This window comes from Desulfovibrio cuneatus DSM 11391 (genome assembly GCF_000430005.1).
GTDB lineage: Bacteria > Desulfobacterota > Desulfovibrionia > Desulfovibrionales > Desulfovibrionaceae > Frigididesulfovibrio > Frigididesulfovibrio cuneatus.
This window is the reverse complement of the sequence record NZ_AUCY01000019.1, coordinates 1-85,112: the sequence shown is the minus strand read 5'-3', so window position 1 is coordinate 85,112 and position 85,112 is coordinate 1. Positions and strand designations below refer to the sequence as shown.

The following is an 85,112-nucleotide window of genomic DNA, read 5'->3' as shown; positions in this document are numbered from 1 at the left end:
CAAATTTTTATTGGTACTTTGGCGAATCTCTGTGGAACAACGGCCCTATCGGGCTTCTTCACAGTAGACGGTGTGCCTGCAGCACACTGAACAGGGAAAAGGCGCGACGCAGGGATGCAGCTTGGCTGCTACGTCAAAATGCGCAAAACCCTCCGTATCGAATGATACACTGAGCACCAGGCTCGAATAAGATACTGCTATTACTATTAACAGGCTACGGCTACACACAACAAACTAATATTAAAGGCTTTTCTAATGAAGTGAAAGGCAAAATACAAAACAATCTTGTGCTGACTTGACAAGGGGCCACATAAGATTCCCTGTGTATGCGACAACCCCACATACGATACAACCTGTTACGGCCTTACTGCTTGTGAATTCAGGATACACTATGCGCTGCCCGCCCACACTTTCTGTATTGCTTATGCTTGGAGCTCCTTTTTGGGGAGCATCTTTGACATGCGCAGCGCAACCTGAAGCACAGGCCCCCCAGGCTACAGTAGAAGAACTACAACCAGCGCCGCATAACGCAACTCTGCTAGGCACTGTAGCCAATGCCACCCAGCCTGACACAATAAGCAATACCACACTGCCGGACACAGCGGGCAATGCCCCGCTAGCTGGCACAGCAGGCAATGCCACTGCAACCGTCCCAGGCCCTTCCGCTATGGAAGAAGGCCCGGCGGTACAGCCAAGCGCCACATCGGCAAAAAATGCCGCCTCTTTCAAAAAGAACGCCACAAGCCGTGCTCATTCCCCTGCATCTTCCACCCCGGCACGCCCCGCAGGCAAATCTACGACAAAACCAGCTACAAATAACACGGCCCAGCAAAGCGCCGCAGCAAAGCGCACGACCACCCCCAAACAGCCAGCACAGGGGGGCAACGCTACTCAGGAAAAAAAACACAACACCCAAAACGGCACCCTGGGTGCAACAGGTGAAAAAGACGGCTGGATTGTTATTGAACAAGGCACCCGTCCTGTGTATGCAGGCATTCATGGCGGCACCGTGCCCCTTACGGTGCTACGCGCCTCCAACGGAGCGCTGTTTGCCCTGGCCGGAGAAACAGGAAGCGATTTTATGAATGTGCTGCGTGGCAACACTACAGGCACAGGCCGCGGCGCTGCCGCCCAGCAGGAAGAAGAAAAAACGGCAGAACAACCCAACAGGGAAGCCTCCCAGCCCCCCCAACCCTCAGTCCCTGAAACGGCAACGCAACAAGCCGCCGCCCCCCCCCAGAGCCAGGCAGAAAGTGCCCAGCCAGAAAGCGCCCACCAGGAACAAACCGCTACGGGCAACCCAGGCAAGGAACAAAACGCCACCATACAGGCAGAAGCATTGCAACAGCCTGTAGCCCCTGTGGCAACGGCGAACAGCACAGCGCCAGCAGCAGGCAAACCTGTGCCTTCAGAGCCTCTTGCCCCCGCAGCAAACGCTTCTGCCAATGCCCCCATGGCAGAAGCAGCTCCCCCTGCCCCCCCGGCAGGGAAGCCCCCTTTGGCCAACGCAACAACCCCGCAAGAGGAGGCAAAAAAGCCCCCCAAAGACCCCATGGTGGCAAAGCTGCTTGGCATTCCCCCACCAGAAGCAGATTTGGTGATAGCCTCCAGCGATTTGGCCCACCGCCTGAAAAATGCCAATGCCGACTTGGCCCCCTTTGGCCTGACAGCAGACCCAGCAGACCAGGAAGACGAAAAACAGGCACCCACGCCCAAGTCAAAACCCGCAGCAGCCTTGCCCAAGCTTACCCTTGGCAGCTACAAAGACGTTTTGAAGCTGCGCTAACACCTGTTAGTAAGCTCCAGGCTTAGCCAATTCACGAATGAAATGAGTTTATTGTTCTGCCATAAAGCGAGATTTACTCGCCATTAAGCGACTATTTCAAGTAGTACATGCTCTAAGACCGCTGCAAACCACAATTTTGCAACGGTCTTTCTTTATACAGAAAGCCCAGCATTGACTTCAAATCATTACCTGCGCTACCATAGCAGTAGTAGGTATAGGCCATTCACTACAGGATGCGCTGGAATACAATTTGACCCTCTTACGAATCTTGTATAGGTCCTGCTGCTATAAGGATATCCCATGTCTGCACACGCTTCGCCTTTCATGCTGCAAAAACTTCTGGGCATGTCCAAATACCCCGCCTTCATTCTTGATGTGAAGAAAAAAGAAGTTGTAGATTGGAATGGCTATTTTACACAAGTTGTGGGCACACGCCACCCTAAAAACACTGCGGCCAGTTGCTTTTCCCCCAAAGCTCACTGGCTTGACCCCATTATTGAAGCATGTGCCGCAGCAACAAGCACCACATGCCCCCCGCCTGAAGCACCTGTTAAGGTTGTCACCCTTATGTACGACAAGAATGACCACTCCGTGCAGGTTACCCTGGAACTTATTTGCTGCTCCCCGGAAACAGGCACTGCTGCCGTGTGCTTTGAATGCTGCCAGTACTGGTTCAGCGAAGGGGTGTATGCCAATGTACAGCATATTTTTGAAGCATTCCCCGGAATAATTACCCTGCGCGACACCCAGTGCAAGCTGTTGGCAGCCAATGACTATGCCCGCAAATTTTATGGGAAAGATGCCAGCGCATTGCTGGGAAAAACCCTTGTCGAACTCAACGACCCAGACAGTGCCGGACCATTCACCCAAATGCTGCTGCAAAGCCTGCAAACAAGGGAAAAGCTCAGCCGCGACTTTGTTCTTTCTAGGGAAGGCAACTCATACTGGTTTAATGCCCAAGTTCACCCCTTCACAGACAGTCATGACGAATTCACCAGCATAATGACCGTTGCCCTGGACACAACAGCAGAACATTTACTGGCCCGGCGCAACCATTTGCTAACGGCCACCGCCCACATTGCCCAGCAACTGCTGGCAGGCACCAACAACTTTGGCTCGGCCATTGCCCAAGTGCTGCACCTTTTACAAAAGGTAACCCAGGCCCACCGCATTGCCATTTGGCAGTACGACGAACAAAAAATCAACGGACAGGCGGAACCCATTGCCCGGCTTGTTTACTACTGGGGCAGAGATACGAAGACCCCCCAGGCAGGAAAACCTGGTGAATTTTGCCGCGTGGCAGAGGCATACCCCAACCTGACCCGCCAACTGGCCCATGGCACCCCCGTGCATAGCAGAATTGATTACTTGGACGAGCCTGAACGCAGCTTTCTGCAAAAGCGGGGCATTTATTCCACCCTTACCGCCCCGGTGCAGCACGGCAACAAGCTGTGGGGGTTTGTGGCCTTTTCAGCAGAAACCGCAGAAGTGCGCTGGTCTGCCATTGAAGAAGAAGTGCTGCAAACAGCCACCATGCTTATTGGCGCAGCCATTAATAAAAACGCCACCGACGAAGCCTTGAAGAAAAGCCAGGACAGGTTCCAGGTGGTGGCTGAAGCCACAGGAGAAATGCTGTGGACGCTGGATAGTAACCTGTGTTTTACCTACGTTTCTGAACGGTTACAAAATGTAAGCGGGTATACGGAACAGGAAATAATTGGCAACCCCTGGGGCTTGCTGTTTCCAGACGCGCTCCCCCAGCCCCTTACCCCCGCCAATGAGCAGGACAATTTTTTCCATGACATGGAAAGCGCCTTTATCTGCAAAAACGGGAAAAGGCGCTGGGTACGTTCCGCCGGGAAGTTTTTATATTCCCCCCATGGCGACCTGCTGGAAGTGCACGGCACCAGCCTGGACATTACAGAGGCAAGGGCAACCGCTGCCGCCTTGCAAGAAACAACCAATGCCCTGCGGGCCAGCAACAAGCAGTTTGAAGAAGCAGCCGAACTGGCCAACGAATTTGCCACCCAGGCCCATCAGGCAAACATGGCAAAAAGCGATTTTTTAGCCAACATGAGCCATGAAATTCGCACCCCCATGAACGCCATTATCGGGCTGACCCACTTGCTGCTGCAAATGGAAATGCCCCCACGCCAGTACGATTATACCCAAAAAATAGACGCTGCCGCCCAAACCCTGTTGCAACTCATTAACGACATCCTTGACTTTTCCAAAATTGAAGCCGGCAAGCTGGAACTGGAAGCTATCGATTTTTACCTGGAAGATGTCATGCGCGCCGCTTCCGACCTGATTGCCACCAAAGCCCACCAAAAAGGGCTGGAACTGGTTATTTCCATTGGCCCCACCATTCCCCGCCGCTGTGTGGGCGACCCCCTGCGCCTGAAACAGGTGCTCACCAACCTGGGCACAAATGCTGTTAAATTTACCCAGCAAGGGGAAGTTTCCATTGGTGTTTCCCTGGTGGAAGAACAAGAAACCGGCTTTATTTTGCGCTTTGATGTGCGCGATACCGGCATTGGCATTACCCCGGAACAGCGGCAGAAGCTGTTTTCAGCCTTTTCCCAGGCAGATGCTTCCACAACCCGCAAGTATGGGGGCACAGGCCTAGGCCTTGCCCTGTGTAAAAGTCTGGTAGAGCAAATGGGCGGGGTTATTGACTGCATCAGTACACCAGATGTAGGCTCCAACTTCTTTTTTACCATCCGCCTTGGCAAGGCCCAGGAAGACCACCGCGCAGGCCGCTGGCCAGAACAGTTCCGCGATGTACGCGCCCTGGTGGTAGACGACAATAACCTTGCCCTGCAAATAATGCGTGAACTGCTGCTTTCCCTTGGCTGCAAGCACATTGATTTGGCAGAATCAGGGGTACAGGCCGTGGAAATGGTGAAAGCAACGGCTGATTTTGCCCTGTACGACCTGGTCATTATGGACTGGAAAATGCCTGGGCTGGACGGCCTTGCTGCCTCCCGCATGTTACGTGAAGTGCTGGCACCCAAAACACCTCCACTGGTTATTATGACCACAGCCTACGACCAGCAATCCCTGCACGATGCTGCAAAAAATGCAGACATTTCCACAGTGCTCATCAAGCCCGTTACCCAGTCCACCCTGTACGACGCCATTATGGAAGTATTCCGCAGCAAGTCTGCCTTTACGCCTTCCATGGCCATGCAACCAAATAAAACACCACCAGAAGAACTCTTGCAGGGCGTACATGTACTGCTTGCTGAAGATAACGAGCTGAACCAGCTTATTGCCAAAGAACTGCTGGAACAGGCAGGCATGGTGGTACACGTGGCAGCTAATGGGCAAGAAGCCATTGCATTTCTGGAAACCAACACCGTGAGCATTGTGCTTATGGACATTCAAATGCCCATTATGGACGGCATTACGGCCACAGGGATTTTGCGCCAGCAGGAACGCTTCCACAAGCTGCCCATTGTTGCCATGACAGCCCATGCCATGGTGGGCGATGCAGAAAAAAGCCTTGCGGCTGGCATGAATGACCACATTACAAAGCCCATTAATCCCCAGGAACTGTACCACTGCCTTGCCCGCTTTGTGCAAAAGGGTATTGCCAGCCAGGAACCCAACACTGGCATTACCACCACTGCCCAGCTCCAGCAAACCATCACCCAGCTCTATGCCGCAGCCGAAGCCAGCAACGCCACCAAAGCCCACCTGCTGTTATGCCAGGTAGCCCCAATAATTCAGGGTGCCAAAGACGTTGTAGTGAACAGACTCCTTGCCAGCATTGAAAAAGACCTGGTACGCGGTGTTATTCCTGCGGCAAACCTGAATGCCTTGCAACGAATTTTGCCGGGAATACTCCATGCCCTGCGCCAGAAGGAAACGCCCGGCCACACAAAATAAAGACCATTGCAACACTACTTTTTGCGTGCTTTTTGGAGCATCTTCCCTCTTACAGCAGCAATACAAAAGGGCCACCTTATTAGGTAGCCCTTTTGTATTGCTGTACTTATTTCAAAGCAATGCTCTGTTTCAGGCGCAGGGCAGTAACCCTACACGCGCTGTGGTAAATGGCATTACATTCTGGGGCAGTCGCCAGCACCCATGCCAGCACCCATGCCGCCACCCATGCCACCGTGGCCCATGCCGCCACCCATGCCACCGTGGCCCATGCCGCCACCCATGCCGCCTTGGCCCATGCCGCCTTGGCCCATGCCGCCACCCATGCCGCCTTGGCCCATGCCGCCTTGGCCCATGCCGCCACCCATGCCGCCTTGGCCCATGCCACGGCCCCAAGCGGGCAAGCCTGCAGCCTTCATTTCTTTATCAAGTTCTATCCGGGCAATACGCATTTGCCCTTGCAGGGTACCCAGTTCCTGGGAAAGTGCTGTAATTTTTTTGGTATCAGGGTCAGCCTTGGTGTATTCCAGGTTCATTTCGGCATGCAGGGTACGCATTTTGTCCTGAATTGGGGTCATCCGCTTCCAGTGGTTTTCCTGAATGGCCTTCAATTTATCTTGTTGTTCCTGGGTAAGGGCAGGCATATTCTGTGCCTGACCATGCCCATAACCCATACCATTGCCACGGCGGGCTTCTGCATTACCACTAAATCCCACAAAAGCTGTTAAGGCAAGGGCTGCTACCAAAGCGCTGGCTGTAAGTGTTTTCATTACTGTATCTCCTTTTTAGGTGCACGGCATTATGGCGTGCTATTATCAAAAAAATTGGGGGAGCCTTCTCCCACAGGGGAACACTACATGGGCACAAACATTGCAACCAGAGCGTTACCGTGTTGCCTGGAGTAAAGCAAAGGGCGTGCCAAACTAGATAATGATTGGCAACACATTGAATTTACTATGCAAAAAAGAAAACCCCTAATCAATACCCAGTTCATGCACCTGTAACCCAATTACCCACCTGTTGCCCTGCCTGTATAAAAAAGTTACACATGAGGACAACACAGGCACAGCACCAAGGAGATGGCATGCGCCAAAACCAAATCCAGCCCGGCCCCGCCATGGCCCATACACCCCCTGCCAACACGGCAACCTCCCTGTTTCCTTCCTGGGCGGCCCTGGGCATTGCAGCCATTATTGCAGCACTTGTGGCTGTATTTACCGTGGGCAACACCCGCCACCAAACCGCACAAATGGAAGCCTTGCTGCAAGACAGGGCTGATATGATTATATGGGCCATGGAAAGTGCCGCCCGAAACGTACGGGGGGAAACCTACCGGGCAAACATACCCAAACAACTGTTTGCTGAAATAGCAAAACAGCCTGAAATAACCTACATAGCCATTGTTACCAGTGACGGGGTTATTGTGGCCCATAGCAAGCCGGAACTTGTAGGTTCCGTACTGTATTCCCCCGCCACCCTCAAAACCCTCGAAGCAGGCAACACCTCTCTTTCCCGTATGGTGACCAATGATTACGGAAGGGTATTTGAGGTGTATAAAATTTTCACACCCACATCCATTCTGCGCCCCCCTATGCGTATGCGGCACATGCGCATGCGCGACATGCAAGAAATGCATATGCAGGAAAATGAGCCACAGGAGGCCCCCCAAGGGGATGAGCTGATTATTGTGGTGGGGCTTACCATGGAAACGTTCGAAAAGGCCCTGGCAGCCGAACACCACGCAACGGTACTCAACGCCTTGCTCCTGGCCCTGGCCGCCTTTGGTGGGGTGCTGGCCATTTTTTGGGCCAATAAATACCAAACATCCCGCAGGCAACTGCAAAACACCCAGGCCCTGGCCGAAGAAGTAATCAACAGCCTGCCTGTGGGTTTGCTCACCGTTGACCAGGAAGGCACCATTACCCGTTACAATCGCTTTATTCCCCCGCTGCTGGGGGCAGCGGAAGGCCCTGGTGCCCTGTTGGGCACAAAGCTGGCTGCCTATAATGGGGCAAACTGGCAAAAGCTTGTGGCAGCCCTGGATAACGATGAATCCCTGCTGGAACAAGAAGGTCTGTTTGCCAGCGCAGCCCATGAAATTCCCATCAGCCTTTCTGCCGGGAAAATTACTGACGATGCAGGCCAGCCCTTGGGTTATGTGTTTGTGCTGCGCGATTTGAGCGAAGTAAAACAGCTTGAAGAACAACTGCGCCGCAATGAACGCCTTTCCGCCCTGGGCACCCTGGCAGCAGGGGTTGCCCATGAAATTCGTAACCCCCTCAGTTCCATAAAAGGGTTTGCCTTGCTGCTCAGCAACCGTTTTAGCCCCCAAGACCCGGCCAAAGAAACAGCAAAAATACTCATTCAGGAAGTGGAACGACTGAACCGGGTTGTTTCCGAACTCCTGGCGTTTGCCCGCCCCAACAACCTGAACCTGACCCCCACATCTCTTGACCACATCATAAGCAAAACCCTGCGCCTGGCAGAGCTGGACGCCCAGGGGAAACAGATAACCCTGAAGGCGGAACCTGCGGAAAACCTGCCTGATATTCCCCTGGATGGAGAACGCTTTACCCAAGCCTTGCTTAACCTTGTGCTCAATGCGGTGCAAGCCACCCCGGTGGGCGGCACAGTCACCATAAGCACCGGGCTGCACATGGGCAGCCAAAGCATGGGAAGCCACAGCATGGGGACAAGGGGCAAAGACCCGCACGTAATCGTGCGCGTGCACGACACAGGGCACGGCATGGATGCCGAAACCATGCAGCACATTTTTTCCCCATATTTTACCACAAAAGCCGCAGGCACAGGCCTTGGCCTGAGCATTGCCAGCGGCATTATCACCAAGCATGGCGGCACCCTGCATGCCACAAGCACCCCTGGTAACGGCTCCACCTTTACCATTTCCCTGCCATTAACCCAGGGCGCCCAGCACACCATGGCCCCGGAGAATTTTTCATGAAACACGCCCCCATTCGCATTCTTGTGGCAGACGACGACGATGCCCACCGCAACATGCTGCTACTGCTGCTACACGACTGGCACTATGAAGCCCAGGGCGTTGCCGATGGCGAACAAGCCATTGCGGCCTGCAAAGAAACCCCCTTCGACCTTGTGCTGATGGATGTTCGCATGCCCAACATGTCGGGGCTTGAAGCACTAGGGCACATAAAAAAACACAATCCGGCTATTGCCATCCTTATCATGACTGCTTATTCCAATGTGGAGGCCGCAGTAGAAGCCATGAAGGGAGGTGCCTATGATTACCACACCAAACCGCTTGATTTTGACAAACTTAAACTGACACTTGAACGTATCTTTTCCCAGCGGGAGCTGGAAAAGGAAAACAAGAACTTGCGCCTTTCCTTGCAGGAGAAATTAGGGCATAATACCATCATTGGTCGCAGCAAAGCCATGCAGGAAGCCGTTACCCTGGCCCAGGCCATTGCCCCTTCTGAAGCCACCCTACTTATTACCGGTGAATCTGGCACTGGCAAAGAAGTTATGGCAAAAGCCATTCACCTTGCCAGCGAACGCAAAAACGGACCTTTTATTGCCGTAAACTGCGCAGCCATTACGGAAAGTCTTTTGGAATCGGAACTGTTTGGCCATGAGAAAGGCGCATTTACCGGGGCAGACAAACGGCGCGAAGGACGATTTGCCGCTGCCAACGGGGGCACCCTGTTTCTTGATGAAATAGGCGAAATGCCCCTTTCCATGCAGGTTAAGTTGCTACGCGCCCTGCAAGAACGGGAAGTACAACCCGTGGGGGGCGACAAGCCCGTACCCGTAAACGTACGCATTCTTGCGGCTACAAACCGCAACCTGGTTACAGAAGTGCAGGAAGGCAGGTTCCGGGAAGATTTATATTACCGCCTGAATGTTGTCAGCCTGCCCATGCCCCCCCTGCGCCACCGTGAAGGCGACGTGCCCCTGCTGGCAGACTTTTTTGCCCGCCTGTTTGCGGAAAAAAACCATAAATATCTCCTGGGGTTTACGCCACAAGCGCTGGACAGGCTTATTCGCTACCAGTGGCCGGGCAACGTGCGGGAATTAGAAAATGTGATGGAGCGGGCCGTAGTTTTGCTGGTAGGCGACACCATTACCGAACGCGAACTCCCCCCCCACCTTGTGCAGGAACAGTCGCAAGACATGCCCCTGAACAAGATGCCTGGCAACCTTACCCTGGAAGAACTGGAACGCCTTGCCATACAAGAGGCGCTGGAAAACACTGGCAACAACAAAAGCGAAGCGGCCCGCAGGCTTGGCATTACCCGCAAAACCCTGCACACCAAAGTTTCCCGCTATAAACTTGAATAAGCATGCACGGCAACGACACCCTTTCTGCCATGCTGCACACTGAAATCAACTGGACGAACCATGCGAATACTTCTTGGCATTCTTTTTTCCTGGCTATTAACCATGCCCGCCCTGGCGGCAGAAAGTGGGCATGCTTCGTTACGCGTGTACAGCGTGCCCCAAGCCCAAAATACAAAAGCTGCGGGAAAAGATACCCCCCCCCAACAGCGTATTGTGGCTGCCATAACGGTTGTTCCCCCTGACATGAGCTATTTTTATGGCCCCAAAAGCAAACAGGGCCTGCCCACCACCGTAAAAGCAACAGCCACGGGCAAAAACAACGCCGCAGCCAATGTCCTGCTGTTCCGCCCGGCCCCTGTGCTCAAAAAAAGTACTGCCCATGCTGCAACCCTGCTTGCAGGGGTTGATGACAGCAGCGAAGCCATTTACCCAACGGCCACGACCTTTCTGGCAGAAGTCACCGTGCCCCCCGCAGGTGGCACGGCAGAACTGAGTGTAAGCGGCCTGTTCTGCTCTGCCGCCAGTTGCTCGCCATTCACCTACACCTTTCCCCCGCTGGAAATCACGCCCGAAATCAGCTTTCCCCCGGTGCAACAGGCCCCCTGGTTTGAAGCATGGCAAAAGGGGCAACCTGTGCCCCTTGGACTTAAAGACCTTTCACCAGCATTGCATGTGCGGCCGGAACCCGTGATTGGAGCAACAAATAATGCTGGCTTGAACGCTTTTTTTGGCAACGATGCAGCAGGCGAACCACAAAACAGCCAGTATGTTCTTGGGGCCCACCTGGAGCCGCGCTTTCATTTAGCAGCCCTGGAAGTAACCGGGGTATGGCAGGCCTTGCTGTTTGGCCTTGCTGCCGGGCTTATTCTGAACCTCATGCCCTGCGTTCTGCCTGTTATCAGCCTGAAGTTCAGCGCCCTGCTGGCTGTAACCACCATGAAGAACAAAAAGGAGCAAGCCAAGGCATTTCGCATACACAGCCTGCTCTTTGCCCTTGGCATTCTTACCTGGTTCGGCTTTCTTGCCATCATGCTGGGCACAGCAGGCTGGGTATGGGGCGAAATGTTCCAGAACCCGGTGGCCGTGGCCATTATGGGGCTTATCCTCTTTTTGCTTGGCCTTGGCATGTTTGATGTGTATACCCTGCCCATTTTCAACCTTAAGGTTGCCGAAAGGGGCACCCCGCACTGGCAAGCCTTTGCCAGTGGCCTGTTTGCCACCCTGCTGGCCACCCCGTGCAGCGGCCCCCTTATGGGGGGGGTACTGGGTTGGGCCATTCGCCAGCCCACGGGCGTGCTTATTACCACCATTTTTTCCGTGGGCGTGGGCATGTCCCTGCCCTACCTTGCCATGGTATGTTCCCCGCGGCTCATCAACCTGCTCCCCAAGCCCGGGGCATGGACTTTACGCCTGGAACAGCTTGTGGGCTTCATGCTTATGGCAGCCGTGGCCTATTTCATGATGATGCTCCCCCCGGAATGGCACAGCGGCTACTTAATTATTCTGGTCAGCATTGCTTTTGCCGCATGGCTTTGGGGGCAAATTGGCAGCTTACACGCCAGCACCATGCGCCGGGTTCTTGCCCGCACCACAGCGGTCATTGTGCTGGGTGGTTCCATTTATTTTGCCCAGGGCACTTTGCATAAAGACATGGAATGGGAGCCATTTTCCGTTGCCCTGCTTACCGAAATACTGGGAAAGGAACCTATAATGCTGGAATTTACAGCAGACTGGTGCCCCAACTGCAAAGTGCTGGAACACACCACCTTACAGAAAGATTACATGAACCGCTTGCGCGAACGCTATAAAATGCGTACTATACGAGTAGATCTTACCAGATTCGATGAGCAGGGATTTGCCCTGCTGGAAGAACTGGGAAGCAAAAGCTTGCCTTTTATTGCCCTTTTTCCCGCAGGGGAAAACGCCCACAAGCCAGTGGTGCTGCGTGACATTGTCACCACCCGCCAGCTGAAAAACGCTATGAAGGCAGCTTTCGACAAGTAGGAGGCGTTATGAACGGTTACTACACATCCCTTTCCGCCCTTGAAGCGGCAAGCGTTATTACACAAGTAGCAGCCAATAACATTGCCAACAGCAACACCAATGGCTTCAATGCCAGTTATGTCGTTCTTACATCCGGGCCACAGAACCAGGGCGTACAGGTTGCCAGCATCAGCCAGAGCAGTTCCCTTGGGCCTGCTGTTATCAGCTCCATTTCCGATACAGCCAGAAACCTGTACAGTCAGGCGCTGCAAGAGCAGGCGCAGCGCGAGCAGGCGTTATATAACCAGGAACAAGACAACCTGGTGCGGGATAATCAAGCACAGTACAACCAGGCTTTGCACAACCAAATGCTGGACAACAAGGTACTGGACAATAGAGAACTGAACGCCCAACTGAGCCAGAACCAACTGTTGTTAAGCCAAGTGCAGCAAGATCAGGTTCTGGCGGACCAGACGCAACAGGATATGTTATTACGCGACCAAGCGCAGTACAACCAAGCCTTATACGAACAAGCCCAGTACAATGAAAACATGTACAATCAGGCATATATTCAGACCATGTATGAACAGGCCATGTTTGCGCAAAACATGGCCAACCAGGCATATACCCAGGCGCTTTATAACCAGGCCCAGTTCAATCAAACCCTGAGCAGCACACAAGCCGCCCAGGGGCAAAACAACCTGACGCCTCAACTGGCAGGAAGTGTTCCCACAGTGACTGAAGGCAGCAACACGGATGTGGTGCGTGAAGTTCTTTCCCTGTACACTGCGGAATTTATGTACAGCAGCAATGCCGCTGTCATTCAAACGCAAGATGAAATGACAAACGCTTTGCTGAACACACGGGTATAGTCACCGCAAAAATTTTGTGCCTGACAAAAATTCTCAAGAATCATAACAAAACAGGCCTTTTTTATGGCAAACACAGTACATATACACTGTGTTTGCCGTAAAAAAGGCCTGCGTTATTTCCTGGGCCTATGCCTATTTTAGGGCATCCTGTTTTTCTTGTTCCTGGCGGATTCTCCTGGAACAGGCGCTGCCTCCACCGGAACACTGCCATTTTTCTGGCTTGCTGCATTTGCGCGCTGTAGCTTCATGGGCAATACGCTGGCCATACTCGCACGCAGGGCAGGCTCATGGGCAGCCAAATCTTCCTTGGTCAACCCGGAAAGCACAAGGAGCAATAGAACACCCTTACCTTCATGGTAGGCCACAAGCTGCTGTTTGTACCGCAAGGGCAAATCTTCAAAGTAACGCATTTTCCAGACCATGCGTTTTTCATTTTCACCAAAAACAATATTATCCCCTGCCCGCACCACCCCCATGCCACCTTGCTTACGCAACAACCCCTGAGAAAATTCCACCTCAGCGGCCACAGGGTCTTCCACTTGGCGTGCTGGCAACAGTTGCGGAAAGATAACCGCCGGAGCCTCCTCAAACGCTTTCCCCTTCTGGAAAAAGTACACACACGGCCCATCCGGGTCATTCTCCGCTTCCGTAACCCAGCCCTCCGGGGCGTCAATTATATAGGCAGTAGCCCCTTCATCGCGAAAGCAGATAACAGAACCGCCCTCATTTTCCTCAGGTCCGTTGTACTGCGGCAAAGCGGCCTGCACCGCTCCCCATGCTCCAAAGGCAACGTAGCAAAACAGGGCCACCAGCACATAGCGTATAGCAGAATACATGGGGGAACTCCTTCACCAGGAAAAATTGTTGTTGTCCTTTCCATTAAAGGGAAAAATGGCAAGAAGCAATACAGAAGATATGGTACCCCATTCGCCCGTTGCGCTACTTGACATTATACACAAGAAGCATGTTCATAAATCATCCAAACAGGTTACCCGGCACGTCGCACATGAAAAATTCCGGGGCAGATGAATTGACAGGCCTGTTGCAGCAGGATAATAGATTGTGAACTAATTAACATGGAGGCACACATGAACATTCTGATTTTTGGGCCGAACGGCAGTGGCAAAGGCACCCAAGGGGCCCTTGTAAAAAACAAGTATAATGTCGCTCACATTGAGTCCGGCGCAATTTTCAGAGAGCACATTGGCGGCGGCACTGAACTTGGCAAAAAAGCTAAAGAGTTTATTGACCGCGGCGACCTTGTGCCCGACGACATTACCATTCCCATGGTGCTGGAAACGCTGAAAACCCGCGGCGCTAACGGCTGGTTGCTAGACGGCTTCCCCCGCAACATGGTGCAGGCCCAAAAACTGTGGGACGCCCTGCAAAGTGCCAACATAAAACTTGATTATGTTATTGAAATTTTACTGCCCCGCGAAGTGGCCAAAAACCGCATTATGGGCCGCCGCCTGTGCGAAAACGACAATAACCACCCTAACAATATTTTTATTGATGCCATTAAACCCAATGGCGACAAATGCCGCGTGTGCGGTGGTGCCCTTTCCGCCCGTTCCGACGACCAGGACGAAGGTGCCATTAACAAGCGCCACGACATTTACTACGATGACAAAACAGGTACCCTGGCAGCCGCTTACTTCTATAAAGACCTGGCTGGCAAAGGCAAAACTACCTACGTTGAACTGAACGGCGAAGGCAGCATTGATTCGATTCGGGATACACTGCTGGCCAAACTCGCTTAGGGAAACCCTGATTTATTCTGCCTCATGGCATTTCCGAAAAACTCCCCTGTACCGTGAAGGCACAGGGGAGTTTTTACTGGCGCAAAACATGGCTCATTCGATTATATAGTGTAAATCCAATTCAGCTCACTGTTCTATGCGATGCTCTTAAATAGCGAAGCCGTTGCGAGGGTCGGGACGCGGCTTTGCGCGCTCACGACACGAGCAAGGGGGCTGTGCTTGGGCGGGGCGTTGGTGAAATGATAGAATTTTTTGTGCAGGCAAGGCGGCGGCGGATTTTCCAAGGGGCTGACCTCACGGTCTGCCCTGACGGAAAATTCGCCGCCAACACAGCATTCGCGAAAAAGGCTAGTTTTACCAACGTACCACGCCAAAAACCAAACACAAAGAATGCAGCGTTTCCCTAGGCTGGCCGTGCAGCCATGGCAGGCAAGGCGGCGGTCAGCAATGTCCCCAGCTTTCCCCCTACCTGATTTGCCACATGAATAATATCATCAAGCTCAGCTTTTTCCATACAATCCGGCAGGTTCTTGTTGGTCAGGCAGGAAAGGCCAGCCACACGCAGCCCCATGTGCCGCGCGACAATCACTTCCAGCACGGTAGACATACCCACAGCGTCTGCCCCAAACCCGCGCAGCATGCGTGTTTCTGCCCGCGTTTCAAGCTGCGGCCCCTGAATGCCCACATACACACCTTTTTCAAGGCGCATGCCAAGGCCAAGGGCTGTGCCTTCCAGGTGGGTGGCAAGGGTTGCGTCATAAGGGGCACTCATGTCAGGAAAGCGTGGCCCCCAGGCCGCTTCATTGTCGCCAGTAAGGGGGCTTTTGCCTGTCATGTTTATATGGTCTTCAATAAGCATAATATTACCCATGGCAAAGTGGGGGTTAATGGCCCCTGCGGCGTTGGTAATAACAAGGGTATGTATGCCGAGCCCGGCCATAACCCGCACCCCCATACAGACTTCCGCCGGGGAATACCCTTCATATAAGTGGCAACGGCCCTGCTGTAACACCACAGGCACGCCATTTACCGTGCCAAACAAAAATCTTCCGGCGTGGGACGCAACCTTTGATTGCGGAAATCCGGTTAAGCTGGCATACTGCACAGCCAAGGCACTTTCCAGGGCTTCGGCAACACCACCAAGGCCTGTTCCAAGCACAACGCCAACGGCAGGAATAAACCCCTGCGGCAGTTGGGAAAAAATTCGATCAATACACATCTGGACTTTTTTCAGGTTTTGCATAAAGTGCCTACCTGTTACAGCGTTGCCCCCCGCATAAGGGGGAGTTACTCCCTGACCATAAAACGAAAAGAAGCAGGAAACCACTGGTGAGCATTACCAACCACAAAGTTCTTGTTGCCAACCGCGGTGAAATTGCGGTGCGTATTGTTGAGGCCTGCATACAACTGGGCCTTGAGTTTGTTTGCATCCACACGGCGGAAGACGCTGCCTCCGGGCATGTGCGCCTTGCGCGTGAAAAAGGTGGCAAGAAATCGCTTTACCGCGTTTCTTCTTACCACGATGCCAACGAACTGCTGGCCGTGGCAGACGATGCCGAAGCCACAGCCGTGCACCCTGGCTACGGTTTTTTTGCAGAAGACTACCGCTTTGCCCGCCGTGTATCCCAGCGGGACAGAAAGCTCATTTTTATTGGCCCCTCCTGGCGGGTTATCCGCGAACTTGGGGATAAAATCAATACAAAACGTCTTGCCCGCAGCTTAGGTGTACCCACTGTTCCCGGTTCAGACAAGCCTATTTATGATGAACTGGAAGCCGAAAAAATTGCCCGCAGCCTGTATGAATTCCAGCGCCAGCAAGGTATTGAAAGCCCCATGGTGCTGGTAAAAGCTTCCGCTGGCGGCGGCGGCATGGGCATTGAAGAAGTACACGACATTGACCTGTTCCGCTCCGTGTACCGCCGTATTCGCAACTATGCTGCACGGCAATTTAAAGACGAAGGCGTACTCATTGAACAGCGCATTCGTGACTTCAACCACCTTGAAGTGCAAATTCTGGCAGAACGCGGCTGCGCCAACATTGTTCACTTTGGCACCCGTAACTGCTCCATTCAAAGTACTGGCCTGCAAAAGCGGGTGGAAGTCGCCCCGGGGTTCGACCCTTCTGCCGTTTCCTACAGCTTTGACGCCCAAAAGGTGCTGGACGACATTACCGCCCACTCCCTTGCCATGGCCCGTGAAGTGAAATACGACAACGTGGGTACCTGGGAATGGATTGTTGCCCGCGATGGCACCCCCTACCTGATGGAAGTAAACACCCGCATTCAGGTGGAAAACGGCGTTTCTGCTGCCATTTCACGTATTAAGGGCCAGGCCGGGGTAAACATCATCAAGGAACAGATTCGCTGTGGCCTTGGCGAACCCATTGGCTATAACCAGGAAGACATCACGTTTGAAGGCGTGGGCATTGAATACCGCATAATTGCGGAAGCGCCGGAAAATAGGTTTTCCCCCTGGGTGGGCCGCATTACCAAGTTTGACTGGAAACAGGAAGACTGGCTCACCATGCACACCCATGTGCCCACAGACCAGCCTTACGACATTCCTACAGAATTTGACCCCAACCTTGCCCTTGGCATTGTGTGGGGCAATGACCTTGCAGAAGTACGGCTGCGTGGCCTGAACTTTCTGGACAACCTCACCTTAGAGGGGGCAAACCAGGCAGGGGAAGGTATGAAGTCTAACATAGCCTTTTTGCATAACAAAACACCCCATATTCTCTTGTTTTAAAAATACCCCAGCCTGTGCGGCATAAAGCCAACCACTTAGCCTGCACAGGCAATGGCTTTGGGGGGCGCCCCCTGAAAGCCACACACTGTAAGTGGCGTAACCCTTTGCAGGGCATCCATATAAATGCAAAGGTACACCCTACACCCCAACCACCAGGTACCTGATGGAAACAGAAAAGAAAATCCAGCACCTGAGCGAACGGCTCACGTACATTCGCGATATCTTCGGTTCTACCCAGAAAGAGAGCCTTTCCCTTCTGGAATCGAAAATGGCCGACGTGCGCCAGCAAGAGGGGCACCTTAGCCCTGAAAAACGCCGCAAACTGGTGCAAGACTTGGAAGACCTGTTTGTGTTTGTTGAAAACAAACTGGAAACCAGCCTTACCGCCATGGACAAAGTTCGCATTGTGCGCCACCCGCAACGCATATGCCTGCGCGATATTCTTGAAAACGTGTACGACAACTACACGGAAATCGGCAGCATGGACGAACATTCCATTGACCCTTCCATGGTTATTGCACGGGCATACATTTCCCGCCGCCGCGGTAAAAAAACCGTCAACCAGTCCATAATGGTTATTGGGCAGGAAAAGGGCCATGGCGAAGAATTTCGCAACGGTGGCTCTGTAAAACCCTGGGGCAACGCCAAGGCGCTGCACTACATGAAGGTGGCCGAAACGGAAAACATTCCCGTGCACACCTATGTGTTCACCCCTGGCTCCTACCCCATTGAAGACACCCCCGGTGCAGCCCAGCAAATTGCTGCCAACCTGTATGAAATGTCTTCACTCCAGGTACCAGTGGTGGCCATTTTTTCCGAAGGTGGTTCTGGCGGTGCGGAAGCCATTGGCCTTGCAGACAAACGCCTGATGCTTTCCCACGGCTATTATTCCGTTATTTCCCCGGAAGGCGCTGCCGCCATTGAAGGAAGACTGCGCACAGGCCAGCGTGCAGGGCAAGAACTGGTGGAAGCATGTGCCATGCGCATGCACATTACCGCACAAGACAACTTGCGCATGGGCTACATTGACAGGATTGTACAAGAACCTTCCCTGGGTGCCCGGCCACACCATTACGACTTTTTCCGCACCCTGCGCCAGCAAGTGCTACGCGCCACAGATGAAGTGGTGCTCGGCATTCGTGGCAACGGCCTTTACCGCACCATCGCGCTGAAATCGCGCGAACGGCGCGCAAAAAGCGGTATTGATTTTGAAAAAACCTACGTCAGTTGGAGCCTTTCCAGCAACGCCAAGGTGCGCCTTATAAACAAGCGCCATGCGAAATTCCGGGCCCTTTCCCGCAATGCCGCCCCCGACAGCACCCCCCTGTGGGAGCGCATGCAAACGCGCTGGCAGGAATTCACAGCGGAAATGGTTTCCCACATCCGCTACCACATGCTGCACAAACACCAGCAAAAGCTTTCCGAAATTGCCGGGGAAATTGAATCAGAATGGCGTTTATTTTTTGAACGCCTGGTCAACCCCGTACGCAACGTGATAGCCAAGGTGCTTGGCTCTGGTGAACAGGTAAATGCCGACACAGCCCGCCAGCTCACCGAACTTTCCGAGTGGAACGACACCCAGGAACAACGGGGTGGCAACTGGGCCTGGGTAAGCCGCCGGGCAAAGGAAGACCGCGCCGTAACCTGCCCCAACGCCACAGTGCATGGCTGCCTGGACATTTGGGCACCTGACCTGTTTGGTGAATTTGCCGGGGTGTGCCCCAACTGTGGGCACCACTTCCCCATGGAGCACCAGTGGTACCTGCACAACGTGTTTGACAAGAACTCTCTCTATGAGTTTGACGCACACATGGAAGCAGGCAACCCCCTGAGTATGCCCGGCATGGATGAAAAACTTGCTGAAGCCAAAAGAAAAACAGGCATGAAAAGCGCCTGCATGACTTTTGAGGCCCAGATTAATGACGTAAAAATGGTGGTGGCCATGCTCACTGGCGCATTCCGCGGGGGCACCGTGGGTGCAGCGGAAGGCGAAAAGTTCATTCGCGCAGCGGAACGGGCCAAGCGCAAACGCTACCCCTTCCTGGCGTATGTACACGGCACCGCCGGCATTCGCATTCAGGAAGGCACCAACGGCGTAATTCAAATGCCGCGCTGTACCATGGCTGTGCGCCGCTACATTGACGCTGGTGGCCTGTACATGGTGACTTACGACACCAATTCCTATGCAGGGCCGGTGGCCAGCTTCCTTGGCTGCTCCCCTTACCAATTTGGTATTCGCTCTGCCAACGTAGGTTTTGCTGGCCCCGGCGTTATTACGGAAACCACGGGTGTGCAGGTGCCACCCCACTACCACAACGTGTATAAAGCGCTGGAGCGCGGTCACATCCAGGGCATCTGGGATAGACGGGAAATGCGCTTTAACCTGCACCAGGCCCTTATGACCATGGGCGGCCGCAACCTGTACTATCGTTAAGGAACGACCATGCTTGATATCAGCGCAGTACTTGAAAAAATAAAAGCCTCTCCTTACAAAGAGCTTACCATTACCAGCCCCCATACTGGCGTGCTTACCCTTCCGGAAGGGCTTGCCCCTGGCACCCAGCTGCATGGGCCCATGGGCACCTGGAAAGAAAAACCAGGCTCCCTGCTGGCCACCCTGGACAGAGAACGCAATGAAAAAAACATTCATTGCCCGGAAAAAGGGGAAGTGGTATGGCTGAATACAGAACTCCAGGGTTCCTTTGTGGAAGCAGGCGTGGAACTGGTTCGGTACCGCCACTTCCTTTCCAAAGAAGAAGTGCTGGAACAAATTCTGAAGCAGGCCCTGCACCTGTACCTTGCCCCGGAACGGGCTAAATACTATTTTGTGCCCGCAGTGGACATAAAAATCAAGGTGTCTGGCCCCAAGGCAGTTTCCGTGCGCGACGGTGAAGAAATCTTCATCATGTCCCGTATGAAGCGGGAAGCGCCCTTGCGCTATTCCGGCCCGGAAGGGGTTATTTATGCCGTGTATTTTAATCACAACCAAAACGTGGATACTGGCCAGGCCCTTATTGGCGTGTGCCCGCCAGACCTTATCACCCAGGTGGAAGATGTGGTAACCCGCGTACAAATGGAATGGAAGGAACGTGAATAATGGGTAAAATCCTGTTCATCCGGGTAAGTGCAATTACCTACAGGGAAGAAGATGTGCCTAAAACATGGCCTGCCCTGTATGCCCTGGCTTACCCAGATGAAGGGTTTACCATTGCAGGAAAAAACAAGCGCAGCCAGCCAGCCCCCACCCAAAACCGGGGGGTGCTGGAACTGGCAGCCCGCCTTGAAGACCTGTTCCAATTTGGTGAACTTGAAGAGACACAGCGCAAAGCCCTGGATACTGGCTTGCCCCCTGTGCGCACCGCTGTGGCAGCCCTTGAGGCAGCCCTGGCAGAGCGTAATGCCCAAACAGCGTTCCAGTTAACAGATACCATTGAAGAGGCCTTAAGCCTTCTTGAAAAAACCGTTCAGGAAGTAGCCCCTGCCCGGTAAAAGGAGAATACCATGCTGAATAAGGTTATGATTATCGGCAGGCTCGGGCGTGACCCGGAATTGAAATATACCCCTTCCGGCATACCCATTGCCAACCTGAATATTGCCACCGATGAATCATACGTGGATAAAGACGGCAACAAGGTTGACCGCACGGAATGGCACCGGGTAGTCGTATTTCAACGTGCTGCAGAAAACTGCGCCAACTTCCTTGGCAAGGGCAGCCTTGTATTTGTGGAAGGCAGCCTGCAAACCCGCAAATGGCAAGACCAGCAAGGCCAAGACCGCTATTCCACGGAAATTAAGGCCAACCGCGTCCAGTTCCTGGACCGTAAAGGCCAAAGCGGCGGCGGCGATGGCCCAGACACTGGCGGTTATGATGCCCCCAGCAACCGTCCGCCACAGCAGCAGCGCCCACCGCAACAGCGCCAGCAGCAACGCCAGCAAGACCCCATGGAGGACCTCGGCCCTGCCTTCCCTTCGGAAGCCAGTGGCATGGACGACGTACCATTTTAAGGGGAACACTGTCTTTTTCCGTTTGGCGGCGTTACTTGCATTTTTTGAAAGGGGGCAGGACCAAAGAGTCCAGCCGCCCTTTCAGAAAATACTTCGTGCCTTGCCAAACGAAAAAAACCAGAGTTCCCAAGTCCATACTAAATATGGCTATTTTCTGAAAAAGACTCCTCCCCAAGTAGCAAATGAATACGTATACATAAAACCCCCGGCAACATCTATTGCCAGGGGTTTTCTATAATGAACAATCAATGAGTATAAAGCACAGGGGAAGCGCTCAGTTATTTTGTTTGGCAAGGCACAAGGTTATTTTACGAGAGGGGTGGGCTCCTCCTGTCTTGCCCCATTTCACTAAAGCCGACGGCAGTCGCGAGCGTTAGCGAGCCGTGGAGCGAGGCGCGGAGGGTGCGTGTGGCTTTTGCCACACGCACATTTCCACGAAGCCCGAGCGGAGAAAGTAACGCCGTCAAACGGAATAAATCAGCGTTTCGCCTATGCCTTGGGTTTGCCGGCAAGGCTGGCAAACACTTCGCGCCGTGTCATGGGCCCGGTGGGGGCCGCTTCCGCAACGGCGTTATAGGAGTAGTTTTTAGGGTCAACAGCGAACAGGTACATAACCCGCACGTCGTCATTGCCAAGGGTTGCCTGTGGGTAGTGTTTTTTCACTTCTTCCAGGCGTGTTTTGGCAAGGGCCCGCATTTCTTCTTCCGTGCCAAAGTTCATGCAGCCCGTGGGGCACACATGCACACAGGAAGGTTTCATGCCATTGCTAATACGGTCTATGCAAAAGTCGCACTTGGAAGACATTTTCCCGTCTTTTTCAGGACGGGGAATGTCATAAGGACAAGCAGTACGCACAGCTTCCGCATCGGCATTGGCAATTTTATCGGTGAAGATGACAGCGCCAGTGGCTTCGTCCTGAATCACAGCACCTTCATCGTCCAGGTTTGCCTGGCCCATGCAGGGGGGTTCCAGGCAGTGGCGGCAGGCATCCGGGAAAAACAACCAGTGCAATTTCCCATCTACTTTAGGTTCTGAAAAACGCACCAGCTTCAGCGTGTTAAAACTGAGGTCCGGCGGGTTTTGGTGAGTACCGGTATTGCGGGTTGCTTCACCCGGCAGGCTCTTCCACTGCTTACAGGCCACCTGGCACCCACGGCATGCTGTGCAGCGGGTCAGGTCGATGAACATCATTTTACCCATGGTTCACCTCCTTAGGCTTTACGAACGTTCGCCATGAACGCCTTAGTTTCGGGAATACCCGTGTTGGGTTCACCCACAGAGGAAGTGAGCAGGTTGGCAGAATCTCCCCCGAAGTTGGGAGTTACCCAGCCATAATGCCACGGTAGACCAATCTGATGCACTTCTTTGCCCATAATGGTGAAGGACTGAATGCGTTCTGTCACCATGGCCACGGCATTCACCTCTCCACGTGGGGAAGAGAGAAGAACCCTGTCGCCATTATTGATACCAATGGACTTGGCAAGAGCCGGGTTCATTTCACAGAACACTTCAGGCTCTGCTTCCAGCAGCCATTCCTGACGGCGGGTCATAAGGCCCGTTTGCCAGTGTTCGGTCACGCGGTACGTAGTACAAATGTGCGGGAACTTGGCATCTGCTATGGCCAGCTTTTCAGTGGGCAACAGGTAAGCTACAGGGTTCACGCGCTGGTTAGAAAAGCCGTGCTTTTTCAAGGGGCTTTCCATCGGTTCGTAATGTTCGGGGAAGGGGCCGTCTTCACGCCCTGGGCCAAACAGTGCGCCCATACCATGCGTTTGCATGATGAAGGGGTGCTTGGTACCAGGATCGCCGCCACCATCCACCACGTCGCCCACCCATTTGCCGTCTTTCCAAGCAATAACAGCTTTTTGCGGGGCAAAGGGCTTCCCAGTGGCATCAACAGAAGCACGGTTATAAATAATCCGGCGGTTCACAGGCCATGCCCATGCCCAGTTAGGGGTCATGCTCAGGTTTGCCTGCATTTCTGTGGCGGTTTTGTCGCGGCGCATGCCAAGGTGCTTGTCTGCTGCGGGCTGCATACCACACAGCACCCAACACCCGGAGGTGGTGGAACCGTCGGCCTGCAACATGGCAAAGCTGGGCACTTGCTGGCCCTTGGTGTATGTGGTGCCGTTAATGGTTACATCCTTCAGGAAGTAGCCATTAAGCAAACGGGCCACCTTGCGGGGGGAATATTCGTTATGCTCTTCCCAGTCTGCAATGTTCAAGGCCTTGATGGGATCGGGGTAAGCACCACCGTCTTTTTCATACATCCCGCGAATTTCCTTGAACAGTTCCAGCATGATGTCACCATCAGGCTTGACATTGTTCAAAGGATGCGGGCCACGGTAGCGCCACTGCACCACACGTGAAGAGTTGGTAACAGACCCTTCTTTTTCATAGGAGGCGGCACACGGCAGGAAGAACACTTCTGTTTTAATGGACTCTGGCTTCATGCCAGGGCCTTTCCAGAAGGAGCTGGTTTCGTTCTCATACAAGTTCACGTTTACCAGCCACTTCAACTTGCCCATGGCTTCACGGTTTTTCTGGGCGTTGGCCCCACCGCAGGCAGGGTTCATGCCCCAGGCAAACAGGCCCTTCATTTCCCCTTTGTGCATACGCTCAAAAATGTTCAGCCAAAAATAGTCTGTCATTTTCCGGTGCGCATCCACCTTGGGCAACATCTGAAATGCTTCTTCCAGGGTTGCTTCGGGGTACATGGATTTAAGCAGGCTTGCTATGTACTTGGGCTTATTCCCCCACCAGTTCACACTTTTGGGGTCTTTGCTCACCGGGGTGCTGGCTTTTACCCAATCTTCATACTTGGCAAAAGATGACTTGGGCACATCAATATAGCCGGGCAGAATGTTGGCCAAAAGACCCTGGTCTGTGGACCCCTGCACGTTGGATTCACCACGCAGGGCGTTCACCCCACCGCCAGCAACACCAATGTTGCCAAGCAGTAGCTGTACAATAGACATGGAGCGAATGTTCTGCACGCCCACAGTTTTCTGGGTGTAGCCCATGGCATACATGATGGTGCCAGAGCGTTCAGCCGTGCCTGTGGAGGCAAACGCCTTGTACACAGCCAGCAGGTCTTCCTTGGAAGTACCAGTGGCGGCAGTTACGGCGTCCAGGGTGTAGCGTTCAAAATGCTTTTGCAAAAGGTTCAGTACGCACCGTGGATTTTTGAAGGAATCGTCGCGCACAGGTACGCCATTGGCATCCATTTCAAACGCCCAGGTGGATTTGTCGTAGACCTTTTTCTTGGCATCAAATCCGCTAAACAAACCATCTTTAAAGCTGAACTTGCTGCCTACTACAAAGGATGCGTTGGTGTACTCACGCATGTAATCTGCAAAAAACAGCTTGTTGGCAAGAATATAGTTAATCATACCACCAATAAAGGCGATGTCAGAACCAGAACGCAGGTGTGCGCTTAACTGGCAATGCCCGGTGGTTCTTGTAAAGCGGGGGTCCACGTGAATAAGGGTTGCGCCCTTATCTTTTGCACGCAGTACCCATTTAAAGGAAATGGGGTGGTTTTCAGCGGGGTTACACCCCATCATCAACACACAGTCACTATTGGAAATGTCTTCCCAGTAGTTGGTCATCGCGCCGCGTCCGAACGACTCTGCCAGAGCCGGTACAGTGGGGCTGTGTCAAATTCGTGCCTGGTGCTCTATATGCACCAGGCCAAGAGCGCGCTGTATAGCTTGGTAGCTCCAGCACTCTTCGTTATCAAGGGCGGCAGAACCGAGGGAAACCATCGTTTCCGTGCGGTTAACCGTTTCGCCCTTACTGTTTTTAAGGGTAAAGGAAGCGTCACGCTCTGCCTTCACACGCTTGGCAATTTCGGCATATGCCCAATCCCACTCCACTTCTTTCCATTCTTTCGCGCCAGCAGCGCGGTACATTGGCTTGGGTGGGCGGGCTTTATTTTCAGCCATTTGGCGCATGGCAGCGCCTTTGGCGCACAAGGCACCTTCGTTCACTGGGTGGTCGGGGTCACCTTCCACGTTAACGGAACGGCCTTTGCCTTCATCCGCAGTGTGTACAAGCAAACCGCAGCCAACGGCGCAGTAGCAGCACACAGTGGTAGTTATGGTTGTTTTTTGGAATTTGAGGATTTCCGCCTGAGCCATTGCCGGAGCAAGGCTTATGCCCAGCCCAGTAAAGGCTGAACATGAAACGGCTCCTGCGGTAAACTTCAGGAATGTCCTGCGTGAAACCGGCATACTTCCTCCTTGGGCAGTAATGCAACGCAAAACCGCGTGGATGATGAGTGCTTGAGTGCCGCCGTATACCACATGCGCATGGCCTGCACTGCGTAAAAACAGTACATATGCGACATTGAAATAGTGGAATAAAACATTACGGACAGCGGGATAAGAGGACTCTTTATGAGTACAAATACAGTATCCTTCACAGCGAAGTATGTCAATAATATCCACAAAAAACAGTGGTATGTATCAGAAAAAACATACATAAATCATTTTTGGAAACAACTATTGCCTACTGAATTATAATGAATTCTTGTTTTTATTGGTGCCACAGGGCCAACCATAAAAGAAACAGGCATATGCTTTTGCCCAACACAAGTGCGGTTACCCCTCGCCCCCTGCCATAAGAATACGGCGGGCAGCTTCAAGGTCTGCCGGATAGTTCACGTTAAAAAATGGAAGAGATTCTGGCATACCATAATAAATAAATTGTTGCCTGTCTTCTGGCACAATGCGGTTAATTTTAAGCAACCGCTTGTTGGCACATTCCTGAAAATAAGGCAGTGCCCCTGGTTCATACACCGCCACCAGCGGTTCTGAATAGCCTGTTTCCTGCTGCACATAACAGGTAACCAACGTTTCTGCCGGGCTTTGGTTGCGCAATTCCAGCAAACGCCGCACCACTTGGGCTGTCATGAAGGGCAGGTCGCAAGAAAGCACCAGGCAAGCTGTGCCTGTGCGGCGCAGGCAGGTGGCAATGCCCCCCACCGGACCAAGGCCGGGTTCGTCATCAAAAAAGGAAGGATAGTCCGGGTGTTCCCTGCCCACAATACACACGGCCCCTACCACTTCTTGCAAAATACGAGCAGTGCGCCCCAAAAGGTCTGCATACTCAGCCTTGTTCAGGGAAAGCTGGGTTTTGTCCTGCCCCATGCGCGAAGAAAGCCCCCCAGCCATAACCACTCCGGTTACAGGCTGGTCAGCCAAAAAAGAAGAACACTGGGAATGTGGAGAAGCCATGTGCATGTTCACCTGAAGAAATAAATCAACGTTTCCCTTAAAGAATGCGGCCTGGGTTGTCGGCAAACACCGTAAACCGCCCTTCTTCATGCCGGGCAAACCCGGCCACCGTGGCGTTGGCCGCATTGGCCTGCTCCACGGCACCCGTGGTTACAGCCGAACGGTTCACCATAAACCGCAACCCTGCCTTAAGTACTTTGGCGCACATACTGTAAGTAATGCGTGAAGAAAGCAGAAGCACCTTGTCTTCCAGCCCCACCCCATGCATAGCTGCCCAGCCTGCAAGGCGGTCTATGCAGTTATGCCGGCCAATATCTTCCGCCCGGAAAAGCAGCGTTTCCTGCCGGGGGCAATAAAGTCCCGCCCGGTGGAAACACCCTGTATCATTCCACAGCCCTGGCGTACTGATAAAAGACTGCATGGCAGCCAACAGGTTTTCCGCCTTCCAGCAAGGGGGGGGGGCTTGGGGCTTGGCGGCTTGGGGGGCAGAAAGAGCAATGTGCAGGTGCTGGCTGCCCAAAGTGGTATTTTGCCAGGTCACTGTGGCTGTGCGGGTGGTGGCCCAAGGCTCCTTACCGCTTTGTTCCAGCAGCACATGCCCCAAGGCGGCTTCTTCCAGCCGTTCCGGCCAGCCCAGCAAGCGGCAGGAACCAGGCACAATACCTGGCCCTTCCCAGGAAACGGTCACCGCAGCGTCGGTGGTAATAACATCGGTAATAGTGTGCCATGCACCATGCTTATATTGGCGCAGGGTAAAGGCTTCCGGCTGCATCAACTGGCTCATTATGCCCCCGGCAAGGAAGAAACAGGCCGGCTGTACCCAAGGGCAGCGGCTTTATAGTCAAAGACAAGGGAAAGCACATCGTCCACCAGGGGAACATAGGCACCGTCCCGGTCATGCAAATCGGCCAGCTTCATGTAGCCCTTGCAGGAATCGCACACATGCAACTGGTAGGTCTTATCTTCCTCCGCTGTGTACACCACTGTGCCATCCGGCTTTTCCGTAAGGCAAAAAGGGCATTGCAGGCGTGGCACGCGGTAGGTGTGGTGGCATGCAGAACAGGTGTGCTTGCGCATGCCTTCTTTACCCAGCAGCACACCCATAACAGGCACCCCCCCGCATACAGGGCAAAGCCCGTGCATCCACGGTTCAGGGCTTTTTGTTCTGGCAAGGGCCCCTTCTGCCACTGCCGCGAAAAAAGGCAACAGTGTGTTGCGTGCCAAAAAGGGCAACAGGTCTGGGGCTTCCGGTAATTTTTCAGCCCAGGGAACAAAAAAAGAACGATCTTGGGCAGCAGATGCCACCAGGGCATCCTGCACCCCAAGAGTACCTTCCTTTACCGCAGCGGCCAGCAACTCCCCTGCCTTGGCAAGGGCGTCTTGCTCTGCCCCTGCGGGAACGGCTGTGGCTGCCAGCAATTGCTTGAATAATTTTTCTGCATCGCGCTTGTTCCAGGCAACACCCGCCAAAACCACCAGGGGCATTCCCTGTGCATGTTGCTCGGCTGAAGCTTCCTGCTTGGGAATACGAATTTTTATATCTTCTGCCGCAATGCGCTGAGCACGGGCAATAGTGGCAACAAAGTTTGCCAGCCGTTCCGGCACATACGGGCTGCTGTGCAACGCGACAAGCTTTTGGTCAAAAGAGGCCTGAGAAAGGGAAAGAGTCATAACGGCTCCAGGGTGTGACGTGGGGAAGACATGCGCTCTATATTCATAAAACGCTTTGCGGAAAGGGTCAACAGCAGCCCAAACTGAATGAAAAACAACTAAAAACCATAACACTGCTATTTTATTACAAATTTAATGCAACACAAAGCCGAAGCCACCCGAAAATATGCCATAGTAAACAGATAACTACCATACAGCGCCTAGGGATATATGCCCTAACTACGCCAATAGACAAAGAGTAACCGAAAAAAGCTTTGCCACATTCACTGCACCGCTCGGGCTGCATGGATACCTGCTAGCAGTAAAGCTACTTGCACCCTACATCCTCGCTCCACGGCTCGCTACGCTCGCGACTTTAATGAACTTTGGAAAGCGCTGCATTTTTTCGTTTGGCAAGGCGCAAGGTTTTTTTGAAGCAGGAGTGGACTCTTCCGTCCATGACTGTTTCAAAAAAAGTGCAGCAACGTAGCCAAACGGAAAAAGGCAGCGTTTTCCTAATAGGCACCGCGTCTGCCTAGCACCACCGGCACAGTACGCAGCACAATATAAATATCCAGCCACACCGACCAGTTGTTCATATAGAAGGCGTCCAGTGCCACACGTTCTTCGTAGCTGGTATCGCTTCTGCCGGAAATTTGCCACAACCCGGTAATGCCTGGCAAGCAGCGGGCATAGGCAGCATACCCTTCCCCGTATTTGTCCACTTCATCGGGTACAATGGGGCGCGGCCCCACCACGCTCATTTCCCCGCGCAGCACGTTAATAAGCTGGGGCAGCTCATCCAAACTGGTGCGGCGTAAAAAATGCCCTACTTTGGTAATGCGCGGGTCATCCTTCAATTTTTGCGAGGCTTCCCATTCAGCCACGGCTTCCGGGTTTTGCGCAAGGTACCCTTGCAGGGCTGCTTCGGCATCCACCTGCATGGTGCGGAATTTGTAGACATTAAAGGCCTTACCTTCACGCCCAATGCGGCGCTGGGTAAACAGCACCGGGCCTTTGCTGTCCAAGCGAATGCACAGGGCCAGCAGAGCAAACAAGGGCAACCCGGCAAGGCAGCACACAGCCGTAAGGCACACGTCCAGGCAGCGCTTCAACTGCAAACGGCGGGCGTCGGCAAGGTTGCGGCGCAGGGTGAACCCGAAGGAAGGCCCCACATGCACAATTTCCGCAGGCCTGCACGGCATCCAGTCTTGCCCAGGTAACACCAGTACGGAATGAAACCACACCCCCACCGCATCAAGCACTTGGGCTCTGAATTCACGCGGTAAACTGGGCAAATGCACCACCACCACAGCTTCCGGGTAACGCTGGGCCAGGGGCTCTATCTGTTCTTGCAAAAACACATCAAGGGAAAGGGGAATCACCTCTGTTTCCGCATTGCCAAAGGCCACGGTGGTGCCATGGTCCCCCTGTTCCGGGTTATCAGCCTGTACCCCCGGCGAAACGGGTGAATCCTGATAAACAGGCACAAGGTGTACAGCATCACGAAACCCCATAAGCCGCACTCGCCCTTGTTCCGCATTCAGGTAGGCAAGGGCTTCTTCTTCCGCCACCACGATCACATCTGTTTTCCACCAGTCTTTTTCCCAGTAGCGCAAACGCACGGCATTACGCAGCAAAGGTACAAAGACCAAAGAACCAGCCCAGGCCATTAAAAAGAACAGACGAGAGTAAACGTCTACACTTTTCAGCATAAAAAAAGAAGCGCTCACCAGCAAAAAGCCCAAGGAAACAGCAAAAAACAGGCGCTTCAACTCTTCTGCCGGGTACAGCAAAATACCGGGGTACAAATGCATAAGGGCAAAAAGGCAAAGAAAGGTCACCACTTGCACAGGAATAAGTTCGCTATACACGCTGAGAGGCATGTCACCCGGTAGCAGGGCACGCACAGCAAACGCCAATGCACTGGCAGCAATCACTGCCACGCTGTCAGTAAGGGCAAGTACCAGGCTTACCTTGGAAATGCCCAAAATGGTTTTACTTGCGTGTTGCATAAGGCCACACTCTTTCCTTTGCGGCGTCAGCCACCTTTCCAAACCCATATATTGTTTTTTCTGCTTGCTTGGGTATTGCCAGCGAAACAAAAACACTTGCCAAATTCGTTACGCCGTGCGCCGTTCACGCTGGCGCGCCAGCATAAACACCAGAAAAGCCCCCACCATTTTGCTGCTTGTCATCATCAGCACAGAAGGCAGGGAAAAAATGCCCACCATGTACAGGAACACAGCACTATCCACAGGGGTACTTATGGCACTGGAAAGCAGTACACGCTGGGAAAATGGCCTGCCAGTAAAGGTGTACACGGCCCAGTCCATAAACTCCCCCACCAAAAAGGCAGAAAGGCTGGCCATGGCAATAGCAGGGCTGGCCATAAGAAAACTGAGCACAGCACCTACGCCCATGGCCAAAAGCACCCAATGGCCAATTTCACGCTGGGCATAGTCGCGTATAACAAACACAAATCCTACCACCAGCGCCACAGGGGACCACTGTTGCCCCCCCGGCAAACTGAGCAGGGGTACAACCCCAAAAGCCCAGTTAATAAGCACAATTGTAGCCACATACAGCACAGCGTATGACATAAATAAACCCTTTTTCACGGCAACACCCTGAATGTTCAAGCTTGCCAGCAAAACAGGCTGGGGCAGGTCAGGCGTGTGCAGTACGCTGTGTATTTACGCAAAATTTGCACTCCTTGCAACAGCTACCCTATGCCCCCAGCAAAAGCACCCAGACTTTTCGCCTTGGGCGGTGTTGTCTGCACGGGCACCTTGCGTTATAGTACCTGAAGGCAACAGTCACTGCCTGTTTTTTTCACATTGAATATGTTATTGAATACGTTAAGGAAAACACCATGCCACACACAGAAACAGACGGCCTGAGCAAGCTTGGCAATGCCACCAAATATACCTTTGATAAACCCAGCGGTGCCATTCTAGAAGCGTTCCCAAACCGCTTTCCAGAACGCGACTATGTTATTTGCTTTGAACACCCGGAATTTACCAGCCTGTGCCCCATGACAGGCCAGCCAGATTTTGGCACCATTCGTGTAACCTACGCGCCTGGCGAAAAATGTGTGGAATCCAAGGCATTCAAGCTGTACATGGTGTCCTTTCGCAACCATGGCTCATTCATGGAAAGCCTGACCAATACCATTGCCAACGACCTGATTGCCCTGCTTTCCCCCCGCCGCCTTACCGTTGAAGGTATTTTTAATGTACGGGGTGGCACACACATTTCCGTGCGGGTTGAACACACAGACCCTGCCTTGAGCGACAGCAAGAAAAAAGCCCTGGCCGAACTGTGGTAGACTTCGTGAACAAAGGAACTTGACTTTCATTCTCAACGAACTTATCTCTTCTTGCAAGGGAACTGTTCTTTACTAACGTTGAAGAACAGTTACAGATGTGCTTTCCATACAAGGCAAGGGGCCACGGGCTATACAAGCCGTGCAGCAAGTATATAACACGCCCTTGCCTTGTGTTACAAAACCGCATGGTTATTCCCTTGCTACGTGTTACCTGGAAGGAGAGACCATGTTTACCCCCGGCAATCAAAACCCCGTTAAGGCCCAAGGCCCCTGTTGCCTGCTGGACGCCCCCGCCGGAAGCGTGGTGCGCGTAAGCAATGTGCAGGTTGAAGGAGGAATGCGCGGCAGGCTATGCGCCCTTGGCATAACCCCTGGGTGTGAAATGGAAATTTCCTCGGAATGCTCATGCCAGGGCACCCGGAAGATTACGGTTCGCAACTCTTCACTGGTGCTGAACGAACCTATGGCCAGAGCCATTGAGTGTGAATGCGTGTGCCAGGGCAGAAACAGGAACCGCCACCGGAATAACCGCTGAACAAACAAGGAATGATTATGTTCCAGACAATACTTGTGCTTGGCTGCATTTGCGCAGCAGCCTATTACTTTGCACAGCACATACGCAAACCTTCATGCGGGTGCAACGCATGCCCCCGTAAAGTGGGTGGCCAGAAAAACATTGGCAAAAAAACACAACTTGGTGACCCTTGTAATTCGCCAAGTTGCCAGCACAAACACTAAGTATGTGACCAGGCTGCCAGATAGGGTAGCTTTTTTTACCAGCCGCTGTTGATAATAACTTTCAATTTCAAGGTAGGTGTTAATGACAACCCCTGTTTCCTTACGAACCCTTCAAGCCGGACAGGCTGCCACCATTGCCACGGTTGGCGCAGCCGGGGAACTTGGCCGGCGCATTCGCGACATGGGCCTTGTGCCCGGCGCACAGGTGGAAGTGGTGGGCCGGGCCCCCTTAAAAGACCCTGTGGCCCTGCGCATTAAAGGGTTTACCCTTACTTTGCGCAACAACGAAGCAGATTTTATTACTGTTATTCCAGAACAAAAAGAGTAATTTCTTTCCTCATGGTGTGGCTTTGGCACAGCCTTGGTCTGCCAAAGCATATGGGGCAAGAATAAGAAAGATAGATTTGAGACTATGGTAAAATAGTCTCAAGGCAGCTTACCGCAAGACCAGAGAGAACGAGGAACACCATGCATTCAGATACCATGTTTATTGCCATAGCCGGAAACCCCAACGCAGGCAAAACCACTGCGTTCAACAAATATACCGGGGCCAGGCAACATGTGGGCAACTACCCAGGCATTACTGTAGAAAAGAAAGAGGGGCAAACCATGCTGCATGGTAAGCAAATATCCCTCATTGACCTGCCCGGCACCTACTCCCTTACGGCCTATTCCCTGGAAGAAGTGGTAGCCCGTAAAGTGCTGGCGGAAGAAAAGCCCGGTGCCGTGCTCAACGTGCTCAATGCAGGTGTGCTGGAACGCAACCTGTACCTTACGGTGCAACTGCTGGAAATGGGTATGCCCGTTGCCATTGCCCTGAACATGATGGATGAAGCCCGCAACCAGGGCTTGCAAATTAACGCCGTACGCCTTGCTGAACTCATAGGCGTGCCCGTGGTGAGTACTGTGGCCCGCACTGGGGAAGGGCTGGAAACCGCACTGGAAGCGGCAGTTACCCTTGCCATGCAACCCACCCGCCCTGCGCCCCTGGTTATTTCTTACGGGCAAGACGTGGACGAAGCCTTATTGGCCATGACCCCCATTATTGAGGAGCACCAGTTTTTAACCACACACTACCCTGCCCGCTGGATTGCCCTGAAATATTTGGAACACGATGAAGACATTCTGCGACAAGGGCTGGCTGCCAACAAAGAAATTTCAGACCTGCTGAGCGCCAAGGTAAGTACCTGCGCCAAACACCTTGAAGCAACCCTGCGCACCTACCCGGAAGCCGTGATTGCCGATTACCGCTACGGCTACATTGCCTCCCTGTTGCGACAAGGCGTTATAGCAGACACCCGCAACCAGCAGAACCGCATTGCCTATTCAGACAAAATGGACCGTGTGCTTACCCACCAGATATTTGGCCCATTGCTTATGCTTGGTGTGTTGTATGCCATGTACTTTATTACCTTCAAGCTTGGGGAATATCCGGCAGAATGGTTGGGGGTAGCCTTTGAATGGCTGCGTGGCGTAGCCGATGCCGCCCTGCCGGAAGGGCCGTTCAAGTCGCTTCTGCTTTCCGGCATTATTGACGGTGTTGGCGGGGTGCTGGGGTTTGTTCCCCTCATCATGATCATGTTTCTGCTTATTGCCATGCTGGAAGATTCCGGCTACATGGCCCGCGTTGCCTACATGATGGACAGGGTATTCCGCTTTTTTGGCCTGCACGGTGCCTCTGTTATGCCCTTCATTATTTCCGGGGGCATTGCCGGGGGGTGCGCCGTGCCCGGAATTATGGCTGCACGCACCTTGCGCAGCCCGCGTAAACGCCTTGCCACCATTCTTACTGCGCCCTTCATGACTTGCGGGGCCAAACTGCCCGTGTTCTTGTTATTTGTGGGCATCTTTTTTGAAAAAAACCAGACGCTTGTCATGTTCATGCTTTCCCTTACTGGCTGGGCTGTTGCCCTGCTTACCGCACGCCTTTTGCGCTCCAGCCTTATTAAAGGGGAAGCAACCCCCTTTGTTATGGAACTGCCCCCCTACCGCCTGCCCACCCTGAGCGGGGTGGTTATTCACACCTGGGAACGTATTTGGGAATACATGCGCAAGGCCGGTACTGTTATTCTTGCCATTTCCGTATTGTTGTGGGCAGGCATGACCTACCCCGGCATTTCTGATGAAGCAGCCGCCACATTCACCAGCAAGCGCACTGCCATTGAAGCAACCATGCCGGAAGGCGATGCCAGAAAAGACGCATTGTTTGCGGTAAGCGCAGAAGAAGCTTCCGCAGCCTTGCGGGCCTCTGCCGCTGGCAGAATAGGCACGTTCCTGGAGCCCATTACCGCCCCTGCCGGGTTTGACTGGAAAACAAACATTGCCCTTATTGCCGGAATTGCCGCCAAGGAAGTGGTCATTTCCACCCTGGGCACGGCCTATTCCCTGGGGGAAGTGGACCCGGAAGAAAATACGACCCTGGCCGACCGCATCAGAAACGACTCCAACTGGACCAAAGCCAATGCCGTGGCCCTGCTCCTGTTCACCCTGCTCTATTCCCCCTGCCTTGTTACCCTGGTGGTTATCAAGCAGGAAACAGGCTCCTGGCGCTGGAGCGCGTTCAGCTTCTTCTTTAACCTTGGCCTGGCCTTCCTTGTGGCGGTGGCAGCAAACCAGATTCTGCTGCTTGCTGCCCGGTAATGCCCTGAACAGCATTGCACGAAAGGCCGTTACAGTGTTTCTGTAACGGCCTTTTGCAATATATTTTAGTGATTAGTCTTGAGAAATCCTACCTCAAAATTTACTGGAAAATACTCTTTTTCTAAAAACGCGCCCCTCTTAGGTGGGCAATGCATTCCCCCACAATGCTCACGGCAATCTCTTCCGGTGTTTCCGCCCTAATATCCAGCCCAATGGGGCAGCACACTCGCGCAAGGTCTTCGTCGGTAAAGCCCATGGCCCGCATGCCCGCGTAGACTTCGGCTTTTTTGCGCCTGCTGCCTATCATACCAATATAGCCAGCCTCAGTACGCAAAGCCTGGGCCAGGGCTGAAGCATCGTGCACGTGCCCCCGCGTAACAATAACAATATAGGTACGTGGTGTTATGGGCAGCCCGGCAAAGCAGTGGGCAAATTCCGGCGTCATATGCACAGCCGTGGCCCAAGGAAAGCGTGAAGCTTCGGCAAACTCCGGCCTGTCGTCCAGCACGGTTACCTCAAACCCTGCCAGGGCGGCAATTTGGGCAGTGGGGCGTGAAACGTGCCCGCCCCCGGCAATAATCATGCGCAAGGGTGGGGGGAAATAATCAACAAAATATTCGTCACCCTGTACACGGCACAGGGCCGCTTCCTGCGGGGGGGCAACGGCTGCCATAAGCTGAGCCACGGTTTCCTGCGCCAAAGGCACACCCATGGGCTCTGCGGCGGGGAACAGTACGCTATGGCCCAGGTGTTCCACCAGAACAGGAGTAACCTGGAATGTGGCATCCCCTTGGGGCAAAATACTCCCCAGGCGCGTAACAAGGGTTGCCCCCCTAGCCGTAAGCGCAGCAAGCAGCGCCTTGTACAAGGCAAGCGGGGCTGTTGCCGGAAAAAACGGCTCTACCAGCACCCGCAAGGTGCCACCGCAAATCATGTCGCTTTTGGCTGCCAGCATCCCGGTCAGGCTGAAGTCTAAAATTCGGGCTGTGCCTTCAGCAAGGGCCTGCTGGCACGCCTCCAGGGTTTTTGCCTCGGCAAGGCCGCCGCCAACAGTGCCCGCCAAAAGCCCCTGAACCCCGGCAAGCAGGCGGGAACCAGTGCCCCGCGGGGCCGAACCTTTATGCGCCACAACACGGGCAAGAGCCACAGGGGTGCCTTGCTCCAAATGAGCGCAGGCTATTTCCAACAATTCTTTCATACTCTATTCCTTTAATCCCTAGCCCGGTTTTTGCTCTAGAAAATCACTGATTGAATGACATCTGGGAAACGCTCAGTTGTAAGGAGGAAGAAACATAAACCACATTACAGCACCTTCGCAAGCTGCACGTTTCGGAAAACATTTGGTGCCTATTGCCCTAATATTATAAGCACAGCCCATAGCAGGAGAAAGCGCAAACACCAACCTTCAAGAAGTAGTTGACGTTCCCGGCAGAGCGTGCCAGAACACATGAAAGACCATTGCAACACTTTTTTTACGTGCTTTTCCGTCATGTTCCGCTTTGTATACGCAGAACGAAACATGGCTATGCCACAAAACGCACTTACGTTACAGGAAAAATGCTTTTTCCTTGTTCGTGCTTTTTAAGGCGACTTCCCTTTAGGAAACCGCAGTAACACTATTTTGCAATAGTCTTATTGAAATTACTTCTTAGACCGTGACAGAGGAGACCCCCATGCAACTAATTGGCGCTTTTACCGCCCTTGTCACCCCTTTCTCCAACGGACAAGTTGATGAAGAAAGGTACCGTGCGTTTATTGAATGGCAAATTGAACAAGGTATTAATGGCGTTGTGCCCTGCGGCACCACGGGTGAATCTGCCACACTTTCCCCGGCAGAGCATGAAAAGGTTATTGCCATTTGCATAGACCAGGTCAAAAAACGGGTGCCTGTCATTGCAGGAGCTGGGTCAAACTCCACCGCTGAAAGCATTCACCTGGCAGCCTTTGCCAAAAAGGCCGGGGCCGACGCCGCCCTGCTCATTACCCCCTATTATAACAAACCCACCCAGGAAGGCCTGGTGGCCCACTTCAAGGCTATTGCCAAAGAAGTTTCCATGCCCATGGTAGTATATAACGTACCTGGGCGTACAGGGGTAAACGTGCAGCCAGCCACCATGGCCCGCTTGTATAAAGAAATTCCCGAAGTGATTGGCGCAAAAGAAGCCACCGCAGACCTTACCCAAATTTCTGCCATACTGGAACTGTGCGATGACAAGTTCCTTTTACTTTCCGGCGATGACTTTACCGTACTCCCCACCATTGCAGTGGGCGGGAGGGGGGTTATTTCTGTTGTTTCCAACCTAGTACCCAAGGCATTTTCCCAGTTGTGCCACTTTGCCCTGCAAGGCGACTACGCAAAAGCCAGGAAACTGCATTACCAGATGCAACCCTTGTGCCGGGCCTGCTTCCTGGAAACCAACCCCATTCCTGTAAAGCTGGCCCTGGCAGCCATGGGCAAAATGGAGCCAGAACTGCGCCTGCCCCTTGTGCCCCTTAGCCAGGAAAATAATCAGAAGTTACTGGCAACACTGAAGGAAGCAGGGCTGCTGTAACCCTGGCAGTGGCATACCTTGGGCCACGCACGCGGCGCATTCCTTGGGTGTGTATTCCCTCTGCACACACAGCAATAGACACAGTGCATTGTTTTTCATTCAATCCGGCAACATGGGCAATTTCAGCGTGAAATTCCTTGTGTTGCCGGAAACCGTATTCACTCCGTCTGCCAGCGCATTATCTGGCAGGCTGCCGGAATTTTCCGGCATAACCGACTCCACGTCAGAGGAGCCGTATGCTCGGCCAATATTCTTTGGGTAGTCTTGCCCTTTTTTCTCTTATGGTGTTTGCCGCTTTACTGCTTGACCTGTTTTCACACAAGCAGAACAAAGCTGTTTCCATGCGCGACGCCACCCTGTGGTCATTTTTCTGGATCATTCTTTCCCTGTGTTTTGCGGGCTATGTGTGGGTAAGCCACGGCAGCGCCCAGGGCATGCTGTTCCTTACCGGCTATTTTCTTGAAAAAAGCCTTTCCGTGGACAATCTTTTCGTATTCATTGCCATATTCTCCTCTTTTTCCATTAAAGATGAACTGCAACACCGGGTGCTGTATTACGGTATTCTTGGCGCCATTATCATGCGCCTGCTGTTTGTTTCCCTGGGCAGCGCCGCCATTGCCTTGTTTGGCAACTGGGCCCTTACCGTGTTTGGTATTTTTGTGCTGTGGACTGCCTGGAAAATGTGGCAAAGCAGCAAAGGCCCAGGACACCACACGGAAGACTATACCCACCACTGGTCTGTGCGCCTGCTGGGCCGCATCATTCCCATTGCCCCCCATTTGGACGGCCAGCGCTTTTTTACCCGCTACAATGCCAAACTGGCTGCCACCCCACTGCTGGTGTGCCTGATGACCATTGAAGTGGCTGACGTTATGTTTGCCTTTGACAGCGTACCCGCCATTTTTTCCATTTTTGCAGGCCTGCCTGAACCCATTGACCTGGCAACCCAGACCTTCCTTGTGTTTACTTCCAACATTTTTGCTATTCTTGGCCTGCGTTCCCTGTACTTTTTACTGGCTGCCGCCAACCGCTTTCTGTGCCACCTGGAATTGGCGGTTATTGCCATTTTGGCCTTCATCGGACTGAAAATGCTTGCCGGAGTGTTCCTTTCCTTCCACATTTCCCCGGCAATGAACCTTATTATTGTGTTCGGGCTGCTGGGTGCGGGTATTCTTGGTTCATACCTGTTTCCTGAAAAAGAACAGAAAGAATAGCTGTTTTTCTGCTTGCCCCCGCCCTAGTGAGGCGTTAAAACTGGTGAAACGCTGATTTATTCCGTTTGACTACGTTACTTCGCTTTTTTTGAAACAGTCGAGGACGGAAGAGTCCACTCCTGCTTCAAAAAAGCTCGTGCCTTGCCAAACAAAATAACTGAGCGTTTCACAAATGCCAGTGAATTAGTCATTCTTAAGGAAACGCTGATTTATTGCCCTCATGCCCATAATGACATGCTGCGCAGCACCTGCCTGCGTTTTGGCGCATAGCCGACTACCCACTTCAGGAGGAACCACCGTGCCCACCCAAGCAACGAAAGAAACCCCCACCAGCAATTTGGCCTTGGACCTTGTTCGCGTAACAGAAGCTGCGGCCCTTTCTTCAGCCCGCTGGCTTGGCCGGGGCGACAAGGAACAGGGGGACCAGGCCGCAGTTGACGCCATGCGCCTGAGCTTTGCTTCCTTAAATATCAATGGCACCATTATTATTGGCGAAGGGGAAAAAGATGAAGCCCCCATGCTGTATAATGGTGAACGAGTGGGCACAGGCAATGGCCATGCCCTGGACATTGCTGTAGACCCTGTGGAAGGCACAAACCTGCTGGCCTTTGGCCGGCCCAACGCCATTAGCGTGGTGGGTGCTGCCCCGGCAGGGGCCATGTTTAACCCCGGCCCCAGCTTTTACATGCAAAAGCTGGTGGTGCCTGCTGCCGCCCAAAACGTGGTGGACCTTGACGCCCCCGTGGACGACACCCTGAAAAAGGTGGCAAAATCTCTGGGTAAAGACGTGGACGACCTTGTGGTGTTTGTGCTGGACAAACCCCGCCACCAAAAACTGATTCAAACCATCCGCCAGGTGGGGGCACGCATTCAGCTACACACTGATGGCGACGTTTCCGGCGCCCTTATGGCTGTAGACCCGCGTTCTGAAGTGGACGTGATGATTGGTACCGGCGGCACCCCGGAAGGCGTGCTGGCAGCCTGTGCCATCAAGGGCATGGGGGGGCAAATTTTTGCCCGCTTAGACCCCCAAAGCTATGTGGAAAAAGAAGCCCTGGTAAATGCTGGCATAGACATTCGCTCCACCCTTACCGTTAACGACCTTGTGAAAACAGATGAAGTATTTTTCGCTGCCACAGGCATTTCCGGCGGCACATTCCTGCCTGGGGTAAAGTATACAGGCCTGGGTGCGGTGACTTCATCCATTATCATTCGGGCAAAAACCGGCACCATTCGCTATGTGGAAAGCCACCTGAATTGGGACAAGCTGATGAAAATCAGCGCCGTAGATTACGACTAGCCTCGGATACCCCCTTGAGCGCATTGCCGCCCAAGGGGTTTTCTTTTTTTACTTTTTTTTGCGAAAATTGCTTGACGCCAAGGGCGTTTCTACGTAAAAGACAATCTCTCGATTACGCGCCAGTAGCCCAGCTGGATAGAGCAACAGGCTACGAACCTGTAGGTCGGAGGTTCGAATCCTTCCTGGCGCACCATTTTTTTTCGAGAACACGAGCAGTTCACTGCTCCACCACGCGCCAGTAGCCCAGCTGGATAGAGCAACAGGCTACGAACCTGTAGGTCGGAGGTTCGAATCCTTCCTGGCGCACCATTTTTTAAAGGAGTCGCATATGCGGCTCCTTTTTTTGTTTTTCCGCCAAGCTGCGCTATAAGAACACGATCATTGCAACACGGCATCTAGCCTGCGTTTGGGTACACCTCCTTACAAGCACCCACCATAAGATTACACTACAAAAATATTGCGCTGAAATTTTCTTTTATTTACTTGCATAGAGCAACGCTTCCCCACATTCATGGCACATTCATTGCATAATAATTACAGCACTGTAGTTTTTTCATTCAATGGATAGAAACATGAACCAAGACAGTACCAAACCGACACACACCACACAAAAGCACACATGCCGTTATTTTGACGCGCTCCTTATGCGCCGTCTGTGCCGTTATGCTGTGCCCCTGGCTGCGCTGCCATTGTTTTTTATAGCCGCACTCCATTTTATCACAGAAACACCGCCTGTTGCTCCTGCGGCTGTAGCCGTTCATGCCAAAGCAACACGCACCCCTGCCCAGTACAGGCCAGTGGCACCACAGCCGGAATTAGGCCAGCCCGTTTCCCCGGCAAGTCATTTTGGGCTGTTCACCACAGCTTCCACTGCGGCCTTGCAAGCCCCAGTCCAACAACAGGCAGAAGAAGGCATTATCCAGTTTTCCCAAGGGCAGGTTGCCCTTATTACCCAAGAAGGTAAAATGCCCCTGGAGCGGCTGCGGGCCACAGCGTATGCCACGCAGGCGGGCAGTACGCTTGATTTGCACACCGACATGTTTTCTTCCTATGAACCAGACCAGGAAACAATACCCTTGTTGTATGGTGAAGCGGTGGATGAAACAAACACACCTCTGCGCTGGAATAATGCAGTAGATGTGTATGCAGACAACACCGTGCTGGAATGCCCACGCAGCCAAAACCCCTTTGCTGAAGGCGTGGCCCGCCTTATGGGTAAAATACGCCCAGGTTCTGCCCCCCTGGCCATGGGCAGCCACAAGCCCTATGAACGGTTGATTGAGGTCTATGCCACAAAGTACCGCCTTTCCCCTGCCCTTATTCTTGCCATTATGCACACGGAAAGTAACTTTTCCCCTTCTGCCCTTAGCACAAGCAACGCCATGGGCCTTATGCAGGTGGTACCGGAAACTGCCGGGGAAGAAGCCCACAACTACCTTACAGGTACACGGGCCATACCCAACGCCCAAACACTGTTAAACCCTGAAAGCAACATTCGCTATGGGGCAACCTACCTGTACCTTTTGGACCGCTTTCACTTTGGCCGCATCGTCAACCCTGTTTCCCGTCAGTTATGTGTTATCGCTGCCTATAACGGCGGCCCTGGGGCAGTCCACCGGGTATTCGACCAGGAAAAAGATGTGGCCACCGCAAAAATCAACAGCCTTTCCTCAGACGCTGTGTACGAAGCCCTCACAGGCCGTATGCCCACTGCAGAATCGCGCCTGTATGTGGATAAAGTGCTGCGCCACTATTATAACTACTTGCAAAACACAACCCCTGTGGCAACCCGCTAGAAGCATACGCGCAAACACGCGTGCCACGTAACAGGGCCAAAAGTTCAATTGCAGCATTCATTCATGCTTTCTCTTTTGTGTATTTTCAGGTATATCTTTGTCAGCATCGCACAGAAAAAACACGCCGAAAAGCACGAATAAAAGTACGCAAAAGGCAGTTTTGCAATGGTCTCCTATTGACACATTCTCCGTTAGCGTTTAAGAAAACGCCTTGACCTGACTAATGCTGCACGCAACAGGCATGCAGCGGCAGGCTCGGCGCGTAATACTGTTTTTGACACAGACATGGCTAATGCTGTGAAAGCGCCATGTATTTACACAGAACTCTCATCAGAGAGATTGTACGAGTAACCCGCTCTAGAGCAAGCACCGGAGGATTCCCTTGGCTAACCACAAGTCCGCCATTAAACGTCACAAACAGAGCCTGAAGAAGGCTGACCGCAACCGCGCCGTTCGCACCCGTGTAAAAAACGTTGTGAAAGAAATGCGTACTGCAATTCTGGAAAACAATCCGGAAAACATTGAAGTTGCTTTGAAAAAAGCAACCATTGCTATTGATAAATCCGCTTCCAAGGGCGTTCTGCACTGGAAAACGGCTGCACGCAAAATTTCACGTTTGGCAAAAGCTGCAAACGCAGCCGCCAAAGCGCAATAGCTTTCCTGCACTTACGGTGCAAAAAAGACAACAACGTAGCGATACGTTGTTGTCTTTTTTTTATGTGCCCCCCCTGCTCCTGCCGCCATGCTTATTTCCGCCATTGCGACAGGAAACTTTCCAACTGTAAAAAAAGCTGACACCTGAGGCACGCATATTTCTTATCGCCTCATTTTATTCTATTGCGGCCCTAGGGCTTCTCTACCAATTTTCATGGCTCGTTTTTTGCTTACTAGAATACAACTGATTCAACAGCGTTTTCTGGTGTAATGGTTGCATGGCTGGCTGGTGAATACGCACCACATAACGTATACGGGAGGAAGATATGAACACAGCACGGCAAGTGTATGAATTTCTCAAAGCGGCAAGTATAGCGCATGCCAAGTGGGACTATGAAGTTTCCATGAGCATCATCAAAAGCCGCAAGCGCCTGATGGTTCTGGGGCTGCTTACCCTGCCCATTGTGCTGATCAGCATTGCGCTGGCGGCTGGTGGGCATGAAATGCTGGGCGGCAAGCAGGCGTTTGCCCCGGCGTTTTATTCCATTGAAATCTTTTTGGTATCCATTCTTATTGGGTGTATTGCTGGCCTTATTACAGGCTGCATCGGTGCTGGGGGCGGCTTTATTATTACCCCTGCCCTTATGGCCGCAGGCATTAAAGGCATTCTGGCTGTGGGCACAGACTTGTTCCACATATTTGCCAAAGCCATTATGGGCACCACTGTGCACAAAAAGCTGGGCAACGTTTCTGTTCCCCTTGCCCTTGCCTTTTTGGTGGGTTCCGGCGGCGGCGTTATGCTGGGCGGCTGGATAAACATGGCCCTGTTCATGGCAGACCCCCTGCTTTCCGAATTTTTCATCAGTTCCATCTATGCCGTGCTCCTTGGCTTTCTCGGTTTTTACGCCCTGTTCGACTTTATCAAGTCCAGCCGTGGCAGCACCGGTGGCGACGCCCACGGTGGCCCGGTTGATTCCACCGGCCTTTCCATCAAGCTGCAAAGCATCAACATTCCTCCCATGATTACCTTTGACCAGGACCTTGTGCCTGGCGGGCGTCGTCTTTCCGGCTGGATTATTGCCATTGGTGGCTTTGTGGTGGGTATGCTGGCTGCCATCATGGGCGTGGGCGGGGGCTTTATTACCTTCCCCATGTTTGTGTATGTATTTGGCGTGTCTTCCATGACCACTGTGGGCACAGACATTCTGCAAATTATCTTTACCGCCGGGTATGCAGCCATTTCCCAGTACGCCATTTACGGTTATGTGTTTTACACCCTGGCTATGGGTATGCTCATTGGCTCCTTGCTGGGCATTCAGCTTGGCGCGCTCACCACAAAAGTGGTAAAAGGCATTCACATTCGCGGCTTTTACGCCATAACCATTCTGGCTGGCTTTATTAACCGCGCTGCCACCCTGCCAAAGAAAATGGTGGAACTGGAAGTGTTAGACATTCCCCGCACCATCGTGGACTACATTGATACGGTGGGGAACATCATTTTCTGGGTAGTGGTTCTTCTTTTTGGCGTATGGGTACTGAGCAAGTTTTTTGGCAACATCAAAAAGCTCAGAGCGGAGGGTTAATTCCATGTTGATACGCAACAAAGCAGCATTTTCCCGTGGCCTTTTGCTCATGGGGTCCTTCATAATCGTATTCATCATCTTTTTCCTTGAAGTTTTCCCCGGCTCCCAGCCTGGGCAAAAAACCAACGGCCTTGTCTTTGCAGACCACCTGTTCAACACACTCGCAAAAGGGTCTTCCAACTTTTTTGACAACACCGCACAAGACCGCAACAGCGTTAATTTTCGCATTCAGCCCATTAAGGGCCGCGCCATTGACGTGCTTGTTCCCTTCAAAGAAAACCAGGGTGAAATGAAAGTACTTGCCGCCCAGCTTGTCAAAGCAGCTGGCCTGGAAGTTACGGAAAGTGGTAATGGCCTGCAAGTGAAAGGCGACCTGCACACCCTGCTGCTCTCCATTATTAAGGACTCTGCCTCCACCTTCGAAAATAACTCTGCCACAGTGGCAGAACGCTATGGAATGCCTGCGGACAAAGGCCTGTTCATTATGCGTACATGGTGGAACTTGGGCAACAACATGATTAAGCCCTTGCAAAAGCAACACATGGTGCAAGAAGCAAACGCCGTGAGCGCTGCCCTTACCCGCGCCATTGAGCCAAGCTTTAACTTCTATGGCATTGAAGCCCTGCGCGTGGCAGACAACATTCCGCTAGTTGCCGGGTTCCTTATTTTCTATGTGGTGTACACCATGTGGTACGGCTTTGCCATTTTTGAACTGTTTGAAGGCATCGGCTTGACCATGAAGAAGTCTGTAAAAAAAGAAGTCTAAGGAAACGCTGAGTTATTCAGTTATTCCTTAACCATGCGTAACCTGCATGATGTTGCCCCCAAAGTATTTGCCTTTGGGGGCATTTTTTATATTTATGTCCTGCTGGTATGGGAGAATAGAGAAAATTCAGTTAAATAACGCTCATCAGCATATTTCACCTTGACTACCAGCCAAAGCCATGGTTGATTGCATGTTTTAAGACCATAGCAAAATTACGTTTTGCGTACTTTTCCATCATGTGTCCTCTGCCTGCGCAGACCGGAACATGGCCTAAGCCACAAGACTATTTTGCAATAATTTTGTTTTACAGGGTATGCCGCAATTCCTGCATGGTGGCGTGCCCATTTCCCCGGCATTCTGCCTTACCACTGCAACCGGAGAACATATGCACCCTCTTTTAAAAAGCGTGGAACGAAAAACCTACATCCACATTCTGGCGCCACTGTTTTTCGCCTCTATTCTGGCCTTTCTGGACCGGGTAAACGTAAGCTTTGCCGCCCTTACCATGAATGCCGACCTGGGCTTTGACCCGAAAATTTACGGCATGGGGGCTGGCATTTTTTTTGCGGGGTATGTGCTTTTTGAAGTTCCTGGTGCTATTGTGGCTGAACGCTGGAGCCCCAGTAAATGGATTGCCCGCATCATGGTCACCTGGGGCATAGTATGCATGCTTATGGCCTACATGACCACTGCCACTCATTTTTTTATACTGCGCTTTCTGCTCGGGGCCTGTGAAGCCAGTCTGTACCCAGTTATCTATGCTTCCATCATTCCCCGCTGGTTTACCATGGAATCGCGGCCTCGGGCCATTTCCATTACCCTGACGTCCCTTCTGCTTTCTGCCATTATTGGGGCGCCACTGGCGGGCTGGCTTGTTTCTCTTTCTCCGTTTGGGCTGAAAGGCTGGCAAAGCCTGTTCTTGCTGGAAGGTGCCATTACTGTGGTATACGGCTTCTTTATTCTTTTCTGGCTTAAAGACGACCCCGCCAAAGTAAAATGGCTCACGCAGGAAGAAAAAGACTTTATTGCCAACACCATTCAAGCAGAAAACGCAGGAAAGGAAAAAAAACAGCGCCTTACCATTACGCAGGCCCTTACCAACCCCCGCGTTCTTATGCTGTGCCTTATTTACTTTTTGTGGATTACCGGGTTCTGGGGCTTTAACTTCTGGATGCCCACAGTGCTGAAAAAAGCCTCCAACTGGTCCACCCTGCAAGTGGGCTTTATTGCCACCCTGCCCATGCTGTGCGCCCTTATTGCCATGGTACTTATTGGCAACTCTTCTTCCAAACGGCGTGAAAGCCGCCTGCATGTGAGTATTCCCCTGGTATTGGCCTCTGTGGGTTTTCTTATTGGTGCCTTGAGCGAAAGCACCACCGTGGCCCTTATTTCTGTATTCATCGTGGCCATTGGTGTGTATTCCCCCATGGGTGTGTGGTGGTCTATTCCCACCACGTTCCTCACCGGGGCTGCCGCGGCTGGTGCTGTGGGCCTAATTAACTCCGTGGGCAACATTGGCGGTTTTATTGGCCCCTATGTGCTAGGATTTATTCAAAGCTCCACGGGCAACCTCAGCCTTGGCTACTACTGGCTGTCTGGTTCATTGCTGGCAAGCGCCATTCTGGTGTTCAGGCTAAAAAAGCAGGCATAGCCTAGCCGCACTCGGCTGCCATTGCATGTCCTTTGCCCCGCAGGGGCCAACAAACCAACAGCCACGCTGCTTCCCAATATCGGAAACAGCGTGGCTGTTGTTTTGCCAAAAGCAGCAGCACATTACTCAATGCGCGAATTACTGTGGGCTACCTATTTTTCACGGTTCTCTTTTTTCTCTGTTAGGTCGTCTGCCCCTGTGGCCTCTGGCCCGGTTTTTTCCGGCAACGGGGCGCAGTCATAGGTGGCAGGGCCTGCGCCTTTGCCATTGGCTTCCTGGCGCAATGCCTCTTCGTCCGCAACACAGTCTATGACGACCTCATGCTGCGCTGGCTTTTGGGCCGAGGAGGAGGAAGAATAAAAGAAAAAACTGCCTTGACCAAAATTTCCCCCCTGTTGCACAGAAGCAGCCGCCCGACGCACCAGCACATGGGCAAGCCATTGGCGTAGTGGGGGCACAAGCAGGGCCAGGGCGATACAGTCGGAAATAACACCAGGAAAGATGAACAGCACACCAGCAGCAAACAGCAGCAGGTTTTCCAGCAACACTTCATGGGGCACTTTGCCTTGGGCCAGTTCCGCCTGCACATTAACAAATGCTTGGCGCCCCTGCTGTTGCAACAGCCACCCCCCTACAAAAAAAGCAAGCACCACCAGCCCAAGCACTGCCAACCCAGGAATTACCCGGCCCAGCAATATAAGGGTATACAGTTCTAGCAAAGGAAACCCAAGAACAAGCAAAAGCTTTCCCATAACTCCCCCTGTTGATTACAAAAAAAGCCCTTTTCCGTTTGGGAAAAGGGCCTTGGAAAAACACGGAACCTGCTGGCACCGTGCCCAGTGCAACATGCTATGCTTGCTTTGCACGGGGGGTGGGCTTTACCACCACACCGGAACGAATGCAACGGGTGCACAGGGTAAGTGTGCACACACCGCCGTCTGGCTTCTGGTGACGTACAGTTTGCAGGTTAGGGTTAAAAAGACGCTTTGTTTTAATGTTAGAATGGCTCACGCTGTGGCCAACCTGGGGCATTTTGCCGCAGTTGTCGCACTTGCGATTGCAGGTTTTCGTATCAAGATTGCTCTTCATCTTCATAAATTCCTCCAAGACATATAAGAACGTGTGCAGTCTGTTCCGGCGCATCCCAGGCAAAAGCACACGCTGGTGAACACCGTCTGAGAGGTCAAACAATTGCGTCCAACCCCGAATGAAGCAAGAGGTTCTTTTATAGGTAAGGCAAAAAAAAAGCAACCTTTTTTTCACTGGCTGTGTTGAATAATACCATCAGTACATGTGGCGTGCAACAACTGCCGCCAGTAAACTGCGTAAAAGAGTGACAATAACACGTGGTGGGAACAATATTACCTGTGGTTTTACAGGCAATATCAACTAAATACTAGCGTTTTTTCAAACCAAGTGGCATGAAGAATACAACAAAAAAGTAGAACTTCCTAAAAAGAAGCGCTACAGTCCATTGACAAACACAGGCATTCGCATGTAGTAGTGCAGTTCTTTGAGGACACTATGATGGAAACGTGGATACCACTTGCCAGCATTCCTGCTGATGGCGCTTCTTATACCATTGATTCGCCTGAATTCTGGAATGCCTGCTTTGCCGAATTTAACCTGCCCTGCAAGGTGCTTTCTCCTATTGCAGCCACTATTACGGTGCTGCCCCAGGAAGATGGCTTGTTGCTTATGGGCTCGCTTGCGGGCAAAGTTACCCTTCCGTGCAACCGTTGCACGGAACCTTCTGAATACACCATTGCCACAACTTTTGAAACGTTCGAAGGGTTCCCTCCCGACACATTCTTCCTTCCCGCCAAAGGGGAAGAAGATGAAGAGGTGCAGGACCCCTTTGATGAAACACTTATTCGGCAGGCCGCGCACGGGCGCGGCATTGAAGTGAACCCTTCTGCCCTTGCCTGGCAGGAGTTTTCCCTTGCATTGCCGGTGAAACCTTTGTGCAGCGAAGGGTGCCATGGCTTATGCCCCACCTGTGGCTGTAACAAAAACCATGAAGCGTGTAACTGCGCAGGCCCGGAAGGCGACCCCCGCCTTGCTTCCCTGCGTGGTTTGGTCATTAAAAAATAGCCCTTTTCCCCAAATAATGGGGAAGGAAAGAGCAAGGAGAAACCCATGGCTGTTCAACAGAATAAAAAATCCAAGTCCAAAAAAGGTATGCGCCGCGCCCACCACAACGTAGCCATTCCCGCTGTTATCATTTGCTCTTGCGGTAACCCCACCGTGCCACACTGCGTGTGCCCTTCTTGCGGTAACTACAAAGGCCGCAACTACGTAGAACAGGCTTAGTACCCCGCATGACAACCCCGTCTCCCATTATTGCCGTTGATGTCATGGGGGGCGACTTTGGCCCTTCCGTGGTTATTCCCGGGGCACTCCAGGCCGCCCGTGAAGACGGGTTTCGACTTATTTTAGTTGGGCAGGAAGACAAAGTTACTGAAGAACTGGCAAAGCACAACACGAATGGCATTGACTTTCGTGTTGTGCATGCCTCTGAAGTGGCCTTATCCGGAGAAAAACCATCTGATATATTGCGACGCAAGAAAGACGCCTCCATTCAGGTGGCGTGTCGTCTTGTGGCCTCTGGCGAGGCAGACGGCATTGTCAGCCCTGGGCATTCCGGTGCCAGCGTTGCCTGTGGCATGTTCATTATTGGCCGCATTCCCGGTGTTGAACGGCCTGCCCTGGCAACCATTATGCCCACCGAAAAAACACCCACTATTATTGCGGATGTTGGGGCAAACGTAGACTGCAAGCCACACCACCTTTTCCAGTTTGGTCTTATGGCCGATGCCTATGCCCAGGCCGTGCTTGAAACCCCTTCGCCGCGCATTGGTATTCTTTCCATTGGGGAAGAAGAAGGCAAGGGGAATACGCTGGTAAAAGAAGCCTACGAAATGTTCAAAATGGCCAAATGCGTTAACTTTATGGGCAATGTGGAAGGCCGCGACCTGTTTACAGGTGAAGTGGACATTGTGGTATGCGACGGTTTTGTAGGCAACGTAGCCCTGAAACTTTCCGAAGGGCTGGCTGGCTCCCTGGGCCGCATACTCAAGCGGGAATTGCTGCACAGCACATTGGCAGCCAAGCTTGGTACCCTTCTGGCAAAAGGGGCCTTCAAGCGCGTGGCCACGTTTGTAGATTATGCTGAATACGGCGGTGCCGCCCTGCTCGGTTTAAAGGGTATATTCATTGTTGGCCACGGCAAATCCAGTGAACGTGCCGTTCGTAGCGCTGTCAAAATGGGGGCGTTGCTGGTGCGCAAAAAAACCAACGACCGCCTGATTGCCAATATTTCAGCCAATGAGGAACTCACACTTTTTGGCAAAGCCACCAAGTAGCGAACTGCAAAGAGGACCATGACCACACTTCCCTATGTAAGCGGCTTTAGCGCCCACACGCCTGCAAATGTGCTTACCAACAAAGACCTGGAAGCATTTGTAGACACCAATGATGAATGGATTCGCACCCGAACCGGCATTCACGAGCGCCGCAAAGCACCGGATGGCGTCGCCAACGCAGACCTGGCAGCAGAAGCAGCCAGAGGAGCGCTGGCTCTTTCCGGATGCCCAGCTGAAAGCATTACACATATTGTGGTTGTTACCTGCTCACCCGATGTTTTGTGCCCTTCCACCGCCTGCCAAGTGGCTGGTCGCCTTGGCTTACGTGCCAGGGTTGCCATTGACGTAAACGCCGCCTGCACGGGGTTTGTTTCCGGCCTGGACGTGGCACGAGGTTTTCTTGCCACCCAGAAAAAGGCCCGCGTACTGCTTATTGCCAGCGAAACGCTCAGCCGCTTTTGCGACTGGGCAGACCGCACCACCTGCGTCCTGTTTGGTGACGGGGCGGGAGCTGTTATTTTAAGCAACGAAGCCATTCAACCCGGTGGCCTGCATGCACGCCTGCACGACGTGCGCCACGCAGCGGACGGTTCCGGCGGCGACCTTTTGCACTTTGGGGGGCGCTACACAAACCCTGGCAGCATTACCCCTTCGGATGTGTTCGGCAAAGAATATTTCATTCAGATGAACGGCCGTGAAGTGTTTAAACATGCCGTGCGCAGCATGACAGAAGCTTGCCAGGAAGTTCTGCACGACAACAACCTGACCATTGCCGACATTGACCTTTTTGTGCCCCATCAGGCCAACCTGCGCATTATTGAAGCTGTTGGCAGCCGCCTTAACGTTAAGCCCGAACAACTCTTCATCAACCTGCAAAAATATGGCAACACCTCTGCCGCCTCCATTCCCATTGCGCTGGCTGAAGCGCGGGAAGAAGGCCGCTTGAAGCCGGGGGCCAAGGTCCTGCTTACCAGTTTTGGTGGTGGTTTCACTTGGGGTGCTGCGCTACTCATTTTTGATGAATAGGCATCGATACTGTACAGCTCAAAACTAGGGAGCATTGGGCAATTTTGCTTGCATAATTGCCCAGAGAAGCGTGTCATTTGCTTTCAACATCATTTTTTTGCGTCTTTTTTTTGGTGAAATGCTTACCCGCGAACAAAAAAGTCGGTCACCATTGCTGAAAATGCATGATTGATGCCGCCTCTTTTTTGGGCTACACTTCATTGGCAAGCCACGGCTTAGCCATAAGGATATGACCATGAGCACCCTTGTTCCCACCGCTGTTGTCACTGGCGGTTCGCGCGGCATTGGCCGCAGCATTGCAGAAACTCTTGGCAAAGCCGGGTTTCAGGTATTTCTCACCTATGTTTCCAAACCACAGGAAGCAGAGGCTGTTGCAGCTTCCATTGTTGCTGCCGGGGGCAAAGCCAAGGCTTTTGCCCTGCAGGTGGGCGACTCTGCCGCAGTAAGTGCCTTCTTTCAGGACCACATCAAAGACCAAGTGCAGCTTTCTGTGCTGGTAAACAACGCAGGCATTACCAAAGACGGCTTTCTCATTCGCATGAAAGACGAAGATTATGCTGCGGTTATTGACATTAACCTGAAAGGGGCTTTTTATTGCCTGCGGGAAGCTGCCAAAATTATGAGCAAACAACGCACTGGCAGCATTGTAAACATTACTTCCGTTGTGGGGCAAATGGGCAACGCTGGGCAGGCCAACTATTGTTCTGCCAAGGCCGGGCTTATTGGCCTTACCAAGTCGGCTGCCAAAGAACTGGCATCACGCAACGTTACGGTAAACGCCGTGGCACCAGGGTTCATTGAAACTGACATGACCACCGCCCTGCCCGAAGCTGTGCGTGAAGAATATTTGAGCCATATTCCGCTGAAGCGCTTTGGCGCTTGCAAAGACATTGCCAATGCCGTGGCCTTTCTGGCTTCAGAAAATGCCACCTACATCACCGGGCAGGTGCTGGCAGTTAACGGCGGCATGTACTGCTAGGGAAACGCTGATTTATTCAGCAGTTGAAAAAACAAATTTGGCACAGGCTTCAAGCCTGTGTTGCGGGGGGGTCTTTCCCTTTCCCGGTATGCCTTGGTATGGGAAATGCACCGCCCACCACACCCCAATTGCGGCGGTATGTGCAAAAGACGTAGCCACAAAACTACGTTTAAAACATAAACCACTAACTTTGTTTGAATTACTACATTCGGAGGACACATGTCTGTTGAAGCTCGCGTAAAAAAAATTATTATGGACCAACTGGGCGTTTCTGAAGATGCTGTGAAAAGCGATGCTTCTTTCGTAGAAGACCTTGGCGCAGACTCCCTTGACCTGACAGAACTTATCATGGCCATGGAAGAAGAGTTCGGCGTTGAAATCGAAGACGAACAAGCTCAGAAAATTCTTAAAGTATGCGACGCTGTGAACTTCATTGAGAGCAGCGCGAAGTAACACCCCTTTGGTGCGTGCTTTATAAGACTTTTGCCTGGGGAAGTACTGATTACTTCTTGTTAATCAGCTCCACCCCAGAACATGCGAATGTCCGCTTGTTCGGGAAAAGCACAGAATCCAACCATTTTACGGGGAAGCAAATTCTCCTTATTTGTGGATTCTGGTCTTTATACTGTATTAAAAGACACGGCAAACACATAACCAGTGTTTTGCCAGTAACCACTATGCAACAACCGCAGCCCAAGTGGCTTGCATAGCGGCTTTTTTAACCATCACCAGGTTTTTGGGATGTGTTCGCGTCCAGTTTGTGGCGGCCCTGCCGCCACAAACGACGATGTGTGCCAGGGCATGTTCCCCCACGCCACTCTCATTGCCGAGGAATAGTTTATGACCAGAAAGCGTGTCGTCATCACCGGCCTTTCCGCTATCTCCCCTTTGGGCAATAACGTGGCCGACTCCTGGAACAACCTGCTTGCGGGCAAATCAGGCATCGGCCCCATTACCCACTTTGATGCGTCGGCTTTTGATTCACGCATTGCCGGTGAAGTAAAAAATTTCGTGCCTGAAGAATTTGACATTCCACCAAAGCAAGCCCGACGTATGGACAGGTTCGTGCAATTTGCGGTGGCGGGTGCCCATGCCCTGCTACCCCATGCAGGCTTTACCATTACGGAAGAAAATGCTGAAAGCGTGGCTGTTCTGCTTGGTGTTGGTCTTGGCGGCCTGAAAACCATTGAAGACTTCCACAGCAAACTGGTGGAAGCGGGTCCAGGCAAAATTTCCCCCTTCATGATTCCCATGCTCATTTCCAACATGGCACCGGGCCAGGTTTCCATTATGGAAGGCTGCAAAGGCCCAAACCTTGTGGTAACCAGCGCCTGCGCTTCAGCCCTGCATGCCATTGGCTATGCCTTCTCGGAAATATTGCTGGGCCGCATTGAGCGCGCCATTACTGGCGGTGTGGAAGCCACCATTACCCCCATGGGTGTTTCCGGCTTCACCGCCCTGCGTGCCTTGAGCACCAGCAATGACAACCCTGAAACAGCTTCCCGCCCATTTGACAAAGACCGTAATGGTTTTGTTATGGGTGAAGGTGCTGGTATGCTGTTCATTGAATCGCTGGAATCTGCCAAGCAACGCGGTGCTACCATTTATGCTGAACTTGTGGGCTTTGGTGCTTCTGGAGACGCCTACCACATGACAGCCCCCAAAGAAGACGGAGCAGGCATGGCAGCCGCCATGCGCCGCGCCATTCAGGATGCTGGCCTGAAACCTGAAGATATTGACCACATCAACGCCCATGGCACGTCCACCTCACTCAACGACCTGTGCGAAACACGCGCCATTAAAACCGTGTTCGGTGAGCGGGCCTACAAAATTCCCATTACGGCCAACAAGTCGCAAATGGGCCACCTGCTGGGCGCTGCTGGCGGCATTGAGAGCGTTATTTCCGCACTCACCCTGCACCATGGCATTATTCCTGGCACAGCCAACTACACCACCCCAGACCCGGAATGCGATCTGGATTACGTGGCGGAAGGCCCCAGAAAGCAGCAAGTGCAGCACATTCTGTGCAACTCTTTCGGCTTTGGTGGCACCAACTGCTGCCTGGTGTTCAAACGGTGGGCTGAATAACCCGGCGTACCCAGCGCAATAGAATATGAGCATACTTCGCCTTGAACTGCCCCACTACTCCCCTACCGGGGCGGTGCGGTTCAAGGCATGTGCTATTATTAGCCCATTATATTATTTTTTATGGGGGACGCTGTCCCCCAGCCCCCTGCAAGGGGAATGATTCCCCTTGACCCCCTATTTCGTTTCCTTTCCCACAAGAGGGGAACAGAAACGAAAATGTGGGTTCCAAGGACATCATGCCCTTGGCGAAGGGGTATGGTGAGGCAGAGCCTCACCATATAAAAACACCCCCTGAGCTTTTTGCACCATAAGCCGAGCATAGCCCGCAGCCATAAGGATTCCGCCATGAACGAACTCTTGATGTGTGACCCAGCCATAGGCAAAGCCATTTACCTTGAATCCCTTCGCCAGCTTGGCAAGCTGGAAATGATTGCTTCCGAAAACTTTGTTTCTGCTGCTGTGCGTGAAGCACAAGGCAGCATCATGACAAACAAGTACGCTGAGGGCTATCCTGGCAAGCGCTATTACGGCGGCTGTGAATACGTGGACATTGCGGAAAACCTGGCCATTGACCGGGCTAAAGAACTGTTTGGTGCTGAGTATGTCAACGTGCAGCCCCACTCCGGCAGTCAGGCCAACATGGGTGCCTACCTTGGCATTATTCCCCTTGGTGCCACGGTGCTGGGCATGGACCTTTCCCACGGTGGGCACCTTACCCACGGCAGCCCGGTGAACTTTTCCGGCAAGTTGTACACGTTTATCAGCTACGGTGTGAACCGTGAAACTGGCATGATAGACTACAATGAAGTGGAACGCCTGGCCAAAGAACACCGCCCGGCCCTCATTGTAGCTGGTGCCAGCGCTTATTCACGCACCCTGGATTTTGCCCGCTTCCGTGCCATTGCCGACTCCATTGACGCAAAGCTCATGGTGGACATGGCTCACATTGCAGGCCTTGTGGCTGCGGGGCAACACCCCACCCCCATTGGGCATGCCCACATTACCACCACCACCACCCACAAAACCTTGCGTGGCCCGCGCGGTGGCATGATTCTTTCCACAGAAGAATACGGAAAAACCTTGAATAGCCAAATTTTCCCAGGCATACAAGGTGGCCCGCTTATGCATGTTATTGCCGCAAAAGCCGTGGCCTTTGGGGAAGCCTTAAAGCCTTCTTTCAAGAAGTACCAGCAGCAAGTGGTGGAAAACGCCAAGGTGCTGGCAAAAGAACTCACTGATGCTGGCTTTACTCTTGTTTCTGGAGGTACAGACAACCACCTGATGCTGGTGGACCTGACCAACAAAAACATTACGGGGAAAGAAACAGAACACGCCCTGGACCTTGCTGGCATTACCTCCAACAAAAATACGGTGCCTTTTGAAACCCGTTCTCCATTTGTTACTTCTGGCATTCGCCTTGGCACACCGGCCCTGACTACTCGCGGCATGGGCGCAGCTGAAATGTGCCAGGTTGCTGCGTTTATCGTGGAAGCAGTGAATGCCATTGGCAATGAAACAAAGTTGGGAGAAATTCAAAAAAGAGTGGAAGCCTTTGCCATGAGCTTCCCCCACTTTGCCTGGTAAATGCATCCGACCAAGAACTAACACTCCCCAAACATTCATGGGAACACTACGCCTGTAGGGATGTTTGCAGCAGTTAACCCAAGCGCCGGGGCCTTCATCTGGATATTTTCCAGGTGCTGCCCCGGCGCTGGCATCTTTTTAAAAAAAGCGCTATAGTCCACCGGGTTGTGGAACAACACTTCCTCAACCGCGGCTGCGGCATCATCCCCGCTGCGGCCCTGATAAATTTTGTAAAAGCAATACGGAGCAACAAGGACAGCATCATGCAGCACACAGGCCCTGTTTATGACTCGTTCATGCGGCACGCCATGGATTTGGCGCGGCGCGCAACGCGGCAAACAGCCCCAAACCCCTGCGTAGGGGCCGTTCTGGTTCACAATGGGTGCGTGGTGGCCGAAGGCTGGCACAAAGGCCCTGGGCAACCACATGCGGAAGTAGAGTGCCTGAACGATGCCCTGGCCAAAGGGGTTACCCCTTCCCAATGCACCCTTGTTGTGACGCTTGAGCCGTGTAACCACTATGGCAAAACGCCCCCCTGCACCCAGGCTATTCTGGCAGCGGGCATTCAAACGGTGGTTATTGGTGCCATGGACCCCACCAATGCGGGTGGCGGGGCTGTTTTTTTACAGCAACAAGGGGTTACGGTACTTCGTTCCGAACTGGAACAGGAATGCCACGACCTGATTGACGATTTTCTCACCTGGAACACCACCGCCCTGCCCTACCTTACCATCAAGCTGGCAAGCACCATAGATGGCCGCATTGCCACCCGCACCGGGCATTCCAAGTGGATTACTTCCGACGAAACACGCCACGAAGTACATGCCCTGCGCAACGGCATGAACGCACTTATTGTGGGGGGCAACACGTTTTATCAGGACGACCCAAAACTCACGTGCCGGCAGGAAGCCTTTTTGCAGGAAAACAAAGAGCAGCCCCTTGCCATTGTGGTTACTTCCCGCCTGCCAGGGGTTGAAGGAAACCACTACCTGCTGCGTGAACGCCCTACCTCCACGCTGTTCTGGACCACTGTAGCGGCAGCGGCAAGCCCAAAGGCAGAAGCCCTGCGCAAAATTGGTGTGCGCGTGCTGGGGTTGCCTTCCAAAGCCCGCCCCAACGAGCGTGGCTACGGCATGCGGGCAGAGCTTTCCCTTTCCGAAGGGCTGGAATATTTACGCAAGGAACTTGGCTGCTACTATGTGCTGTGCGAAGGCGGCGGCAAGCTTGCCCTTTCCATGCTGGACGCAGGCCTTGCCAGAGAGCTGCACCTGCACCTTGCCCCCAAAATTTTGGGAGACAACGACGCCACGGCACTTTTCGATGGCAGGGCACCCATACTCATGGACGAAGCCTTGCAGCTTCGCATCACCAACTCGCGCCTTGGCCCCACAGACATCATGCTCACCATGCGCCCTGCAGCGCCTGCCCCAAGCAAAGCAAAAGCCGAGGGCAAATAACCCATGTTTACTGGTCTTGTTCTTGGCATTGGGGAAGTGGTTCGCATACAGCCCCAGGGTGAAGAAGCCCGCCTCACAGTGCGCCCGCGCCTGGCTGTTACAGACTGGGTAAAGGGAGAAAGCGTGGCTGTGAACGGTGTTTGCCTTTCGGTGGAAACATTTGACAGCAACACCTTCAGTGCCTACGCTTCCCAGGAAACTATGCGCCTGACAAATTTAAAAGCCCTTGCCCCTGGCGGGCAGGTGAACCTTGAGCGCGCCCTGCGCCTGGCAGACAGGTTGGGGGGCCACCTGGTAAGTGGTCACGTGGACGCCCAGGCTATTCTGGAAGCTATTACCCCCTGTGGTTCATCCAAGGTACTTCGCTTTCGCTTTCCGGCCCACCTGGCAGGCCAGGTTATTGCCAAAGGCTCTGTGGCTCTGGATGGCATCAGCCTGACAGTGAACACCTGCGGCTCCGACTTTTTTGAGGTCAACGTTATTCCTGAAACTCTGGGCAGCACCACTGCCGGGCAATGGCAAAAAGGCCAACAGGTTAACTTTGAAACCGATGTTATTGGAAAATATGTAGAGCGCATGCTGCATGTGCAGGGTACACGTGTGCAAGACACCCCCAAAAGCAACATGACTCTGGATTTTTTACGTGAGCATGGCTTTGCCTGATGCAGGCAGATTACGCAAAAAAATGCCCTGCGCTGCTGGCCCAACACATGCGCCACGGGTACAGCATGAAAGCTGCCATGGCTTTTCACCCGCATCGCCATATTTGTAATAGTACCGCACGGCAACGCCTGTTAACCCTCAGGAACAGCCCAGCCTTGCTTCCCCGCCACGGCGAACTCTAAGGAACTTTCATGCCAATATGCACCGCTGAACAAGCAATTGAGGAAATACGCCAGGGGAAAATGATTATCCTGGTGGATGATGAAGACCGGGAAAATGAAGGTGACATAACCATTGCCGCCCAGTTTGTTACCCCTGAAGTCATCAACTTTATGGCCACCCACGCCCGCGGCCTTATTTGCCTGCCCATGGCCCCTGAAATGGTGGAAGCTCTACGCTTACCCCTTATGACCAACCTCAATGAATCGGGCTTTGGCACCAACTTTACTGTTTCTATTGAAGCCCGTCATGGCGTGACCACAGGTATTTCCGCTCAGGACAGGGCCTGCACCATTCTTGCCGCAGTGGCCGACGGTGCCACCCCCAATGATATTGTTATTCCGGGCCACATTTTCCCCTTACGGGCCCAGGCTGGCGGGGTACTTGTGCGGGCCGGGCAAACTGAAGGCGGGGTTGACCTTGCCAGCCTGGCGGGCTTGAAGCCCGCTGCCGTTATTTGCGAAATCCTCAATGATGACGGGACAATGGCCCGCATGCCCGACCTGATGGTTTTTGCCAAAAAGCACCACCTGAAAATTGCCACCATCAAAGACCTTATTCGTTACCGTATGCAGTCTGGCCTGCTTTCCGTGCGGCGCATGGCAGAAGCAGAACTGCCCACCCGCTGGGGCAATTTTACCATTGTTGCCTATGAAAACGACCTGGACAACGCCACCCACCTGGCCCTGGTAAAAGGAAAGCCCTCCCAGGACACCACCCCCACCCTGGTGCGCGTCCATAGCGAATGCCTTACAGGCGACGTGCTGGGTTCCTTGCGCTGCGATTGTGGCGGGCAACTTGCCGCTGCCATGACCCGCATTGAGCAGGAAGGTTCCGGCGTGGTGCTGTATATGCGCCAGGAAGGACGCGGTATTGGCCTTGTGAACAAGTTGAAGGCCTATGCCCTGCAAGACAGCGGCCTTGACACAGTGGAAGCAAACCAGAAGCTTGGCTTTAAGGCCGACTTGCGCGATTACGGCATTGGCGCCCAAATTCTCATTGACCTTGGCATACGCAAAATGCGCCTTATGACCAACAACCCCAAAAAAATTGTGGGGCTTGAAGGCTATGGCCTGGAAGTGACAGAACGAGTGCCACTGGAACTGGACGCCTGCGAATTTAACAAGAATTATTTGCAAACAAAGAAAGATAAATTGGGCCACATGCTTGACCTCAAGGCCGAGGGCAGCGCGTGCCAATGCCACGCAGTGAAAGGCAAGTAACCCCAACATAGTAACATTACGAGGAAACCATGCTGCATATCAAAACAATAGAAGGCCAATTGGACGCCAAAGGGCTTTCCTTCACCATTATTGCTGCACGCTTTAATGATATTATTGTGGACAGGCTTGTGGGCGGCGCAGTGGACTACCTGACCCGCCACGGTGCAGACCGCGCCAATATTACCATTATCCGCATTCCTGGTGCCTTTGAACTGCCCGTGGTATGTAGCAAAGTGGCCAAAAAAGGCGGCATCCACGGTATTGTGGCCCTTGGCGCCGTTATTCGTGGGGCTACCCCCCACTTCGACTTTGTGGCCAATGAGGCCACCAAAGGCCTTGCCCAAGTTGCCATGGAAAGTGGCATTCCTGTGGGCTTTGGCCTGCTCACAACAGACACCCTGGAACAAGCCATTGAACGGGCAGGGAGCAAGGCTGGCAACAAAGGTGCGGAAGCTGCCGCCGCCCTGCTTGAAACCGTACGCGTACTTGAGCAGATTTAATGAATACAGCAAAAAAAGCTCCCCGCAGACAAGAGCGGGTGTTGGCCTTTAAGGTTCTCTATAGCCTTTGTTTTACCCCTGTGACTTCCATTGAAGACCTGCGTGAAACCTTTGAAGGCTCGCCAGACAAGGTAGATTCACTCGACGGCAACCCCATTTCCTTTGCCTGGGAACTGGTGCGCGGCGTATGGATTGAACAAAGCACAGTGGATGAAGCCATTACTGGTTTTTCCCAAAACTGGCGCATAGAGCGCATGGCAAAAGTGGAACTGACCCTGCTGCGCCTTGCCTTATTTGAACTTATGTTCCGGCCCGATATTCCCGCCCGTGCGGTGGTGAATGAAGCCATTGAACTTTCAAAACAGTTTGGCGACGACAAGTCGCGCGGCTTTGTTAATGGCATTCTTGATGCCGCCCTCAAAGCCATAGATTCCGGAGAGCTGGTGCGCACCACTGAAACAGCCAAAACCAAAGCCAGCATATAACAAGGCTCACGTTAAAAGGCTGTTACCTTAAGAGTAACGGTATATTTTCCTGTTAATGGTCTAAGGAATTGACCCTCATTGGGTGCACGCAGCCCTGTGGGGGCAGTCCTTTCCATTTTTTCGCAACCTTTTTTACAGAGCAGCCCAATGCAGTACACCCCGCAAGAAATTGAACGCCGCTGGCAAAAAAAATGGGAAGAAAACAAGGCGTTTTCCTGTTCCCACACGTCTGAAAAACCCAAATATTTCTGCCTGGAAATGTTCCCCTACCCCTCCGGAAACATCCACATGGGGCACGTTCGCAACTACTCCATTGCCGACGTGGTGGCCCACTTCAAGCGCATGCACGGGTTTAACGTACTGCACCCCATTGGGTGGGACGCCTTTGGCCTGCCAGCAGAAAATGCTGCCATCAAAAACGGCATTCACCCCGCAAAATGGACCTATGCCAACATAGACAACATGCGTGCCCAGCTAAAGCGCCTTGGCTTTTCCTACGACTGGGACCGCGAAATTGCCACCTGCCACCCGGATTATTACAAGTGGGAACAGCTTTTCTTCCTGAAATTTTTGGAAAAAGACCTGGTGTACCGCAAAAAGGCCCTGCAAAACTGGTGCCCCCACTGTAACACGGTGCTCGCCAATGAACAGGTGGTAGATGGGCTGTGCTGGCGATGTGACGCTGCGGTGGAACAAAAAGAACTGACCCAATGGTTTGTGCGCATTACCGCCTATGCCGATGCCCTGCTGCAAGACCTGGAGCAATTGGAAACAGGCTGGCCAGAGCGCGTTATTACCATGCAGCGCAACTGGATTGGTAAATCTATTGGAGCTGAAATCCGCTTTGCGGTTGAAGGCAGCCAAGAAGCCATTACGGTGTTCACCACCCGCCAGGATACAGTGTTCGGTGCTACCTTCATGAGCATTGCCGCAACCCACCCCATGGTGGCTTCCCTGGTGCAAGGCACTGGTAAAGAAGCCGAGGTGGAAGCCTTTGCCCAAAAAACTGCCTCCCTGAGCCGGGCCGATTTTGAAGCCGATGCCTTTGAAAAGGAAGGGGCGTTCACCGGGCGCTACTGCATTAACCCCTTCAGTGGGGAAAAAATGCCTATTTATGTGGCAAACTTTGTGCTGGCAGAATACGGTACAGGCGCGGTTATGGGAGTGCCAGCCCACGACCAGCGCGACTTTGACTTTGCCCGCAAATACAACCTGCCCGTGCGCGTGGTCATTCAGCCGGAAGGCCCCCCCCTTGACCCCGCCACCATGACTGAGGCCTACCCCGACCCTGGCACCATGGTAAACTCCGGTGAATACAACGGCCTTGCCAATGAAGAAGGCAAGCTGCGCATTGCCAACTCCCTGGAAGCCACAGGCAATGGCAAGCACACCGTGAACTGGCGCCTGCGCGACTGGAACATTTCCCGCCAGCGCTACTGGGGTGCCCCCATCCCTATTATGTACTGCGACACATGCGGTATTGTGCCGGAAAAGGAAGAAAACCTCCCCGTGCGCCTGCCCCTGGACGTGGTTACCAACGCAGACGGGCGCTCTCCCCTGCCGCAAACTCCTGCTTTTTATGAATGCACCTGCCATAAGTGCGGTGGCAAGGCCCACCGGGAAACAGATACCATGGACACGTTTGTGGAATCTTCCTGGTATTTTGCCCGCTATACGGACGCCCGTAATGAAGCGGCCCCTTTCACCCCGGAAGCCCTGGCCTACTGGCTGCCTGTAGACCAGTACATTGGCGGGGTGGAACACGCTATTTTGCACCTGTTGTATGCCCGCTTCTTCACAAAGGCGCTTCGCGACTGCGGCTACCTGCCTGTGGATGAACCCTTTGCCAACCTGCTTACCCAGGGCATGGTCCTTATGGGCGGGGCAAAAATGTCCAAGTCCAAGGGCAACACAGTAGACCCCACTGAAATGATTGCCAAATACGGGGCAGACACAGTACGCCTGTTCTGCCTTTTTGCCGCCCCCCCAGAACGCGACTTCGACTGGACAGATTCCGGCATTGAAGGAGCCAACCGGTTTGTGAACCGCGTGTGGCGGCTTGCTGCGGAATTAATAGGCCAAACACCCTTTATGGCCCCCTGTTCTGCCGGGTTTACCGGGGAACTTGGCCCCAAAGCACGTGAACTGCGCCACAAGGAACACAGCACGGTAAAAAAAGTGGGCGAAGACATTCGCCAACGCTTCCAGTTCAACACCGCCATTGCCGCCATTATGGAACTGGTAAACATGATGTACCAAGTAAAAGACGAACTGCTTCTGGAAGATTCCGGCAAGGCAGCGCTTGGCTCTGCCCTGGCTACAGTCCTTCACCTGCTGTTCCCCATTGCCCCCCACCTGTGTGAAGAACTGCACGAAAAAATGGGAGGCCAAGGAAGCCTGGCAGCTGGCACCTGGCCCCAATACAAAGAAGAAGCCCTGGAGCAGGATACCGTGACCATTGTATTGCAGGTAAACGGCAAACTGCGCGGCAAAATTGAAGCCCCGGCAAAGCACGATGAAGCATGGGCACGCCAACAAGCCTTAGAAGACCCCAACATGAAAAAACATCTGGAAGGGGTAACCATCCGCAAGGTTATTGTGGTGCCCGGCAAGCTTATTAACATTGTTGCCAACTAGGAAACGCAGCATTTCCTCAATGCAATATAGTCAGTGACCCTGAACTCTACAGAACTGCCCTGGCATACCGCCACCCTTTGTCTTTTCTGCTTTTTTGAGGTGTGTATGAAACCCATGTTCCGCCCTGTTTTCTGCCTGTTACTCCTTGCCATCATGCTGGGCACCTCTGGTTGCGGCTACCAGCTAGCCTCAGACATGCCCACAGTAATGGGTGACAGAACCAAGACCCTCAAGGTGAAAGGGGTTGACCACCCCACCCTGTACCCCTGGCTTACCTACGCCCTGCGCAACAGCCTGCGTGACGAGGTAAACGCCCGCAATATTGCCCAGTGGGTGGACAGTGGTCATGCAGATTATGAAATCCAGATCAATGTCAAATCCTTCACCATGCGTGAATGGATGCGTAACTATGATGACGTAGGGATATTGTTTGATACAAGCCTTGTTCTGGAAGCCGTTCTGTATAAGTCCGACGGCAATAAGGAAGTATGGCGTTCTGGCCCTCTTATGTATTCAGACAGGGTGGAAAGTGCCATGGGCCAACTTGCAGCCAACCCCATTATTACCCAGGTTATGCGCAGGCTTACAGACAAACTGCAAAGTACGTTTTAGCAGCCATGCCTGAGCGCCCTCAATTTACCCTGTGTCTGTGCCCAGACACCTACCTGCTACGCCAGCGGGTAGAAATATTACTTGCTGCCCACCCCCCGGCCCAGGGGGGCGGCTGGCAGCAGGCAGTCTATTGGGGCGACGAAAACTTGCCGGCATCACTGTGGGAAGACCTTACCTTGCAAGGTCTTTTTGCCACCCCCAAAGCTATTATCATTCGTCACGCGGAAAATATTCCCGCAGCCTCCCTGCGTGAACTTTCCGCAGTTCTCATGCGTTGCGCAAACCACGTGTGGCCCATGGTGTGCCTTGAGGTAGGCTTTGAACGCGGTGCCGCCAAAGTGCCTGCACACATTCAAAAACTGCCCTGCTATGAAAAAGCCCAAAAAGCGGGCTGGCTTGACCAAACCCCAGGGTTGGATGAGCGTACCTTCCCTCACTTTATTCGGGAAGAAGGCAAGCGCCTGGGGTTGCAATTGCGGCCAGAAGAAATTGGCATACTCACCCGCCATTTACCTGCCGACGCCACCTTTGCCGGTAATGAACTGGCAAAACTGGCCCTTGCGGCAGGTTCCACCGGAACACTCCCCCCCAACTTTACCAGCCTGCTGGCCCACACCCCGGAACTTTCTATTTTTGAGGTAATACGCGCGGTGCAAACCGGAGGGAATACAGCCCCCCAGGCCTGGCGCAAAATACTGGAAGATCAACTTGGCGGGGAAACCAGTGTTTTCTCTTTTATGGCGCTGCTCCTGCGTGAAGGGCGCACCTTGTGGCAAATTCTTGCCGGAGAAAATGTGTACCTTCCTTCCAGCGTTGCCATGGCCAAAAAACAAATGGCCCAGCGCCTTGGGTATGCTGGCATTGCCAAAATGTGGGAATTGGCCCTGGCAGCAGAAAAAGGAGTTAAGTCGGGTGAGCGCAGCCCGGACCAAGCCCTGGAAATGCTCGTGGCAGAAATGTTCACTCTGTTTCAAAACCTTCCACGGTAATTCATATCTTCTCCTACTTCTTCCCAATAGACTCCCACTATCTTTTTGTTCTCTTCAAGGTATTGCTGTGAAACGAACGACAAGAAGAAATGATTGTAAAGGCAAACGACACGCAACGCGACGCAATGTTGCCAGGAAAATTGCGCCAATGTTTCCCGGCTTCTTAGCCGGACAACATTGATTTCTTCCTTGCCAGAGAGCTACAAACAGTTTAATATATATACAAAATAGTCCCTCATACAATGCGCAATGCCACACTTACGAAGGCACAAGCCCACACCCAATACTTGCTATGCACTACCACGGACACAGAGAACGCCTGCGCAAACGCCTCATGGAAACACCTGAAGCCTTGGCAGATTATGAGTTGCTGGAACTTCTCTTAGGGTATGTGCTGCTGCGGCGGGACACAAAACCCCTGGCCAAGGAACTGCTGGCCAAGTTTGGCACCATTCATGGCGTTATGACAGCAAACCATGAAGAAATTGTTCGGGTTAACGGTGCTGGCCCTGCTGTGGCTGCGTTGTGGAAACTGCTGCATGAAACAGGTGCCAGGGTGGCGGAAAGCCCCCTGCGCCAACGCCTAACTCTTTCTTCCCCTGAAGCTGTAGCCGAAATGGCCAGAAAACGCCTTGGCCCGTTGCCGCATGAAGAAATCTGGATTGCCTACCTGGACAACCAAAACAGGCTGCTGGAATGGGAAAAAGCCTCCAAAGGCACCACCAGCCTTACCATGATTTCCCCCAGAGATATCCTGGAGCGAGCCTTGCAGTTAAAAGCTTCTGCCTTTATTATGGTACACAACCACCCTGGGGGCAGCCCCAACCCTTCCGGGGCTGACATTGAACTCACCCGGCGCATTCAGCACGCCGCCCAAACCCTTCATATCCGGTTTATAGACCACGTGGTTGTAACCTCCGATTCCTGCTATAGCCTTATGAGCGACGCACTGCTGGCATAGTTTGCCGTGAATCCACAGGCCAATTTCACGCACAATTTTCAATATTATCTGGCAGTTACTAATGCAAGGCCCATGCCCGCTAAAGGTCTGCTGTATCTTTTTTTTGACAATTCTTTTTTCTGTCTTATATACTCTATGGGCTCTTGCCTTCACTGCCACACAAGTTGCTCAAAACACGTATTTGTGTTTGCAGCAGGCTACCGCCGTTAATTGCTCTCATGAAGGTGAAAAGGCTTTTGCTCATAAACACGCCATGCCAAAAGCAAAACTGTATAAGAAATTCATACAGCGAGAAAACACATGCCAAACTCATTTGACCCCAATAGCCTTCTTCCTGACCCAGCATTCCTGGACCTGCATGCTTCTGGTGAACAGTCCGGCCTGGGTGAAGCGAAAGAAGACCAAAAACTGGAAGTTCCCAGCAGGCTCCCTGTACTGCCTGTGCGCGATGTTGTTATCTTCAACTATACCATAATGCCCCTTTTTGTGGGGCGCGAAGCTTCTGCCCTGGCAGTGGAAAAAGCCTTAAGTGGCAGCCGCTACCTTATGATACTGACCCAAAAGGACGAACGCGTGGAAAACCCCACCGCGGAAGACCTGTATGATGTGGGTACAGTGGTCATGATTATGCGCATGCTCAAACTGCCTGATGGCAGAATTAAACTGCTGGTGCAAGGTGTAAGCCGGGCAAAAGCGTTAAGCATCGTGCAGGAAAAACCCTACCTGGAAGCAGAGGTGGAAACCCTGCCAGAACAGGAAGATGTGCCGACCTCCGTTGAACTGGAAGCCATTATGCGCCTTGCCAGGGAACAGAGCGAGCGCATTCTTTCCTTGCGCGGCATTGCTTCGCCTGACATTACCAATGTGCTGGCCAGCATTGACCACCCCGGCAGGCTGGCAGACCTTATTGCTTCCAACCTGCGCCTGCGCCTGAGTGAAGCACAACAGCTTATTGCTACCACAAACCCGGTGGAACGCCTGCGCAAGGTCAATGAGTTACTGAGCAAAGAGGCGGAAGTGGCCTCCATGCAAGCGCAAATTCAGGAATCTGCCCGTGAAGGCATAGACAAAGCCCAGCGGGAATACTTTTTGCGCGAACAGCTCAAAGCCATTCGTAAAGAGCTGGGGGATACGGCAGCGGACGAAGACGACGACACTGAAGACCTGGCCCAGGCTTTGAAAAAAGCCAAGCTGCCACCGGATGCGGAAAAAGAAGCCCGCAAGCAGCTCCGCCGCCTCAAAGCAATGCCGGGTGAATCTTCTGAAGCAACCGTTATTCGCACCTACCTGGAATGGCTTTCAGAACTGCCGTGGGAAGTGCTTTCCAAAGACCGCCTGAACATTACCAAAGCGGCGGCAATATTGAATGAAGACCACTATGGCCTGGAAAAAGTCAAAGACAGAATTCTGGAATTTCTGGCCATTAAGAAACTGAACCCAAATTCAAAAAGCCCCATTCTGTGCTTTGTTGGCCCCCCCGGTGTGGGTAAAACCTCTCTTGGGCGCTCCATTGCCCGCTCCCTTGGCCGCAAGTTCCAACGAATGAGCGTGGGCGGCGTGCGCGATGAAGCGGAAATTCGCGGGCACCGGCGCACCTATGTGGGCGCCATGCCAGGGCGTATTATTCAAAGCATACGCCAGGCAGGCACCCGCAACCCGGTTATTATGCTGGATGAAATTGATAAAATCGGGTCTGACTACCGGGGCGACCCTTCTTCCGCCCTGCTGGAAGTGCTCGACCCGGAACAGAACAACACCTTCAGCGACCACTACCTGAACATGCCCTTTGACCTTTCCAAAGTCATGTTTATTTGCACAGCCAACGTACTGGAAACCATTCCCCGCCCCTTGCTGGACAGAATGGAGCTGATTCGCCTTCCTGGCTATACCCAGCAAGAAAAGCTGAATATTGCCAAAAAGTATCTGCTTTCCCGCCAAACCAGCGAAAACGGCCTGAAGCCCCATGACTTGGTTATTGATGATACGGTACTGAACCGCATTATTGGAGAATATACCCGGGAAGCTGGCGTGCGTAACCTGGAGCGGGAAATTGGCTCCCTGTGTCGCAAATTGGCCCGCAAAAAAGCATCTGGTACAAAAGGGCCTTTTGTGGTGGACGAAAAAGAACTGCATGCCTTGCTTGGTGCCCCACGCTTTTTGGATGAAGACCTGGAAGCCGAAGCCGCCCCCGGGGTTGCTGTGGGCCTGGCCTGGACACCCGCAGGGGGTGAAGTGTTGCAGGTGGAAGTTTCCACCATGCAGGGCAAAGGGGGCATTCAGCTCACAGGGCAGCTTGGTGATGTCATGAAGGAAAGCGCCCAGGCCGCTGTAAGCTATGCCCGTGCTCAGGCCCGGAAGCTGCACATTGACCCGGATTTTCACAGCAAGCTGGATATACACATTCACGTGCCCGCCGGGGCCACGCCAAAAGACGGCCCTTCTGCCGGGGTAACCCTGGCAACGGCCCTTATTTCCGCCCTTTCAGAAACCCCTGTGGCAGCAAACCTGTGCATGACCGGGGAAATTAACCCTGCGCGGAAAAGTGCTGCCCGTGGGTGGTATTAAAGAAAAAGTACTGGCTGCTGTGGCCCATAACCGCACAGATGTGATTATTCCCAAACAGAACACCAAAGACCTGGAAGATATTCCTGCGGAATTACTGGCAAAAATACACGTACATCCGGTGGAAAACCTGGATGAAGTTCTGGCCTTGGCTTTTACAAAAATAACACCTAAAAAGAAGGCAACGCGCCGCGCCTCGGCGTAAAAAAAGCGGATGCCTCTTTCCAAAGCAAGCAAAATTGCTTCCTTTTACAGAACATAACAGATAAAAACACCGGGTAAAGAGCGTCTTTATCCGGTGTTTTTGGTGGAAAATTAAGCTGCCTTCATAAGGAAAATTCCATGAAGCCGTTCATTCCCCTTATTCGTATTATTAGCGTGGAACACGATAAAACCCTGCAAGCCCAGCAGCACGTTTGCCGCGCATTGCAGGCCAAGGGCATTACCTACCCGGTACGGGAAGTTTACTGCCACCTGGAAGCCAGCCGCTGCGGTGTGCAGGCAGGCATGGTGGGCGTTGAAGTGGAAGGACGCTTTGCCTTTGTGGGGGCTGAAGTAACGGAAGAGGTTGCGGCCACGTTTGCAGAAAAACTGCCCTTGTTTGTGGAGCATATGAAGCGTGAGTACGGCCTGAGTTAAGAAACGCTGATTTATTCCCAAAGTATCATCTCACCTGGCAAGCGCCTTAAAAAATAAAATGTTGCAGGGGTTTTCCCCTGCCTGCTGTTGTGGTATTCTCCTTCAAGACTGGCACAGAGAACGCTTTTGCCTGCTTCCCGCTTTCACCTTTTACTATGCAGAGAGTTTACCCAGAATACAGTGATTGCCTTGAAAAACTCATAGAAGTGGGGTCTGACCATACCATGAAAACGAAAATAATTGCCACCATCGGCCCGGCATGCACCAGCAAGTCTGTTCTTTCCCAGCTTATCACAGCAGGGGCGCATATATTCCGGTTGAACTTTTCCCATGGGGAAGCCTCGCAATTCCGAAATATTATTGCCAACCTGCGGGAGCTTGAAGCCGAATTTGACTTGCCTATTACCATCATGCAAGACCTTTCTGGCCCAAAAATTCGCATAGGTACGCTGGAAGAAGGGTCCATTACTTTTTCCAAAGGCGATCTTGCTTTCCTTGGCCCGGTTAAACCGGAAAATGCAGGGAAAATGCCCTTCATTCCCTTTGATAAAGTAGAGATTCTCGGTTCTCTTGAACCGGGCGACAGACTGGTGCTGGCAGATGGCACCCTGCAATTCAACGTACTGGAAAAACAGGACCGCTGCTTTATTATTCAGGCAGACAACGACGGTCTGGTGACTTCACGCAAGGGTCTTGCCCTGCCGGGCAAGTCCATAAAAGTACCTGCCCTTACCGAAAAAGACCGCAAAGATTTGGTGGAAGGATTACAGCTTGGCGTAGATGCTGTGGCCCTTTCCTATGTGCAAACACCGGAAGATATTCTGGAAGCAAAGGCCATTATCAAGTCGCAGGGGCGCAATATTCCTGTGTGCGCCAAGCTGGAACGGCAAAATGCGGTAGACAGGCTCCAAGATATTCTTGCCGTAGCAGATATTATAATGGTTGCGCGGGGCGACCTTGGCATTGAATGCCCGCTGCCCGTGCTGCCTGCCATGCAAAAACGCATCATCAAGGCCTGCAACCAGGCCCATAAGCCGGTTATTGTGGCCACACAAATGCTGCTTTCTATGGTGAACAACCCCTCTCCCACCCGGGCAGAAACCACCGACGTGGCCAATGCCGTGCTGGATGGCGCAGACTGTGTTATGCTTTCCGAAGAAACAGCCATGGGCAACTACCCTGTGGAAACGGTTTCTTTTATGCGCCGCATTGCCACTGAAGCTGAGAAGCTGATGGAAGAGCGCAGAATGCAGCCCACCTGTATGCCAGACATGCACAGCGCCATGGACTTTCTTTCCTATTCCGCCTGCCTGCTGGCAGACAAAATTGGGGCAGGTGCCATTGTTGCCCACAGTCTTTCCAGTTCTTCCGGCAGAAAACTTTCTGCCCAACGCCCAAGCCAGCCAGTGTATGTGCTTACCCCCAACAGTACCTCGCTACACTATTTAAATTTTTCTTGGGGCGTTATTCCCCAAGGTGTACAGGAAAATATTCCTGGCCACTTGGAACGTGCCGAATTTTTTGTTGATACTTACCCCGGCATAGCCGCTGGTACCGACGTGGTTATTACCGCAGGCCAGCCAAAATTGGGTGAACAACCCCGCGGCACCAACCTTGTGAAGATTTACAGGAAATAACTGCATGGCACAGCAACAGTCGTTAGAAAAAATTGCAGAAGAATATTACCAAATAAGCAGTAATATCCTTTCCAGCTTCCCCAAATACCGGCCACCTCTGGATTTGTTTGTTTACAAAGAACCCATCCGCCAGCTTGTGCACTTTGCTAAAAAAGGCGACCGCCTGAGCAATGAACAAGTGGAAGAAATGCACCGACTGTGCGGCGAAGGAGACTTGTTCGTTTCCCGCGCAGACCACCCCATTTATTCACAGCACATAGTGAAGCAGCTCGACCTGATTCTTGTGGATAACAATATTAAGCCGGGGGAAGCGGCAGACATTTGCATTCAAGCCCTGCAACTGCGCCTGCAAGATTTTTTTGAACAACCTGTGCGCCCTGTGTATGAACAGCTGTATGAAAATGCCATGGTGGTAACGGAATTTATCTGGACAGACAAACACCGACTGAAAAACTTTCTGCGCCGTATGCATACAGGGGACCATTCCCTGGCCGCCCATTCTGTGAACACCCTTTCCCTTGGGCTGTGGCTGCTCTTGCAAACCCGCAAGGACGAAATAAGCCGGAAAGAATTTGACCAGGCAGCCCTGGCCCTGCTGCTGCATGACACAGGCATGAGCAAGGTGCCTGCCTTTATTACCGCCAAAACGACACCGCTGAAAGTGGAAGAACGGGATAAAATTACCCCTCACCCCCTGCTGGCCCATAAAATTGCCTTAAAGCTTGACCTGCCCTTTGACGCCATGCGCCAAGCAACTCTGGAACACCACGAACGGCTGGATGGTTCAGGGTATCCACAAAAAACAAAAGACATCAGCGCCTTTGGCAGGCTTACCGCTGTGGCCGACGCGTTTTCCGCCATGCTCCAAAAAAGGCCCTATGCCCCGGCAAAGCCCCCCCTTGAAGCGGCCAAAGAACTTGCTGCGGCCCGCACCCAGTTTGACCTTGCCTACTCCGGTGCCCTCCTCTCCGCCTTGCTTTCCAACAGTATCTCCATGGGGTAGGCCTTCCCACATTCTCCATATTCACAAAACACAAAAAAGCCAGGCTGCATATGCGGCCTGGCTTTTTTGCGCCATAGCCAATTCAAAAGGCTTTGGCTAGTAGCATTTCAAACATTTTCGTTACACCGCAACACGGTTCCTGCCCCCACGCTTTGCTTCATACAATTTTTCATCTGCCCGCTTTAACAGTTTATCCAGGTTGTCAGTGGCATCGTCCAGTTGCAACATGGAAAGGCCAAGGCTGGCAGTAACCCGAATGCGGGAACCATTGTATTCAAAGCTGTGGGCTTCAATTTTCTTGCGTAAATCTTCTGCCTTGCGCAAGGCACCCTCGGCTTGTGTATTGAGCAGTAAAATACAAAATTCTTCGCCCCCATAGCGGGCAAGAATATCTGTGTTACGCAGGTTACCTGACATTACCAAAGCCACGGTACGCAACACATAGTCACCACATTCATGCCCGTAGGTATCATTAATTTTCTTGAAAAAGTCGAGGTCAACAAACACTGCCCCCAACGCATTCTTGGCCAGTAACGACATCTGCACTTCATATTGACCTTTTTCATAAAAAAAGCCGCGGTTATACACTGTGGTCAATGGGTCTATATGGGCCTTCACTTCCAGGGCAGACATAATATTCTTCAACGGGGTGATATTATATAAAATGGCGCTGTGCCCCACTAACTGTTTCCCCCTGCTAATGGGAGAAACAGAAACTTTATACGTGCGGATACAGTCGTCAAAATCCATGGTAAATTCCCGCACCCCTACTTCCGAAGTAAGGGTGGAAAAGTTGAAAGGAAGGTAGGTCATGTCATCCAGTTCCGTACCAAGGGGAACTTGGCTTGCCTGGGGAAACAGCGCGTTAAATGCCATATTGGAATCCATATACACGCCTTCATTATCCAGCAACAACACCCCTTCCTGCAAGTGTTCCACCACGTCGTCACGCAGGCTGGAAGCCACGTTGTGAATACCATACTTTTGCAGCCCCCAAAAAAACAGAACCAGGGCGACAGCAAGGCACAGGGGTGTAATATCCACCCAGGTATCCCCCAGGTTCACCACCCAGGTGGCTGTGGTAAACAAGGGAATAAGGGCAGAAATAAAAAAGAAAATGGCTTGTTTCTTAAAGCGCTTGGTTCCCTTAATGTAATGGGTGACAATAGTAAACAGCCCCAGCGCATTGAAAAAATACAAATACAGTTGTTTTACGGGGTAAAAAGGACCTGTTTCAAAAACAGCCTGACCTATGTAGTTGGAAGCTTGAAAAGTAAAGCCGGAAAACAGCAGGCCATTATGTTCCCAGGTAAACGCCAGCACCATAATAATGAAAGGAACAAACATTATGCCAAACACAATGCCAAGGCGTTCCACCTTAACACCACAAAATTCCCGTACGCACAGGTACCAAAGCCCAGGTATGAAGGGAACCCCAAGGTAACTGACCTTCACCCCCACCACAGAGGCTTCCTGTGCGCTGGAAAAATCCAGAAAGTTCCCTGTAAGGTACAGGGCAATGGCAATAGAGAGCAGGTTGAAATAGACAGATTTTTGCCTGTCGCTACGATAAATAGCCAAAAAGCAAATCATAAAACTTACAAGTGCGGCTAAAGCGGTTAGCAACAAAAATAACATGCTCATTATGTCCTTTCCGTGATACGACAAAAACGGGTTATCCGGAACACCAAACCGCAAGCAGAAGAGTACCAAAATAACACAGTGGCTTCATTCAAGCATTGGGCCTTTGGTACCGTACGGTACACACAGACACCCAACAAAGATATTCAAAAATCATGTTTGTATGTAAGCTGAAAAAGAAGACTTCTCAAGTAAAATGTTACACAAACAGCTTGTGCGCTTAAAAAAATAACCTCACGATAATATACAAAAAAATATAAGGCGAGTCCGCTAAAAATAATGATAGAAAAAACGCTGTCCTGCAAGGGAATGCAGGACAGCGTTTTTTAGATGGCACCTGGAATTTGATGTATTAGGCAATTTCACTTTTGGCAGTGGCAAGCACTGCAAACCTAAAAGCAACAAGGCGTGGCGTTGATGGCCCCCATTGGGGCATGGCCCCCGCCACTAGAGCAAAAGGAACGGCCAAACCAAATACACGAGCGTTCCTTACAAATCGGCCCCTGGGCCATAAGCAGCGTCCAGGTTTTCAAAGGCAGTGTAAGCGGGCACATAGGTTAATTCAACCGTGCCCACAGGCCCGTTCCGTTGCTTGCCTATAATAATTTCTGCCTTGTCCACGGCGGGTCGTTCATCATGCTTCATGTAGGCAGCTTCGCGGTAAATGAACATGATCACGTCAGCATCCTGTTCAATAGCGCCAGATTCGCGAAGGTCGGAAAGCATGGGGCGTTTGTCGGCACGCTCTTCCACCTTGCGGTTCAGCTGCGAAAGGGCAATAACAGGAATGTTCAGTTCTTTGGCCATGGCTTTCAGGTTACGGGAAATATCGGAAATTTCCTGTTCACGCGAATCTGTTCTGCGTGAGGCCCGCATAAGCTGCAAGTAGTCAATAACAACAAGCCCCACGTTCTTTTCCCGCTTCAGGCGGCGCATTCTTGCGCGCAACTCAATGGGGGAAAGAGCCGGGCTGTCGTCAATGTAAATGGGCGCTTTACGAAAAACTTCCGCAGCATCCAGCAAGCCTTGCCAGTCGTTATCGTCCAAATAGTTGCGGCGCAGGCGAGAAACGTCTACCCTGCCCCAGGCGCACAGCATACGCATAATGAGCTGGTCCATGGACATTTCAAGGGAAAAAATAGCCACAGGTACTTCGTGCCGAATGGCAGCGCGCATGGCAATGTTCAGGGCAAAGGCTGTTTTCCCCATGGAGGGGCGGGCCGCAAGAATAATAAGGTCGGAAGGCTGCAAGCCTGCTGTCATCTGGTCAAGCTTGGTATAGTCTGTAGCTACACCGGTAACAAACTCACGGTTATTTTGCCGGGCGTGCAGGTTTTCAAAAACCTTCAGGGTCAGTTCCCCTGCATCTCTGTACGACTTGCCGGAGTTGCGCTGGGAAATAGCAAAAATAGCCTGTTCAGACTCATCCAGCAGCGCCCGCACATCTTGCCCCGGCTCATAGCCCTGGGCAATAATATCGGCACAAGAATGAATAAGCTGCCGCGCCATGGCCTTATCACGCACAAGGGCGGCGTAATATTCCGCATTGGCGGCGCTTACAATGCTGCGGGTAAGGTCCACAAGGTAGGCAGCACCCCCGGCCATTTCAAGTTGCGAACGCGATTTAAGCTGTTCAGCAACGGAAACCAGGTCTACCGGGGCATCTTTTAAGGAGAGGTCGCGAAAGGCTTCAAAAATTACTTTGTGAGCAGGCAGATAAAAATCTTCATCTGAAAGCATGTCCACAATAACGTCAAGGGATTCCGGCTTTAAAAAAACACCGCCAAGAACAGCCTGTTCTGCCTCAACACTATGGGGCGGAACGTTGCGGAGCATTTCCTCCGAGGCGTTCTGTTCGGTGTTTCCTGCGGGGCCGGCCTCCCCCTTGCGGGGGAAGCCGGTACGTGTAGACTTATTCAGCGGTTTGCTCTTCGGCGAGTTGTTCGTTGGCTGCATTTGCAACCTCCTGCTCATCAGCATGAACGGCGCGTTCAGCAACGATGCTCAGAGTGAACTGGGCCACCACGTCTGCGTGCAGGCGCACACGAATGGGGTGGTCGCCAAGCATACGAATGGGGCTATCCAGCAGAATGCGGCGGCGGTCAACTTCAATGTTCTGTGCGGCAAGAGCTTCTGTAATCATGGCAGAAGTAACGGAACCGTACAGCTTGTCGTTTTCACCCACGCGCATGGCAATGGAAACCACGGCTTTTTCAATTTGCGCAGCAAGGCTTGCAGCAGCGCCGCGCAGGGCTTCTGTTTTTGCCTGAAGTTTTTTGCGCTCAAGCTCAAACACTTTCAGGTTGGCAGGGGTTGCCTGCATGGCAAAGCCCTGGGGCAGAAGGAAGTTGCGGCCATAACCGGCGCGTACTTCAACAAGGTCGCCCAATTTGCCGAGCTTTTCAACGTCGGTGCGGAGAATAACTTTCATGCCATCCCCCTACAGTATGCTTTTTTTGCGCACTTCACTTGCGTGAGTGGCTGTGTAAATCATAAGGGCCATTTGACGGGAGCGCTTGATTTCCGTGGTAAGCAGGCGCTGGTGGTGCGCACACACACCGGTGATGCGGCGGGCAATAATTTTGCCACGCTCGGTCACAAAGTCGCGCAGAATGTCAGCGCGCTTGTAATCAAGCGGCAGGTCTTTGTCTGCGCAGAAGCGGCAAAACTTGCGGCGCGGGGAAAACTTCTTCTTCATCGCCATTTACGCAACCTCCTCAACAGAATCAGCCAGACGGACAGTAATGAACTTGAAAATGCCGTCAGTAATGCGGATATTGCGCTCAAGTTCAGCAATCAGCTTTGCAGGGGCTGCATATTCAAGACGAACATAGTAGCCGCGCATTTGTTTTTGCACCGGGTAGGCAAGGTCGCGCATGCCCCAGTGGTCTTCATTCAGCAACTTGCCGCCTTCGCGTTCCAGAATAGCCTTCAGGCCATCAAGTAGAGCCGTACGTGGCTCTGCGGAAAGCTCAGGGGAAAGAAGCAGCAAGGTTTCAAACTTTCTCATGCTTTTCTCCTTCGGACATATGGCCCGCTTATACAAATCAAGCGAGCAGGGAACTGCAATGTATAGGCAACAACCCCCACCTTGTCAACTAGAGAAACGCCAATTTGTTTCGTTTTGTTGCACAACTTTTTCCGTTCCTGCGAGGGTGGCATACTGTGGCGGCATAGCTTACCCACCAATGGAAGACATGGAGCGCTGGATAACCGCTTCTTGCCTATCTCGCTGCTGGAGCAATTGGAACCCAAGGGGCTTGGCCTGTACGGCCACTTCCAGTTGGCGCATCATTTCCTTAATTCCCTGTGGCCCACTGCGGAGCAAGTCGCGGAAAGGCACTTCGCTATCAGAAAACAGGCATGTTCGGAAGCTCCCTTCAGAGGTGACGCGCAGGCGGTTGCAGTCTGCACAAAAATGGCAAGACACTGCGGTAATAAGCCCAAAGCGCCCTTTACCCCCTGCAATGCTGAACATTTTGGCAGGCCCGGTACGCCCTTTGCCGTGGTAGTCTTCAATGGGCGTGAGGGTGGCATACTGCTGTGCCGTTGCCAGCACTTCATCCGCAGGCCAGAAGCGCCCTTCATCCCAGCCGCCACGGCCCCCAAGGGGCATATATTCAATAAACCGCACATCCACGGCATGCTTTTGGGCAAAGTCCAAGAATTCTGGCAATTCGTGGTCGTTCACACCGCGCATGGCCACGGCGTTGAGTTTTACACGCACCCCGTGTTCAAGGGCCGCTTCAAGCCCCTGGCGGGCTTTTTCATACAGGCTTGAACCACTAATATGCCGAAATGTTTCCGGGTTGAACGTATCAAATGAAATATTCAGCCCGCCCACACCAAGTGCCTTCAGGCGCGCGGCATGTGGGGCCAGCAGCACGGCATTGGTAGTAATGCGAATGTCCATGCTGGGGTGGCGTTCACGAATGCGCTCCACAAACCCCATGAACCCTTTGCGCACAAACGGCTCCCCCCCGGTAAGGCGCACTTTGTCTACCCCCCGTGCAGCAAGCAAGTCCAGCACGGTCAGCATTTCTTCATAGGTCAAAATAAGATCATGCGGAATAAAACCCAGGCCCATATGGTGAGCGCAGTACATACAACGCAGGTTGCACCTGTCTGTTACCGAAAGGCGAACATACCGCACAACGCGGCCATGGGCATCTTTTAGGGGAGCGGTTTCCATACAGTCCTCACTCGGGCCAATTCCTGCCCGGAACTTTTACGATACAACCCGTGCAGTAGCCTGCCCGGCACTTGGTGTTCTGGCATGCTAGCAGAGGCAACAGTGTCGCCCCACAGCGCTTCTGCACGAAAAACAATATCCAGCCCAGCCAGCGCCCGTTCACCCACGCCCTGCCCCTGGCTGGCAAAAAAGCAGTGGGCCGCTTCCAGGGCAAAATCCACATAGCGCACGTTATTCACATGGCCATTGCTGTCTATGTCTGCACGGCGCACAGGAAATTCCGGGCCCGGCAAGGCAGCAGCCGCTTCTTTTACGCCCACTGCGTTCCCTGCCACAGCAGGCGTTTCAGCAAGAAAAGCAAGAGGTACGGGGGGAATGCGAATGTCACCCGCTTCCAGGGCAAGGCCTGCCTGAGGAAAGGCAAGGCTTTGTGCCCATGGCGGCATTTTTTCCAGCTTGCGGGTGGTAGCGTTCATGAGCACCCAGTGGCTAACAGCCCGAAGCACAGTGTGCCCGTTACATTCCATATGAAAATCGCGGCGAAAGGAAAGGCGCTCAACCCCCACGGGCCAAGTGTGTACCACCATGTTCTCTTCTGGCGCTGGCATGTACCCCAGCTCAATACGCTGGCGGGCCAACACCCAGGTTATACCCTGCTCACGCATGGCATCCAGCCCGCACCCAAGGGCTTCTGCATGTTTTCCGGCAGCCTCTTCCATATAGTTGCACAGGGTGCGCAGGCTAACCCGCCCGTGCCCCCCGGCTTCATAGCCACGAATAGCGAAAGTTTCATGAAAAACGTGCATCCATCCCCCCTGAGATGAAGCTTGGCATATGCCGGGGCAATAAAATAACGGTGTGTTCCAGTTGCTACAACAACACCGCGCCCCCACATGCACCTGCATATGGGGGCTACCATACTCTAAAAAAGGAAGAAAGCAAAAAAGAGCACCAAAACTGAATACATCAATTAATACATTGCATTCATTCACAAAATATATTGCGCAAAAGGAATATACCTCAAGTATGTGCAGAAAAAGTTCTTTTAGTGGCAAAAGATTACCAATGAATTGAGGAAACACTGATTAAATGGCCTTTGGGGATAGGGTGAATTCCAACCTCTTTAGCAAGCTGCTTCTGAGTAATTCCCCTTGCCTTCATTATTATTTTTGCACTTTCGGTGATATTTATGCCCGCATTTTAGTTCATTCGAAAGTTGCAAGCCAATATAATTAGCGAATAAACAATTTGCATAAATTAGCCAACTTGCTAATAGTAGATTATGGATAATATTACTAAGCTGAAAGAATTCTTTGAAAGCCAGATAGGACAAGGGAAGCCATTCGCAACCCGCGTTGATATGGCGCGTTTTCTTGGGTTGCCACAAACCCAAGCTACTAAGCTATTCAATTTCCTTAAAGGCTCAGACACACAATACACCGCAGTCTTAGATTGGTTCGGCAGGCTGGGTGGTGAGCTTTTATTGCCTGGAAACAAAATATCCCCCGCCAAAAACGTCCACTTCGTCAACGCCAAGGTTATCAATGCTGGCGAAGGGCTGCCCACCATCATTCCAGACGACTACCTTGCCGTGCCCCTGTGTTCAGAAGCCGGGGCCGGGCCGGGCATAGTGCAATGTGAAGAATTTCAAAACTGGTTCCTGGTGTACCGCAACGAGCCTTCCATACGCTTGCGCTCCAACCTCATGGCGGTAAAAATTACCAAAGGGTCAACGTCCATGCTGCCCACCTTGGCCCCCGGCGACATTGTGCTGGTGGACAGGGGCGAAAACAGCAACCCAAGGCCGGGGCGCATGTACCTTGTGGCAGAGCCAGACGGCAGCACCAAAGTAAAACGGGTAAAGGTAGACCTCGATAAGGTGGCCCGCCAAACCCGCATCACGTTCTATTCAGACAACGTGGCAGAAAACCCGCCAGAAATGTTCTACCTGGAAAGCGACTACGAAGACGACTTAAACAGGGCCATTCTAGGCCGGGTAGTGTGGGCGTGGGGTGATGTAAGCGAGAGGTAGAGGCGTGCACCGCGCACGAAAATTTCACTTTTTTGACGAAGCTGGCACTAACTTACTTTATAATCTTAAAGGAGAACGACATGAGCAAGGTCTACAATCTCTTCCTTAGTCATTCATGGGCACACTCAAATCACTACAATAGCCTACTTAGCTTGCTTAGGGAAACTCCATACTTTTCGTTTAAAGATTATTCTGTGCCTAAAGATGACCCTATTTACGGCGCCCGAACAGATGCCGCCTTAGCACAAGCAATAGCAAACCAAATGCAACCATGCCACGCAATTGTTATAATGGCTGGTGTATATGCATCTCACAGTAAATGGATGGAAAAAGAAATTCGCATTGCAAACCAACAGTACAATAAGCCAATAATTGCCGTACGCCCTTGGGGGAGCCAGTCTATTTCCACTGTTGCAGACAGCGCAGCAACAGAAACAGTTGGGTGGAATGCATCGTCAGTTGTGGCAGCAATAAGAAGACATTCCCTATGAGCTACGAAAGGTCTATTGAGCAATATAAGATTTGCCTTGACCTTGCAGAGAAGGTTACAGAACGCAGACTGAAAACGAACAGCTTCTTCATTGGTGTTGCTTCAGCAATGACCTCACTGATTGCTGTGGTTCTCAGTAGTTCCACGCTTGCTATAAACAGAACATATACCCTGATTGCGCTTTGGCTTTTTTCTCTCTTAATCTGCAAGGCTTGGCTCTCAACTATCGAATCTTATAAAAAACTCAATTCTGCAAAGTTTAAAATTATTTTAGAACTAGAGAAAGAGTTAAAGCATGACTGTCTGTCATGCGAGTGGGGTTTCTTAAAGCAAGACCCCAAGTATTCTAAGTTGTCGGAAAATGAAAAGATTATCCCTAAATTATTTGCCTGCCTTATTACAGTAATTTTTTTAGGACACCTGTTTATTTAAGGAGAAACATACTCATACGTTTTCTGAAAAACGCTTGGCTTGCAAGGGTAACACTCATCCCTAATGCCTGTGATTATCCAATCGCTAGGGCAAGCTATCATTTTACCTTCAAGGGTATCGCATACACCGTGCTCTCCTATTTCCTTACCACAACTTGGGCACATTTCCCAAGAGGCATCCCCTTGAAGCGCTTTCCGTACTCTAGCGTCTATGCTTCCTGGAAACCATTGTGTGGCAAAAACAACAATTGGTTTTTTTTTAAATAATGGCATTTGTTACTCCTCCATTTTTTTATGTATTGATGATGTAACCGATATTATTCCCCCCTACCACAGCTCTCCCGTATACTTCGCTTAGCCCTCTCGGCTATCTCCCGCCCCCTTGTGGCTTTTTTTTGTGTGATTTTTATTTAGTAACGCTATTGTCATACTACACAGCAGTTGAAGCAATCCCGAACTTGCCAAAATATGTCCCCAACAAAAAAAGGACTCACGGAGTTAACCGTAAGTCCTTAAAATTGCTGGTCGGGATGAGAGGATTCGAACCTCCGGCCCCTGCGTCCCGAACGCAGTGCTCTACCATGCTGAGCCACATCCCGATGCGCCTGTGCCCGTTTGGGCAGTGCGAAGAACGAAAAATTACACCAGCTTACTATTTATGGCAAGGGGAATTTGGGCGTCCGTGCAGCATATATCCTTGGAAATAGACTCTATGTGCCACTATTCAGGAGGTGAATCAGGGCACACCGATTAATGAGTATTTTTGCCTTCTGCCAAGAAAGGGAAGTTCCGTGCGGAGCGATGTGTATAGAGACATACATGAGCGTCGCATGGAACGAACCTGACGCAGGCAGAAGGCAAAAAGGCCATTAATCGGAGAAGGTGATGCGCAAGGGGACCCGATGCACCTCTGCTGAAATTTCCTGAGTTGCCCCAAGGCTGAACGATGCAGCTTGCGGCGCCTTGCCAAGGGCCTGGGCCACCTGGGCAGCCAGCCCCCTTACATTAATAATGGGGTGGCGGGTAAACACCTGTGGCAGGCCATAGGTAAGGCTGCACACAAGGCATTTGCCGGGGCGCTGGTGCAGTTCAAAAGCAAAATCGGCACACCCTTTACCACTGCCAACATAGCACAAGCGAATATCGTAGGCACCCTCTTCTGCCCCGCCAAACAGGGCATCAAAAAAAGCGTCTGCACGGTCTGCGGGAAACTGGGCATCCAACCATTCCTGAGTAAAAACAGTGTGGGCCATCTCGCATCATCCTTTCCGGTTGCAATGGTTCCAGCGCATAGGTATATGCACCGTAAAAGCAAACATGCGGCTTGTTTTTCTCACCTGCGGGCAATGCCACCAAACAACCTCTTCTACAAATAGAGCACAGCAAGGGCATTCCCAACGCATGGGCATCTTCCACACGTTCCTGTTACAAATAGTAGCCCGTTCCGAGGTGTAATGCAACCCGCCAAAACGCTCAACCTGTTGCCCAAACCCACCCAAAACCTTCCACAAAACGCCATTCCAGCATATGCCTTCAAGTGAATTGCATCCCCTTGGTAAATGCGTTATATTCTTTTTTGCGTTTGCGTAGCCCATGCCCAACATTTCCGCAGGACTGCGCCAACCTGTTTGCTGCCTTGTGAGTATTGCTTAACAATTTCATAGTGCAGCCCCCCTATTAATCACCTTTAGTCCCCCCAGTTTGAGGATTCATGACAAAACCTGCGCGTTACACAAAAATGCCAACTCTCGAAAAGTTGCAACACATCATAGCCTGGGCAGAAGAAAAGAAAGGGAAAGACCTGCTTGCCTTGGACCTTTCCACCTGCCATAGCCTTGCCGAGGCCACCTGCATTGTTACCGCCACATCTGCCCGCCATGCCCAGGGGCTTGCGGAATTTATTTCGGATCAGTGCCTTGTAAACAAATTTGAGCAATTACGCATGGAAGGCTTTCAGAATGCCCTGTGGATTTTGCTCGACCTCAACGATATCATGGTGCACATTATGCAGCCTGAGGCCCGTGCCGAATACAACTTAGATACCCTGTGGCCCAAAGCCATTACCATAGCGGACCAGCGGGAAGGAGTGTAACTATGGCCCGCCCTACCCCCACCCTTTTGCTTATTCTGGACGGTTGGGGCCAGGCCCCGGAAGGTCCAGGCAATGCAGTAACCCTTGCGGCAACACCCACCTTGCACATGCTTGCCACCCACCCGGCAGGCACACTACTGGCCTGTTCCGGCCGTGAGGTTGGCCTGCCCAAAGGGTTTATGGGCAATTCCGAGGTAGGGCACCTGAATATTGGGGCCGGGCGCGTGGTGTTTCAAGACATTACCCGCATAGATGTTGCCATTGAAAACGGCACCTTTGCCAGCAACAGCGCTATTGCCAGCACCATGGATGCCGCCGTGGCAAGTGGCGGTGCCCTGCACCTTATGGCGCTCCTTTCTGACGGGGGCGTTCATTCCCACATCAATCACTTGCTGGCCTGCATTGAAGCTGCCAAGGCAAAGCGCCTTTCTGTGCGCCTGCATTTGTTTATGGATGGCAGGGACACAGCCCCCACTTCCGGGGCGGCCTTTGTGCGCCAGCTTTTGCCTTACTGCACTGATGGAGTCCACATTGCCACCCTCACTGGGCGCTACTTTGCCATGGACAGGGACAAACGCTGGGAACGCACGGCCCTGGCCTGGAATGTGTTGGTACATGGGCAAGGCGAACAGGCAACCGACCCTGTGGCAGCATTGGAAAGCGCCTATGCAGCGGGAGTGACGGATGAATTTATCAAGCCCATCATTTTGCCCCTGCCAGATGGCACATTGCCCACAGTGAAGAATGGCGATGCCCTCTTTTTCCTGAACTTTCGGGCAGACAGGGCCCGGCAACTCACCCATGCCTTTGCCGACGCCACATTTGATGGGTTTGAGCGCGGCAACGTGCCTGCCCTGGCAGCCTTTGCCACCATGACAGCCTATGAATCCACCCTGCCTGTGCCCTGTGCCTTTACCCGGCAAGACATGAGCGGCACCCTGGGGGAAACAGTTTCGCAAGCTGGGCTGCGCCAACTGCGCTTAGCCGAAACAGAAAAGTATGCCCACGTGACCTATTTTTTTAATGGTGGCAAAGAAGAGCCCTTTGCCGAGGAAGACCGTATTATTGTCCCTTCCCCCAAGGAAGTGGCAACGTACGACCAAAAGCCGGAAATGAGCCTTGCCGAGGTTACAGAAAAATTGCTGGCCGCCTGGAATAGTGGCACATACGATTTTATTGTATGCAATTTTGCCAACCTGGACATGGTAGGGCACACGGGCAATATTCCTGCGGTGGAAACAGCCTGCCAAGTGGTGGACGCATGCGTTGCCAAAGTAATGCAGGCCGTTGCCGCCACAGGTGGGCGCATTCTTATTACAGCCGACCACGGCAATGCAGAAGAAATGCTCACCCCCCAAGGGAACATGCAAACAGCCCACAGTAAAAACCCTGTACGCCTTGTGGTGCTGGACAACGGCCCGGAAAAACGCCTGCGGCCAGGTGGTAAACTGGGGGACATTGCCCCCACCTTGCTTGACTTGTGGGGTATGGAAAAACCAACAGCCATGACAGGTGAAAGCCTTTGGGAGAAAGCATGAGTTCACGCCCCATAGACCCGGTAAAGCCGGTAAGCATGGAGCTGGTGTTTTTTTACGCCTGCCCGTTTTGTAACAATGAAATGCCTGTGGTTTCCCCCCTTTCCCCCACCATGCTCAATTGCGATGTGTGCCGCCAACGCTTTCCTATTGTGCCGGTGGATGAACACTCTGTGCAGTTCATAAAACTGATGCTGCAAGACGGACAAGCCGCCATAGACACTGATTATATGTAGCCCGTGTGAACAGCCCGTGCATAAGCATGGCTCTACCTGGGAACACCGCTATAAACCAAAGGGAAGCAACGGCACCTGCCAGTTGCTTCCCTTTGGTTTATGCCTAAAAATAAATGCAACCTTACTCTGAAATATCAAATGAGTATTGTGCGGCATTCTGAAAAAATTTACCCCCTACTACATAACTTCAAACCTACGTAGCGCTTCCGTATACAAGTTTTCCAGAACCTTGTCATTGGTGCTTTGTGCTTTGCGCAGCACTTGCTTGCAATGAATTTTTGCTCGCTCGGGTGTGCTGTTCATTTCGCATAACATTTGATGCCGCATTAAAACCTGCTCCAACAGCGAGGTATGGTCCACAGCCTTGGCAAGCCTCATGGCGTTTTCCAGCACCGGTAGGCTGCTTACGCTATTTGAAATTTTTGCCCATATACAGGCTGCTTCTTTAAGCGCTGTAGCTGCCTCCAGCTTCTGCGCCAAGGCAACATGCCCTTCTACCCACAGTGGGTTTAGACTGACGAGCGAGTACAAATCTTCCAGGCTTTTGCCTTTCACCATGGAAAATAATTCCGCACTTTCCTCTTTTCCCACTTTCACGCTTAGGCAAAGCGCATCATCCACCGTTACCACAAACCCATCGCGTAAGGCGTGGCGATGAATGTCTACAAAAAAATCATGAGAACAACGGGAAAATAATAAGCGGGAATTAAAGTCATTACCATTCTGCCTCCCGGGGGTCTGACTTTCAAGGTGATAAATGGTTGACGAAGGAATGCACTCCAAAGTGTACCCCTGCTGGCGAATGCGCAAGGAAAGTTCCACATCTTCAAACCCATTACGGTAATCAGCAAAAAAACCGTTACACGCCTGAAATAGCTGTTGAGGCACCATAAGCGCTGCACCTGTAATAGCTTGCAACCTTCTTTTTTGTCTTACCACCCTATGGGTAGAGGGAAAGCGGGCGTACAAGTGAAACACACAATTTGGCGGAGCAAAAGTTACCCCCATGTGCTGTACCGTACCATTTTCATACAACAATAATGGACCAACAGCTCCCAGCCTGGGGTTAGCGTCAAACGCTTCCAGCAAAGGGGGCAGCCAGTTGGGGGTAAGAAGCGTATCGTTATTCAAAAAAAACAGCATGGGGGCACGGGCCGCTTCGGCCCCGGCATTGCACGCTGGCCCAAAGTTTCTGTTTTCTTCCCAGCGAATGGGGGTGAACAAGTTGCCAAACAACTGTTTTCCCAGTGGGGCAAGAGCATGCGCTGTTTCATCGGTGGAACCATTATCCACCACAATCACCTCTGCCACCCCAGCAGGAGTATGCCGGGCCAGGCTTTCCAGGCACGCTTTG

72 protein-coding genes, 3 tRNA genes and 2 pseudogenes are annotated in these 85,112 nt (G+C 52.4%); 53 read left to right on the top strand and 24 right to left on the bottom strand.

Annotated features, from left to right (window positions below; all coding sequences use genetic code 11):
* Positions 1-454: 454 nt before the first annotated feature.
* Both G497_RS0106090 and G497_RS19050 read left to right on the top strand, forming a co-directional pair.
* Entirely contained in the window at positions 455-1,786 is a 1,332-nt protein-coding gene (locus G497_RS0106090) for a hypothetical protein (protein ID WP_156907957.1), read from the top strand.
* A gap of 300 nt (positions 1,787-2,086) precedes the next feature.
* Positions 2,087-5,680, top strand: a complete 3,594-nt coding sequence (locus tag G497_RS19050; RefSeq protein ID WP_051257884.1) for a response regulator — start codon at positions 2,087-2,089, stop codon at positions 5,678-5,680.
* Positions 5,681-5,853: 173 nt separating this feature from the next.
* Here the strand turns inward: G497_RS19050 and G497_RS19045 are convergent, their stop codons facing one another.
* A complete protein-coding gene (locus tag G497_RS19045; protein ID WP_051257883.1) occupies positions 5,854-6,447 on the bottom strand; it encodes a Spy/CpxP family protein refolding chaperone in 594 nt (197 codons plus the stop codon).
* A gap of 314 nt (positions 6,448-6,761) precedes the next feature.
* On the opposite strand from G497_RS19045, the gene G497_RS16975 reads away from it, so the two are divergent.
* From G497_RS16975 to G497_RS19035, 4 genes are read left to right on the top strand one after another with little or no spacing between them, the layout of a single operon-like run.
* Positions 6,762-8,639 (top strand): ATP-binding protein, encoded by a 1,878-nt coding sequence (locus G497_RS16975; protein WP_051257882.1) that lies wholly within the window; start codon positions 6,762-6,764, stop codon positions 8,637-8,639.
* Entirely contained in the window at positions 8,636-9,997 is a 1,362-nt protein-coding gene (locus tag G497_RS0106070) for a sigma-54-dependent transcriptional regulator (RefSeq protein ID WP_027187492.1), read from the top strand. The genes G497_RS16975 and G497_RS0106070 overlap by 4 nt, the downstream gene beginning before the upstream one ends.
* Positions 9,998-10,057: 60 nt before the next feature.
* A complete protein-coding gene (locus tag G497_RS19040; RefSeq protein ID WP_051257881.1) occupies positions 10,058-12,001 on the top strand; it encodes a protein-disulfide reductase DsbD family protein in 1,944 nt (647 codons plus the stop codon).
* A gap of 8 nt (positions 12,002-12,009) precedes the next feature.
* Complete coding sequence (locus G497_RS19035; protein ID WP_051257880.1) at positions 12,010-12,852, top strand: flagellar basal body rod C-terminal domain-containing protein; 843 nt, start codon at positions 12,010-12,012, stop codon at positions 12,850-12,852.
* A gap of 137 nt (positions 12,853-12,989) precedes the next feature.
* Here the strand turns inward: G497_RS19035 and G497_RS0106055 are convergent, their stop codons facing one another.
* The gene (locus G497_RS0106055; RefSeq protein ID WP_027187491.1) at positions 12,990-13,688 is read right to left on the bottom strand and encodes a hypothetical protein; all 699 of its coding nucleotides are present in this window, start codon (positions 13,686-13,688) and stop codon (positions 12,990-12,992) included.
* A gap of 252 nt (positions 13,689-13,940) precedes the next feature.
* Here G497_RS0106055 and G497_RS0106045 point away from each other — a divergent pair, with 252 nt between their 5' ends.
* On the top strand, positions 13,941-14,612 hold the full coding sequence (locus tag G497_RS0106045; protein WP_027187489.1) for an adenylate kinase: 672 nt from the start codon (positions 13,941-13,943) through the stop codon (positions 14,610-14,612).
* A 403-nt stretch (positions 14,613-15,015) separates the two neighbouring features.
* On the opposite strand, the gene G497_RS0106035 is transcribed toward G497_RS0106045, so the two are convergent.
* Positions 15,016-15,855: a purine-nucleoside phosphorylase gene (locus G497_RS0106035; RefSeq protein WP_027187488.1), complete on the bottom strand. Its 840-nt coding sequence runs from the start codon at positions 15,853-15,855 to the stop codon at positions 15,016-15,018.
* Positions 15,856-15,941: 86 nt separating this feature from the next.
* Here G497_RS0106035 and G497_RS0106030 point away from each other — a divergent pair, with 86 nt between their 5' ends.
* From G497_RS0106030 to G497_RS0106005, 5 genes are all read left to right on the top strand, one after another.
* A complete protein-coding gene (locus tag G497_RS0106030; protein ID WP_034636884.1) occupies positions 15,942-17,360 on the top strand; it encodes a biotin carboxylase N-terminal domain-containing protein in 1,419 nt (472 codons plus the stop codon).
* Positions 17,361-17,523: 163 nt separating this feature from the next.
* Positions 17,524-19,794, top strand: a complete 2,271-nt coding sequence (locus G497_RS0106020; RefSeq protein WP_027187486.1) for an acetyl-CoA carboxylase — start codon at positions 17,524-17,526, stop codon at positions 19,792-19,794.
* Positions 19,795-19,803: 9 nt separating this feature from the next.
* Positions 19,804-20,457: a hypothetical protein gene (locus tag G497_RS0106015; protein ID WP_027187485.1), complete on the top strand. Its 654-nt coding sequence runs from the start codon at positions 19,804-19,806 to the stop codon at positions 20,455-20,457.
* Entirely contained in the window at positions 20,457-20,849 is a 393-nt protein-coding gene (locus G497_RS0106010) for a hypothetical protein (protein ID WP_027187484.1), read from the top strand. The genes G497_RS0106015 and G497_RS0106010 overlap by 1 nt, the downstream gene beginning before the upstream one ends.
* A 12-nt stretch (positions 20,850-20,861) precedes the next feature.
* The gene (locus tag G497_RS0106005) at positions 20,862-21,365 is read left to right on the top strand and encodes a single-stranded DNA-binding protein (RefSeq protein WP_027187483.1); all 504 of its coding nucleotides are present in this window, start codon (positions 20,862-20,864) and stop codon (positions 21,363-21,365) included.
* A gap of 489 nt (positions 21,366-21,854) precedes the next feature.
* On the opposite strand, the gene G497_RS0106000 is transcribed toward G497_RS0106005, so the two are convergent.
* The 7 genes from G497_RS0106000 to G497_RS16960 all read right to left on the bottom strand — a co-directional run bounded on the left by G497_RS0106000 (position 21,855) and on the right by G497_RS16960 (position 30,858).
* Positions 21,855-22,565, bottom strand: coding sequence for a 4Fe-4S dicluster domain-containing protein (locus tag G497_RS0106000; RefSeq protein WP_027187482.1), 711 nt, complete (start codon positions 22,563-22,565; stop codon positions 21,855-21,857).
* Between the two features lie 11 nt (positions 22,566-22,576).
* On the bottom strand, positions 22,577-25,600 hold the full coding sequence (gene fdnG / locus G497_RS0105995; protein WP_156907955.1) for a formate dehydrogenase-N subunit alpha: 3,024 nt from the start codon (positions 25,598-25,600) through the stop codon (positions 22,577-22,579).
* A gap of 369 nt (positions 25,601-25,969) precedes the next feature.
* Positions 25,970-26,605 (bottom strand): molybdenum cofactor guanylyltransferase, encoded by a 636-nt coding sequence (gene mobA / locus G497_RS0105985; protein WP_051257885.1) that lies wholly within the window; start codon positions 26,603-26,605, stop codon positions 25,970-25,972.
* A 37-nt stretch (positions 26,606-26,642) separates the two neighbouring features.
* The gene (locus G497_RS0105980; RefSeq protein WP_051257879.1) at positions 26,643-27,389 is read right to left on the bottom strand and encodes a formate dehydrogenase accessory sulfurtransferase FdhD; all 747 of its coding nucleotides are present in this window, start codon (positions 27,387-27,389) and stop codon (positions 26,643-26,645) included.
* Positions 27,389-28,276: a formate dehydrogenase accessory protein FdhE gene (locus G497_RS0105975; protein ID WP_027187477.1), complete on the bottom strand. Its 888-nt coding sequence runs from the start codon at positions 28,274-28,276 to the stop codon at positions 27,389-27,391. Before G497_RS0105975 ends, G497_RS0105980 begins: the two co-directional genes overlap by 1 nt.
* 494 nt (positions 28,277-28,770) lie before the next feature.
* Complete coding sequence (wbaP, locus tag G497_RS0105970; RefSeq protein ID WP_027187476.1) at positions 28,771-30,270, bottom strand: undecaprenyl-phosphate galactose phosphotransferase WbaP; 1,500 nt, start codon at positions 30,268-30,270, stop codon at positions 28,771-28,773.
* 108 nt (positions 30,271-30,378) lie between these two features.
* Positions 30,379-30,858, bottom strand: a complete 480-nt coding sequence (locus tag G497_RS16960; protein ID WP_051257878.1) for a VUT family protein — start codon at positions 30,856-30,858, stop codon at positions 30,379-30,381.
* 272 nt (positions 30,859-31,130) lie between these two features.
* Between G497_RS16960 and queF the strand changes: the two genes are divergently transcribed.
* The 4 genes from queF (at position 31,131) to feoB (ending at position 34,964) form a co-directional block, all read left to right on the top strand.
* Positions 31,131-31,586, top strand: a complete 456-nt coding sequence (gene queF, locus G497_RS0105960; RefSeq protein ID WP_027187475.1) for a preQ(1) synthase — start codon at positions 31,131-31,133, stop codon at positions 31,584-31,586.
* Positions 31,587-31,812: 226 nt separating this feature from the next.
* Positions 31,813-32,121, top strand: a complete 309-nt coding sequence (locus G497_RS16950; protein WP_051257877.1) for a FeoA family protein — start codon at positions 31,813-31,815, stop codon at positions 32,119-32,121.
* A 285-nt stretch (positions 32,122-32,406) separates the two neighbouring features.
* On the top strand, positions 32,407-32,652 hold the full coding sequence (locus G497_RS0105945) for a FeoA family protein (RefSeq protein ID WP_027187473.1): 246 nt from the start codon (positions 32,407-32,409) through the stop codon (positions 32,650-32,652).
* 140 nt (positions 32,653-32,792) lie between these two features.
* Positions 32,793-34,964 carry a ferrous iron transport protein B gene (gene feoB / locus G497_RS0105940; protein WP_027187472.1) on the top strand — a complete coding sequence of 724 codons (2,172 nt, stop codon included), beginning with the start codon at positions 32,793-32,795 and terminating at the stop codon, positions 34,962-34,964.
* 121 nt (positions 34,965-35,085) lie between these two features.
* Here feoB and G497_RS0105935 read toward each other — a convergent pair whose 3' ends face one another.
* Entirely contained in the window at positions 35,086-36,162 is a 1,077-nt protein-coding gene (locus G497_RS0105935; RefSeq protein WP_027187471.1) for an XdhC family aldehyde oxidoreductase maturation factor, read from the bottom strand.
* Positions 36,163-36,637: 475 nt separating this feature from the next.
* Between G497_RS0105935 and dapA the strand changes: the two genes are divergently transcribed.
* From dapA to G497_RS19030, 6 genes and pseudogenes are all read left to right on the top strand, one after another.
* Positions 36,638-37,516 (top strand): 4-hydroxy-tetrahydrodipicolinate synthase, encoded by an 879-nt coding sequence (gene dapA / locus G497_RS0105925; protein ID WP_027187470.1) that lies wholly within the window; start codon positions 36,638-36,640, stop codon positions 37,514-37,516.
* Positions 37,517-37,752: 236 nt separating this feature from the next.
* Positions 37,753-38,730 carry a TerC/Alx family metal homeostasis membrane protein gene (locus G497_RS0105915; RefSeq protein ID WP_027187469.1) on the top strand — a complete coding sequence of 326 codons (978 nt, stop codon included), beginning with the start codon at positions 37,753-37,755 and terminating at the stop codon, positions 38,728-38,730.
* Positions 38,731-39,028: 298 nt separating this feature from the next.
* Positions 39,029-40,030, top strand: a complete 1,002-nt coding sequence (glpX, locus tag G497_RS0105910; RefSeq protein ID WP_027187468.1) for a class II fructose-bisphosphatase — start codon at positions 39,029-39,031, stop codon at positions 40,028-40,030.
* Positions 40,031-40,146: 116 nt separating this feature from the next.
* Positions 40,147-40,223 (top strand) — tRNA-Arg (locus G497_RS0105905).
* A 39-nt stretch (positions 40,224-40,262) separates the two neighbouring features.
* A tRNA-Arg gene (locus tag G497_RS0105900) sits at positions 40,263-40,339 on the top strand.
* A 251-nt stretch (positions 40,340-40,590) separates the two neighbouring features.
* Positions 40,591-41,676, top strand: a pseudogene (locus G497_RS19030) (murein transglycosylase domain-containing protein); the annotation flags it as partial.
* Positions 41,677-41,700: 24 nt separating this feature from the next.
* Here the strand turns inward: G497_RS19030 and G497_RS20770 are convergent.
* A complete protein-coding gene (locus G497_RS20770) occupies positions 41,701-41,832 on the bottom strand; it encodes a hypothetical protein (protein WP_369327238.1) in 132 nt (43 codons plus the stop codon).
* A gap of 376 nt (positions 41,833-42,208) precedes the next feature.
* Here G497_RS20770 and rpsT point away from each other — a divergent pair, with 376 nt between their 5' ends.
* The 4 genes from rpsT to G497_RS0105870 all read left to right on the top strand — a co-directional run bounded on the left by rpsT (position 42,209) and on the right by G497_RS0105870 (position 46,480).
* Positions 42,209-42,481 carry a 30S ribosomal protein S20 gene (gene rpsT / locus G497_RS0105890; protein ID WP_027187467.1) on the top strand — a complete coding sequence of 91 codons (273 nt, stop codon included), beginning with the start codon at positions 42,209-42,211 and terminating at the stop codon, positions 42,479-42,481.
* A 325-nt stretch (positions 42,482-42,806) separates the two neighbouring features.
* Positions 42,807-44,063, top strand: a complete 1,257-nt coding sequence (locus G497_RS0105885; RefSeq protein ID WP_027187466.1) for a sulfite exporter TauE/SafE family protein — start codon at positions 42,807-42,809, stop codon at positions 44,061-44,063.
* A 4-nt stretch (positions 44,064-44,067) separates the two neighbouring features.
* Positions 44,068-44,829 (top strand): hypothetical protein, encoded by a 762-nt coding sequence (locus tag G497_RS0105880; RefSeq protein WP_027187465.1) that lies wholly within the window; start codon positions 44,068-44,070, stop codon positions 44,827-44,829.
* A gap of 385 nt (positions 44,830-45,214) precedes the next feature.
* Positions 45,215-46,480, top strand: a complete 1,266-nt coding sequence (locus G497_RS0105870) for an MFS transporter (protein ID WP_027187464.1) — start codon at positions 45,215-45,217, stop codon at positions 46,478-46,480.
* A gap of 152 nt (positions 46,481-46,632) precedes the next feature.
* On the opposite strand, the gene G497_RS19025 is transcribed toward G497_RS0105870, so the two are convergent.
* Entirely contained in the window at positions 46,633-47,232 is a 600-nt protein-coding gene (locus tag G497_RS19025; protein WP_051257875.1) for an FxsA family protein, read from the bottom strand.
* Positions 47,233-47,329: 97 nt separating this feature from the next.
* On the bottom strand, positions 47,330-47,569 hold the full coding sequence (rpmB, locus tag G497_RS16935) for a 50S ribosomal protein L28 (RefSeq protein ID WP_034636876.1): 240 nt from the start codon (positions 47,567-47,569) through the stop codon (positions 47,330-47,332).
* Positions 47,570-48,004: 435 nt separating this feature from the next.
* On the opposite strand from rpmB, the gene G497_RS0105850 reads away from it, so the two are divergent.
* The 21 genes and pseudogenes from G497_RS0105850 (at position 48,005) to G497_RS0105730 (ending at position 71,109) form a co-directional block, all read left to right on the top strand.
* Complete coding sequence (locus G497_RS0105850; protein WP_027187462.1) at positions 48,005-48,574, top strand: YceD family protein; 570 nt, start codon at positions 48,005-48,007, stop codon at positions 48,572-48,574.
* Between the two features lie 45 nt (positions 48,575-48,619).
* A complete protein-coding gene (rpmF, locus tag G497_RS0105845) occupies positions 48,620-48,793 on the top strand; it encodes a 50S ribosomal protein L32 (protein ID WP_027187461.1) in 174 nt (57 codons plus the stop codon).
* Positions 48,794-48,801: 8 nt separating this feature from the next.
* A complete protein-coding gene (gene plsX, locus G497_RS0105840; protein ID WP_027187460.1) occupies positions 48,802-49,845 on the top strand; it encodes a phosphate acyltransferase PlsX in 1,044 nt (347 codons plus the stop codon).
* Positions 49,846-49,863: 18 nt separating this feature from the next.
* Positions 49,864-50,871, top strand: coding sequence for a beta-ketoacyl-ACP synthase III (locus G497_RS0105835; RefSeq protein ID WP_027187459.1), 1,008 nt, complete (start codon positions 49,864-49,866; stop codon positions 50,869-50,871).
* Between the two features lie 235 nt (positions 50,872-51,106).
* Positions 51,107-51,850 (top strand): 3-oxoacyl-[acyl-carrier-protein] reductase, encoded by a 744-nt coding sequence (fabG, locus tag G497_RS0105830; RefSeq protein ID WP_027187458.1) that lies wholly within the window; start codon positions 51,107-51,109, stop codon positions 51,848-51,850.
* Positions 51,851-52,069: 219 nt separating this feature from the next.
* Positions 52,070-52,303, top strand: a complete 234-nt coding sequence (gene acpP, locus G497_RS0105825; RefSeq protein WP_027187457.1) for an acyl carrier protein — start codon at positions 52,070-52,072, stop codon at positions 52,301-52,303.
* 387 nt (positions 52,304-52,690) lie between these two features.
* On the top strand, positions 52,691-53,938 hold the full coding sequence (fabF, locus tag G497_RS0105820) for a beta-ketoacyl-ACP synthase II (RefSeq protein WP_027187456.1): 1,248 nt from the start codon (positions 52,691-52,693) through the stop codon (positions 53,936-53,938).
* 345 nt (positions 53,939-54,283) lie between these two features.
* Complete coding sequence (gene glyA, locus G497_RS0105810; protein WP_027187454.1) at positions 54,284-55,522, top strand: serine hydroxymethyltransferase; 1,239 nt, start codon at positions 54,284-54,286, stop codon at positions 55,520-55,522.
* A gap of 263 nt (positions 55,523-55,785) precedes the next feature.
* Positions 55,786-56,979: a bifunctional diaminohydroxyphosphoribosylaminopyrimidine deaminase/5-amino-6-(5-phosphoribosylamino)uracil reductase RibD gene (gene ribD, locus G497_RS0105800; protein ID WP_027187452.1), complete on the top strand. Its 1,194-nt coding sequence runs from the start codon at positions 55,786-55,788 to the stop codon at positions 56,977-56,979.
* Between the two features lie 3 nt (positions 56,980-56,982).
* Positions 56,983-57,642: a riboflavin synthase gene (locus tag G497_RS0105795; protein ID WP_027187451.1), complete on the top strand. Its 660-nt coding sequence runs from the start codon at positions 56,983-56,985 to the stop codon at positions 57,640-57,642.
* 191 nt (positions 57,643-57,833) lie between these two features.
* The gene (locus G497_RS16930) at positions 57,834-59,084 is read left to right on the top strand and encodes a bifunctional 3,4-dihydroxy-2-butanone-4-phosphate synthase/GTP cyclohydrolase II (protein WP_051257874.1); all 1,251 of its coding nucleotides are present in this window, start codon (positions 57,834-57,836) and stop codon (positions 59,082-59,084) included.
* 29 nt (positions 59,085-59,113) lie between these two features.
* Entirely contained in the window at positions 59,114-59,584 is a 471-nt protein-coding gene (ribH, locus tag G497_RS0105780; RefSeq protein ID WP_027187449.1) for a 6,7-dimethyl-8-ribityllumazine synthase, read from the top strand.
* Positions 59,584-60,069, top strand: coding sequence for a transcription antitermination factor NusB (gene nusB, locus G497_RS0105775; protein ID WP_027187448.1), 486 nt, complete (start codon positions 59,584-59,586; stop codon positions 60,067-60,069). Before ribH ends, nusB begins: the two co-directional genes overlap by 1 nt.
* Before the next feature lie 147 nt (positions 60,070-60,216).
* Complete coding sequence (leuS, locus tag G497_RS0105770) at positions 60,217-62,706, top strand: leucine--tRNA ligase (RefSeq protein ID WP_027187447.1); 2,490 nt, start codon at positions 60,217-60,219, stop codon at positions 62,704-62,706.
* A gap of 105 nt (positions 62,707-62,811) precedes the next feature.
* Positions 62,812-63,318 (top strand): LPS assembly lipoprotein LptE, encoded by a 507-nt coding sequence (gene lptE, locus G497_RS16925; protein ID WP_156907951.1) that lies wholly within the window; start codon positions 62,812-62,814, stop codon positions 63,316-63,318.
* Positions 63,319-63,323: 5 nt separating this feature from the next.
* Entirely contained in the window at positions 63,324-64,307 is a 984-nt protein-coding gene (locus G497_RS0105760) for a DNA polymerase III subunit delta (protein WP_027187446.1), read from the top strand.
* 292 nt (positions 64,308-64,599) lie between these two features.
* A complete protein-coding gene (gene radC, locus G497_RS0105755) occupies positions 64,600-65,268 on the top strand; it encodes a RadC family protein (RefSeq protein ID WP_034636868.1) in 669 nt (222 codons plus the stop codon).
* Positions 65,269-65,568: 300 nt separating this feature from the next.
* Positions 65,569-68,035 (top strand): annotated as a pseudogene (gene lon / locus G497_RS16920) (endopeptidase La).
* Between the two features lie 137 nt (positions 68,036-68,172).
* The gene (locus G497_RS0105740) at positions 68,173-68,469 is read left to right on the top strand and encodes a hypothetical protein (RefSeq protein ID WP_027187444.1); all 297 of its coding nucleotides are present in this window, start codon (positions 68,173-68,175) and stop codon (positions 68,467-68,469) included.
* Positions 68,470-68,693: 224 nt separating this feature from the next.
* Complete coding sequence (gene pyk / locus G497_RS0105735) at positions 68,694-70,106, top strand: pyruvate kinase (RefSeq protein ID WP_027187443.1); 1,413 nt, start codon at positions 68,694-68,696, stop codon at positions 70,104-70,106.
* Between the two features lie 4 nt (positions 70,107-70,110).
* Positions 70,111-71,109, top strand: coding sequence for an HD-GYP domain-containing protein (locus tag G497_RS0105730; RefSeq protein WP_027187442.1), 999 nt, complete (start codon positions 70,111-70,113; stop codon positions 71,107-71,109).
* A 120-nt stretch (positions 71,110-71,229) separates the two neighbouring features.
* Here the strand turns inward: G497_RS0105730 and G497_RS0105725 are convergent, their stop codons facing one another.
* The 7 genes from G497_RS0105725 to G497_RS16915 form a co-directional block, all read right to left on the bottom strand.
* Positions 71,230-72,753, bottom strand: a complete 1,524-nt coding sequence (locus G497_RS0105725) for a histidine kinase N-terminal 7TM domain-containing diguanylate cyclase (protein WP_027187441.1) — start codon at positions 72,751-72,753, stop codon at positions 71,230-71,232.
* A 486-nt stretch (positions 72,754-73,239) separates the two neighbouring features.
* Positions 73,240-74,586: a replicative DNA helicase gene (dnaB, locus tag G497_RS0105715; RefSeq protein WP_027187440.1), complete on the bottom strand. Its 1,347-nt coding sequence runs from the start codon at positions 74,584-74,586 to the stop codon at positions 73,240-73,242.
* Between the two features lie 76 nt (positions 74,587-74,662).
* Positions 74,663-75,181, bottom strand: coding sequence for a 50S ribosomal protein L9 (gene rplI, locus G497_RS0105710; RefSeq protein ID WP_027187439.1), 519 nt, complete (start codon positions 75,179-75,181; stop codon positions 74,663-74,665).
* 9 nt (positions 75,182-75,190) lie between these two features.
* On the bottom strand, positions 75,191-75,454 hold the full coding sequence (gene rpsR, locus G497_RS0105705) for a 30S ribosomal protein S18 (protein WP_027187438.1): 264 nt from the start codon (positions 75,452-75,454) through the stop codon (positions 75,191-75,193).
* A complete protein-coding gene (gene rpsF, locus G497_RS0105700) occupies positions 75,455-75,760 on the bottom strand; it encodes a 30S ribosomal protein S6 (RefSeq protein ID WP_027187437.1) in 306 nt (101 codons plus the stop codon).
* Between the two features lie 168 nt (positions 75,761-75,928).
* Complete coding sequence (gene moaA, locus G497_RS0105695) at positions 75,929-76,942, bottom strand: GTP 3',8-cyclase MoaA (RefSeq protein WP_027187436.1); 1,014 nt, start codon at positions 76,940-76,942, stop codon at positions 75,929-75,931.
* Positions 76,924-77,748: an acyl-[acyl-carrier-protein] thioesterase gene (locus G497_RS16915; RefSeq protein WP_034636863.1), complete on the bottom strand. Its 825-nt coding sequence runs from the start codon at positions 77,746-77,748 to the stop codon at positions 76,924-76,926. Before G497_RS16915 ends, moaA begins: the two co-directional genes overlap by 19 nt.
* A gap of 677 nt (positions 77,749-78,425) precedes the next feature.
* Between G497_RS16915 and G497_RS0105685 the strand changes: the two genes are divergently transcribed.
* From G497_RS0105685 to G497_RS0105675, 3 genes are all read left to right on the top strand, one after another.
* Positions 78,426-78,974 carry a S24 family peptidase gene (locus G497_RS0105685; protein ID WP_169726974.1) on the top strand — a complete coding sequence of 183 codons (549 nt, stop codon included), beginning with the start codon at positions 78,426-78,428 and terminating at the stop codon, positions 78,972-78,974.
* An 80-nt stretch (positions 78,975-79,054) separates the two neighbouring features.
* Complete coding sequence (locus G497_RS0105680; RefSeq protein ID WP_027187434.1) at positions 79,055-79,465, top strand: TIR domain-containing protein; 411 nt, start codon at positions 79,055-79,057, stop codon at positions 79,463-79,465.
* Positions 79,462-79,896: a RipA family octameric membrane protein gene (locus G497_RS0105675; RefSeq protein ID WP_027187433.1), complete on the top strand. Its 435-nt coding sequence runs from the start codon at positions 79,462-79,464 to the stop codon at positions 79,894-79,896. The genes G497_RS0105680 and G497_RS0105675 overlap by 4 nt, the downstream gene beginning before the upstream one ends.
* Before the next feature lie 521 nt (positions 79,897-80,417).
* Here G497_RS0105675 and G497_RS0105665 read toward each other — a convergent pair.
* Both G497_RS0105665 and G497_RS0105660 read right to left on the bottom strand, forming a co-directional pair.
* Positions 80,418-80,494 (bottom strand) — tRNA-Pro (locus G497_RS0105665).
* A 270-nt stretch (positions 80,495-80,764) separates the two neighbouring features.
* Positions 80,765-81,148 (bottom strand): hypothetical protein, encoded by a 384-nt coding sequence (locus tag G497_RS0105660; RefSeq protein ID WP_027187431.1) that lies wholly within the window; start codon positions 81,146-81,148, stop codon positions 80,765-80,767.
* A gap of 458 nt (positions 81,149-81,606) precedes the next feature.
* Here G497_RS0105660 and rsfS point away from each other — a divergent pair, with 458 nt between their 5' ends.
* Genes rsfS through G497_RS0105640 form a run of 3 tightly spaced genes read left to right on the top strand, consistent with a single transcriptional unit; the run spans position 81,607 to position 83,758 of the window.
* Entirely contained in the window at positions 81,607-81,987 is a 381-nt protein-coding gene (gene rsfS, locus G497_RS0105650; protein ID WP_027187430.1) for a ribosome silencing factor, read from the top strand.
* Between the two features lie 2 nt (positions 81,988-81,989).
* Positions 81,990-83,525 (top strand): 2,3-bisphosphoglycerate-independent phosphoglycerate mutase, encoded by a 1,536-nt coding sequence (gpmI, locus tag G497_RS0105645; protein ID WP_027187429.1) that lies wholly within the window; start codon positions 81,990-81,992, stop codon positions 83,523-83,525.
* The gene (locus G497_RS0105640; RefSeq protein WP_027187428.1) at positions 83,522-83,758 is read left to right on the top strand and encodes a hypothetical protein; all 237 of its coding nucleotides are present in this window, start codon (positions 83,522-83,524) and stop codon (positions 83,756-83,758) included. Before gpmI ends, G497_RS0105640 begins: the two co-directional genes overlap by 4 nt.
* Before the next feature lie 177 nt (positions 83,759-83,935).
* Here G497_RS0105640 and G497_RS16910 read toward each other — a convergent pair.
* Positions 83,936-85,112: glycosyltransferase family 2 protein (locus G497_RS16910; RefSeq protein WP_034636860.1), on the bottom strand; the 1,177-nt coding region annotated here is incomplete at its 5' end.

What these genes read in the sequence shown, in the direction of transcription:
- G497_RS16915 (WP_034636863.1), bottom strand. Translation starts at nt 77,748, where the DNA reads ATGCACGTTTTTCATGAAACTTTCGCTATTCGTGGCTATGAAGCCGGG.
- G497_RS0105675 (WP_027187433.1), top strand. Translation starts at nt 79,462, where the DNA reads ATGAGCTACGAAAGGTCTATTGAGCAATATAAGATTTGCCTTGACCTT.
- fabF (WP_027187456.1), top strand. Translation starts at nt 52,691, where the DNA reads ATGACCAGAAAGCGTGTCGTCATCACCGGCCTTTCCGCTATCTCCCCT.
- rpmB (WP_034636876.1), bottom strand. Translation starts at nt 47,569, where the DNA reads ATGAAGAGCAATCTTGATACGAAAACCTGCAATCGCAAGTGCGACAAC.
- glyA (WP_027187454.1), top strand. Translation starts at nt 54,284, where the DNA reads ATGAACGAACTCTTGATGTGTGACCCAGCCATAGGCAAAGCCATTTAC.
- G497_RS0105880 (WP_027187465.1), top strand. Translation starts at nt 44,068, where the DNA reads ATGTTGATACGCAACAAAGCAGCATTTTCCCGTGGCCTTTTGCTCATG.
- G497_RS0105935 (WP_027187471.1), bottom strand. Translation starts at nt 36,162, where the DNA reads ATGAAAGAATTGTTGGAAATAGCCTGCGCTCATTTGGAGCAAGGCACC.
- G497_RS0106055 (WP_027187491.1), bottom strand. Translation starts at nt 13,688, where the DNA reads ATGTATTCTGCTATACGCTATGTGCTGGTGGCCCTGTTTTGCTACGTT.
- plsX (WP_027187460.1), top strand. Translation starts at nt 48,802, where the DNA reads ATGACAACCCCGTCTCCCATTATTGCCGTTGATGTCATGGGGGGCGAC.
- G497_RS0105640 (WP_027187428.1), top strand. Translation starts at nt 83,522, where the DNA reads ATGAGTTCACGCCCCATAGACCCGGTAAAGCCGGTAAGCATGGAGCTG.
- G497_RS19050 (WP_051257884.1), top strand. Translation starts at nt 2,087, where the DNA reads ATGTCTGCACACGCTTCGCCTTTCATGCTGCAAAAACTTCTGGGCATG.
- ribD (WP_027187452.1), top strand. Translation starts at nt 55,786, where the DNA reads ATGCAGCACACAGGCCCTGTTTATGACTCGTTCATGCGGCACGCCATG.
- G497_RS0105915 (WP_027187469.1), top strand. Translation starts at nt 37,753, where the DNA reads ATGCTCGGCCAATATTCTTTGGGTAGTCTTGCCCTTTTTTCTCTTATG.
- G497_RS20770 (WP_369327238.1), bottom strand. Translation starts at nt 41,832, where the DNA reads ATGCTTCTAGCGGGTTGCCACAGGGGTTGTGTTTTGCAAGTAGTTATA.
- G497_RS0106010 (WP_027187484.1), top strand. Translation starts at nt 20,457, where the DNA reads ATGGGTAAAATCCTGTTCATCCGGGTAAGTGCAATTACCTACAGGGAA.
- rsfS (WP_027187430.1), top strand. Translation starts at nt 81,607, where the DNA reads ATGACAAAACCTGCGCGTTACACAAAAATGCCAACTCTCGAAAAGTTG.
- rplI (WP_027187439.1), bottom strand. Translation starts at nt 75,181, where the DNA reads ATGAAAGTTATTCTCCGCACCGACGTTGAAAAGCTCGGCAAATTGGGC.
- G497_RS0105870 (WP_027187464.1), top strand. Translation starts at nt 45,215, where the DNA reads ATGCACCCTCTTTTAAAAAGCGTGGAACGAAAAACCTACATCCACATT.
- G497_RS0105730 (WP_027187442.1), top strand. Translation starts at nt 70,111, where the DNA reads ATGGCACAGCAACAGTCGTTAGAAAAAATTGCAGAAGAATATTACCAA.
- G497_RS0105740 (WP_027187444.1), top strand. Translation starts at nt 68,173, where the DNA reads ATGAAGCCGTTCATTCCCCTTATTCGTATTATTAGCGTGGAACACGAT.
- G497_RS0106070 (WP_027187492.1), top strand. Translation starts at nt 8,636, where the DNA reads ATGAAACACGCCCCCATTCGCATTCTTGTGGCAGACGACGACGATGCC.
- G497_RS19045 (WP_051257883.1), bottom strand. Translation starts at nt 6,447, where the DNA reads ATGAAAACACTTACAGCCAGCGCTTTGGTAGCAGCCCTTGCCTTAACA.
- mobA (WP_051257885.1), bottom strand. Translation starts at nt 26,605, where the DNA reads ATGGCTTCTCCACATTCCCAGTGTTCTTCTTTTTTGGCTGACCAGCCT.
- rpsF (WP_027187437.1), bottom strand. Translation starts at nt 75,760, where the DNA reads ATGAGAAAGTTTGAAACCTTGCTGCTTCTTTCCCCTGAGCTTTCCGCA.
- G497_RS0105980 (WP_051257879.1), bottom strand. Translation starts at nt 27,389, where the DNA reads ATGAGCCAGTTGATGCAGCCGGAAGCCTTTACCCTGCGCCAATATAAG.
- G497_RS0106020 (WP_027187486.1), top strand. Translation starts at nt 17,524, where the DNA reads ATGGAAACAGAAAAGAAAATCCAGCACCTGAGCGAACGGCTCACGTAC.
- rpsR (WP_027187438.1), bottom strand. Translation starts at nt 75,454, where the DNA reads ATGGCGATGAAGAAGAAGTTTTCCCCGCGCCGCAAGTTTTGCCGCTTC.
- G497_RS19040 (WP_051257881.1), top strand. Translation starts at nt 10,058, where the DNA reads ATGCGAATACTTCTTGGCATTCTTTTTTCCTGGCTATTAACCATGCCC.
- ribH (WP_027187449.1), top strand. Translation starts at nt 59,114, where the DNA reads ATGCTGCATATCAAAACAATAGAAGGCCAATTGGACGCCAAAGGGCTT.
- queF (WP_027187475.1), top strand. Translation starts at nt 31,131, where the DNA reads ATGCCACACACAGAAACAGACGGCCTGAGCAAGCTTGGCAATGCCACC.
- G497_RS16975 (WP_051257882.1), top strand. Translation starts at nt 6,762, where the DNA reads ATGCGCCAAAACCAAATCCAGCCCGGCCCCGCCATGGCCCATACACCC.
- G497_RS0105975 (WP_027187477.1), bottom strand. Translation starts at nt 28,276, where the DNA reads ATGACTCTTTCCCTTTCTCAGGCCTCTTTTGACCAAAAGCTTGTCGCG.
- G497_RS0106015 (WP_027187485.1), top strand. Translation starts at nt 19,804, where the DNA reads ATGCTTGATATCAGCGCAGTACTTGAAAAAATAAAAGCCTCTCCTTAC.
- moaA (WP_027187436.1), bottom strand. Translation starts at nt 76,942, where the DNA reads ATGGAAACCGCTCCCCTAAAAGATGCCCATGGCCGCGTTGTGCGGTAT.
- dnaB (WP_027187440.1), bottom strand. Translation starts at nt 74,586, where the DNA reads ATGCTCCGCAACGTTCCGCCCCATAGTGTTGAGGCAGAACAGGCTGTT.
- G497_RS19035 (WP_051257880.1), top strand. Translation starts at nt 12,010, where the DNA reads ATGAACGGTTACTACACATCCCTTTCCGCCCTTGAAGCGGCAAGCGTT.
- lptE (WP_156907951.1), top strand. Translation starts at nt 62,812, where the DNA reads ATGAAACCCATGTTCCGCCCTGTTTTCTGCCTGTTACTCCTTGCCATC.
- G497_RS0105850 (WP_027187462.1), top strand. Translation starts at nt 48,005, where the DNA reads ATGATGGAAACGTGGATACCACTTGCCAGCATTCCTGCTGATGGCGCT.
- G497_RS0105795 (WP_027187451.1), top strand. Translation starts at nt 56,983, where the DNA reads ATGTTTACTGGTCTTGTTCTTGGCATTGGGGAAGTGGTTCGCATACAG.
- dapA (WP_027187470.1), top strand. Translation starts at nt 36,638, where the DNA reads ATGCAACTAATTGGCGCTTTTACCGCCCTTGTCACCCCTTTCTCCAAC.
- fabG (WP_027187458.1), top strand. Translation starts at nt 51,107, where the DNA reads ATGAGCACCCTTGTTCCCACCGCTGTTGTCACTGGCGGTTCGCGCGGC.
- G497_RS0105885 (WP_027187466.1), top strand. Translation starts at nt 42,807, where the DNA reads ATGAACACAGCACGGCAAGTGTATGAATTTCTCAAAGCGGCAAGTATA.
- G497_RS0106000 (WP_027187482.1), bottom strand. Translation starts at nt 22,565, where the DNA reads ATGGGTAAAATGATGTTCATCGACCTGACCCGCTGCACAGCATGCCGT.
- acpP (WP_027187457.1), top strand. Translation starts at nt 52,070, where the DNA reads ATGTCTGTTGAAGCTCGCGTAAAAAAAATTATTATGGACCAACTGGGC.
- G497_RS0105725 (WP_027187441.1), bottom strand. Translation starts at nt 72,753, where the DNA reads ATGAGCATGTTATTTTTGTTGCTAACCGCTTTAGCCGCACTTGTAAGT.
- pyk (WP_027187443.1), top strand. Translation starts at nt 68,694, where the DNA reads ATGAAAACGAAAATAATTGCCACCATCGGCCCGGCATGCACCAGCAAG.
- G497_RS0106045 (WP_027187489.1), top strand. Translation starts at nt 13,941, where the DNA reads ATGAACATTCTGATTTTTGGGCCGAACGGCAGTGGCAAAGGCACCCAA.
- G497_RS16930 (WP_051257874.1), top strand. Translation starts at nt 57,834, where the DNA reads ATGCCAATATGCACCGCTGAACAAGCAATTGAGGAAATACGCCAGGGG.
- G497_RS0105760 (WP_027187446.1), top strand. Translation starts at nt 63,324, where the DNA reads ATGCCTGAGCGCCCTCAATTTACCCTGTGTCTGTGCCCAGACACCTAC.
- G497_RS0106035 (WP_027187488.1), bottom strand. Translation starts at nt 15,855, where the DNA reads ATGCAAAACCTGAAAAAAGTCCAGATGTGTATTGATCGAATTTTTTCC.
- G497_RS16950 (WP_051257877.1), top strand. Translation starts at nt 31,813, where the DNA reads ATGTTTACCCCCGGCAATCAAAACCCCGTTAAGGCCCAAGGCCCCTGT.
- G497_RS0105660 (WP_027187431.1), bottom strand. Translation starts at nt 81,148, where the DNA reads ATGGCCCACACTGTTTTTACTCAGGAATGGTTGGATGCCCAGTTTCCC.
- G497_RS0105945 (WP_027187473.1), top strand. Translation starts at nt 32,407, where the DNA reads ATGACAACCCCTGTTTCCTTACGAACCCTTCAAGCCGGACAGGCTGCC.
- feoB (WP_027187472.1), top strand. Translation starts at nt 32,793, where the DNA reads ATGCATTCAGATACCATGTTTATTGCCATAGCCGGAAACCCCAACGCA.
- G497_RS19025 (WP_051257875.1), bottom strand. Translation starts at nt 47,232, where the DNA reads ATGGGAAAGCTTTTGCTTGTTCTTGGGTTTCCTTTGCTAGAACTGTAT.
- rpmF (WP_027187461.1), top strand. Translation starts at nt 48,620, where the DNA reads ATGGCTGTTCAACAGAATAAAAAATCCAAGTCCAAAAAAGGTATGCGC.
- gpmI (WP_027187429.1), top strand. Translation starts at nt 81,990, where the DNA reads ATGGCCCGCCCTACCCCCACCCTTTTGCTTATTCTGGACGGTTGGGGC.
- radC (WP_034636868.1), top strand. Translation starts at nt 64,600, where the DNA reads ATGCACTACCACGGACACAGAGAACGCCTGCGCAAACGCCTCATGGAA.
- leuS (WP_027187447.1), top strand. Translation starts at nt 60,217, where the DNA reads ATGCAGTACACCCCGCAAGAAATTGAACGCCGCTGGCAAAAAAAATGG.
- wbaP (WP_027187476.1), bottom strand. Translation starts at nt 30,270, where the DNA reads ATGCAACACGCAAGTAAAACCATTTTGGGCATTTCCAAGGTAAGCCTG.
- nusB (WP_027187448.1), top strand. Translation starts at nt 59,584, where the DNA reads ATGAATACAGCAAAAAAAGCTCCCCGCAGACAAGAGCGGGTGTTGGCC.
- G497_RS0105835 (WP_027187459.1), top strand. Translation starts at nt 49,864, where the DNA reads ATGACCACACTTCCCTATGTAAGCGGCTTTAGCGCCCACACGCCTGCA.
- G497_RS0106005 (WP_027187483.1), top strand. Translation starts at nt 20,862, where the DNA reads ATGCTGAATAAGGTTATGATTATCGGCAGGCTCGGGCGTGACCCGGAA.
- G497_RS0105680 (WP_027187434.1), top strand. Translation starts at nt 79,055, where the DNA reads ATGAGCAAGGTCTACAATCTCTTCCTTAGTCATTCATGGGCACACTCA.
- G497_RS16960 (WP_051257878.1), bottom strand. Translation starts at nt 30,858, where the DNA reads ATGTCATACGCTGTGCTGTATGTGGCTACAATTGTGCTTATTAACTGG.